This window comes from Pseudoalteromonas sp. MB47 (assembly GCF_011319765.1).
Classification (GTDB): Bacteria; Pseudomonadota; Gammaproteobacteria; order Enterobacterales; family Alteromonadaceae; genus Pseudoalteromonas; species Pseudoalteromonas simplex.
Map to the genome: position 1 here is coordinate 230685 of NZ_VFBD01000008.1, position 115343 is coordinate 346027.

Sequence of the window (115343 nt, forward strand, 5' to 3'; positions counted from 1 at the left end):
AAGCTATGCAATCGTGTTTGGCATAATGATGGTGTTACTTGCTTTGAAGCTGAAAAAACTCAATGAACAAGCATAAAAAAGCGGCTTAGCCGCTTTTTTTATTTTTGGCTGTTACGCCTTGTTAAAGCAATTTCACCATCAATATGAATATCGCGCTGCGGGAATGCGATAGTAATGTTGTTTTCAGCAAATACTTTATAGATGCTAAAACGCAGCTCACTGCGCACTTGGCGAAGCGGTGCTTCTGATTCAGCACATACCCAGAAAATAGCGCTAAAAGTTAAAGAGCTATCAGCAAAGTCATCAAACAATACTGACGATGCAGGTGTTTTTAAAATGGCTGGATGCTCATTAAGAATTTGCTTCATCAGCTTTTCAACCAATACCACATCTGAACCATAAGCAACGCCAACATTTACAAACGAACGAGCATTACGGTCAATTAAGGTCCAGTTAGTTACCGTGTTTTCTAATAAATGGCTATTAGGTACCAGCATATGCACACCATCGTTACGACGGATACGGGTTGAACGGGTATTAATAGTCTCGACAACCCCTTTTGCTGTGCCTACTTCTAAAAAGTCACCAATACGAATTGGCCGCTCCCACATTAATATCCAACCACTAATAAAGTTATTAATAATGTTTTGCGCACCAAAACCAACACCGATAGCAATGGCACCAGAAACAAATGCAAACGCCGTCAGAGGAATATTGAGTACCTCAAGCGAGGTAAACACGAGCACAGCAATAGTAACGACAAGATAAATACGCGTGAACAGGTGAACTGTGTCAGGACCTAGGTTTTTTGCCTGCAATGCTTTTTTAATTAATCGACCAATCCAGGTGACCACAAACCACATTAAAAACAGTACCAAAGGTACTTGAATTACTTTTAGTACAGTAATTTGCACATCGTTGTAGGTGAACAAGACAAACGATAGTGCAGATTGCAGATCAGCAAGGGTCATAAATTAACATTCCTAGTAAAAAATGAGTTTGATTCAGTTGTGACTAAGTTTAGCACGGCATAATAGGTGAAAACTTGGTAAATACTAAGTTCTTTATGCGCAATATGCGCTAATTATTAACTATTTTAGACTACAGCTGCTATATACATAGAGAGAGCTTGAGGTTTCACAGGCTTTGAATAGCACGAGGAGAACACAATGTCACAAATGACGCTCACACAAAAACTTGCCACTTTACAACCCTTGGTCGATCTAAACTTATTTGAATCAAGTTTAGAGTACCGTAACCGCATCTTAAACTTACTTGCTGAGCAAGAACACTCACTGACTTTAATTAACAAAGAGTTTGGCAACGCTATGCCAGAAAGCTTTGGCTCAGAGAGAAAGTTTGTGTTGGGTTACAACTAACCTATGGTGATTTATTACCAACAAGATTTAAACTGGCAGCTAGTGCCACTTTTTACTTAAGTGAGCCATTAATACACAATTGATGGCTTTTTACGCACATTTATCCCCTCCATCACATTATTTGCGTTCAAATTCCCCATTCAGACGACAAACTTGATTGTTTCTAGCCAAAAATTTGATAAGTTAGAAAAGATTTATCCACATTTTTGGAGCTCTCATGCGTAAGACCTTAGTAGCAACTACGATTGCTAGTGTGCTTTTATTATCTGCTTGTAGTTCACAACAAGCCGACACTCAAACTCAAGTTGAAACTGCCGCTGAAACACAAACAGCTAATGTTGAAAACGTTCTTTTCAAGCCAAGCCCTTTACAATACATGGCCCCTGAGTTTGATAAAATTTCGACCAAAGATTACGAGCCAGCGTTTGAAGCAGGCATCGCACAGCAAAAAGCTGAAATTGCAAAGATTGCAAACAACCCAGAACCAGCAACATTTGAAAATACCCTTGTTGCTATGGAGTACTCTGGTGAGCTATTAGACCGTACGTCTGCGGCATTTTTTAATCTATCGGGTTTAATCTCTGACAGTGAGTACCAACGTATCGCCGCGAAAATGGCGCCGATTATGTCAGCTCACACAGATGATATTTACTTAAACAAAGCTTTATTTGCTCGCGTACAAAGCATTTACGACAACAAAGCGTCTTTAAATGCTGAAGATCAACGTCTTGTTGATTACTACTACAAAAAGTTCGTTAACGCAGGTGCAAAACTAACTGAAGCTGAAAAAGCAAAAATGCGTGAAATCAACGCAGAGCTTGCCAAGCTTTCAACTGAGTTTTCACAAAACATCTTAAAGTCATTCAAAGAAGATGTGATTTTAGTTAAAGATAAAAGTGAATTAGCGGGTTTATCTGAAGGTGAAATTGCAAGCCTTGCAGCTGCTGCCAAAAAAGCAGGTAAAGAAGGTTACATGATCACATTGGTGAACACGACTCGCCAACCTATCTTACAAAGCCTTGAAAACCGCAAGCTTCGTGAAAAGATTTGGACAACGTCTTCAACGCGTGCACAAGCAACAAACAGCCCTATCATCATCAAAGAAACTAAGCTACGTGCAGAAAAAGCGGCATTACTTGGTTATAAAGATTGGGCTTCGTATGTAATGACTAATCGTATGGCGCAAACAACTGAAAATGTTTACGGCATCCTTGATGACTTAGCACCGAAAGCGGTTGCTAAAGCAGAAGCAGAAGCAGAGCAAATCCAACAAGTAATCAAAAAGTCAGGTGAAACGTTTGCGCTTCAACCTTGGGACTGGGCGTTTTACGCTGAAAAAGTTCGCCAAGAGAAGTACGACTTAGACCCAGCTTTAGTTAAGCCTTACTTTGAAATGCAGTCAGTGATCCACGACGGTCTATTCTTTGCGATGAATAAACTTTACGGTATTACCTTTAAAGAGCGTAAAGACCTACCGGTTTATCACGAAGACGTCATGGTGTTTGAAGTATTTAACGAAGACGGTAGCGCTATTGGCCTATTCTACATGGACCCTTACGCACGTGAAGGTAAACGTGGTGGTGCCTGGATGAGTGCCTATGTTAGCCAAAGCGGTCTTAAAGACACTATGCCTGTGATCTACAACGCACAGAACATTCCTAAGCCAGCTGAAGGTCAACCTACACTTATGACTTTCTCTGAAGTAACGACTATGTTCCATGAGTTTGGTCACGCTGCACACGGTTTATTCTCTGACGTTAAATACCCAAGCTTAGCGGGTACAGCCACTGCTCGTGACTTTGTTGAATTCCCTTCACAAGCACACGAAGACTGGAATATTGAACCAACAGTACTGGCAAACTATGCCAAGCACTACAAAACAGGTGAGCCAATTCCAAAAGCGCTTTTAAATAAAGTACTTGAGTCACAAAAATTCAACCAAGGCTTTGATACAACTGAGTATTTAGCTGCGGCACTGCTTGATATGGAATGGCACTCATTTGGTGTTGATGCTGACGTTACAGACGTTCAAAAGTTTGAACATGATGCATTAGACAAGCACGGTATTGCTTACTACCCAGTACCACCACGTTATAAGTCTTGCTACTTCAGCCACACCTTTGCCGGTGGTTACTCAGCGGGTTATTACGCTTACCTTTGGACTGAAGTATTCGCAGCAGATGCGTTTGCACACATGACTGAAGAAGGTGGTTTAACACGTGAAAACGGTGATAATTTCCGTAAAGAGATTTTATCAAAAGGTAACAGCCGCGACTTAATGCAAAGCTACATTGAGTTCCGTGGTCAAAAACCAACAACAGACGCACTATTAAAGCGTCGTGGTTTAATTGAATAATCTAAAATTATTCGCAAAATGATGAAAGCCCGCAATTAATGCGGGCTTTTTGTTATAGTGCAATTTTTAAAATGACAAATTAATCAAACATGATCTACTTATTTGCTGTAACCCTGCTTTGGGCCTTTTCGTTTAGTCTTATTGGTGTCTATTTAGCAGGCCAAGTGGATGCATGGTTTAGTGTATTAATGCGTATTGGCTTGGCAACTTGCGTATTTTTGCCCTTTTTACACTGGCGTAAAACTCCTAAAGCCTTAGCCCTAAAGCTCATGGCAATTGGCGCAGTACAACTTGGTGTGATGTACAGCTTCTATTACCATTCGTTTTTGTACCTTAGCGTGCCCGAGGTACTGCTATTCACGGTAATGACGCCACTTTACATCACTTTGTTAAACGATTTGCTTGAAAAACGTTTTAATGCCAAGTTTTTATTCGCCGCATTACTGGCTATTTTAGGCGCCGTTGCTATTCGCTATGAAGGCGTCGATGAGAACTACCTTATTGGTATGTTAATGGTGCAGGCTGCCAATATTTGCTTTGCCACTGGGCAAGTAACCTACAAACGTTTAATGCAAGATGAGCAGCTCCCCCACTCTCGGGTGTTTGCTTGGTTCTTTATTGGCGCTTTAATTGTCGCGCTGATTTGTTACGGTTTATTTGGTGATACCAGTAAGCTACCCACCACAACGACACAATGGGGCGTGTTAATTTACTTAGGCACGATTGCTTCAGGGCTTGGTTATTTTGCTTGGAATAAGGGCGCGACCATCGTCAATGTAGGTGCCTTGGCTGTCATGAATAATCTACTGATCCCAGCAGGGATCATCGTTAACATTGTGATATGGAATCGTGATGCCGATATCATCAAGCTTGCCATCGGTGCAGCGATTATCTTATTAGCACTTATTATAAATCAGAAACTTAATAAAACTGCCATGGAGCAATGATAGGCTAAACTCTATTAGATTAGAGGAATGCTGTTATGCGCGCACTGGTTTTATGTTGTTTAGTTTTAATTATTCAAGGTTGTAAGAATCTGCCTGAGGAGCAGGCAGTGCAAGTGGGTGCTAGGCCTTACTATTTAATCGACAAGATGACAGATGGACCTTTAAAGCAGCAACTTGCGGCATGCGCTAATGGCCCTTTCTATAAAACTGATTTTGTAATTGGTCATCGGGGCGCCCCTATGCAGTTTCCTGAGCACAGCAAAGAGTCATATTTGGCTGCTGCAAGAATGGGCGCTAGCGTACTTGAATGTGACGTCGCCTTTACTAAAGACAAACAACTCGTGTGTCGCCATTCACAGTGCGATTTACACACCACTACCAACATTTTAGCGATTCCTGAGTTGGCTGCAAAATGCAGCCAACCTTTTACTCCGGCCAAAGACAGCCAACCAGCTCAGGCTAAATGCTGCACCAGCGATATCACCCAAGCTGAGTTTTTAACCTTAAAAGCTAAAATGGATGGCGCCAATGCAAATGCCAAAACCGTCGCAGAATATATGCAAGGTACACCAAGCTGGCGCACTGATTTATACGCAAACAGTGGCACTGTTATGACCCACCAGCAAAGCATTGAGTTATTCAAATCACTAGGTGTAAAAATGACACCCGAGCTAAAAAGCCCAGAAGTTAGCATGCCATTTAACGGTTTTAGCCAGCAAGATTATGCGCAAAAAATGCTTGATGAGTATCGGGATTTAGGTGTGAATAGCGATGATGTGTATCCGCAATCATTTAATCTTGAAGATGTGAAGTATTGGCTAAACAATCACCCTGAATTTGCGAGCAACAGTATTTATCTTGATGGCCGAGATGAGCAAGCAGACTTTGATGCGATGGATGAAACAACTTGGCAGCCATCAATGCAGGCTCTGTATGACGATGGAGTACGCATTATCGCACCGCCAATGTGGATGCTTTTAAGCCTTGATGAGTCAGGTAAAATCGTGCCATCGCTTTATGCTATTAAAGCTAAACAAGCCGGACTGAACATCATTACTTGGAGTTTAGAGCGCTCTGGTCCATTAAATAATGGCGGTGGTTATTATTACCAGTCGATTGCCCGTGTAATTAAACAAGATGGGCAAATGATGAAAGTGGTAGACGTCCTTGCTAAGCAAGTGGGTGTGATGGCTATTTTCTCTGACTGGCCTGCTACTCTTACCTATTACGCAAGCTGTATGCAGTATCCTGCCTCAGAGAGTTAACTGAGCATCAATAAATTTCAAGGGCTTTTACTCGTCCAAAAGGTGGGGCTGAGGTATTATTCGCTAAACCGTTTTTTACAAGGATAAACATGATTATTCAGCACCATAGCCACGACATAGCGACCAACACAGGCGCAATGCGCACCAGTATTTATCGCCCTGTAGAAGAAGGTAAATACCCGTGTATTATCTTCTACTCTGAGATTTTCCAAGAAACAGCACCAATTGCACGCTCTGCGGCAATACTTGCTGGTCATGGCTTTGTCGTGTTAGTGCCAGAAGTTTTTCATGAGTTAAATCCTATTGGGACAGTACTTGCCTATGATGATGCTGGTAAAGACAAAGGCAATGCCGACAAATGGGCAAAACCGCTTGAGAGCCATGACTCAGACACTGACGCTTTAATTGCATTTGCACGTCAGCAAGATTACTGCACAGGGAATGTAGGTGCCATGGGCGTATGTATTGGTGGTCACCTTGCATACCGTGCTGCATTAAACCCGAGTATCAAAGCCGCTTTTTGTTTATACGCAACAGATATACACAGCGATACCTTACCAGCGCAAGCGGGTAATAACTCATTTGAGCGCATGGCAGATATTAAAGGTGAAATTCATTTTGTTTGGGGTAAACAAGACCCTCATGTACCAAAAGAAGGCCGCCTTAAAATTTACCAACAAGCGGTGGCAACAGGCATTAATTACCAGTGGCAAGAAGTGAACGCCCAACATGCGTTTATGCGCGACGAAGGCGACCGATACGATCCAGCCCTTGCCATCAGCATGTATCAACAAGCCGTTGCTTTATTTAATCGCACACTTGTTTAAATCGTCATAGTGGCAACTTGATTAGTAAAATAATCCTTCAAGTAATCGAGTAAAATCCGCATTTTTTTACTTCCCGCCGCCCCTGGCGGGAATACGCCATAAAGTTCAATATCAGCAGTTTTGTAATCATCTAAGATTGTGCGTAACAATCCTGCTTTGATCCTTGGCAATGCATCATAAACTGGGATTTTCGCTAAGCCATGCCCAGCTTCTACAAAGGCAGTTCGTGCAGCAGCGTTATTGGTACTTATGCCACCACTAACTGCCACCTCAAAGCGGCGTTTCTCTTTTTCGAGCGTGACAACAGCACTACTTGGTTGATACACCACCCATGTATGCTCTGCTAAATCAGCAATGCTTTTTGGTATAGGGTATTTTGTAAAGTAATCGACTGAGCCACATAAGCAAGTTGCCATACTTGCAAGTTTAGTGGCTTGTAAGTTTGAGCTTTCAAGGGCCACGCCTCTAATCGCTAAGTCAAAGCCTTCTTTGATGATATCAACTACATCATCGCTAAGCTGTAAATCAATATCAATTTTAGGATACAAACGCTTAAACTGAGCCAGTGCCGGTACCACAAGTTGCAAACCAACATTCACCGGACAACTCAATTTTATTACCCCAACCGGTTCACTCTTTAAGTTCTCAAGGTGTAAGTTAGCAGCTTCAGCGTGCTCGGTGATAGCCTGACAACGTTCATAATAAGCCATACCTGCTTCGGTGAGGGTCATGGTACGCGTTGAGCGGTTAAGTAACGTGAGCTTTAATTGCTGTTCTAATTTCTTTAAGTGATAACTAACTACAGCCCTTGATAAACCAAGTTGTTGAGCCGCTTTAGTTAAGCTGCCTTGCTGCACAATGTGGGCAAATACCACCATACTTTTTAGCTGCTCAAACGATACTTTCATACAAACTCCTAACCGAACCTGAATCATTGTATCAATTATTAATCCAATGAAGTCAAATTTATCTGCGTTGTTTAATTCAACTCTCACCCCTATAGTGTTATCGACGATGTTTAATACACAAAAAGGGATTCACTATGTCAGCTAAGAAAATTTTAATGGTACTTACTTCACACGATCAGCTTGGCGATACAGGCCATAAAACGGGTTTTTGGGTCGAAGAGTTTGCAGCACCCTACTACGCCTTTATTGATGCTGGTGTAGAGGTAACTTTAGCCTCTGTTAAAGGTGGCCAACCTCCGGTTGATCCAAACAGTGCAGCCCCTGATGCGGCAACCGATGCCACAAAACGTTTTGAGCAAGACAGCGCAGCAAAAACTTTAATGGCTAATACTAAACCTCTTGCTGAAGTTAAAGCCGATGATTTTGATGCGGTATTTTACCCAGGTGGCCATGGTCCGTTATGGGATTTAGTTGATAACCAAGATTCGATTAGCTTAATTGAGCAATTTCTTAACTCAGATAAGCCAGTCGGTGCAGTATGTCACGCCAGTGCCGTATTACTGAATGCGAAAAATGCCGCTGGTAAATCTGTGGTATTTGATAAAAAAGTAACAGGCTTTAGTAATTCAGAAGAAGATGCCGTACAGCTTACCAATGTTGTGCCATTACTTGTTGAAGATGAATTAATCAAACAAGGTGGTCAGTATCAAAAAACTGATGATTGGGGCGAGCTAGCGATTGAAGATGGCCTACTAATCACTGGGCAAAACCCTGCAAGCTCAGAGCTGACTGCTAAAAAACTACTGACCAAATTAGGTTAGACTAGGTCAACATGCCCTAGACCTTTAGTAAACACCTTGCATATCAAGGTGTTTACCTTCACTTTTAATAAGTTATACTCATTCGGTCACATTGATTTAAGAGCTGCCCATCATGACTGAAAAAAAAACTGTCAAAATTCCTCCTATCAGTAGTAAGCGATTCGCAATTTTCGGCATTATGCTGGTGTGCTTGGTACTGCAAATAATTAATACCCTACCCGGCATAAACTTAAACGGTTTAGGTATATTACCAAGGCAGATGTCTGGTTTATCAGGGGTATTTTTTGCGCCATTTTTACATGGTGGCTGGGCACACCTTTTTAGTAACCTAGTGCCATTTGCTATTCTCGGCTGGCTAGTTTGCCAATTTAGCGTAAAACGCTTTTGGCTGGTGTTTGCAGGCACAGCGCTCGTTGGTGGGTTATTAGTATGGCTATTTGGCCGCAGCAATATTCATGTAGGCCTAAGTGGTGTTATCTACGGTTTATGGGGCTATTTAATTAGCTACGGCATTATGCACCGCTCATTCAAAGCCATTTTAATCAGTATTGCAGTTGTTGTATTATACAGCGGCCTGATTTGGGGTGTCTTCCCGCAGCGCATTCATATTTCATTCGAAAGCCATTTATTCGGCGCAATTAGCGGCGCACTAATCGGCTATATTATGGCAAAGCGTGATAAACAAAAGAGCCCTAAGCTTTAAACTGACAGCTGAAAGCTGAAAGCTGAAAGCTATAAGTTAGTCTCTTAATTTCATTGTCACCATCACAACGCCATGGTCGGTACTTTGATCATCATAGGCAAACTGTGGGTTGATTAAGTGCTGATCATAGGTGTGATAATCAACTACCTCAAAAAAGCTGCTCTGAAACCCGGCATCAAACTCACGGGATAACAAAATATAATCAAATACTGAGCTGCTACTACCAAAATAGTGGGTGGCCTCTCTTTCGTTCTCAGTGACAACATGGCGCTGATAGAGTTGCCAACTATCTTGTAGTTTGAACTCTGAACGAGGTGGGCTATTTTGCCTAAGACCGCTAAAACGAAGGTGGTCAGCGATTAAATGGTTAAGCACACCATCGTGTAACTCATTATTAAAGTCCCCCATCACAATCACAGGGTTATTGGTGTGCGCTCTGCGCTTAATAATTTCAACGAGTAACAGCGCTGCTTCACTGCCACGCTGCATACTTGATGCCCAGCGCCCAAGGGCTTGCGATTTTAACTGCATAACTAAGTTTTGCTGTTCGCTTTGGCTTTCATCATCTTGGTGATGGAGCATGCTGCGCTTAGATTTAAAGTGCACTACATAGCAATCGACGTGTCCTAAGTGAGGTACTTCAAGTGTTGCGCGAATAATACTGCGGCTAAAGTTAAAATTATCGCTCAAGCCCATCGCTAAAATATCATCTTGCTCTGCCTCAACCTGACTGACAGCAACAATTTTAAAGCGTGAGGCAATGGCCACAACCGGATCGCGATAAATAAAGTCATCAATCACCGTTGGCTCATCAACGACTGCAAAATAAGGGTAACCCTCTGCGTTAACTTGATGTTTTAGTTCATTGATACTGAACACTTCTTGAAAGCCAATAATGTCTGGCTGCTGATTTTTAAGGTAATCGGCCAGCCAGCGCTGCTTTTTGGTCCATTGCTCAGCGCTATAAATGCGCTGAAAATCATAAAAGGCGTCAGGTGGCGCTAAATAATTATATAAATTAAATGTCGCCACCTTTAATTGGCTGTTTTTTATCACTTAATTCCTTATTCGTGTAACCACTCAGAGGCAATAATCGGGTCTTCAAAGTATTTCACTTCGCCACTGATAAACCAGTTACCCACTTTGCTTGCCACTTGTTGCCAGTGTTTGTTACCAACTACTGCTATACGGCAAAACTCTTTGTTGTGTTTAAGGCCTAGCTTAAAATCATCCCACGCGGCTTGTAACTCCCAGCCTTCTAGTTCAGTAATATCAACATAGGCTCTTATTTTTGCACTCGGAACTGCCGCTACAGCATTATCTATAAGCGGAGTGAGAGTTTTATAATCCTCGTGGGTAAGCTTCCCAACAATTTTCATTGTGAGATAAAAAGTCGTGCCAGTGCGCTCAAGGCCAATGGCTAAACCATGCTTTTTCATGTCATCCTCCTTGTTATTCATAATTAATAACTGTACTTCCCTTGCTCTATCTGATCAACTAGGATGGTAGTCTCGTAATGACATTCATTAAAGCACAATTTAGGAGTTTCAATGAGTAATACCGACAGTTATACGCCACCTAAAGTGTGGCAATGGGATGCAGAAAACGGTGGTGAATGGGCGAAGACAAATCGTCCGGTCTCAGGTGCAACCCACGAGCAAGACTTGCCCGTTGGTAAACATGACCTACAACTCTACTCGCTTGCGACACCAAACGGCCAAAAAGTCACTATCATGCTCGAAGAGCTATTAGAGCTTGGTATTGATGAAGCCGACTACGATGCATTTTTAATTAAAATTGGCGATGGTGACCAATTTTCTTCAGGGTTTGTCAGTGTTAACCCTAATTCAAAAATCCCAGCCTTAATGGATCACAGTACCACACCCGTTACTCGCGTGTTCGAGTCAGGTGCAATTTTACAATACCTGGCAGAAAAGTTTGATGCGCTGATCCCAAGCGATCACGCCAGTAAAACAGAATGTCGTAATTGGCTGTTTTGGCAAATGGGCTCTGCCCCCTACTTAGGCGGAGGCTTCGGTCACTTTTATAGTTATGCACCATTTAAAATGCAGTACCCAATTGATCGCTTCACCATGGAAGTAAAACGCCAGCTAGACGTATTAAACCGTCATTTAAGCGACCATGACTATATGGCTGGTAGCGAATATTCAATTGCCGATATCGCTATTTGGCCTTGGTATGGCAGCTTGGTACTTGGCAATTTATACGATGCGGCAGAGTTCTTAGATGTTGAGTCATACAGCCATGTGATGCGCTGGGCAAAACAAATTGAGCGCCGCCCTGCTGTAAAACGAGGTCGTAGAGTCAATAGAACTTGGGGTGATGAAGCTGAGCAGTTAGCAGAGCGCCACTCTAAGGAAGATTTTTAAGGGCTTAACGGCCCTTTTTCATAAAAATAAAAAGTATGAAAAAGCTCAGTAAAGAAGATATCTATCAACGTCTTAGCAATACCGAAGATGCCCGTGCCTGTAAAGCGATTGATGAAACTGCTTGTAAAGTGGTGCCCGGCAATTTTATTACTTTATTAGTGAGCCAACTATTTAGTAAGTTTGCAGATGCCCTGCTAAACCCTAAAGTGACTCTGCCTTGGCTACTGCAAAGCATTAATGTACCAAGTAGTTTTATTGCTTGGCTTGTGCCTATTCGTGAGTCAGGCTCAATGTTGCCACAACTGGCCATCGCCAGTGCTATTCGTAGGCTGCCTGTTAGAAAGTGGGTTTGGGTGATTGGCGCCATAGTGCAAGCTTTGTGTATTGTAGGCATGCTTATTTGTGCTTTAACACTTCAAGGTGCAACAGCAGGTTTTGCTATCATCGCGATTTTGATTATCTTTAGCCTTGCTCGTGGCTTTAATTCCATTGCTGCAAAAGATGTATTAGGCAAGGTCATACCTAAACAACAACGAGGCAGTATTAGCGGTCTTGCTGCGAGTTTTGCCGGATTTGCAACGCTCACCTTTGGTCTTGGTTTATGGTATCTACAAAGTCTTGGCTATGAAAATGGGGTGTATGTTGCTTTAATGCTGGCCGCTTTAATGTGGCTGTTTGCAGCGCTCAGCTATAGTCGCATTCAAGAATACAAGGGCGCAACCGAGGGCGCTGAAAACGGCTTTTTGCATGCTTTGTCAAAATTAAAACTGCTTTACCAAGATAAACAATTTGCTCACTTTATTATCACTCGTGCGTTGTTGCTATGTTCTGCTTTGAGCGCCCCGTTTTATATCGTTCTTGCTAGTGAACAGGCTTTCGACTTTTCACTACTTGCTACGTTTATGGCGCTTTCTGGGCTTGCCAGCTTAGTCTCTGCGCCTATCTGGGGTCGACTAAGTGACTTATCGAGCCGCAAGGTATTAGTGTTTGCTGCAATGCTCGTCACCCTCAACGGTTTCGCCGTTTATTTAGTTGCTTATCTGAGCCCACAAACGCTCAATGAGTTTTGGCTATTACCACTCTGTTATTTTTTACTCACCGTAGCTCATCAAGGGGTTCGCCTTGGTCGTAAAACCTACCTTGTTGATATGGCTGAAGGAAACAAGCGCACTGACTATGTCTCTGTTAGTAATACGGTGATCGGAGTTATATTATTACTGCTAGGTAGCGTCGGCTTACTAAATACCTACTTAACGACTGCTGAGTTAATTTTTTTCTACAGTATCTTAGGCTTACTTGGTGCAATTAGTGCGTGGTTTTTACCCGATGCCTAGACCCTCGGGTAAAAAAAGCGCATAATCGCGCTGATTTTATTTCCAAAAAGGACTTACTATGAAAAAGGCAGCGCTTGCACTTTTTACCCTACTAACACTTTCTGCTTGTAGCACCAGTGTGCCTATTCGTAACTTTGACGCAAACCCTGTACCGCAAATGGCGTCTGGCCAACATGACCTTGAAAGTATCAAAACCAATATTTTAAAAGCATGTATGAAACTAGGCTGGACGTGTCGTTCAAATGCCGAAGGTCAAATTTTAGGTAAACTTGATATTCGTAAACACCAATTACGCGTTGATATAACGTTTAACGAGCAAGAATACTCTATTGATTACAAAGATTCGATAAACCTTGATTACAATGGCAAAAAAATCCACCGCCAATATATCAATTGGGTTACCAACTTAATGCGCAATATTGATGCTGAATTAGCCTATAAATAAAATTGACGCAGAATCAGGTATTAAAAAAGGCGACCTAGGTCGCCTTTTCTTTGCTAATTCTAGTTTTTCAAGTTCTTATCGAAGAACTCTAAAAAGGCTTTCAACGTTTTAATTCTGTATGGCTGGTGCGATAAGTAATGATCGCCATCTTCAAGCTCAATGTAAGTAACATCTTTACCTTCGTCTTTAAGTTCATCATCCATTTCACGGCTATGATAAACAGGCACTACATTATCATCAGAGCCATGAACCAACAGCACCGGACGATTAATTTGCTTTGCAAAATTAACAGGCGACACCTTTTCAAGTTTATCGCCATCAGTTCCAAATTGCTTACGCACAATTTCTTTATTAGTGAAATAACGCGCTTTACTAACAATACGCTCAAGATCAGTAACGCCTGCAAAGCTTGCTGCACATTTGAATGTTTCTGGGTGTTTAACCACCGCCATTAATGCAGCATAACCACCATAACTTGCCCCGCCAATACAGATTTTATCTTTATTAGCGATACCTTCCTCAACAAGCCAATTCGCCGCATCTTGCAAGTCATCTTGCATTTCTTTACCAAAACCTTGAACTGCAGCCATCTCAAATTCATGGCCATAGCCACTAGAACCACGGAAGTTTGGTTGCAGTACTGCATAACCATTATAAGCAAGTAATGCAGTCCAATAGTCAAAACCAGCGTAATCACGAGCCATAGGACCACCATGCGGGAACACAATAGTGGGTAATTTATCGCCTTCTTTGTAACCCACAGGTAAAGTTAAATACCCTTCAATAGTTAAACCATCACGGGCTTTATAACTGATTCTCTTTTTACCGCTATAAACAGTTTCATTTACATCTGGAAATGCGCTTGCAAATACCGTTAGCTCACTTGTATCACGGTTCCCTAACATGTATGTTCCAGCACTATCGTCGCTTGTTAAATAAAGCACATATTGGCGTTGGTCTTTACTGGTATCAATTATATCAATATCAAATTTATCTTTTGGTAAAACAGCGCGTAAACCTGTATAGAGCTTATTTAAATCTTCATTCCAGTAACGGATCCCTTCATCTAATTGAGAGTGTGTAAAGCCTGCTACTTCACCTGTAAGTGGTGAGTAGAAAATATGACCGTCGAAGTCATAATTATCATCGCTGAACACTAACTCTTTTTTCATGGTCGTTAGGTCCATTTTATAAAGCGCATCATAGCCATCTTTAAGAGCTTTGAAATAAAGAATATTAGGGTCTTTATCGAAGCCCAAAACAGTCACTACATCAGGGGTAAATGCTTTATATTTAAATAACGTTTTACGGTTATCTCTATCTTCATCGTAAAGAATATATTCGAATTCGTCTTCATCCATTTTAAGGGCAATACGCACATTACCTTGGCGGTCTGCTGTCCAATCAATCACTTTACTGCGTGAGCGCTGAATTTTTTTCTTACGAAGTGTACTTAAATTAAGTTCATACACGCCAGGGGCATTGGCAACATCAAAGTCACCTTGAACTAAAATTTTATCTTTTTGATCGGGTAAAAAGCTGATGACCTGATCACCAAATTGCGGTTGGCGTTCATTACGATTAAAGTTAGGCTTTATAGCCAGTTTCGCTTTTCCATCACCACCAATGTTATACGCATATAAACGCGTAGATGTATATTTAGGGCCGCCAAATTGACGTTGAATATAGCGTGCACCTAAAAGCAGTACTTCATCATTTGCCCATTCATACCAATCGAAGAAGATAGTGTGATTATCTGAACGAATAACAGCATCTGCTTCTTTAGTTTTGCGGTTATAAACCATTAAAACCAACTCACCATTCACATTTCGAATAAACGATATGTGTTCACCACTAGGCGAAAATTTTACTTGGCTAAAAGCGCGTAAAGAGGCGAATGATTCTACAGGGAGTTGCGTGTTTTCAGCAGCACGGGGCATTAAGCTCAGCACTGCAAAAAATGTAAGCAGTAAGTACTTCATAGTAAAGTCCATTTTTTTATTGTTCCGACAATATTAACATTAAATTACAAAAAAAGACTAACTCAAAAAAACTTAGGCATATCTTTCATTCGCTTAAAACGAACATAACACTCGATTAATAGCATTATTAATTTATTTTTTTGATAATTATAATGGCTGCACTACTTCAGTTTTCTTAGGTGACATGATGAAAAAAGTACTTGTGTTAAATTCATCTTTAAATGGTGAACAAGGTAATTCAACCAAACTTAGCCAACAATTTGTTGAGCAACTTGCTAACAACCAACAAATTTCAGTAACAACGCGCGATTTAAGCGACAATGCGATTGCTCACTTAACGCAGACAGAAATGGCTGCTTGGATGACTGATGCAAACGAGCGTAGCGATGAGCAAAAAGCACTTGCTGCAATTTCTGACGATTTAATTGCTGAACTTAACGATAACGAACTGATTGTTATTGGTATGCCAATGTACAACTTTGGAATTCCATCAACATTCAAAGCTTGGATTGATCGTATTGCTCGTGCTGGTATTACGTTTAAATACACTGAGCAAGGCCCTGTAGGTTTAATTGCAAACAAGAAAGTGGTGGTACTTGCAGCACGTGGTGGTTTGTACCAAGGCACTGACATGGATACACAAACTAAATACTTAAAAGATGTACTTGGTTTTGTGGGTATGACTGACGTTGATTTTATTTATGCCGAAGGTCTTGCGATGCCGGGTGCAGAGCAAAGCTTAGAAGCAGCACAAAACGAAATAAAGACTTTTGCTGCAGCACTGTAATTAGCAGAGCATAAAAAAGCGGTCATCATGACCGCTTTGTGATTTACGCTGTGACCGATAACAGCGATTCACCTTCAGATAAACCAAGCTTTTCTTGCACAGAGGCTAGAATCGCTTCTTTATCTTCTTCTCCCAGTTGATCAGAATATTGCGCTAACAACTCATCTAAATAACTGACAACTTCTTCAGTATCAACCTGCTCAAGTGAGTTACCACTAGGCGGAGGTGGTGGCGGACCAGGAGGACGCTCACCTTCAGGACGACCTAATTCACCGACTTCAGCGGCATCAAAGCCTGCTTCAGCCATAATTGCTTCCATTTCTTGACCCGGTTGAATACCCGCATCTTTAAATGTTTGCATAATAGATTGTGCATCTTCTGCAGTTAAGTTTTCAGGATCAAACTGAGCTAAAGTTTCATTCATTAACTCTGTCTGTTCACTGGTTAACGGCTCTGCTTGCGGTCGTTGCATGGGCTGAAAATTCGCACCCGATGAGACACTGTTGATCATCGTTGATTTTCCTTACGTTTTGGTGGTTTATGGTTGTTGAACTCGTCTTCAGTTACTTCACCATTTTGATCAGTATCCATGTCATTAAAAATGGTTTGCAGCATATCTTCTGGCATAGGCTGTTCACTAAACTCAGTAAAATCAATCACCCCATTGCCATCAATATCAATCGTCGTAAAGTCAGGTCGCTGGGGTGGACCGCCTTGATGGTCGCGAGCAAAGCAAGCGGGCGCTGTGACTAACAACGAAATAGCTAAAACAGAAAGTGCAGATAAATGCTTCATAGCGAACCTCTTATGTCATTCAATTGACCATAAGCATAATCTGAATATCATTCAAAAGTGTGTGGGCAATATGCTACAAATGTGGAAACTTTGTGGATCGTTGTAGCAATTAATCGAAGTTGTAACTTGTTACGTATTAAGAGCAAAACACTTTTTCAACTCCACGTTTATGGCAGACTCAAAAAAACAAAAAGTAAATCTTGTTTGGTTCAAACGTGACCTAAGGCTGTCTGATCATCAACCACTTGCCAGTGCGATTGCATCAGAGCTGCCTTGCTTACTCATTTATAATTTTGAGCCTCTATTACTCGACGACCCCCATTACAGCTTAAGGCACTGGCGTTTTGTTGCTCAGTCACTAAAAGACATCAACCAACAACTTGAAAAATACAACGCTGAAATCGCCATTTATAATCAAGAAATGATTACCTTGTTAGAAACCCTCAGTGAAGATTTTGATATTGCAGGGGTTTATAGTCATCAAGAAATAGGCCTAAACAATACATTTGAGCGAGATAAACAGGTCACACGCTGGCTAAACAGTAAAGCAATTCCATGGCACGAAACGCCACTTGGAGGTGTAAAACGAGCGCGGCCAAAACAGTTTGATTGGCAAGCACATTGGCATGGCGTGATGAACCAACGTCTTGTAACGCCAAATTGGCAAGCCTTTAATGCAGTGCTGCCTCATAATTACCAAGCCGCGACCTGTGTTAATGATTTTCTAAAGCACGACCCGCAGTTTCAATATGGTGGCCCTCATGCAGCTAGAGCTTGCCTACAGAGCTTTGTAGAAGAGCGTGCAAAAAACTACCAAAGTGGCATCTCAAGTCCTTCCAAAAGTAGAGGTTCATGCTCTAGGCTTTCGCCTTACTTAGCTTTTGGCAACCTGAGCCTCAGACAAGTTTATCAAACCCTAAAATACTATTTAGTAAAGCAGCCTTTAAGCTGGCGTCGCTCATTACATGCTTTCGAGTCAAGGCTTCACTGGCATTGCCATTTTATGCAAAAATTCGAAACTCAATGCAGCATGGAGTTTACACCGCAAAATGCGGGCTACAAGCACTACCCTTATCGCGATGATGAACACGTTGCTGAGCACTTAAAGCGCTTTGAACAAGGTCAAACAGGTATTCCTATTATTGATGCGTGCATGCGCTGCCTCGCAGCAACAGGTTACATTAACTTTCGAATGCGCGCTATGTTAGTCAGCTTTATGACTCATCATATGAACATTCATTGGCAATCTGTTAGTTTAATTTTATCGCGTTATTTTTTAGATTTTGAGCCGGGTATTCACTACCCACAAATCCAAATGCAAGCATCGGTCACAGGAACTAACACCATTCGTTTGTATAACCCAATAAAGCAATCTGAAGACAAAGACCCAGATGGTATATTTATAAAAACATGGTGCCCTGAGCTTAAAAACTTACCCAAAGAAGATCTCCACCAGCCATGGCAACAACCGCCAATGGAAGCCTTGTTTAATAATTTTAAACTCGGCGAAGACTACCCAGAGCCCATGGTCGATATTGAACACGCAGCCAAACAAGCACGTGAGCGGTTATGGTCATTTCGAGAACGTGATGACGTAAAACGTGGCACAAAAGCCGTACTGCATAAGCATGTGATAAGCCTTAAAAGACAACGCCATGGCTCATAAAAAGCTGAATTTACCCAGCAAAACCTGCCCCGTTTGCGACAGGCCATTTATGTGGCGTAAAAAATGGCAACGTGATTGGCAGCATGTTAAATACTGCTCAGAACGTTGCAAGCGTGAGGCAAAAAGAAATATTGGCGTTTAAGTTGCACTTATATCGTGAACTCACCGTTTTCGGCACAAAACCCTGAAAGCCTTTCACGGTCGTCGAAAAAATTTACAAAGGAGATGACGATGACAATTAAAAAATCTGCACATACGAGTTGGTCTGGTGATATTAAATCTGGTAAAGGCTATATTTCTAGTCAAAGTGGCGCGCTTGAGAAACAGCCATTTGGCTTTAACACTCGCTTTGAAGATAAGCCAGGTACTAACCCTGAAGAACTGGTTGCAACGGCACACAGTAGCTGTTTTAGCATGGCGCTATCGCTGGCACTAACTGAAGCAGGCTTTGTCGCTGACGACATAACGACCAAAGCAACAGTGAGCCTTGATGAGGTTGATGACGGCTTCGAAGTGAGCCACATTGCACTTGATGTCAGCGCAAAGATAAAAGAAATCTCACACGAAAAGTTTGAGCAACTTTGTGAGCAAACCAAGCAAGGCTGCCCTATTTCTAAACTGATGAATGCCGAAATATCACTCACCACAACGCTTAATTAATCTCTGTAGGCCAAGCACTGCTTGGCCTTTTCACAAACTAACAGACCCACAACACTTTATTACATTCTTTTTACCGCCTCGTTGTATTATCTTTATAAAGCAAAACCAAATACAACAAGGATATGTATGATTAAAAAATTAGCCCCGATCGCTCTTGCAACACTTGCTTATTCAAACTGCTCAATCGCCACAGAACAACAAGTAAGTAAACAATGGTTCAACAGTATCGACTACACGCACATAGAGAACCACAGATATAGTTTTAATGCTTACCACTTAGTAAGTCATTACTACTTTGAGGAGCAGCAGAGCTCTGGGGTACTTGATGATTATGGCTACCTAGATACAGATTCAAACATCCGAGTGAATTACTTTAATAGCGATTACACTGATTATCTTGGCTTGTTTGGTGAAGGATTTTATAAAAACTGGTTTGTTACTGGTGAAATTTACGATGTTGATGATACTGATGACTATACCTTAGGAATAGGCTACTTATTTGCCGATGCCTTAAAAGTCTCTGTAAATAGGGATGTGCGTGAATATGGTGATGATTATTTCCGCTTGAAAGCGCAGTATAACCTCCAAATCAACGATAAGGATTACCTTGGTTTTAGTGCAGAAACAGATGATGAACTCGACGTTTGGAATGTCTCTGCCAGATACTTTAATCATTTAAGCGGTAGCCATTACATTACCGTCGATGTTGGCCATCAAGACAGCCTTTATGATTCAGCAAGCAATGCCATGATCAGCTACTACTTCGGCGATCACTATGCCATAGGTGCAGGGTTGGATGATTCTGAACTCGTTTTACAAGGTAAGTACTTTATTAATGATAAATACTATTTAACCGCGAATTACACTGAAAGCGGCTCTGCTGAACTTTATAACCTTAAGTTTGTTGCCCAATTCTAAATAGGAATGAGTCACCAGTTTTAAACAAAAACGCCGCTATAAAGCGGCGTTTTCAGTTTATAGAATTACATATTACCTAGCTTCATCATCATTGCAGTATACATTTTTAAGTTCAGTGCTAACTGCTCTTCAGTAATAAACTCATGCTCTGAGTGACCTGTGTACTTTTTACCTGGCATTGATGGACCAAATGACACCGCATTATCAAACAGCTTAGCATTTGTGCCACCACCAATTGACACAAAGCCCGCGTCCTTATCGCCGGTAAAGTGCTTAAAGATATCGAGTAATGCTTCTGCATGAGGCGCACCATCTAGCAACATTGGCGTACCAATAATAACTTTAGTGTCTTTTAACGTAGCACCATTAGTGGTTTGCCAAGCACTAAGTGCTTCATTAATTTGCTGCTTAAGCACCGCTTCTTGTTTACCTACCGGACGACGCATATTAATCGACAGTTTAATGTCGTTACCGTCGCGGCTTAATAAGGTAGGCGAAACAGTCATCGGGCCCATAAAGTCATGCTTGTAACCAATTTCACCGAATTGCGCGCCGTATAAATCAAGGCCAATTAGTTGATTGATAAACTCAATGGCTTGACCATCACTATTGTTCTCAAGATCAATACCTTTAAAGATTTCTGCAAGGTGCGCAATGGCATTTTCACCCGCTTCTGGCTCAGATGAATGCGCTGAAATCCCCTTCACTTGGACTAACAAGCCATTGTCTTGCTCTGTCATCGCCACTTTGACGTTTTTAAGCTTAGCGACATTGTCGTGTAATTTAGCCACTGTCGCCGCATCAGCGTTATGCACTAACACGCTGGCATCTTCAGGGATTTGGCTAACAAAGGCGCCGCCTTTTAAATCACTGACATATAAGCCTGTTTGTGCTGAGGTCGCAGAGAAAGTCGGCGCAATTAGGCTCCAGCCTTTTTCTGCAACAACCACAGGGTATGAAGCATCAATAGTGACAGCATATTTTGGTTGCTGATAGGTTTTCATGAACTCTTCGAGTGGTGCCCAGTCAGACTCTTCTGCAAGGTAAACCATTAATTCAATACGGTTATTTAAGGTAATACCCTTGTCTTTAATCGCCTTCATTGCATGCAGTGCAGTCGCAATTGCGCCTTTATCATCTTCTGTACCACGAGCTATTAGCTTTCCTGGCTCAGAGGTTTTATCCATTTTAAAAGGACTTTGCTGCCATTTACTGGCATCTGCAGGTTGCACATCACCATGGGTTACTATGGTTACTTTGTCAGCTTGGTTACCCATGCCAATTAACACTGTGTAGCCTAAATCTTGATAATCAAAACCAAACTGCGCCGCTTTCATTTTTAAGAACGACTTAAAGCCAATGAAATCTGGGTTATCTGGAGTCGCTAGACCTTCTTTATTTACCGTTGGATACGAAACTAAATTCTCTAAGGTATGAATTTGCGCTTGTTGATATTGCTCTACCGCGTAGTTAGCCAGCTTTTCACTTTGCTCAGACACAGCAGCCTGACTAGAGAAAGCACTTAATAAAAATGCAGCAAGTAATGAATGTTTCAAGATAAGCTCCAGAGTTTAAGAAGGTTTTTAGAAAGTCGCCTTGATTGTAACGCTTATAACGCCGACATAACATCTCTAATTCAAGCAAAATAGATCGCTTAAAAATACCAACAAGGTACAATAGCCACTCACCCTATTAATTCGTTTGTTAGACTCATGAACCGCAGAAAAAAGATCTTCACTAAACTTAAGCAAAAAGATAAGCGTGCCAATGCAAAATTGCATAAAAGCAATAAACCGGCCTACATTTCAAAGGCAGAACGCGAAAAATTAGCACAGCAAGAAGCTGAGCAGGAAAGTTAAAAGACCTAGCGGTCAGCGGTAAGGTTGTAGGCGTCAAGCTTGCTTGGCGCGTCTCAAACGCCACCACAAAACAAACACCCTCGCGCGAAATAAATTTCACGCCTACAACACCTCAATTCACATTTGTATCAGACACGTGATCTGACTCGCTAACTTTACTCTCGTAGCTAGATACTCTGTTTTTGCGCGTAGAAATTTCACGTCTAGCAACTCAACTCTTTTCACACTCATTCACAAATTCTGCTTCACATAGTTCCGATTTTTAAGTATTTTAAATTAATAAAATAACAACAATAAGATACAAGGGAATGAGACGTTTATTGCTGCTTAGCTGTGCGCTTTTGTTAAGTGCATGCTCATCTAAAGTTACAAACATAAAAGAAGACCGAGACACACTATCTAAAGCCGATGAAGGCTACCTACTGATTGGCATTGAAACTAACCGCAGTTTAAAAGCCATTTATATTGATGGCCCAAAGTCGCTTGTTCTTACGGCTAAGGATATTCGAAGTGGTAGCAATTATATTTTAGCGAATCTACCACTGGGTGATTACACCATCACACGCTTAAACTTAAATCGATATTCCTATCTTGAATTTGATAACGATGAAGAAAGTTGGCAATTCACTCTTTCTGCTAAAAAAATCAACTATGTAGGTCATTTAGATATTTCCACGATAGGTTTTTGGTATACCCGCTCTCACATTGTTTTAGAAAACAGAAGCTCTGAAGCACTGCAATACATGGAACAAAACTTCCCAACGATTTTGTCGGGTCGCTCGCTAAATTATGGCGGCCCCGGCGAAGACTCATTCTTTGATTATTTGGAACAAACATTTTCGCAGCAGGAAGCAAAATAATGAAAAAGCTACTTATCTTATTATTTTTTATCTTTCCCTTGCATGCTGAAATATTATCGAGTGAAGATTTAATGTATTCACCCGATCAAAGCCAAGTTATGGTCTCTCCCAGTGGCCGTTGGATCAGCTTTTTAGAAGCGCAAGAAGACAAAACCAAAACCCTCAACATCATCGATATGAAAACGATGAAAATGTACTATGCCGTTAAACTCAATGAAAAAGATAATTTTTATAATTATGAATGGCTGAGTAACGACAATATTTTCGTTCGTGTAAATAGCAAGTATGACTCAGACTATAACGCAGTAATTAATGTCACAGAAAGTGAAGAAAAGCCAAAGTTCGAACAGCATAAAGTAACAACCAAGGGATACATAGTTGATAGGTTATTAAACGATGCTGAACACATTTTATTCGCCAAACCAGGTAAAAAGAATACGCATCTTTATAAGGTTCCGCTCACTATCTTGTATAAAGATAACATAAGCTCCTTCTCCCCCATTGAGAAAGGCTTAAAAGGTGCTAGCAGCTATTTTTTTGATGAGCATAAACAGCTATTATTTACTGTTAAATTTGATATTGATAAAAAAAGCTTACAGTTTTTCTACAAGGTTATCGGGAGTGATAAGTGGATACCACTTTTTACACTCACAGACGCAGATTATCAGTTTTTACCAATTGGATTTACTGACCAAGATCACCTTGCCGTCATTACCAACAAAAATACCGATAAGAGTCAGGTGAGCCTTTTTAATATCAACACACAAGAAATCACCGACACACTCTACCAGCACCCCAAATATGACATTCAGTCGGCAGAACTTGATGATAATGGCAAACTTATCGCCGCCTCGTATATCAAGCATGGTAAATATACGACTGACTATTTTGTGGATACGTATAAACAGTTGCATAGCAAAGTTGCTGAAGCATTAGGGGATGAGCAATTCTTCTGGGTAAATAGCTCATTAGATGGAAAAAACCATATTCTTTACAACCATTCCTCAACGATTCCTGGTAAATACTTCTTATATAACGCCGAAGCTAACCACATTGAATTATTATTCTCTACCGATAAAAATGAAGACGTTAAGTACGCTAAAACAACGTTTTTTAACTTTAAAGCCTACGATGGAACTAACCTTGAAGGTTACTTAACCAAACCTATTAACAACGATAAGCAGGTATTATTAGTGATGCCACACGGTGGCCCGATTGGTATTCGTGAAAGTGATGAATTTAGCCCTGAGGTGCAATACCTTGCTTCCCGTGGCTTTTCTATCTTACGTGTTAATTTCAGAGGCTCAGCAGGGTTTGGTAAAGAGTTTTTAGAAAGCGGTGTTGGTCAATTTGGTAACCTTATCGAACAAGACATTTCTGCCGCAGTGGCACATATTCGTTCACAATATAGCTTTAAACATACCTGCTCTATTGGCGCAAGCTATGGTGGTTATTCTGCGGTGATGCTGGCAATTAAACACCCTGATATTTATGAATGCGTGATTGCAAGTTTTGGTATTTATGACTTACCTCTACTTTATAACGCAAGTAATATCGTTTTAACTAAAGATTATCAAGAGCTTATTGAGCGTACTGTTGGTGAATATAAACAAGATTTAAAAGATATTTCCCCCGTCTATCAGGCTACATCTTTAAAAGCCCCTGTTCTAATTATTGCTGGCAAACAAGATGAAATATCGGGCTTTGAGCAAAGTAATCGCTTTTACTATATTTTAAAGCGTTTAGGTCATGATGTTGAAAAAGCGTTTTTTGAACGCTCTGGGCATGGTCATCAGATTTGGTATTACGATCAAGTAGAAGCAGCTTTAGCTAACGACTTTCTTGAAAGAAAACTTAACCTAAACAGTATATTAACTAATTATACTGAATCTGAAAAGAAAGCGGTTCAACGTGATGCCATTTTGTTAGCAGATACATTTGACAGTAAAACAATAGAAACTGATCGTACAAAAGAAAGCTTCGACTACTACCAATTAGCTGCCAACTTAGATCATGATCGAGCCATGTTTAATGTCGGTAGTTATTATCATCGTGGCGATAATAGGCCTATCGATATTAAAAAAGCTATTGAGTATTACAGCCGCTCGGCGGAATTAGGCTATGAGAATGCAAAAGAAAGACTAAGTTTTATCTATTCCTACAGTTTACTTGTGGAGCCTGACTTCAAAAAAGCTCAAAAGTACTCTCAAGAACTTTATGATAAAGAGCAAACTGCTAAAAACACATTTAACTTAGCAGTAGTCAATTGCATTGCTGATATTAAATTTAGAAATACAGAAAAGTGTTTAAGCTTAATAGAAGAGTATGCTGAAAAATTTGGCAATAACTCAAACGGAGAAGTTAGAGAGCAAATAGCCCTGCTAATGCTGGAAGGTCAATACTCGACTCAAGAGCGAGAAAGGCTTCAAAAAGTAATTAAAAAACTGTACGGACTTGATTATCCAAATGCGATTTTAGAGTTAGAGCGGGCTGGATTATTTAAACTAGTTTTATCTGAAAAATTTAATGGCCGTTCTAGTGTCGAGCAACTCAATGAAGATACGGAATTTTCATATACACTGAACGAAAAACAGCGCTTTGGAATCGAGTTTTCAATGAACCGAGAGGGTATTGATAATCGTAAGGATCGCTTGGTTATATTTACCAAATGGCACTTCAAACCAAGCTCTCCTGAAGAAAATGAAAATGTTTATTACCAAACTTTATGGGGCAGCCCTCTTGATGAATGGTTTACCTACCGCACTTTAGATGAAACATCGACGCCAGGTACGTGGACATTAAATGTGATGGGCGCAAACCAACAGTTGCTCTTTCAAAACACCTTTAAAGTGACAGCTATCAACTAAACTCAAAATGCGCAATTTCAATCAGGTAACGACTTAGGGACCATGGCAAACTGGCCCTACTTCTGAAAAGCATTAACGAGTAACCATGAAAACGAAGCAACAACAACGCATTGAGCTGGTCTGTGATTACATTAACCAGCATCTTGATGAACCTTTATCACTGGAGACACTCAGTGAGGTAGCATGTTGTTCGAAATATCATTTTCATCGTTTATTTGTCGCTGGAGTTGGCCTAAGCGTTACCAAATATGCGCAGCTTGCGCGCTTAAAGCGTGCCTCATTTCGACTTGCATTTGAACATCAACTTAAAATTATTGATGTTGCATTAGAAGCGCAATTTGATAGCCCAGAAGCATTTAGTCGTGCTTTTAAACGCACCTTTACACAGTCGCCAAGCGAATTCAGAAGCAAACCAAACTGGCCTAATTGGCACTCACAGTTTGAATTTTCATTACCTGACAAAAAGGTTTGCCCTATGAATGTAAACATTGTTGATTTTAAAGCACAGCCGGTGGCTTTATTAACCCACCAAGGCGCTGCTAATACCCTGATGAATACCGCTGCACAATTTATTGAGTGGCGCAAAGAATCAAGCTTTTCACCTGTTAAAACCAGTAACACGTATGGGATCCCGTATAGCGATCCGGCCACCACTGAAGACCATGCGTTTCGTTTTGACTTCGCAGGCAGTATCACCTCACCGATTACTGAAAACCCGCAAGGTGTGCGAAATGGTGAAATTCCAGCAGGACGCTGCGCCGTTGTTCGTCATAATGGCTCTCATGACACCATTAGCGATACAGTTTACTACTTATACCGTGAATGGCTGGTGCAAAGCGGCGAAGAAGTCAGAGACTTCCCTTGCTTCTTTCATTACCTCAACCTCATCCATGAAGTTGATGAATGTGATCTGCAAACGGATATATATTTGCCGATAAAATGATTGCGAGATGCGAGATGCGAGATGCGAGATGCGAGATGCGAGATGCGAGATGCGAGATGCGAGATATTGTAGGCGCGATTTTACATCGCGCAATATAAAAAGATAACGCGCAAAATAAATTTCACGCCTACATCAAAAAACGTGGGAGCGGCTTTAGCCATGAATAAAATAAAGCTGTTCGGCGTTAAAACGCCTCCTACACCGTTGGCGTCACGCTTGCTTGGCGCGTCTCAACCGCCACACAAAACAAGCACCCTCGCGCGAAATAAATTTCACGCCTACGACAGCTTATTTCACATTTGTATCAAGCAGGTGACCTGACTCGCTAACTTTACTCTCGTAACTAGAAACTCTGGTTTTTAATCTGAAAGCTGACGGCTGATAGCTGACAGCTCGTCATTATTTTGTGAAGATATTTTCGGCACTAAAGTCCCCCCTACGAGCTAGGCATTTGGTAAAGGCCTGTAAGCAACAGCGTTCAGCTTCAAACTGACAGCTGAAAGCTGATAGCTTTCTCTAAAACTGATAACTCACACTGGCATTATACGAACGGCCTTGTCCGGCAAGTTGCTCAAAGCCATTGCTCATATCTTGCTTGTAATTAGCAATGCTTACACCGCCAAGTGGCTGTTGGTAATATTCATCAAGTAAGTTGGTAATTGCTAACTTAAAGGTTAAATTTTGCCACGTTTTCTGGCTTGAGATAGCCAGTAACTGATAACTGTCGGTTTGGTTTTCTAAACGGCGCTCATCAACATGAGTTTTACTATCAACCCATTGCCAGCTCAGTGCGTTTTGCCAGCCTTTGTATTCGTGCTCTAGGCTCAGCTCAGTGTGCAGTGGCATAATTTGATATAAGTCTTCATTGCTATCATCACGCTCACCATGAGTACTGGTTAGTGAGCCTTTTAACTGCCATTTTCCTGCTTGCTTTGAGTTGTAAAGCTCTACCAAGCCCGCCAGTTTTGCACCGTAAAGAGTGGCATCTAGGTTCGTAAAAGTAAGAATATTACGCTTGGTATGCGCCATGTCGGTGCGATTAAAGCTCTTAGTCACTTCAGCATCAATATAATCATTTACTTGCGTGTACCAAACATTTGCCGTTACTTGCCAGCTATCGTCTTTGGCAAGTTTGGTGTAGCTAGAGCTTAATGTGTGAGCTGTTTCGGCTTCTAAATCTGGGTTACCAATATAACCATTACCATCACCAAACCAACCAATCATGGTGGTTGCCATCGTACCTACACCCCAGCTGTAACGCTCATATAAATTAGGTGCGCGGTTTTTACGAGCTAAACCAAATTGCAGCTCATCGTTATTCGATAATTGATAGCGAGCAAGCAAGCTGATATCAACTAAAGTGTCGTCACGTTTACGGTCTAATTGGTTAAATTCCATCGCAGCTTGGGCGTCGGTTTTTGACATATCCATCATTGAGCCCATATTAGCCATGCCGCTCATGCCACCTTCGTTATAAGCCTGCACTTCGCCAGTATCTGTGGTGACTTGCTCAACTCGAACACCTGCCGACACCCACCATGCTTGGTTTACTTGGTTTTGGTACTCCGCAAATGCCGCAAGGCGGTCACGTTTGCCATCGTTAATGTTTACGTATTCATTTGGGCCCATCATCATTGACCCTGTAACCGCTGGCCACCAATCATCAATTCGATAACCGTAATATTCTTGCCCTAGCATTAGTGATGACTGTTTTGATAAGTCAGTGCGCCAATGAACTTGGTAACTGTAATCTTGTGCATCGGTATTCATTGGCATCATGCCGGTTTTCTCATTACTGAAAAAACCCATTTCGTGTTTTACATCATGCGCATTCACTTGCACCTGCAAATCACCATTTTCAAGCTCACGTTGATACTGAACAACGAAACCATAACTGGTGTTATCGGTCATATCCATGTATTGATTTGCAAAGCCTTGGTAAGGAATTTTTTGATGCGTCAGCTTAACCACAAGCTGTTGTTTCTCATTACGAATAGCGCCTGTTAAGGCATGATTTTGTACTCGATATAAGGTATCAAGTACACGCTCACCATGCCCATCATCATAGCTGTTAGCATCTTCAAAGCTGCCTTGGTAAGACAAGCTAAACTGTTTGCTCGCAAGGCTGGCACCTAGCGCGTATGCTTGGCTATCGTTAACGCTTTTGTACTGGGCGGTAACATAGCCTGCGCGCCATTTCACTGAGTCTGAATCACTAAATCCAGGGGCAATCGTATTTACCCTAATAACACCGGCAATATTATCCCCGCCACTGCTTACCGGTGATACACCAGCAACGACACTGTAAGAGGCAATTTGGTTTGCCGACACATAAGAGAGTGGCGGGTTCATTTGGTTAGCACACGCTGCTGTAACATCAGCACCATCAACTAAAACTTTAACTCTATCGCCCATCATGCCGTTCATTACTGGCAAGTTAGACACCCCTCCGGCCGCAGAAAAATCAACACCTAAATCTTTCAGTAACGCGTCTGCAGAGCCAACTAATTGATGGTTATTTTGGGCATGACCTTGTACTTCTATCACTTCAATAGAATCATCAGCAAAGGCAGAAATACTTAAAACACAGCTAAGTGCTGCAGCAATTTTGGAAAATAAAAAACCAGGGCGAGAAGATTGCGTGTTCATAACTCTTTTAAAATCAAAGCAAATAATTAATGACGCCGATTATAAAACTCATTAATTAGTCTGAACACGTGACATATTGTCGCACCCTGTCACAGGTAAATAACTTAGCGCAACACCACTAAAGGAATACGGCTATCTTCAAGCATTTTTAAGGTCGTGCTGCCTAAAAAGAACTGCCGCCATTTAGAGTGACCAAATGCGCCCATCACCATTAAGTCAACGGCGTGGTCACTTTTATATCGCCACAGCGCTTGGTAAACATCGCCATCGAGCATACGCGCTCTCACATTAAAGCCGTTTTCAGCCAACCTTGCTGAGGCAGTATCGAGTTTGTCTTGGCTGTGACCGTCTTGTTTATCAACCATCACCAAGTGGCAATCTAAGCCGGATAAAATACCGCCTTTGATAATTTGTGTAATCGCTTTGTCGGTACTTTCGCTGCCATCATAAGCCAGCATAAAATTTGTAGGCTCATGAAATTGCGGCGGCACAATCGCAACCGGGGTATGCACCTGACGGATCAGCGTTTCAATATGCGAGCCCAGTACTTTAAAATCATCGTAGTGGCCCTTGCCAGAGCGGCCAATTATCATCACGCGGGCATTGTCTTCATGTTCAAGTAAGGCATCAACAAGACTCATTGAAAGCTGCTGTTGCTCAATCTCGGTTAAGCCTGCATGCTCGGCTTTTTTCATTGCTTCATCTAGCAATAATTGACCGTGCTGCGACGCTACTTTGTTGCGTTCTTGTTCAAGTTTTGCCAATTGCTCTAACAATGAGGTTTGCGAACCTAAACCAATAATTGCGGTTAAATCATCACTGCCCTGCGGCAAAGGTGGCTCTAATGCATGCAGAAAATTAATTGGATGGCTGGAGCGCTTAGAAATCCAAATAGCCGCTTCTGTCACCGCATCGGTCATGCATGAACCGTCGATACAAGCAAATATCTTTTTCATTACACTCTCCTTCAAACCAATTTAATTAACCAAGTATAGTTGGCTTTTTCTCTGTATTTATTTTGAACAGCAAAGACTTAAGAAGTTCAGGTTATTTTCTTATAGCAAACTAATATAGAACGTTCCAAAAAGTACTGTATCAACTCCATTAATTTGTATTACAATAGCTCTGGGCACACATCTCTACTCCAGAACAAAGTATTTGTTACTGGCACTTTCAATTATCAAAAATCTATTTTGTTTTTAAATTTATTTTAAAGGAATTACATGACTAACGTAGCCAACTCCCAAGGCAACGCAAGCACGTTTACCATTCTGATAGTATTGGCTTTAGGCACATTCATTTTAGGCCTATCAGAATTTTCTATGATGCCAATGTTGCCCCTGATCAGCGAAACATTTTCGTCTACGCCAGCGCAAAGTGGTTATGCCATTAGTGCTTACGCGATAGGCGTCGTCGTCGGTGCACCGCTATTTATGATCACAACCGCCAACATGCGTAAGCGCAATGCACTGTTGATGTTTGTCAGTATGATGTTTTTATTCAATGGCTTAAGTGCTTTTGCAAACTCGCTTGAGCAACTTATTTTATTTCGCTTTTTAAGTGGTTTACCACACGGTGCCTACTTCGCCGCTGCTATTTTATTGGCAGCCGACATTGCCCCTGCCGATAAACGCGCAAGCTTTATGTCAAAGGTATTTATGGGTTTAACCATTGCCACTATCGTTGGTGTGCCCATGGTCACCTTAGTGGGGCAAAACTTTAGCTGGCGTTATTGTTTGGCAGGCACCGCTGTACTTGCGTTAGTTGCCTTGGTATTGATTGTGAAATACGTACCTAACGTAAAAAATACCGCGCCAACATCGATTCTCGATGAGTTAAGTGTATTAAAGAACAAGCTCGTATGGACCATTCTAGGTATCATCATTATTGGTTTTGGTGGTGTATTTTGTGTTTACACTTACATTGCCGACACTATTTTAGAAGTCACCCATACCCCTGCTTACACTATCTCTATTGCTATGATCATGTTTGGTATTGGTTGTACTTTAGGTAACTACCTATTAGGTAAAGCCGCCGACCACTCACCGCTGAAAACCACAGGCGCAGCGCTAATTGGTGCTGTAGTATTTGCAGCCAGTTATGTAAGCGCAAGCCATAATATTTGGCTGTTATACGCGGTGATTTTCTTTATTGGTTTTAGTGTTGGTTTAGGTACCGTGATCCAATCGTTATTAATGGATGTATCACCACAAGGGCATGCCATGATTGGTGCGCTAGTACAGTGTGCGTTTAATACTGCCAATGCCATAGGCCCTTGGCTTGGCGGCATGGCTATTGCTGGGGGCGCACTCCCTAGTCAAACAGGCTATGTTTCGGCGGCATTATTCTTAGGTGGCTTTTTAATGTGGTCGTTAAGTGCGATGCAGATGAAAAAACAAAGCTGTAAGCCTTAAGCTGTCAGCTGTAAGCCTTAAGCTGTCAGCTGTAAGTCTGATCGCTGAAGGCTGAAAGCTGAAGGCTATCAGACTTACTCATCCTGAAATATCTCTTCGATACTCAGGTTGAATAAACGCGCGGCTTTAAATGCTAATGGCAAACTTGGGTCAAATTTACCTTTTTCAATCGCATTAATGGTTTGCCTAGACACATCCAAAAGCTCTGCGAGTTTCGCTTGGGTGTAGTTGTGCTCAGCACGAAGCACTTTCAAGCGGTTTTTCATTCTTCGCCCTCGTCGTTTAACTGCTTATTCATCATTAAAAGACTCACCAAATAGGTTAAGCCCATAAAGAGCACGAGGTGCGATATATCTTCTTTAAAGCTTATTAAACCACTTGATTGCACCACCGAGTAAGCTAAACCAAATACCAAGCTTGCACCCAAGGTAATGGCCATTGCATTAAGGTGCATACGCTGCTGCAGCTCATCCATTCCTTGTAGTTGTCGTTTGTTCGATAAAATCATCATGATGCCAACTACTACATTGATTAAGATTGCCACAACACTAAAAATAGCCTGCTCTTGCCATAAAAAATGCGGCCCAAATGAGGCAATTGCTAATGTAATCACCCATGCTGATGTCCATTTAGCGAGGTTTAGCGTGTTCTGCTTATTACGTTGTTTAAAGGTTAATCCTGTTTGATTCATTATTCTCACCTTAAAAGTAAAGTAAACTTGACTAAAGATTAACCTAGTAACACAAAAAGTCAAACAAACTTTACAAAAAGTTTTATATACACGACATCAATATGATTTTTTAATGTCAGAAAAGGCAAGGCGCTTGCTGTTGATCTCATAATATTGTATTAATCAAAGTATCCCGTAATCTAATATAAAATCGGTCCAATCGGACTGCGTTTCTAACAATAACAATGAAGATAACACTATGAATACGGCGCTGTTTTTCGTTGGCGAATGGCAAGTTACTCCGGCTACTAATTCAATCAGACGCGGTGAACAAACAAAGCATCTTGAACCCAAGGCGATGGATGTATTACTGCTGCTTTGCGAAAAACAAGGTGAGCTACTAACAAGTGAAGAAATTATCAGCCACTGCTGGCCAAATGTGGCGCTCGGTGACAACCCCCTACATAAAGTGATCACCCAATTACGTAAAGCCTTTGATGATAAAGCAAGCGATCCGCATTACATAGAAACCATTCGTAAACGCGGTTATCGGGTTATTGCCGAAATCAACTTTCCACTCAACGAAGAACAAAAAGCCAGCCAAACCAGTTGGCAAGGTGATTCGCCCTTTGTTGGCTTAAGTGCATTTGCACCAGAGCAAGCCGATGTGTTTTTTGGTCGAAACAAACAAATTGCCACTTTGCTACAGCGGGTATCGGCTCAAATAGAGTTTGGTCGCGCATTTTGCTTAATTTTGGGAGCCAGTGGTTCAGGTAAATCGTCGTTAGTTAACGCAGGTGTATTGCCCGCTTTAATGTCGAGTAATGGCTACGATGGCATTAGAGTACATAGTTACTGCCAACTCGACTTTGCCGATGTCAACAAAGAACGCTTACTGATTGATTTAGCCTCAACCTTGCTCGATTTAGAAATAAACGACGCACCTGTACTTAGCGATATAAGCGCCGATGCGTTGGCTGAATTGTTATTAACAGATCCAGAACAGGTTATTTCTCGCTGTAAAGCAGCACTTGCAGCGCTACAAGCAGAGCGCACTACGCCCTATTTATTTTTATTTATCGACCGGCTCGAAGTGCTATTGTCATCGCCGTTATTTAGCGATGACGAGCGCAACCAGCTGTTAGCACTTATTGAGCGCTTAGCAACAAGTGGCTGCATGATCATTTTTAGTGCCTGTCGTAATGACTTTTACCCGCAAGTAGTGAGTCAACCAAGTTTAATGGCAGGTAAAGCCAATGGCGCACACTTTGACTTATTAGCGCCAACTCGCTCTGAGCTTAAGCAAATGATCCGTTTGCCAGCACTTGCAGCAGGCTTAAGTTGGCAACATCACCCAGAGCATCACACACCGCTTGATGAACAACTTTGTAACGATACTGCCAATAACCCAGATGCATTGCCAATGCTGCAATACACCTTGCAGCAGCTTTACTTGCAGCGCAGCCCAGACAACGAATTATTGTTTTCTGAATACCAAGCCCTTGGCACCATCGAAGGAGCCATCGGCCAAAAAGCCGAACAGGTATTTTGCCAATTACCCAAAGACCAACAAGCTGAACTTGCCGCAGTACTTTCTAAGCTGATCACTTTAAGCCCAGATGGCGAAACACTTACTAGCCGTGCAGCACATTGGAGCGAATTAACCAGCCCTGCCGCGACCAAGCTTGTTCAGGCTATGGTCGACAGCCGCTTGTTTGTATCACACCTTAAAAATGAGCAAGCCTGCTTTAGCCTTGCCCACGAAGCGCTGCTGCGCCATTGGCAACGCGCCATAGATTGGGTGCAAGAGCATCAACAAAGTTTAGCAATTCAAAGCCGTGTGCAACTTGCCACCGAGCGATGGCTGCTAGAACATAAACACAGCGACTTTTTATTAGCCCAAGGCAAACCGCTGCAAGAAGCACAAACCCTAGTTAAAAACCCTATGTTTAGCTTATCGAGCGACGAACAAGCGTTAATCAAAGCTTCTAACAACAAAGCCAAACGTAAAAAACGCGTGTTACAAATAACAGCGGCTGCACTTGTGTGCTTAACCTTTATTGCCACATTTATGAGCGTGCGCAGCTATCACGCCGAACAAATAGCAAAACAAAAACGCCAAGAAGCGGAGAGTTTATTGGGTTTTATGGTCGGTGAATTTGCCGACAAACTCAGAAGCGTAAGGCGTATGGATTTACTGGATGGTATTAGCAACAAAGCCCTTGAGTATTTTACCAATCAAGACGAGGAAGTTGCCTCGTTGTTTGACTTTAGCGATAAACAAGCCCAGTTTAATAACCGTTTTCAATACGCTCAAACCTTAGAGGCCATGGGTGAAGTGGCCTACTCTCGCGGCAAAACCGACGAAGCCTTCACCGCCTTTGAAAATGCGCGAACGCGCCTAGAATCATTACTAAAAATTCAACCCAATAACCTAGATGTTTTAATGCTCGCAGGGGTCAATGCCTTTTGGCTTGGTAATTTAACTTATGAGCAAAGTAATTATTTAGCGACTGAGCCAATGTTCAAACGTTACTTGGCTTACAGTGAAAAAATGTATCAGCTTGCCCCTAATGACTTTAATTCAATTATGGAGCTATCTTACTCACACAATTCACTTGGCTCGCTGTATTTAAAGCAGTTTAATTACGCGCTCGCAAAGCAGAGCTTTACTGAATCTTTAAAACTTAAAAACCAAGCCCTTGAGCTTAAACCTAATAACAAAAATTTATTACGCGATAAGACAGATACTATCAGCTGGATTGCAACCACAGAAGAAAGCCAAGGGAATCTAAACGCTGCACTTGAACTACTTGAGCAAGCCTCTCAAGAGCTAATCAACATGCTTGAAACGTCACCGAATGATGCAAGCATATATAATTATTTAGCAAACACTTATATGCAGCAAAGCTTTTTATTGAGCTACTTCCCAAATAAGAAAGCGGCATTTTTAAAAGCAGAAAAAGCAACCAATGCGATTAATCAAGCAAGAATACAAGATCCAAAAAATCAAAAGTTTCAACGCACCTTTTATAGATCACTTGCATACCAATTAATGCTGTTAGATAAAAGCAAAAAAAGTGAAAGAGTAAAAGATGTTTTGAGTTACATTAATAACCAAGGGTTTTCAGATACAACCTCAATAAATATTCAAATTGGGGTGATTCATTATTATATCAATCGAAACCTTTTAAGAGAAGCCGAAGACCTTTTGTTAAAGTTAGAAAGCAACTCAGACTTTATAGAGAGAATTTCTGACACTAGCAAAATAGAAAACCTCGCTGCTCTGATAAAGGTTAATTTAATTAAAGCAAAGCTTGCTGAAGACAAGATAGCAAGACAACAAGCATGCCAAGAAGCTATTAATGCAATTGAAGAAAATAATAACGGCGATAAAAGTATAAAAAGAACTTACCCACTTATTAAAGCCTACACCTGTTTAAACAAGGAAAGTGAGGTAGGTACAATTAAAAGTAAACTAATAGAGTTAGGTATTACTAACTTTGATCTATAAAAAACAACTAGAAGGTAATAACAATGAGCGAAAGTCAAACTTACAATTTTTCAGTGAATATTAAACTTAACACTGAAAATGAAGCTTTATTCACATACTTCCAAGACGGTCAGCAAGTTTCTGGAGGCGGCACTGTGAATGAAAGAAACAGCCTAGGTATTTATACACTTGATGATGCAACAGTGGATGCTGGCTTTCAATTTACAGGTGCTAAATTTGCAAACCTTGAAGGTGATTGCGAGCAAGACTTTAGCTTTAAAGTCACTAACAATGGTCAAACAATTGAGATTGCCGATTCAGATGAAAATAGCGGTACTGCGTGTATGATTTTCATCGTAGAGTGCAATGGCACAAGCTATGAAAGTGCAGATCCACAAGTTGAGAACGAAAAAGAAAACTAAAAGCCTCTCGTGAAAAGCTCCTTTTTAGGAGCTTTTTTACATTATAAAACAACAAATTAAAACCAGAAGATTACCGGAAGGTTAATTTGCACTTTTTTAAGTAACTTTATAGACACCAAAATCGTTTGCATCGGTAAAAAGGAAACGAACGTGTCTACTAATAAAAATGAACAACCAAGCACTGCTAAATCAGAAACGAAAAGCGCACTTGCGCAGTCTATCAATTCAGAGCAACTTGCACTGATTGCACAAATGTTTCAGAGCATCCCTGAAGGAGTGTTTATCATTAATGGCCAAGGCACGTTTGAATTTGCAAACCCGATGGCAGCACAGCTTTTAGGTGACAACCAAGAAGCGTTAATTGGGCAAAACATTTTACATTACCTACACGACACCGACCGTGATAAATACATGTATACCCTACTTAGTTGGTTAGACCATAAAGACTCGCCGATAAGTCTTGGGCCAAACGAAGTTAAAATAAACCGTGCCGACAGTAAAACCCTTGAGGCGGATTTATGTATATCGAGCCTGCCAAAAAACATTGCCGTTGCAGAAAATTTATTTATTTGTGTATTACACGATTTATCATCACACAAAGAACAATATAACCGCTTAATTAAACAGGCCACCACTGACCATTTAACCGGCCTTGCAAATAGATTAACCCTTGAAGAGTCATTAAAAGAGCATTGGCAAGAAAGCGTACAAACTAATCAAGCTATTAGCACTATATTAATCGACATTGATTACTTTAAATTATTCAACGACCGATTCGGTCATGTAAAAGGCGATAAATGCTTACAAAAAGTAGCAAGTATAATCGCAGAGTCACTCCCTTCTCGCGATTGTTTAGCAGCCCGTTATGGCGGTGAAGAATTTGCTATTATATTACCCCGTTGTCAAAAAGACACAGCCGCCGCTATTGCTAAACATATTCAAATAAAAATAAATAACATGCCATTTACTGACATAGGATTACCGAGTGATTTTAGAATAAGTGTAAGCCAAGGAATTGCTTGCGAGTTCAATAATCAATATCGTACTTCAGAAGCATTAATTTGCGCTGCAGATACTGCTTTATACCGAGCAAAAACAGAGGGCAGAAATAAAATAAGCATTAGCGCGTAAACATAACAGTAACAATAAAAACATAAATTCAACAACAATCATAAGTAACACATATACTATATTTTAATGTTATTTGTTTGTTCCCGTTTCGTATTATAGACTAAATTCAGTTAGATAAGTCAGATGGGAACAATAATGACATTATTCAAAAAATTACCTTTGCAACTTGCAATCGCAAGTACGTTAGCTGCATCAGCGACTGCAATCGCTGCTGAGCAAAATACAGAAGATACAGCAAAAGATATTGAGGTTATCTCTGTTACAGGTACACGTAGGAGTTTACGTAGCCTTTCTGAAAGTACAGTGCCAGTTGATCTACTAACAAGCCGCGACTTAGCAAGTACTGGTCAGCTTGAAATTAGCCAAGTACTTGCTTCACAGTTACCAAGTTTTAATTACCCTAGCGCCACTCTTGCCGATGGTACTGATCATGCAAAACCAGCCGTTTTACGTGGCCTTGCTCCTGATCACACTCTGGTATTAGTAAACGGTAAACGTCGCCATGCAGGTGCACTATTAAATTTAGGTGGCACAGTGGGTCGTGGCTCGACGGCCGTTGATTTAAACAATATTCCTACTTCAGCTATTAAGCGCGTTGAGATTCTTCGCGATGGTGCTGCAGCACAATATGGCTCTGATGCCATTGCTGGCGTGATCAATATTGTACTAAAAGACGCTGATGAGGGCGGTAGCGTTAGCTACACTTACGGTGAATACGACACGCAAATGGCTGGCTCGCCGCAACTACTAAGCACAAGTGCTGATAACGATGGTAACTTGAGCTTTGCAAAAGGCAGTGATCGTAAATTAAACGATGGTATTTCGCGAACAGCAAGTGCGAATGCCGGTTTTGCTTTAGGTGATAGCGGCTTTATAAACATCTCTATTGAATCTCGCAATAACGAGCCAACAAACCGCTCGGGAATTGATCAACGCGAGCAATACAGTCGTGATGAAAATGGCAACCTAGACTCACGTGAATTTGATTTCGACCGTTACAATCATCGTTTTGGTAAAGCCGATATCGAAGACTATGCACTTTTTTATAATCTAGGTTACGAGTTTGATAACTCACTATCACTTTACTCGTTTGCTAGTTACTCAAACCGTAAAGGTAATTCGGCAGGCTTTTATCGCCGTGCCAAAGACTCTCGTAACTTAACCGAAGTATACCCTAACGGCTTCTTACCTGAAATAGATACAGATGTTGATGACTATTCATTTGCGATCGGTGTTAACGGCGAAACCAATGACTGGACATGGGATGTAAGTACCAATTATGGTCGCAACGATTTCGGCTTAGGGGTCAGTAATAGCTTAAATACGTCGATGGGTGTTAGCAGCCCAACTGAATTTGATAACGGCGCCCTTGTCTATGAGCAATACTTAATTAACATGGATGCCAGCAATACTCTTGACCTTGGTTTACCTGATGATGTGTTTGTTACCGTGGGCGCTGAGTATCGTCACGAAAATTATCAAATCAAAGCAGGTGAAGAGGCTTCATACATCACCGTATTGGATGACGATGGCAACCCTGTTGCTGCTGGTGGCGCACAAGTGTTAGCTGGTTTCTCTCCAGAAAGTGCAACTGACGAAAGCCGCCATAACATTGCGGTATTTGCTGAGTTTGATACTTACCTAACAACAGATTGGAATCTAGTGTTGGCTGGTCGTTTTGAAGATTACAGCGATTTTGGCAGCACTTTTACCTCTAAACTAGCTACGCGCTACAGCATTAACGAGTCATTGTCGTTACGCGGTGCAATTAGCACAGGTTTTAGAGCGCCTTCACTTGCACAAACTTCTTATAAATCAGTAAGTACTGTATTTGAAAACGGTATTCCAAGTGAGGTCGGTTTATTCCCAGTTGATGAACCTGCAGCCCAAGCTCTAGGGGCACGCAAACTTGATGCTGAAGAATCAGTTAATATGACGGCGGGTTTTATCTTTACGCAAGGCGGTTTTAGCCTGACGCTTGACGCATATCGCATTGAAATTGACGACCGTATCGTATTGTCTGAAAACTTAAGTGGCCCCGAAGTTGAAGCGATTCTAGCTGCAGCTGGTGAACAAAACACTCAAAGCGTTCGATATTTTACAAACGCTATTGATTCACGTACGCAAGGTGTTGATATTGTAGCTACCTACTCATTAGGTTTAGAAAACTATGGTGATCTACGCTTAAGTGCTGCGGTTAACTTTAACGACACAGAAGTCACACACATTAAAGAAAACCCAGCAGAGCTAGAAGCACTAGGTGATAACTATCAATACTTCGCACGTCGTGAAATCACTCGCTTTGAAGAAGGCACTCCTGCTGATAAGTGGAACCTATCTGCAACATGGGATTATGAAAACTTCCAAACAACATTACGTGCAACCCGTTATGGCGAAGTCGTTGACACTTCAAGTACGCCTGAAGGTGATGAAATTATTGATGCTAAATGGATCACTGACTTAGAGGTAGCTTATCGTCCCGATGAGCAGTGGAAATTTGCATTAGGCGCTAATAACCTATTTGATCAGTACCCTCAAGATACTGTAAGCAATATCGGTTATAGTGATTTCAATCAAATTTTTACCTACAGTGCATTTACGCCATACAGTTTAGATGGTCGTTTTGTTTACGGTAACATCACTTATAGCTTTTAAAAAATAGGGCGTGAAAGCAGTAATTGCTAACACGCCCTAACCTACAATGATGGGTTGCTTAATTAATCTGAATAGTGTGGTAGGCCAATAAAGTGCCATCGCTATTTTGTGCTGTATTTAAAATAAACTGCTCATAATCACTACCAAACACATTATCGTTGCTAGCAAGGGTTGTATCTTGTTCACCTCGTGATTTGTACTCGCTGTGAGTAGTACAAATTTCTTTAGCGAACGCATCTGTAAAACAAAACTGACTAATTACATAGTCGTTATTGTTGTTCGACACTTTAAAATGAATATGAATAGTTCGCCCCGAATACCAACCTGGAAAATGCGTTTTAAAGTTCACACGACCACTACTATCTGTGATCAATGAACCTCGGTACCAGGTGCTTGCCTCAGCTTCGGTATCGCCATCAGTACAGAAGTCACCCGCAAAACGTGAGCTATCAGAACTACTACTTGTATCACCCGAGTAAATACCGCGGGTATCACAGTGCCAAACCGATATTTCGTAATTTGCTAGTGGGTTACAGTCACTATCAATTAACTGTAAACAAAGCATCATAGGCAAACCGGTTAAGCCATCCGAAATATCTTCGTCTGAATCAGCTTGGAAGTAACAGGGGCCTTCTGTTGTTGCTTTAGTAAGTGCTAACACACATGCGGTGGATGTTTCAAAAATACTGTCATCCGGAAAGTCATCAGTAATAAGCGCTGTTGTGCCCGATACATATTCACTGTCGTTCGTGGTTGTTGTATCGCCTGTATCAGTGCTGGTGCCTGTGCCCGTTGATGTGTCGGTGTCTGAGGTTGTGTCCGTTGACGATATTGTGTCTGAGTTACAGCCTAAAAATGCCAACATAGGCACAGTAGCAAGAGAAACCCCTAATGTTTTTAGCATTTTTCTACGAGTATATAGTTCAGGTTTTAAAGTCACCTTGTGCCCCTTCGTTAACTTGAATAATTAGCGTCGAGTATAAAGAACAAATGTAGAGACTTTGTGTAGAAAAAGTGGTGCTTTTATAGAGTGATTAGGATGCACATGCCAAAAAATAGACATTTATAGTATATTCAATTTTGGCTATTACATTTTACTATGATACCTATGAAGTTAATTCACAAACTCTTAATTACCAATCTTATTATTACGTTACTGCTGGTACTGACCATGTTTGGTCTTAATGCAATAACTAATAAGCGTATGCTCAATAATGTATTTGAGGATATAGACAACGAAGCATTTAACCTTATAGCCACTGAAATTAGCCAGCAGTACCAGCAAACGGGTTCGATTGGTATGTTTATCGATTCTAAAGCTCTGTGGTATGAGCTAATTAACCGCAATTTTCACTCAAGCCGTTTATTGTTTTCGCCGAACAGACCAAAACCAAGAGAGCCCAGACCTTTTTCACTAGAAGGCCCCCCTCAAAAGCACATGCAAAATGAGGGAATGCCACCACCTCGCAATAAACCGATGGCTGATGACTTTATGCCTTTTGAAAAACGCCTCAGCTTGCTTGATGCAAAAGGCAAAATATTGATTGCAGGCAATACCGATACTGAGGTCGTGAACGAGCAAGAAATCACTCACAATGGTGCCGTTGTTGCAGTGCTGCAGTTGCATGCTAACGGTAACCATGTCAGCGCGCTTACTCAGCATTACCTTAATACACAAATTAATATCAGTTTGTGGACAGCGGGGATTGGTTTATTAATTGCTTTATTGTTTAGTTACTTACTCGCACGTCATTTTACTAATCCTATTTCACAACTAAAAGAAGGCGCAAAAGCCCTTGCTGAGCGCAAGTTTGAGACCAAAATTACAGTAAATAGTAGTGATGAATTCGCCACCTTAGCGGAAGATTTCAACCGTATTGCTACAGAGCTTAGGCGTTTTGAATCGCAGCAAAGTCAATGGATTATGGATATTTCTCATGAACTGCGTACGCCTTTAACTATTTTAGAGGGCGAACTTGAAGCAATTAACGATGGCATTATCGAACCTAACCAAAAAGCGATAAGTTCACTACAAGAAGAAGTGGCGCTGTTAAGTCGACTTGTGAACGACTTACATAAAGTCAGCACACTTGACAGATACAGCTTCAACTACCAGATGGAAGAGATTGATTTTAATACCTTAGTAACTTTACAAGCGCATAAATATGCCTTTAAATTTCAATCAAAAAACATCACCCTCAATGCCACCTTATCTGAGCAACCCGTAATAATTTTGGCTGATCAGAATCGTATTACACAAGTACTACAAAACATTTTAGAAAATAATTTACGCTATACCGATGAACAGCAAAAAGTCTGGTTAGATTTAACCGTGTCTAAGCATCATGTATTTTTTTCGATAGAAGATTCTGGCCCCGGTGTCCCCGATGAAGCCCTTGAAAAACTGTTTGATCGTTTATATCGCACCGATAGCTCTCGCAACAGAAAAACCGGCGGTTTTGGCCTAGGCTTGGCGATTTGCCAAACAATTATTGAAGCTCACCATGGAAGCATAGATGCAACTAAAAGCCGTTTAGGCGGTCTGTGTATAACGTTAAAACTCCCGCTTGCAGAGGCGTAATAATATGTCAGAAACCTTAGCAAAACAGCATATTCTCGTTATTGAAGACGAAGTTAAAATTGCCGAACTAATAGAAAAATATTTATATCTGGAAGGGTTTAAAACAAGCTTAATTCACGATGGCACCTGCGCACTTGATGCTGTTAATGAGCTAAACCCTGACCTCATTATTCTCGATATCATGTTGCCAGGCACTAACGGCATCGAGCTGTGTAGCAAGATAAGACAATACAGTGATGTGCCTATTATTATGCTTACGGCACGGGTTGAAGAAATTGACCACTTAATTGGTTTTGATGTCGGTGCCGATGACTATGTTACTAAACCATTTAAACCAAAAGAGTTAATGGCACGTGTAAAGGCTATTTTAAAGCGCCGCCGTATGCCAACTACCGCACCAAATACGCTCAAAGCGGGCAATATTATTGTTGATCCGAGCGAATACAAAGTACTGGTAAATAATGCAGAGCTAAAACTAACAATTAATGAATTTAGCTTATTAAAAATATTAATTGCCTCACCCAATAAGGTTTTTTCACGCCAAGATTTACTAACCATGACCCAAGGGAAGTACTTTGAGAGCTACGAGCGTAGTATTGATTCACACATTAAAAACTTGCGTAAAAAGCTGACACAAGCCGACCCTAATAGTCATTACATTGAGTCAATTTATGGTGTGGGATATAAATTTAAAACTTAAACAACCTTTTTCATACTTGCGACGACTAACTAAATAACATAACCCTGTAGGATATCATTATGAATTTAGTACGCATCAGCGCAAGCGCACTTTTAATTGCTGCCACTACCGCTTGTATCGGCCTCTCTAATGCCAGTACAGCGAACGACCAAGGTGATTATCGCGTTATCACTTTTAAAGACTGTAAAAAGGTGAGCGAAATTACCCTCAATAACGAACAGATTGCTGCATACCTAGAGCTTAAACATGAGCAAGTAAAACTAGAAGCGCTAGAGCAACCAATTAGCAACATAGAACAACAAGTGACTGAGTACTCTGAGCAAATAGAAGCGATCGCCGAAAAAGCTATTATTGAAAACGAGAATCACCTGCGAATTAATAAAAGCTTATTAAAAGAGCAAGATAAGTTGGCTACAGAGCTCAATAAACTGATGGCTGCTCATGATGCCGATTTTAAAGCGCTAGAGCAGCAAGCAAAGTTAATTGAACATGCCGCTAAGCAGTTTGATAAAACTATGAAACCTTTGATGGAGCAAGGCGATTCAACCCATCTACAAATTTTAGCGCCAGGTGAAGATGAAAAATCTGGGTGTTTTTACACTATCTAAAGCACATTACTAAGATGTGCATAAAGTTTCGCATGTGATTGACGAATGTCTTCTTTATGCACTTGTTTAAACCACTTTAAAGCCTGTGCTGGCTTGCCAGCTTGCCAATTGATTTCAGCAAGGCGTAATTTATAAATAGCAACTGCGTTGCGATCTGAGTCCGTGTCCATGAATTTGAGTGACTGCACATAAACATGATCAGCTTTCACATAATCAGCAAGAAGTTGATGAGTACGGGCTAAGTTACCTAATGCTACAGAAATCTTACGATTATGATTAGTTTTTAAAATCCAATCAGCTGCAATTTGTCGGTTTACAAGTGCACCATCTATATCCCCTAATGAATGAAAAACATTCGCTTTATTCGACGCTAATTCAAAATGAAAAATGGGGTCTTTGCTTTTGCCAAAACGGCGCTCTGCCCTATCAAGAATTTGCAACGCTGTTTCTTTATTACCAAACACAAATTGCAAATTGGCCAGCTCGACCATACGCATCGGATTACCAAACGAATCAAAAATAGCTTGTAGCTTTTCAAACGCTTTCGTCGCATATTTATGACCAGTTTCTGAGTCACCTAAATAGTGTGTTGATTTTGCGTAATAAAAGTAAACTTGTACTTGAAAGACGACTGGCAATTCTTCACTTGTAATAAAAGGCTCAGCGCTATCCTTTAAAGCTTGAAATTCCATTTTGTCGTAGAAGTAATCTAACTGATACGATTTAATCTCATACCAACGCGCAGAGCCAATCTCGCTGCTGGCAAGCTGCTGATTAATGTAATCTAGGCAACTAATTTGCGATTGCCGCTCACAAAACATCTCATGATCACTAAAGTTTTCAGAGGCTGAGGCATTAAAACTAGATAACCCCAGCAATAACATGGCTAACTTTTTCTTCATCCACAATTATCTCAGTGATAACACCTTCAGAAAGCTAACAAAGTTTAATGCTTTATAACAGTATTTTTTAACTAAATTAATAAATGTAACCGACAATAGTTCTAATCCAGTATCTTAATAGAGACGCTAAATAATGAATAAATTCGAATAGTCACTTGTATAAGTTAGAACAATTCAACTTGGACCTTTGATGGCAAAGCAAAACGTCGTGATATTGGAATTGTAGGTAATTGCAACCAATACCCGTAAAGAAACAGCATAATCGAAATGAAGCTGGCTAATTATCTTAGCCAGCGCATTAACCACTTAAAGTAAAAGAAGACTACCCAGGCCAAGGAAAGTGACAAAACCAACAATATCGGTGACTGTGGTCAGGATCACAGAACCTGAAAGGGCTGGATCAATTTTAAGCTTATCTAAAATCGATGGGATCACCACCCCTGATAACGACGCGGCAACTAAGTTAAGTAAAATAGCGATAGTGATTGTTAAACTTAACATACCATCGTTGAACCAAAAATAAGTGAGTACACCAATCACAAAGGCCCAAACACAGCCGTTTAATGCCCCTACTCTTAGCTCTTTCTTTAACAGTGCTTTGCGGTTGGAGTCGGTAACCTGACCAAGTGCTAAACCTCGCACAATAACCGTTAACGTTTGACTACCTGCAATACCGCCCATAGAAGCGACAACCGGCATTAATACCGCCAGCGCAACCACTTGCTCTATGGTTGCGCCAAACAAACCAATAAACCAAGATGCAAGAAATGCCGTTGCTAGGTTTATACCAAGCCAAATACCGCGGTTTTTTGCCGACTTAGTGACACTTGAGAACAGATCCTCGTCTTCACGTAGACCACCGGCTTTTGCAGCGGCTTCGTCGGTCACTTCTTGACGCAATTCATAAGCTGATGATACTGACAATCGGCCTACTAGTTTGTTGTCGGCATTAACAACTGGCATCGCCATTTGTTCACTATGAATAACCACTTCAGCAGCTTCGTATAGGTCGTCATCAGCATGTAAAGCCGATACATCAAGGTTCGCGTAATCAAGCAGGCTGTCGTTATCATTGGCTTTGAATAATGCATTAATTGCCACTTCACCAATTAATGTACCTTTGCGACTGACCAAATAAATCACCTCGGTGTATTGCGGTAAGCCTTTTTGAAAAATTTTACGCGCGCCAGCCACGGTGAGTTTTTCTGATACTTTTAGCGCATCAAAATCGAGCCAGTGACCTAACTGCTCTGGGTTATATTGCTGTGCAAGGTCGTACTGCTTTGTTTGAACTTCATCAAGTTGTTTACGTGCATAATCAACAAAGCGCTCAGGAATAATTTCTTCGAGTTCAAGTAATTCTTCTACGCTCACTTCGTCAAGTAGCTTAAACCCTTCAGCTTCATCTAAGCTTTGCAATAACCAGCGACAGCTATCGCCACCTAGGTTAATGAAGATTTCATGTTGTGTATCTTCATCAAGTAATTGCCATATTTCTAAACGCTGTTCTTTAGGTAACGCTTCGAACAATAACGATAAATGTTCAGTAGAAAGCTTTTCCTTAGCATCAGCAAGTAACTTATTTTTGCGTGTTGTGGTGTCACACTGAAGCAAGTCATCAATTAACTGGGGAAGTTGGTCAACAGGATACTCAATCATTTGAGACCTCGGTTAATTACATCAATAACAACAGTCTAACGCAGCTGGCAAAAAATAACTGCTCTGAAAAGGTATATTTTTTTGAAACCAAGCAATTACCCCCCAGCTGTAAAACATCGTTTTTAAATTACTGTTTCAAGCTAGAGAATCACAATTGCATAAAAAAGCACACTCAAACGCAATCAAGATCTATTATCATTCGCATTATAATGATAACATCTCAGCCCTTCTTAACTTTCTCAATAATAAATACGGGTATCAGCATGAAAAACAGAATAAAGTATTTACCACTTGTGATTGCATTTGCACTCACTGGCTGTGGCGGTTCAGATAGTAATAATGCACCTGAGTTCACAAGCAACTCAGCGTTCACTCTAGATGAAGATACATCTATTACAGGTCAAGTTGTGGCAACAGGTGATAATGCTGTTAGCTATACCCTCGGCTCTGCAGCAAGTAACGGGATATTTGCTTTAAATGCTGATGGTAGTTTTAGCTATACCCCAAAAGAAGATTTTGCAGGCCAAGACACAGTAACCGTTACCGCCACTGACGGCAGCTTAAGTACTGATGCTGTACTTACTTTTACGGTTAACAACGTTAACGATGCACCAACACTTACGAGCCAATCAATCACGGTAACCACCTCAACGACAACTGAAGGTTCATTAACTTTTAATGATGCCGACGGTGACACTATAACTGTGTCTTTAGTAACGCCTCCTACTAACGGTACCCTAACTCTAGATGAGCAAACGGGGGCATTTACATTTACCGCAGAAACGCTGTCAGAAATTAACGACAGTTTTGTTATTGAATTTACCGATGGCAATATTAGCTCGCCTATCAGCGCAACCATTGAATTAAAACCTTCGTATGTTACGAACGAAGATAAGCTCAATTACTACTACAGCTCAGATAAGTCTCATTTAAAACAAGCTGAAGCGATTAGTGAAAATATCAATGACGATGTGTATTTGAATACAATTAATGCAAGCTTAGGTCTTGGTTATGTTGTTGCTGGTTTCGAAGAAAAATCAAATCAACACTTTAATGCTATTACCAGCTTAGATGAGAAAGCCAGAGCTTACAGAAGCACATCTTCACAATATGACTCCTTTGGGGAGTATGACATAGCAGCCGAGTTTCGTGCTAAATCTGTCATAGCCTACAATCAGTACCTTGCAGAAAAAGGGCTAAATAATATCAGTTCAGACGATCCTGATTTTTATCAGAATGTCATCAAACTCTATAATCGTGCAGGTCAAACAAATTTAGCAAAGGAATTACTCAATACCCTCACTACTTTTGCAAACGAAATAAAAAGCGATGAATACACAGTCGCTTACGCAAAATATTTAGCTTCTTTTTACAAAACATCTAACTCATTAAGAGAAGACTATTACTCTGATAGAACAGAAGAAAAAAGACAGGAAGCAATTGAGAGCGTTATTGCTATGGGTGAACTAGCTGAGCAAACAGGTTACTTCATCGAAAAAAGTGGTGACTTTAAAGGCTTACCTAGTGATCGAATTAAAGTACTATACGTCTTAAGGGCAGCTGAAGCTTTATTGCGTCTAAACGAAACAGAACTTGCCAAAAAGTATGTTAATTTAGCTTTATCACTATATGGTATTACAGGCTTAGATAGTAACTATGTGTACCAAGCCAGTCCCTACTATGAAGCAACCAAACATCAATATCAATTTCCCTTAGAAGGCCTTACAGGGCTCATTCACGGCCTTTACAACATACCTCTCGACGAAAACCCTGCTTTGAAATTAATGACAAAAGAAGCAAATATAAGTGACGCACTTGAGTACAGTATGGGACAAGACATTGCTAAAAACCTCATTGCAGGTCAGGGAATTGACGATGCAGTATCATACGCAAAGACTTATTTTACAGAAGATAGCAAAGTTAATATAACCAGCTTTTACAAAGCTTTAACCTGGGAATCTAACCAAGATGGCGCTGTACTTGTACTTGAAGCTAGAGGAGAAAACGAACTCGCGTTGCAGGTTCTAGACTATGCTGCAGACATCTTATTTTCTGAAGCTTTCATTACAGAGCAAAAATATGCAAGATATATTACAGGCACTTATGGATGTGCAGGGATAGTGCAAAAAGCTATCTCTTTAGGTGGCTTAGATCATGCTAAAAGTTATGCAAGCAGATGTAAAACTATGCTCGCGACTTATTTCTCTCCGAACTCAGAGCTATTCACCACGAAAGTGGCACTGGAGGCTTATCGTAATTTAATTAATATATACGACTTTATTAATGATAACTCTGAGCTAACAGCTGCATTAGAGATAATTAATCAACATATTGCATTACTCTCTGATGATAGTGAAAAAGTTAAAGAACACTTAGCGATCACTGGTTACTTAGTTAGAGCAGGCGAAGTAGAGGTAGCTAAGCAACAACTACTACAAACATATTTTATTATCTCAAATCTCAAAACATCTTTAGAATTTGAAGATTACATAGATTTAGTAGAAAAGGCGGCAATAGCCTCAATAAGTGATGCCCCAATAACTACAGGAGTTTATTATCAAGATTCGTTTGTTACATCTTTGAAAAAATACCAAACGTCCAACTCTCAATATTTGTCAATTTATAATGAAGTTATAGCTGCACTTCATGATTTAGCTAATGATGCAAATCAGGCATTAATGAAGCAATCTGAAAAATTAGTCATAGATAACACTGCTATGCTAGTCACACTATTTGCAAGACTTGAAGACGATGCAGCAGTTACTGAGCTAATTAATCAATCTGTACTTGGTGAAGCCGATAAATTAGCGCTTTATGCGAATTTTGCTGCAATTCGAGCAACTAAAAATGACTTCCCTGCATCTTCGATCGCAAGTATCGATACGGACCACGATGGCAAACCTAACTTCTTCTTATCAGGCGCATCAGAGCAAGCGATTGCTGAATCCGGCTTAATTGCTGATGACGATGCCGACAATGATGGTATTGAAGACAGTATCGATGTGACTCCTTTAGGAGAATAGCCCATTCATAATACGGCGAGGCAGCTATGCCTCGCCCACCATGTTAAAAACCCAAAAAATTAAAGTATACCAAATTAAAGGAATTTAATATTCCTTAAAAAGTTAAAAAACCACAAAATACAATTGAGATCTATTTCTATTCGCATTTTTAATTGGTACAATCACCTACCCTTACCTTTATGCAAAATACGCAATAAATGAAGCAACTAATTTAATAAAGGTAATTAACTATTGCCAGCTCTTAAGCGGCCTTCTCTTTAATCTAATTGGTACTATTTCAGGAGTTTTACCATGCAAATGCGCTACTTATCAGCGTGTTTGATGCTTTTACTTAATGCCCCTTTACACGCTAATGAAGTAAAGCAACAAACAACAGATCCTCAATGTAACGATAAGAACAATAAGCAATGCAAAGAGATAGAGCGCATTACTGTTAAAGGGCAATACATCGGAATTGAAGTACCTGAGGTGATAGGTCGTGCCTATTTAGATAGAAACTTTATCGAAGCAACCCCCAAAGGTAATGGTGATATTAATGAATTAATTGCCTTACTGCCGGGCGTGCAATTAAGTGAAGACTACTACTCAATTGATAACCTTGCTGAAATTAGCGCCCCAGAAATAAGTATCTCGGGTGCAAAGCCTTGGCAAACAGGCTTTATGATTGATGGCATGAATTATAACAATCGTCTTGATCCTGCCAGCGCGAGCCGCATTGGCGCCTCTGAAAATGAGGTATCAGGCGGTGTGCAGAGCATGAACATTAACAGTCAAATTGTTGAGTCGATTACTGTTTACGACCATAACATTCCAGCAGACTTTGGTGACTTTTCTGGTGGCGTGGTCGATGCCGAAACGATTTCACCTTTTTCTACAGATACTCGTGTGAGCTTTGGTATTCGTGGTAACCGCAGTGATTGGGGGGAGTACCATATAATCGATAACGATGAGCCTGATGACACCGCAGAGGGCAAAGACGACCTTGAGCCACCAATCTATGAAAAAACTAATATCGATTTTTCAATCCAAAAAAAGTTAAATGAACAACATGCTTTACTAATGAGCGTGAGCTATTTAAAAAGTGATATTTCGGATATTTCACTCTCGGCACAGAAGGTCGAAAGTAGAGAAAACATCAATGCCTTACTGAAATACAGCTATCGCGATGGCTGGGTTGATTCACTCGATTTAAGCGTTATGTATGCCCCTTATACTTCAGACTCGTACTTAAAAGACGTGCTCAATAGTGACTATCAAGTTGAAGGGGGAAGTTTTGGCTTTACTGCGAATTTAGCTGAAGAAACACGCTTTGGTCACTTCAGCAGCAAATTTAATATGAGTCAAAGTGATAACAACCGTACAGGACCTGCGCATTTTTATACTTGGCTTCAAGCTAAAGGCAAAGAGTGGGGTCAATTAGCCGATCAAAACGTCGACTCAATTCCTGTTTCAGAGTACGGCGGCTATGGCAACCTTGATAACACGCAAACCACCTTTAATTGGCGAAACACCCTAACACTTGAGCGTAAAAAGTGGGGCAATACCGAACATGCAATTCGCGTGGGTGCTGAACTCAACCATCAAAATTATGAGCGAACTCGCCAACAGAACTATTATAAGTATGACTCACCAATTCAATACTCATCAACTAACGCACAACTAAACTGTAGTGGCTATACTCTTGATTGTGTTGAACAAAGTTTTTATGTTGATTTAGATACCCTTGCCGAGCAATTAGGCGGCAGTATCGATTTTAATAATCCAGAGCACTTACTTGCCTACTCGAATAACGTAGCGACAACTGCTCAGTATTTTAACTCTCGTCTTGTCACACCAAGTGAATATATCGATGTAAGCTTAAATAAAGCAGCACTGTATGCAACCGATGTCATCACTTGGAAGCAGTTTGATTTTCACTTTGGTGTTAGATACGACTACGATGATTTTTTCAAAAATCACAATATCGCGCCACGCTTCTCAATGGGTTATGACGTATTTAACGATGGTAATACACTACTGACTGCGGGTTTGAACCGTTATTACGATGCAGGCCTACTCGGTTATAAAATTAAAGAGCAACAAAAGTTCGCTTATCGTGAGTACCGCCCTATTCAAAGTGGCTACTTACAAGCTTGGCTTCCTTCTTCTTACACAGGTAACTTTCGTTATATTTATGACGATGTGAAAAGCCCCTACGATGATGAAATTGCGTTAGGTCTTCGCCATGCTACCGAGAGTTTCGGTAACTTTGCAGTGAAATACGTACATCGCGACAAAAAAGACCAGTTATCCAGAAATGAAGAAACCAACCTAAAAAACGACGGTTATCAGTATATTACTATTTATAATAATGGTACTGGCGAAAGCGAGCGATACTCGCTGTCTTGGGATGCAAAATTTGGCGACCATTCAATATGGGCCAATGCATCTTATAGCCAAAATAGTGAAAGCAATATTGACTACACTGCAACACCCGACAACACCCCTATTGAGTCGCTGGTTTACTATGAGGGTGAGCTCATGAGCTTATCTGAGTTAGATACCCTTAAAGCGAATTTTGGTCGCCCAGTAACTGCTAACTTTGGTTGGAATACAGATTGGACTGATACGTTTTCAACAGGTTTAACAGCAACCTACAGCGGCAGTTACACAACTGCAATTAAGTCTAGTAGCGATCAACGAATTGGTATTGGTAGTGAGTGTACTACGTGTGAAGCAGTTGAAATATTTGTGCCAAAGTACGAAGCACATACCTTTGACGCTCGCATTATGTTTGCCTTAAGTAGCCGTTGGGAGTATCAAGTTAGTCAATCTCAATCTCTTGAAGTTCGCCTTGATATCAGCAACTTATTTAATGCCAGAAGTCACGCTATTACAGAAGGAAATTCAGGTATTGAACCAGGTAGAATGTTTTGGTTAGGGGTATCTTATAACTATGAATAAATGGTTATTTCTCTTAACTTGCGGCATTTTTACAACGAGCGCCTTCACACAAGAGCAATCATTACGCAAGTTATACGCAAAGCCACAGCATGAGTGGCCTGCGATTATTAGCAGTAAAGATGTGCCAGCTGCACCGCTCAAACCTTTAGAAGCCAAGCCGATTAAGCAAAGTGATGAGATCATCGCATTAGGTAAAAAGCTATTTAACGATACCCGCTTGTCACGAGATAACACGGTAAGCTGTGCAAGTTGTCATGAGTCTCGTTTAGCGTTTTCAGACAGGCGAAAGTTAGCTGTCGGCATTGACGGTCAAGTCGGCACACGAAACACCCAAGCCATTATTGGTGTTGACCATTGGCAAAGTTTCTTTTGGGATGGCAGGGCTAAAACTGCGACAGAGCAGGCATTAATGCCAATTGAAAACCCGATAGAAATGGGCACTTCCGTTGATCTTGTGATTAACAAAGTAAACAGTGCTGAGGACTATAAAAGCCCAATATTCAATGCCTTTGGCAAAGAAGCACTAAACAAAGAACTATTGGCTCTTGCGCTTGTTGCCTTTGAACGTACCTTTGATATTCCAGAATCATTATTCACGCGCTTTATCGATAAAGCGCAAACGAGTCCTAGTGAAGCGGTTGCACTTTTAAACGATCAACAACTTGAAGGCTTGCATCTTTTTAGAACCAAAGCAAGGTGTATGACTTGCCATGAAGGTGCTTTACTCAGCGACAATGAATTTCATATTACGGGGCTGCATTTTTATGGTCGAAAACTTCAAGATTTAGGACGTTTTGATGCCACCCAAGACCCAGCTGATATAGGCAAGTTTAGAACCCCTTCTCTTTTAGCGTTACAACAAAGTACACCTTGGATGCACCATGGTGGCTTTCAAAGTTTGCTGGGGATAGTCAACTTTTATAATGCAGGTGGAGCAAGGCCAAAACCGAGCAAAAAATTTAAAGATGATCCAAACTACCCACAAACAACAGAGTTACTGCATAAGTTAGCACTTAGTAAAGATGAAAAAAATGCGCTTATCGCATTTTTAGAAACCCTTTAACTGCACGCTCGCTCTTAGCGATAAGAGCGGGCTTTCTTACCCCTTTAATTGACTTGGCGTAAGCCCGGTCCAGCGTTTAAATGCTCGTCTGAAATTAGCAATATCATAAAATGATAAGCGCATGGCGACTTGCTCATTGCATTGTTCGCGCATGGCAAGTAGGTAAATCGCTTTGCGCTTACTTTGCTCATCATACAAGGTAGAAAAACGTACGCCATGAGCTTTTAGTTTGCGCTTGAAAGTTGCAGGGCTCATAGCAAATTGGCTGGCGACTTGGTCTAAATTTAACGCCGGATTTTGATAAATTAATCGGCTTACGGCTTCCACAAAAGTGCTATTTGCTGAATCTAATGCCGCTAGCTGCGAGTTAATTTGTGAGAACCTAAAACTACTAAACGCGGGGTTAGTAAGCCTAAGCGCGTGTTTATTTAATACCCAGCGGGTTATAGGCTTTTCAAAAGCAACTTTAAGGCCCAAATGCTGCTCGTATTCTTGGCTATGTCTGGCGCGTTTACAGGCAAACTCAAACTGACAAGGGACTCGCTCACCCGCCACTTTTTTAAGAACTTGGTAAAACGCGGCGCTGTAAATTTCCATAACGTACTGGCTTATTTCATCATCCAAGCCCACTGCATTTTGCAGCACAATGTAATACTGCTCGTTATGTACATAACTGTAACTAAATAACAAAGGGGCTAGTTGCATGCGTAAATTGTGTAACTGCTTTAAAGCTTGGCCGATATGCGCTGCATGTAACACGCCTTGGGCGGCAACAGAGGTATCGTTTGCTAGTTGACTGCCTAATAAAAAGCCACTGTCGGCGGATTTCATCAACTGCTTAAACTGCGTCAATAAGCGTACTTGCTGCGAAATACTAAACTGATGCTGCACACTCATTAAGTCTTGCTCAAACACCCCTGTGCCTCTGAGTAACTTATGCAGTGCAATGCCGCGACTTAAGGCCAGCTCCACCAGCGTGGTGATCAGTCCCTGTGCGGTGAGGTATTTGTCATCTTGATTAAGATACGGCTTCACAATGGCTGACTCTTTGTTGTTTTTGTTGTTGTAACTTAGCGTGTAAACGCGAGCTTAAACTTTGTGGTGTATCGCCATGCATACTGCCCACTAAGGCCGCTGTTACATCTTGAAACTTAGCGTGTTTTTCGCCTTCGACCTTAAATGCACAATGGCTCAGCGCCGAGGTAATTTGCGCCACCAGCTCTTTCGCTTGTACTGCGCTGGTGTTTGGCATTAGCACCATAAAGCAGTCTCCTGCATAGCGGCACACCACATCGCTAAGGCGACAATTCATCAATAAAAGCTCGCTTACTTCACCTAGTAAGCGGTCGCCTTCGATAAAGCCAAATTCAGCGTTAAAATCAGCAAAACCACGAATATCAATAGCGGCCAGTTGCAGAGGCTGTGGCTCACTTAATTGCTCTTTTAACACAGCTTGTAAGTAATCAGCCTTATACAGCCCTGTTATTGAGCATACTAATTCATGCTCACGATGCTGAGCTTCACGGCGTTTTAGTTGCCTGTTAAGCACGTATTGCTCTTGGTGCCACTGATACAGCCCAAGGCTTGTGAAAATCATGCCTATCGGCGCAGGCAATGATTCAATCCAAGTAAGCCACGTATTGGTTGGTTGATGTAACCACTCATCAAATAAATCAAGGGAAGCTGAAAACATAAAAAGCCCTAGCCCAAGCACTAAAAAGCTGGTGACTTTGCCGGGCGGCCTCGAAATAAGTAGCGCAGCTATCCAAGTCAGGGTCATTAGCACAATGCCACCCTCGCCTAAAATATCTAACCAAGCAATATCGGCAAAAGGCTTTAACTCTCCTGCTTGTGCGCTTAGCAAAAACGCAATCACAAACAAAGCAATAACGGCATTGGTTAAAAAACGATGATGAGTAAAAGGGTTATATCGCATTCTCAGTACCTAACAATAATTCACGCAGCCATGCTAACTCGTTAGCGCTTAAAGCAGCAGGGTCATATTAGCTCAATGATGTGACAGCAAAACGACAGTCATACCTTGTTAAACCCCTTAAGCACTGTATTTACCTTAAAAAGATGGGGTTATTGCAGCTCAAAAGCACTTTTAAAACCCGCTAATCACTTGTTTTTACTGGCTGTTAGCGATTTTCTGTCACATTTGCGTCATTTAAGCTGCGTACTTTGCTCACCAAACCAAGGACAACCAGGAGCAAACCCATGAAACAATTTAAAACGAAGGCGTTAGTAAGCGCCCTCGCCTTATGCCAATTTGCCGCTTACGCACAAGACGAACAAAGCAGCGATGAGAAAAAAGTAAAAGTCTCTGAAGAGCTTGTTGTATATGGCGAAATCGGCTATCGCAACCGCTCACAAGAGCTGGCACCGACGCTTGAATACTCACAAGAATACTTTCAACGTTTTGAACCGCTGACTGCCGGTGATGCATTAAAACGTGTACCGAGTGTGACGTTTTTATCGGATGTTTTAGAGTCTGATGGCGCACGTATGCGTGGCTTAAGCCCGGCTTACACAAAGGTACTTATTAACGGTGAAGAAGTCCCTGGTGCAGGTGCTGACCGCTCATTCTTTGTTGACCGTATTCCTGCTGAGCTAATTGAGCGTGTAGAAATTATTCGTGCTCCAAGTGCAAACCGCTCTGCCGATGCCATTGCCGGTACGCTGAACATTGTATTACGTGACGGGTACAGCCTAGATGGTGGTTACTTGCGTGCAGGTGGCCTGCGTTATGACGATGGCGAATTAAAAGAAAGCTTTGCAGGTGTTTACGGCACTGAGTTTGCTGGCGGCCGTTTACTACTTGGTGCGAACTTACAAGGCCGTTATAACCCAAAACAAAAATCAAGCCTACGCTATGGCGACAGCCCAGAGAATAACGCCAATTACAAAACCGAAGAATTCGATAACCGTGAAGATCAATCAGACACCCGTGACGGTGACGACACCTCGCTAAACGCCAGCTACGAAATAGCTTTTGATGACGGCAGCAAGTTCGATATCAGCGCGATTTGGGTTGATACCGACCGTACTGAAGATGAGCGTTCATTCGAATATGACGATCCAACAGCAATCAATAACTCAATTGTTGAAGGCGGTAACCTTGAGACCGACAACGCCAATGTATCTTTCATCGATCAAACCAACTACAACATCAACTCGGGTTATGAGCTACCCCTTTTTGGTGGCACCAGTAAATTTAAGCTTGGTTTTGCAAGCTTTGAAGAGTCTGTTTACGAGCAAGAAGTAGAAATCGATACCTCTGAGCTACCTATGGTGTTTGAGGAAGAAGAAGAAACCGTAGACCTGGATGACAAAGAATGGTCATTACAATGGCAACATAGCTTATTTGCAGGCGAGAACAAAACGATTCAATTCGGTGCCTTTGTACAAGGTAAAGAGCGCGATACTGCTGTTTATCAAGCCGAAGGTGAAAGCGAACAAAGCTTTACTAGCTGGGATCAGTTCAACAAAACACCACTGTCACTGGCAGGCTTTAATAACGAGTTTGAAGCAGCCGCTGGTGGTGTCAATAAACTCGAAGAAAACCGCATAGATGTATTTGCATTAGTTAAGCACGAAGACCAAGACTTCTCGTGGGAGTTAGGTGTGCGCTACGAAACAACTGATTCAACCATTACTGACAAAGTAGAAGGTGTAAGCGCTAAAAACGATTATGACTTCTTCTTACCATCGGCACATTTACGCTACAACGTCTCTGAAAATGGCCGTGTTAGTGCATCGGTTGCACGTAGCTTACGTCGCCCTGACTTTGATTACATCACCCCTGCTCTACTTGAAAAAGAGCTAGGCGATAACGACTTTTTAGGTAACCCAGACCTACAACCAGAATCATCGTGGGGTATGGACTTAGGCTATGAATATCGCTTAGGTAAAAGCGGCGTCGTGGGTATTAATGTGTTCTATCGCGATGTCACTGACCTTATCGAAATAGCCAATACAGGCCAACAAGGCTCAGAAGGTGATGGTACTTACATTTTGCAACCGCGTAACACCGGTGATGGCAACGTAAAAGGTATCGAGCTTGATTTATCAACGCCGCTAAGCGCTATTAGCATGCCAAACACAGGGGTATTCTTTAACTACTCATGGCTTGATTCAGAAGTAGATGACACTTTCGGTAGCCGTAAATTCAACGACCAATCAGACTACGTGTTTAACGTTGGTTTTATTCAAGACCTACCTGATTTAGGCGCTTCGTTCGGTGCAACTTACCGTAAACAAGGTGATGCTTATGGTCGTATCGTGGGTGAAGAAGTAACCACACACTACGGCGCAGACCTTGAAGTATTCGTAGAAAAACGCTGGCAAGACGTCACGCTTCGTTTAGTGGGCTCAAACCTACTTGATGCAAGCAAAGACGAAACCTTCAACAAGTTCGACACGGTTGATGACCAAATCAACCGCGATTTTGACGAGTACGAACTGGAGTCTGAAGAAGCAGGCCCTGTTATCCAGTTAATGCTGCGCTACGCGTTTTAATACACATAATAGTTATTAAGGCAGCGCATTGCTGCCTTGTTGTATATTTGGGGATCCCATGAATTTTAAAAAACCACTTAATCTTGTTGCCAGTGCAGTGATGCTAAGCACCCTAGCAGCGTGTAGCCAAACAACGGCAACTGAGGCACCAAGTAAAAACCAATTAACAGCCTTTGGCACAACTGAAAATATGCAAGGCTCACAAGCAGCAGCCCTTGCTGATGACGCTTGGCTATTAAGCTCACAAAGCCAAGGCCTACAACTTATTGATGTCACAGGTAAACAGCACGCATTACAAAAAGGTAACTTCGAAGCGCTATCTGTTAAGGCGATCGACAAAAACAGTTACCTTGTTGCCAGCATCGACAACGAAGCCGACCAAGCGGTGATTTTTAGCTTACAAAAAGCAGCTAAATGGCAGCTAACTGAAATTAGCCGTATCAGCCCACCAAAAGCAAAACCTGAGGCGGTGTGCTTATTTGCCAACCCGACCACTCAAGCCGTGTCGGCATTTGTGGCAGACGCTCGTGGTCTTATCCGCGAAACACTGGTGTTTGATATGGCAAACAAACGCGCGTTAAACTTTGAATTACGTGAGTTTGCTGGCGTAAGTGAAACATCAGGCTGTGCGGTTGATGATAACAGTAAAACTCTTTATTTAAGTGAAGGCGAGCTAGGCATTTGGCAAATTAACGCCGACGCTGAATCACGCGCCGATAAAAAGCCCCTTGCTATGATGTCGCCATTTGGCAGCTTAGCGCCTGAAGTTGGCGGTTTAAGCACAACAGAAGATGGCAGCTTATGGTTTACCACCTCTGAAGATAACCAATTACATCGCTACGAAAATAACACAAAGCGTTTTAGTAGCTGGCAATTTGCAGGAGAACTGGCGATTGAATCTGCCGCAGTGCGCTTTAACCATAATCAAGCTGACATCGTGTTATACGATGATGAATCAGGTCATTATGTAAAAGGTCAAATAAATGGGCAGGCTAAACAACACACTAGCGCTAAAACAGCGGCTGTTACTTACATCAATGCACAAGCGCAAACCGATGCAGTACGTGCTTTTGGTGATGCCGCCGATGACCCTGCAATTTGGGTAAACCCTAATAATGCAGCTAAAAGCTTGATCTTAGGTACTGATAAACGCCGCGGTTTAATGGTGTATGACCTTGCAGGCAAAGAGCTACAAGCGCTAGAAACAGGCCGTTTAAATAATGTTGATGTGCGCCAACATGCAAGTATCAACAACGCAACGAATACCTGGATTGCAGGTAGTAACCGTACTCATAACAGCATCAGTGTTTATAGCGTCGATACTCACAATCAGGTGCAACATCTTGCTGAGCTGCCAACGACTCTAAACGAAATTTACGGTATGTGTATGTACTCATCAAACACAGGCAACTATGTGTTTATGAATGACAAATCAGGCCTATTTCAGCAATACAAACTAACAGGTGATAATGAGAGCGTATCAGCACAACTAGTGCGCGAGTTTAGTGTTCCAAGCCAACCAGAAGGTTGCAGTGCTGATGATAAAACCGCACAGCTATTTTTAGGTGAAGAAGACGAAGGTATTTGGTTTATTGGCGCTGAGCCAACAGCTGGAAATAAACCTGTAATGCTGCAAACCGTGAACGATCTGTTGGTTGATGATGTAGAAGGCATGGAAATCTACCACGCAAAAGATGCCCGCTATTTAGTGGTTTCTAGCCAAGGTGATTACAGCTATGTGCTCTATAAAATTATCGATGGCACTACCCCTAGCCTAGCGTTTGCGGGCAAATTTGCAATCAGTAATAACCTAGAGTTAGCAATAGATGGCGTATCAGAAACCGATGGCCTAACGGTCACACCGGCTGCACTACCGGGCTACCCTGAAGGGGTGCTAATTGTGCAAGATGGTTACAACCGTATGCCACAGGCACCGCAAAACTTTAAGATTATTGACTGGCGCGAGGTAAAAAAAGCTATTCAATAAGTTACTCTGTAAGGTGCTCGGTTTATCTGGGCACCTTTTTTATCTGAACATGTTTAATCAGTAAAATAGATAACTAAAACACCCAACTATTGCACCGTAAATTAGCATAGGCAAAAAGGTTTTCTTAAGCACAGGCCCTTCTTGATTATTCACTCCAACAATACTGGCTACAGCAATAATATTGCTAATGCAGATCATATTCCCCATCGCCGCCCCTATTGATTGTAGCGCAAGCACTAAGGTTTCTGACAAGCCCACTTGCTGTGCAATACCATATTGAATACCGCCAAAGGTAAGATTAGATACGGTTGCAGAGCCTGAAAAGAAAGTGCCGAGTGCCCCCAAGTACGAGGCAAATAACACCCAGTGCTCCCCGCTTAAATCAGCAAAGGTACTCGCCATATAAAATATGGGCGCATTATGGCCGCCTTGCATTAAAACATTCACCATCACCAGCGCCCCGATTAAAGCGATACATGGCATAGCAATACGGCCTAAGGTGTCGGAGCACATTTGCTTTACTTGTGGCTTGCTCATTTTAAGTAACGGCACGCAGATCAGCACCACCAATACAAACGGGATCAAGGCTGGTACAAACAAGGTTTTATACGACCACCCCACTGAGGTGGCAAATATCTCATGTAAAGATAAGATCAGTGCTTTGCTTAATTCAAATTGTGCAAAGCCCAAATGAATACTCAGCCAGAGCGTTTCGTCGTTAAGCAATGCTTTAATGCCCAACTGATGAATACGGGTTATCACCAGCACAACAATCAAAAGTAATAACGGGAATAATGCTAAAAATAGCGCTTTGGGTGTGAACTCAGCTTTGCCTTTCGTGCTTTGTGCATTTACAGCTGACTTATCTAACCCCACTCCTTTATTGGCTAAATAGATAGTGACTAATAGACCCACTGCGCCACCTATCAGTGATGGAAATTCATAGTTCCACTGGGCAAACAACCAATAAGGCAAAACACATGAAAACACACTTAAATAAATGAATACGCTATTTTGACGCACCTTTTTTAGTGGTAAAACAAGACACAGCGCAATCATAGGAATAACCAAAGCAGCAATCACATGACAAAGCGCCGTCCACCTTGAAATAGCCAGCACTTGCCCATCATCTAATTGTAGCGCTGAAAAGCCAAACCATGTTGGTGTGCCAACTGCACCAAAAGATACGGGGATCGAGTTTAAAATAAGAGTGAAAATAATCACTTTAAAAGGCGAGAAACCAAGCCCGACCAAAATAGGCGCAGCGATGGCCGCTGGCGTGCCAAATCCCGATGCGCCTTCGAGCATAAATGCAAATGCCCAGCCGATGATCATCAACTGTGCAACTTGATTACTGCTAATAGATTCGAGCCAGTGTTTAATCGTGGTTTCGGCCCCTGATATTGCCAACATGCGGTTAAGTAAAATAGCCCCAGCAATAATCGAAATAGGCGTCATAACAGACAATACACCAGCAAACGAATTAGCAAGCAACAGCCTTAAATCAGCTTGAAAGTAAAACAGTTGCAGTAAAGCAGCGAGTAGCGCTGTTATGGGTAAGGCAATATAAGAGGCGATGGGGCTGCTTTTTACCATCATCCAGATCAGCACCAAAATAGGCAGTGCAGCCACTAGGGTATTCATGGGTCATCCTGTTGTTTTTATTGAGCGCTTTCCTTAATTCAAAGTATAGACAGGATAACCCTAATCAGTATTTTTTATTTGTTAAATGAGTGTATTAAATGAGTGTACTGAGCCACCAAAGTAACAGTACTAACACAGAAATAGCCACTAAGGCTTTGGTTTTGTGCTTTTGAATAATTCGCTCAGCCTGATTACCCGCGTAATAAACAACGACAGCAAGAGCAAAGTAGCGAATTGAACGCGCAATGACCGTTGCCAGTAAAAATAGAAAAATCGAATACTTAGTAGCCCCAGCGGCAAGCATGGCAATTTGAAATGGGATGGGCACAATACCGAGCGTCAATACAAACCAAAAGCCTTGTGCCTGCATTTTTTGCTTAACTTGCTCGAATTGCTCAGGGTTTGAGAAGGTATTAATCACCCAATCGCCCACTACATCAAATAGATAATAGCCAAGGGCATAGCCAAAAATAGCACCGATTATACAACCTATGGTCGCCATTAAGGCAATTAACCAAAGCTTTTCACGGCGGGCTTGCATTAACGGAATAAGCACAGCTTCAAGAGGAATAGGCACTATGGTTGACTCTAAAAATGATGCCACCGTAATCGATTTAAGCATATGTTTTGAGTCAATAAACTGCCGTGTTTTTTGCTTAAGCTTTTTTGCAATCGCCATTATTCATCCTTAATCGTTTTGTTGCATTTTAGGTTACAACAAAAAGTCTTAACCGTCCCTTACGGTTTATGAACATAGCGACTACGACCCTGATTTTTAGCCAAATAAAGCGCTTGATCAGCACGTTTCAAGGTACTACTAAAGGTCTCAGTAGCACGTTTGATCGCTGAACCAACACTCACGCTGAGCGTTTTACTCGGTGTCACCATCACATTACTGGCCAGGCTCAGCAGTTGCTCGCAGGTAGCATGTAATTCATCTGCATCATCTGTGGCAACATACATTGCAAACTCCTCACCACCAATTCGCGCAAATAGAACGTCTTCTCCTAATGCTTGGTGACACTGATAAACAAAGTCTATCAATACCTGATCGCCTACTTCATGGCCATATTCATCATTAATCGCCTTAAAATGATCAATATCGGCGATCACTAAACTATGTGGTTTACTTTGGTTTTGCTGCACATAATGGTAAAAATAACGACGATTGTACGCCTTTGTTAATACATCGGTTTTTAGCTCTTCTTCGAGCTGCTCTCGGGTTTTAGCTAAATCAGTAAGCGCTAAATAAAGACCAAACCCAGTGATAAGCATCCCTAAGGTGCGGGTAATATCTTCGATATAAATGCCGACCCAGATTGGTTGGAACACCAGCTCATCTAAAAAATCAAATGTAAGTCCGACGCTCCAAAGGAAGATACCCACACTTAAAAATAAGTAACTGCGCTTAGCAACCACCGAAGTTTGCACAAACGCAAAAATACAAATCAAAATGAGCAAATTAATAGCATCACTGAGCACACCATTTAAGTAAACATCACTTTCAAGCCGATTAAAGTTATACAAATAAGTCACGACTATCATCAATAAAACGACAACAAAAAAGCTAATAAAGAATTGCTTTACTACAAGAGGTACTGAATTTAACTCAGCCTTTACTTCTGGAGGGGGTGCTTGCTTATTCATAATTAATCACGACAACTTGCTGCAATGAATTAAACATTAGCAAAGCAAATTTAAAAGTGCATGATAAAGCCACTATAAAGGGGAAAAACCAGCGTTTTTACTGGAGTAAATATTCTAAACATAAGCCGTTTTAGTCAGTAAAAAAGTCTAAGTTCATGCCATTTGCCACTAACGGTCGCAATTTTGTCGTTATTTTTTTATTATCCCAGCCAGTTTTAATGACATTACACAAATCTATGAGCAACGCGCGATTCATCCCTTTTCGAAAACACGACATCATAAATCTTTGCCAAGCTTACTTGGGTGAGCCGCAATCAGCTTCGTTTATGGAGTTTGCTACTCTTTTGCAAAGCGTGACTCATTATCAATATCACGAGCTGCTGGAGTCTTTAAAAAACAACTATGCGCCATTTGACCCAAATAGCGACACCCGCACCCTAACACCGATTACCAACGAGCAACGTGCCAGCTACCAATCTGCCTTTGCAAAAGAGTTTGCCAAAGTACTCAATGCTGCCAATTTTGAAACCATTACCAATCAAGACTTACAAGATGCACTGAATGAAGAGTCTTTATTTAAAGTACGTTTAGCCGTTGAGTTTGATGACTTTGCAGAAGTGGTCTTTTACCGTCGCGGCGAATCGCAAAAAACCGAGACGCTACGCAGTTTTTGGGGGCTTAAGAAAAAGCAGATTCAGTTTACTAACTATGACCGCGTTGCCATATTCATCCGCTTTAAAGACGAGCAGTACTTTTTAGAAAAAGGCAAAATGCCGGTAGGCTTTGAGCCAAACTCAACCATCGTCAAATTATTCCAGAATGTGCCAAAAGCCGATTTAGAAATGCTGTTTCCGAATAGCGAAGTAAAAATGCGTCCAATAGATAAACTGATTATTGGTTCATCAGCACTGATTGGTGGAGCTGTGGTGTTGGTAACAAAATTAGGTGCGTCAATTTTACTCCTGATTGCTATGATTGCCTTTTGGGGTGGTTGGCGCAGTGAAGAAGTGCATATGAGTCAGCAACACTTTATTACCTTTGCAATCGGCATGGGGGTATTTGGCAGCTTTATTTTTAAAGAATGGAGCAAGTTTAAAAACCGTAAAATTCGTTTTATGAAAGCATTAGCCGACAACTTGTATTTTAAAAACCTCGATAACAACGCCGGGGTTTTTCATACCCTAGTCGATGCAGCTGAAGAAGAAGATGTTAAAGAAGCGCTACTTGCCTACACCTTTTTACTAAAAAGCGAATCAGCGATGACTGCACAGCAATTAGATAGTCAAATTGAACAGTGGTTTAACGCGCAGCATCATTGCCAGCTTGACTTTGAAATTGATGATGCTTTAGACAAGCTAGTAAGGCTTGAGCTGGTTCATCAACAAAATAACGTTTATACAGCGGTTGATTTAGATAAGGCCAAACAGCGCTTAGATAGTCGTTGGGATGACTATTTTAAGTTTGCCTAAGCCTTTAAAACCAGGTACTAGCAAGTACACATTAACTTCGAGTCAATTCAACTGGGGTAAATGCAACTTTATCTCAATGTGCTTGCGCAGCGAATGCTCTGCTTTTAGGATAAAATTTTACGGCTAAAAAAAGACCATTCCATGCAATTAAAAAAAACAATTCTTATTGGAGCAAGTTTGCTGTGCGCAGCAACGACGGCTCAAGTATATGCTAACGACAAGTTTGTCTCTGAAGATATTTTTCAACTTGAATACGCAGGCGACCCACAAATAAGCCCTGACGGTAAAAAAATCGTTTATGTGCGCAGCGGCTACGACATCATGAAAGATGGTAACAAGCGTAGTTTTTGGCTGTACGATTTAAAGTCAGGTCAACACACACCGCTGTTTTCAGATGAGCATAACTACAGCCAACCTACTTGGTCTCCTGATAGCAAGAAAATTGCCTTTACCAGCAATTCAAGCGGTTCGAATCAACTTCACGTTTATTGGTTAGCGCAAGATAAACAAGCATTATTAACGCAACTACCAAAATCAGTACGAAACTTAACGTGGTCGAATGACTCTGCACAAATTGCTTTCACTATGAGCATTCCTGAAGGTAAATCTGCGTTCGCTAAATCGGTAAAGCTGCCGAAAAAACCAAAAGGCGCTGAGTGGTCAAAACCAGTGAGAGTGTTTGAAAAAGCACGCTATCAAGCTGATGGCGCAGGCTTTTTAGAGCCTTCATATCGTCACGTTTTTGTTATTCCGGTTTCGGGTGGCACACCACGCCAATTAACATCGGGTGATTATCAGCACTATGGCCCACTTGCTTGGGATCCAAGTAACACAAAACTAGCTTTTTCTGCTGATCGCAATGATGAGTGGGAATATCGCACAACTGAGTCAGACCTCTATGAAATCAATGTAAAATCAGGCGAGCTTACGCAACTAACTGATTTACCGGGCCGTGAGAGTAATCCGCGTTACGCTGAAGACGGTGATGAACTAGCCTTTGTTGCGCGTGACAACGCCCCTGTGCCTTACATTAACTCAACACTATCTATGCTCGATTTAGACGATAAATCAATCAAGCATATTACTGAAAAATTAGACCGCTCAGTGGCTGATTATAAGTGGTCAGGCGATGGCGACTTTGTTATTCAGTACGATGATTTTGGCAAGCGTAAGCTCGCTAAAGTAAACAGCCGCGGTAAGGTCACTGACTTAACTGATACTGTATCGGGCACTTCAATTGGTCGTCCGTATATCAGTGGTAGTTTCAGCATGGCCAATAATGGCGCTATTGCGTACACCACAGGCAGTGAATACCGCCCAGCTGATTTAGGCTACCTATACAAGGGTAAAAGTAAAACGCTAACTTCATTAAATGAAGATGTGTTAGGCCATAAAAAGCTTGGTAAAGTGCACGAACTAAATGTTAAGTCACAGTTCGATGGCCAAGCTATTCAAGGTTGGTACATTACGCCACCTGATTTTGATGAAAACAAACAATACCCATTAATGGTTGAAATTCATGGCGGCCCACATCTTGCCTATGGCCCAAGCTTTACTGCTGAATTACAACGTTATGCCGCAGAGGGTTATGTAGTTGTGTATGTGAATTACCGTGGCTCAACAAGTTACGGTAAAGACTTTGCACTACTGCTAGATGGTAAATACAGTTCAGAAGAAGACTTTGCTGACCACAACTCAGCAGTTGATGCCATGATTGCTAAAGGCTTTATCGACAAAGATAACCTATTTATTGCGGGTGGTTCAGCAGGTGGTATTGCAACGGCTTATGCGGTTGGTTTAACAAACCGCTTCAACGCTGCGGCAATTACCAAGCCTGTGATCAACTGGTTAAGTAAAACGCTTTCAGCCGACAGCTATATTGGTCAAATTCGTAACCAATTCCCTGGCATGCCTTGGGATAATGTTGAGCACTACTGGAAACGTTCGCCACTTTCATTAGTAGGTAACGTCACCACGCCATCATTGATCATGACAGGTGAAGAAGACCGCCGTACGCCAATTTCAGAATCAGAGCAATTCTATCAAGCATTAAAACTGCAAAAGGTAGATACCGTGCTTATTCGTGTACCGGGCTCACCCCATGGTATTGCGGGTCGTCCATCACGTATGATTTCGAAAATTGAATACACGCTTGCGTGGTTCAAACAATATCAGAAGTAATGAATTAAGCAGGAGTGAGATGCTCACTCCTCTTAAAAATAATGATGACTAAGCGCAAGTTGGGCAGACCCTATCGACTGCGCTTTTTCTCCGCACACACCTAAGCTCACATCACAGCTACGTAACCCACGATTATCTAATCGTGCAAATGCGGCAATTGATAACTGCTTGAGCTGTTCAAGTGCTTTACTCGGTAACGGCGAATCAATAATCACAGCTTGCATATCTAATAAACTTAAACTGTTATGCATGGCAATACTGATAGCCTCAGCGGCATTTTCAAGCCAAGGCTGAACGAGTCGATTATGCGCTGTAAACTGACTGTCTGTCAGCTCATACACAGAAATACCCAACTGCAGCTTATCAAACTCGCTTTGCAGTGAAAGTAATGAACATTGGCTAAGTAACTGTTCAAGATCAGTGTTTAGCATTGAGCCTATAGCACCGGCATTACCACTTTTACCTTCGAGAAGCTGATGGTTAATCACCACAGCCCCACCTAAAAAAGCCCCCAAATAAACATACAAAAAATCGCTGTAGTTATTAGGGTTACCAAGGCTTAGCTCTGCACAGCAGGCAGCGTTATTGTCGTTACTAATATAAACAGGGAGCTGGAACTGGCTTTCTAAGTAACCTTTTAAGTCAAAGTTTTGCCACTGACTAAGTGTACTGGTTGCTGAGCCTGAAGCGGCTTGCCATTGCCAAATATCAAACGGCATAGCGACCCCAAGCCCACACACATGTGAGCGCAGCTCAGGCTCTAATTGACTGATTAGCTTTGGGATATGTGTTTCTAAAAATGATTTAAGCTCTTCAACCGATGCTTCATGCACCTCAACAGATACAGACGTCCTTTGCGTGCTTTGTAAGTCAACGAGTATCAGGTCAAAGCGTCGTCGCCCGATTTTCAAACCAAAACTAAATGCACCATCTGGGTTGAGCCTAAACGGCACACTTGGCTGCCCTACTCGCCCTTTAACAGGTGCATCACGAAGCAACAGCTTATCTTCTTCAAGCTTATTAATATTCACTGTTGCCGCCTGAGCAGACAAGGCTAACGCTTTTGCTATTTGTGCTTTAGGCATGCTTTGCTGTTGCCTAATTAAACTTAAGATTGCGCGCTCGTTATTGCTTCTTGGTGCTCGCGATAAACTGCTCTTCATAACATCCTTCTTGATACAAGCTTGATAAGCGGCCTATTAGACCTGTTTGCAGTACTATCTACCAGTCAAAATAATAAATCAACTAGGTTGATTTATTATTTATAGTCGTGAATACTGTCGGCCACAACAATATGAACACATTAACCTGGTGAACTATGCAAACACAGTCCGCTATTGTATCGCGCCAAATGCTTTGGCCTTTTATTCTGCTTACGATTTGCTTTGCTGCTTGGGGTACTGCGGCCAATATGACAGACCCATTAGTGAAAGTTTTTAGCAAAACATTTTCTATGAGTGCGTTGCAATCAGCACTGGTGCAGTTTAGTTATTACGGCGCGTATTTTTGCTTAGCTTTACCGGCGGCCATGATCAATAGACGGTTTAATTATAAAACAGGGCTGTTAGTGGGTTTAGCCATGGCCGCTTGTGGTGCCTTATTGTTTTACCCTGCTAGTCAAACCATGCTCTATAGCCACTTTTTATTGGCCTTGTTTATTCTTGCTGGTGGTTTGTCTATTTTAGAAACCTCTGCCAATCCCTACGTCATGCAGTTAGGATGCGAGCAAACAGCAACCCGCAGACTTAACCTCGCGCAAGCATTTAACCCTGTTGGGACTAATATTGGTGTGTTTTTAGCGGCGACGTTGATCTTACCGAACTTAAATCAAGCTGATAGCGCAAGCCGTGCCCTGATGAGTGAAGCGCAATTAAAAACCGTTGTGAGTGCAGAGCTCGATGCTGTGATGGTGCCGTATGTGGGTATGGCCTGTTGCTTAATCTTACTATGGCTATGTATCTTCTTTAGCCGCTCTCCTGCAACAGAAACAAAAGTAACATCGCAGCCGCGTAAACTTAAAAAGACCTTTCAACATTTGTATCAAAACAAGCATTATCGATTTGGTGTGCTGGCACAATTTTTTAATGTTGGTGCGCAAACCTGTGTATGGACCTACACCATTGGCTACACCATGGAAGCACTTAACACTACAGAAGTTACCGGCGGCCAAGTCTTACAATATTCGATGTTGGTGTTTTTAGTATCTCGTTTCATTATGACATGGCTAATGCGCTTTATTAGCGGCGCTAAATTACTGCGTTTTATGGCTTTAGTTGCAGCCGTGCTTTGTTTTATTGTTACCACCCAAGTTAATTTAATGGGCGTAGTCGCACTTGTAGCTATTTCAAGCTGTCTATCTTTGATGTTTCCAACCATTTACGGCACAGCACTTGAAGGCCTGGGTGAAGATGCAAAAGTTGGTGCAGCTGGTTTAGTCATGGCAATTTTAGGGGGCGCATTTTTACCTCTGATCCAAGCCGCAACCATAGATGCTTTTAACACTGCGGTTTCGTTTGTTGTACCACTTGGATGTTTTCTTATCGTATCTCTTTATGGGCACCACAGCATTAGGTCACCACGACACCAGCAATCATAATTTTTAAAGGCATCTTGCAAAGTCAGATGCCTTTTATAATTGTACTTTGTGGTTAGATAATGTGAAAATCACTATCTTTCTAACTACCTATAAGTGAGTATGAAATCACTTAAGCTTTTTATCTTAAATTACACAGCAAAGCTTAAAAACATGAGTAGCTTTGAGCACTTTCGGTTTTTTTTAATAAAGTATATTTGTTTCTTTTTTGGCTGCTTTATCTGTTTCGTCTTACACGAATATTTTCGTGTTCCTATTGTTGTAGCCGCTGCTGCGACAGGCTTAATCGGTACGTTTTTACCTTTTTCAAGAACGTTAAAATCACACCCTTATGCGGCCATTTACGCTGGTAGCTTTGCTGGCATGTGCTCTTCAAGTTTAATAAACAGTTATTGGGAGCTAAGTCTTATTTCATTGATCGGTGCCAGCCTTTATATTTTGACTATGAATCTATTTGCAGGTTTTGGCGGCCGACTTGGTAGTGTGGCTTTTGCCAGTGTGGCGCTTTATATGCTTGCAAAAGGGATTTTTTGATGAATATATTTATTGCGATAACAGCGTTATTTGGTGCTTACTCAACCTACTTTTTAGCACATCATAATCGCTTCGACGGCATTCGCGCATCAGCGGCCACCAGCATTATTGCATTTGCAATTTTGAGTCTATTTCCCGTTGATGTTGAGCTATACAGCGTGGCATTTTTCGGCGGTACTTTCATCGGTATGAGCGCACCAAAACGCTTTGGCATTTTTACATTAGCCATTGCGTCATTACTATTTGCTTTATTGTTTGAGTACCTCGTGCCGCGCTTACATGGCTATGGCGGTGCATTAGGGTTGAGTGCGTTTTTATCTGTCTGTGTTTGCCACATCGGTATTTTACTCGGCGCGCCACGAAGCAAAAAGAACAACTAATTCCGACTCACCGATTAAAAACCTATACCTTTTTATTAATATTCATTACTATGTTAACAACATGTTTAAAGGTGTAGGTTCTTTATGCTTCTTCGTTCATTGCTGATTGTTATTATCTTCTGCTTTATCAGTAGTGCTACGACGGCGAAAACACTGACCTTTATTGCCGAAGATTTACCCCCATACCATTTTAAAAATCAGCAAGGTAAAGCCGATGGTGCGCTTGTTGAAGTGATAAAGTCTGCCCTAGCGAAAACAAACATCGCTGGCGAATTCTCAATTATGCCAATGGCCCGAGCTTTTCATGAGTTTCAAAATGACCCAAGCATATTGATGATTTCATTGCTAAAAAATGAGTCTCGTGAATATAAATTCCAATGGCTAGCACAAACCTATTTTGCCGATGCTTATTTAGTTGGGCTTGCCAAACAAAACCACGAAATAAAAAGCTTAAAACAAGCAAAGAAATATCGTGTGGCAACAATTCGTGGCTATTCAAGTGAACATTATTTGAAACAAGCCGGCTTTAATGAAAATAAAAATTTGGTGCTGGTCAGTCATTACCATCAACTTTGGCAAATGCTAGAGAAAGGACGAATTGATTTTGTACTAACCAACACGCTTACCTTACAAAACGAACTCGCGTTATCAGGAGTTCTCCCTAATGACATTAATAAGAGCCTCCACTTAGACGACTACCCATCAGGCCTTTATTTAGCCGCGAATCTAAAATTGGACAAGCAACTTGCTATGCAATTGAGTGATGCCATAAAAGCATTGAAACAAAACGGTCAATACCAAGCAATTTTACAAAAATGGCATCTGCCTTTACCTAGATTATAATGAAAAACACGCAATCACCTTACAAAGGCTTAGCTTTAGCTATTTTGCTTAGCTGCTTATCGCTAAATACCCTTGCTATTACCCCTGAACAAGCTTTAGAAAAGCTTAACGAAGCACAATTGTTACGTAACAGTAATCCAAACCAAGCCACTAAAATATTTGAGCAATTAACTAACGACTCAACCCTTTCCAATGAACCTAACATTATACAAGAGGCATTCGAATCGCTGGCATTTATGAATATGGGCAGTGGCGATTATGACCAAGCTCTTAGCTATGCAGAGCAGCTGCTTAATTACGGGGAAAAGCACAATAACCAGTCAGTAACAGTACGAGCAATGCTTATTCAAGGTTACGCACAAGGCAGAAAAAGTAACTTTCTTAAGGCAGAGCAACACTATCGCGATGCATTATCCATTGCCAAACAGATAAATAACTCAGTGCTGATTGCCCAGTCCTATGAGCGATTAGCAGCCATTTTACGCTGGCAAGATAAGTACATAGCTGCCCTCAATGAAGCACAAAAAGCAGTCAATATTTTACAAGAGTTTGATGACGATAAATCTTATGCCTCTGCATTGCAGAACTTAGGTATTATTGAAGCAATTATTGGTGACCACCACGACGCACTAGCCAATCTTACTTTGTCGTTTTCTTTACATCAAAAACTTGACGATAAAAAAGGCATTGCTGATGCACTTTATGAAATTGGCGAAGTTTATCGACGTATGGGTGACAGTGCCCAATCGTTAAAGCACTTTAAAATGTCGCACGTTCTGGATTTAGAAATTGGCTCTAAAGTCGATATCGGTAATAGTGCCATGAAGGTCGGCTATGCAGCGCTAAAACAAGGTGAGCTTACAACAGCCACAGACTATGCAGAAAAGTCGATTAGCTATTATCTACCCTCATCTTCAAACACAGGATTGTGCCGTTCATATAATTTAATGGCGTTAATTGCTCTAAAACAAAATAACATTAGTGAAGCGCAAGCCTATATTGATCGCGCCATGGCAATCGCCACTGACTTTAATTTCCGCTCCCATTTAGTGTCTTTAGCGATCACCCAAACACGTATCTATCAAGCTCTTAATGACCATGCAAAAGCAATTAAAACCGCAGAACAGGCCTTAAACCAGGCTAATGAGTTACAAGATGTCGAAGATCAAATTAGCTTAAATAAATTACTCACTGACTCTTACCTTGCATTACAACTTTATAAACAGGCATTTGAATCGCAAAGCCGCTATCAAACCCTTGAAAATAAAACGGGTAAAAATCAGCACGACTTAACTGTGGCCGCGATGCAAAGCCAAGTCGCCTTTATGCGAAATCAGCAAGAAATAAACCAATTAAGTGCAGATAAACAAATTCAAGCAGCACAACTAAGCGAAAGTGAATGGCAATTTAAAGCCTGGTTACTCGGCCTAAGCTGTGTGATTTTATTGATATCAGGCTTTGGTTACCGCTCATTTAAAAAGCGTAAACTTGCCAGCGAGCGAGCACAACTATTACAAGAAGTCGTTGATAAGAAGAACCGCTTACTAGCCGATGTATCCCATGAAATTCGCACACCACTCACAGCGCTACAATTGCAAGTTGAAGCATTGCAATACAATATCGCAAAAGACGTTGATGCCTCTTACGATGCCATTAATCGAAAGCTAACCGATATCAATATACTGATCCGTGATATCCACCAACTAGCACAAGCAGACTCAGATAGCCTATACCTGAACCTCAAACCCTATTTACTTGCTGATGTATTATCCGTTTGGCAGCAAGACTTTGCTGCTTTTGTACAAAGCAAAGGCTTTGAATTTACCAGTGACATTCATGTTACTGCTGATTTAAAGGTGACATGGGATATCGATAAAATTAAGCAAGTACTGGCTAATCTTTTATCAAACAGCACCTTTTATACTGATAAACCCGGCAAAATTAAATTTATAGCGACAGCCTCAGCGCAGAGTATTACTTTTAGCATTGAAGATACCCCACCCGGCGTGACTAACAATCAGTTAGTTGAAATATTCGAACGTTTATACCGCGTTGATAAATCGCGTAGCCGCCAAACGGGTGGCTCAGGCCTTGGACTGGCGATTTGTAAAAGCCTAATAGAAACGCACAAAGGTACTATCAAGGCTGAGCACAGTGAGTTAGGTGGCGTTAAGATCCTCATTTGCTTACCGCTTATTAGTGAACAACAGGTTTAATTAGCATCTCGATTCCCTGAAATCGCCTCTAAACAGGGCGATTTAACGACATTTAGCCCCATTAATGCCGACCAAGGTCGCATATTATTTAATCAAAAACCGCCCTATATTTTTTAGTACGTTGTACAAATCTCTCACTAAAAAGTATAGGAGCCTCACAATGGCGGGCGAATATCAACAACAATACCAACAGTTCCAGCGCGATCCGGGTCAGTTTTGGCTTGAGCAAAGTAAACGAATTCCTTGGTTTAAAGAGCCAAGTGCCCCTTATCAATATGACGATAATGATTTTTACCATTGGTTTGCCGATGGTCAACTAAACACTTGTTATCTAGCCCTCGACCAACATGTCGAAGCAGGCTATGGCGACCAAACTGCACTAATTTACGACTCCCCTGTTACCAATACTAAACAACAATACACTTATGGCGAGTTACAAACTCAAGTTGCTAAATTTGCAGGACTCATGCAATCCCTTGGCGTAAGCAAAGGTGACCGTGTAGTCATTTATATGCCAATGATCCCACAAGCGGTTATTGGTATGCTAGCGTGTGCTCGCCTTGGTGCCATTCACTCCGTTGTATTTGGTGGTTTTGCACCGCACGAACTCGCGGTGCGTATTGATGATGCAAAGCCTAAGCTTGTGCTTACTGCGTCTTGCGGGGTCGAAATCAATCATGTGATTGAATATAAACCACTGCTTGATGAAGCACTCGAAAACGCCCAGCATACTGTTGAACACTGTATTGTCTTTCAGCGTGAGCAAGCCATTGCCGAGATGCAAGATGGCCGAGACATCGATTGGCAATCAGCCTCTGATGCAGCAAGTTCAGTCGATGCCGTGCCGGTTTCAGGTGACGACCCGCTTTATATTCTTTACACCTCAGGCACCACAGGCACACCTAAAGGGGTGGTTCGAGAAAACGGTGGTCACGCTGTTGCAATGCATTACAGCATGGAGACCGTGTATGGCATGAAACCCGGCGAAGTATTTTGGGCTGCTTCTGATATTGGCTGGGTGGTAGGTCACTCATACATTGTATATGCACCGCTTATTTATCGCTGCGCTACCGTACTTTATGAAGGCAAACCCATAAGAACCCCTGATGCCAGTGCATTTTGGCGTGTTGTTGAAGATTACAAAGTCACCGCCTTATTCAGTGCTCCTACTGCGTTTCGCGCTATTAAAAAAGAAGACCCTACCGCAGAGGGCTTTAAACAATACGATACTTCGAGTTTAAAACGTTTATTCTTGGCCGGTGAACGCTTAGATCCTCCCACGTATGAATGGCTAAAAGACAACACCGGCTTGCCCGTACTTGACCATTGGTGGCAAACAGAAACAGGTTGGGCCATTGCGTGTAATCCAATTGGTATTGAACAGCTTGCCACTAAGGCGGGTAGCTCAACAGTGCCAACACCGGGCTTTGATGTACAAATTCTTGATATGAATGGGCAGCAGTGCTCAGCAAACGAAAATGGTGCGGTGGTAATTAAACTGCCTTTACCTCCTGGCTGCTTACCAACAATTTGGCAAAACAATGAACGCTTTCAAGCGGGTTATTTAAGCGAGTATCCGGGCTACTACCTTTCTGGTGATGGCGGCTATATTGATGACGATGGTTATCTATTTATTATGGGTCGTACCGACGATGTAATTAACGTTGCGGGTCATCGCTTATCAACTGGTGAAATGGAAGAAATTGTTGCAGCCCACCCTGCTGTTGCTGAATGTGCAGTATTTGGCGTTAACGATGCACTCAAAGGGCAATTACCTATGGCGATGATAGTGCTCAAAGACGATTACCTTGGCGATAGCAAAGAAGTCGAGCAACAGCTAGTCCATTCTGTAAGGCATCAAATTGGTGCCATTGCCTGCTTAAAGAATGTTTTGCATGTTGAGCGCCTACCAAAAACCCGTTCAGGGAAAATACTCAGAAAGAACTTACGCCAATTGGTAGATGGTGAAGAACTACAAATTCCATCTACCATTGATGATGCGAGTATATTTGATGAAATCAACCAACAACTTAACAATCGCTGATCTGCGTTTGTAATTTTGTAATGTTACCAAAGGCCTTGTTTAAGGCCTTTATTCGTTTTGGCCTATGGCTTGCAACTTTACTAATAAGTTAGCAAACGAAAAGGTGGTTAACATGGCTATTATTGCAGGTTATTTCCAATTCAATGATTCAGATAAAACTGACTTTAAGTATATAAATCAACTAGCTAATGTATTTAGTAACTATGAAAAAAAACATGTTCGTTTTTTTAATTGCGAGTATGGAGCCATTTTTCAGTATGATTTTGATGCCTATCAGCAGGCGAGCTGGTTGCGAACTGAGTCGCAAATTGCAACACTCATTGGACACCCTCTCATATCAAGCTCTAGAACACAGGACCTAATTACACTTGCGGGCTGCGAGTCTCTCGACTTTTCTTTGCAGCAATGCGAAGGAGTATTTAGCTTTTGTCAATTTGATCTGCAGAGCCAGCGCCTAACATTAGCGACTGATCCACTTGGATTAAAACCTTTTTATACCTTACAAACACAGTATGGTTTACTATTTTCCACTAACCTTAATTTATTTAAGCAGTTGGATATCCAACTACAGAACAATCCGGATGCATTAACTGAGCTTGCCGTGCTTGGTTATCCTCTTTTAGATCATACACCGTTTAAAGACGTAAAATGCTCATACCCAAGTGAAATGCTATGCTTTAATGCAAAACAGGGTGTAACTAGAAAAAGATATTTTGATTGGGTATCACTTGCAAAACAAAAGCTCGTTACACCAGATGCAATTGAAGGGATCTCAAAGGCTTTTAAAACTTTAGTTGCAAAGGCAAAACATAAAGATAAAACAATTCTTTGCACTTTATCTGGCGGTTTAGACTCTAGGCTTATTAACAGTGAGTTATTGCGCCAAGGCGTGCAATTGAAGTCGTTTAACTTTTCGCAATCTGATAGCCAAGATCTATTTTGTGCTAAACAATATGCATCACAAAATGCAGTCCCATTAGAAGTAATACAAGTTTCAGACACCCAGCGGCTATCTGTCGAACAGCGCCTTGGCAAATATTGGCGTAAAGCGAAACATCAAGATTTCACTAACGTATGCAGACCACAAATAAGCTGGTCAGGAAATGGCGGTAGTGTTGGGGTCGGGCTTATTTATTACGGTGATGAAATTTATGCTGCAGCAAAAGAAAACAACTTAGATAAACTAATCAGTGCTTACCTCAAACAACAATACGCATTTTTACCTAAGTCAGTTGTTCATAATGCTGAACAATTACAACAAAAACTGATAGCTAACTTAAAAATTAGCTTCGAACCACTCGCTGAATTACCACTTGAAAAAGCATTTCAATTATTCTTGCTGCTTAACGATCAACACCACCATTTGAGTGTTCCTAACGAGCAGGTTTGCGAATTTAAAATGGAGTTTTTCCATCCATTTTATTCGTGGAAGGTCCTACAGTATCCGTTGGGTTTACCGGTGGAGTACGTTCGCAAACACCGTTTTTATCAACGATGGTTAAAAACCGATTACCCACGAGCTTTACTTGCGCCTTGGCAAACTTACCCAGGACACTTGCCTTGCCCAATAACCGTCAAGCATCAAACCCAATGGCAATTGAATAGCGCAAAACTTATGTCGCCCACAGAACTATTAAAGCTATGGTTTAAAATTATGTTTTTTGACCGCCATTTATTGATAAAGCGCTGCCATTTCACTTTACTTTGCATTTTACAGTTAACTCATTTAAAGAATGTTCAGCCTAATTTACGTGTTGCTCAGAAATTCTGCCAATGGTGAATAAAGTTCAGGCCATCATTTTGAATTAATTGCTTTGAAGTAAAAACAGCTTTCTAACAACGAACTTTTCGGGCTAGAATCTATTAGGTTATTAATATCATAAGCTGAGATTTTAATGAGAAAATGGACTCTTCCTCTACTGCCACTAATCGTATTAGCAGGCTGCACCTCGGTTAGCAAAAATGAATGTTTACAAGCTGACTGGCATGGTATTGGTTATAAACATGGTGCAGATGGCACTGAGTATCGCGATGGCATAGATGCACTATCACAATGCAGTGAGTATGGTGTAAATGCTGACATTGCTAAATATAAAGTGGGATACGATCAGGGCCTCGCTACATACTGTGAACCAGAAAATGGCTTTACGTTAGGCATGCAAGGCGCATCATACAATGGTGTCTGTAATAGCACAGCGTTTCGTAAAGCATGGCAAGAAGGTAACGATAGATATCAAGTGCAACAAAGACTGAGTTATATTGATAATCGCATTGACGATATCGACCGTCGATTAAAAGATATTCGTGGCGAGCTTAACAGTAACCAACTTAATAATACTCAGCAAAAAGAGCTTTATCGAGAACGCAAAGATTTAGAAAACGAGCGTAAAGATTTGCGCAAAGAACGCGCATTACTTCCGCTTTTGAATAAACTGCCTAGTGTTGAAATATCAACCGAGTGGTGAGACTTTTAGAGCCAATTTCATTTCATACATTTGTTTATCAGCGATGGCCAAAAGTTCCTTTGCACTGTGTCCGTGTAAAGGATACATGGCGATACCAAAGCTCGCACTTACCGGCTGAACCGTTTCATAATCTTGCGCTACTTTTTTAACCGCCTGCTGACATCGTAGCGCTATATCTTGGCACAAACTAGCCTTTGTTAATGAAGGTAAAACAATAACAAACTCATCACCACCAATGCGCGATAGCACATCTTTATCTCTCATTTGTAAACGCAATTGCTGACTAATGTCCAGTAACAAATTGTCACCCTGTTCATGACCATATGTATCATTAACGAGTTTGAAATTATCAAGATCAAGATAGATCAATGCAAATTGGTTATGCTCTGCTGGCGTTCTTTGTGAGAAAGCACGCAATTGAATATCGAGTCCTCTGCGATTCAATAGCTTAGTAAGTGGATCTTGATTAACTAGCTCATTGAGAAGCTGGCGCTTTTCTACCGCCGAAGAGATATCATCAAATGCACCGATATAATGAGAAACTAAGCCATTTTCATCATACAATGCATCTATGGATAATTGCTCAGGAAACACCTCTCCTGACTTTCGCTTATTCCATACCTCTCCTTGCCAACAGCCTTTATCGAGCAACTCAGTCCACATTTGTTGATAAAACTCATCTGGTTGCTTCTTTGCAGAAAGTATTGAAGGTTTTTTACCTATTACCTCATGCTTCTTAAACCCTGTTATTTGCTCAAAAGCAGGATTTACATCAACAATCACAGACTCAGCGGTGGTGATCAGAATCCCCCGGCTAGTTGTAGAAAAAACAGCCGTTAATAGTTTAATTCGCTCATTACTTTTAACTTCCTCTGTAACATCCTCAGAATAACCATTCCATTCTACACTGCCATCAGCTCGGGCTATAGGAGATGATTTTGCCGAAATCCAGATCTGTCCTTTTTTGGGGTGGTTAACGCGAAACACTTCACACCAATCAGTTAGCTTTGCACGTGAATGCTCAATACTTCGTACAATACGTTCCAGATCATCTTGATGTATCGCTTGCATAACTCTATCTGCTGATGACTCAATATCTTTGGGAGAGCAGCCATAGATATCAAATACTTTTGATGTAGCAAATGGGAAAAACGCTTCATCTTTATTGTCTATTACATATTGATAAACAAAGCCTGGGAGGTTATCAGTGAACTTTTTTAGTTCTTGATGTAGGAATTCAATTTCGCGTTCTTTTTGCCATTGTTCCGTAATATCAATATGTATTCCAACCATCCATTCTGGGTTACCGTTTTTATCCCACGTTTGTACTTGGCCTTTATCAAGCACTTTAACCCAGTGGCCTCGTTTATGTTTCATACGCGCTTCACAGACATATCGCGCTGATTCACCTTCGAAGTGCTCATTTAATAATTGCTCAGATTTCACTAAGTCTTCAGGGTGAGCAAAGGTAAGCCAAGTATCAATTGAAACGGGTTCTAGTTCGCACAGAGAATAGCCAATGATATCTGCCCATTTATCATTAAAAATTGTTTCGCCTGTTTGCACATTCCAGAGCCAAACTCCCACATCACCACTTTCGAGAAGCAACTGTGCAATATCTAGTCCTAGCTGCGACTTTAGTTCATTGTAAGCTTCACTAAATGCCATAATCTGCCTTAATAACTAGCCTAATGATAAACAATTAAGTCTTATTCATTATTTTAGTTAAAAAGGCAAAAAATACTAAAATATAATCAAATAAATATACTCTTACAGATTTATTGCGGATTGGTATTTTTCACCTTGACGGCCAGTCAACCTCATCAACCGAGTCAAAAAGCGTTGTGGTCGTTTGCTCGCCATTCCATTTGCGAATGTAACGTGACAAAGGATCATAAAGCGCTGTTTGCTTATTGATATGAAAGTGACGCCCACCTCTAGGGTCGACACCGACACCCGCAATATATTGCCAATTGCCCCAATTTGCAGCCACATCATAATCAATAAGTTGCTGTTCGAAGTAAGCTGCACCATAGCGCCAATCAAGAGCTAACTCATTAACCAAACAGCTTGCTGCAATCTGCCGCGAGCGGTTAGATATAAAGCCTGTTGTGTTGAGTTCATGCATTATCGCATTTACCAATGGAAATGGAGTGCAGCCATTACACCAAGCAGTGAAACGCTGGCTGTTAAACGTTGTTAGCGGCGCATTTTGCTTTTGACCTTTGAATAAAAAAAGCTTTGCTCCCGCTTGCAGTGCATGCCATTTGAAATATTCGCGCCATAGCAATTCAAACTTTATCCAATAGCTCGACTCATTTGCACCGTTTTGATGCTCATATTTTTCAACTTCGTTATACAGTTGTTTAGCACTAATTGTGCCTCCAGCAAGCCAAACACTAAACTTAGTGCTGTTGCTAAAGCCATCTAACTCATTGCGAGTCTCTTTATAGCTGCTTGGTGCTTTTGAGGAAAAGTACGCACTGCAATGTTGCTGAGCTGCAAATAAACCTCCTTTGAAGCTAGCTGACTGGGTAACTACGTCAGCAATATTGTGTTCAGCGCATAACTGTACTGGGTGAGGTAATCGGCTGACCGCAGGTCGCGGTGCAGCTATAAAGGTTGGCTCAGCTTCTACCTTTTTTCGAAAGGCGGTAAAATTTTTTGGTAATTCATCAAGCTGAAAAGGTAAGTCCGCTGCTTTAAACAAGGTATCTTGCTGATAAGTTTTCACGGCAGCTTGAGGGCATAAAGCTTTAATTTTTTCGAGCTGTTTTTGCTCATAAACGCCAACTTGCTCGGTACAAACCAATGTTTCAATATTATACTTTTGCAAACGCTGGCTGATTACATACTCAGGCTCACCTGTGATCACATGAAGTGTTTGGCCAAGATTCTCAACTGCGTTTGCAAATGCAGATAGGCTCTCAAGTAAAAAGTTGTACTTATGTTCCCCATATGGCTTCTGTTGGTAATTAGTTTGCCTAAACCAACGCGGTTCAATCACAAACACTAAATCAAGCTCGCCAGCAAAATCTGCTAATTCAGATAAAATTTCATTATCAGCTAGGCGTAAATCATTTTGTAGCCAATATAAAACTCGTTTTTTCATGGGATAACTCATATGTTTTAACATACATACGAATACCCTTCTTATCCGGATTTAAATATCAGAACAAAATGATTAACTATAATTTGCAGATAGGTATTAAGCATCTTGCTCTTTACTCATAAGCTCGCTCATGCGCTGCATAAGCTCTTGCTCACTGAGGTCTTCTTTGTGTGTACCTATAGTCCAAATATGGCCAAAAGGGTCTTCTAGAGTCCCTGACCTATCGCCATAAAATTGGTCATGTACTGGACGCAGCTCTTTCGCCCCAAGCGATAAGGCTTTAGCAAAAACAGCATCGACATCTTCAACATACAGCATAATGCTCACCGGCGTACCGCCAAGTTGTTGCGGCGACTTAAATTGCACATCAGGGCAATTATCAGAAAGCATAATATGAGAGTCGGCTATTTTTATTTCAGCATGTGCCACCCCACCATCAGGCAGAGGCATTTGAATTACAAGTTCAGCAGCAAAAGCTTGTTTGTAGAACTCTATCGCCTTAGTAGCACCTTCAATAACCAAATACGGGGTTACCGCATGGTAACCTTTTGGGATTGCAGAAACAGCCATGTTACACCTCAACGTTAAATGTGTGAGTTATAAAGGTAGCAGTTGTAGCTAATTTCACTAATCTAATGATAAAAACGCCAGCGAAATATTTCGCTGGCGTTTTAAATACGAATACCAATCAACTTAACAACGCGGTGTATTATTCAGGCCAGCTTTGCGTCCCATCAATTGCAACTTCTGTTTGATTTAACGTCGTACAATAGCCGGTGGCAGATGAGGCATAGTAAACATCACCTAATACCGTGTAGTTTTTCGCTTTAACCTGCTGTTTTGCTTTGTCTGACGTTGCCATGCCCCACATGCTGAAGTAGTTGCTCAAATCGAGCTCGGTTGCTTCTGAAAGTGCTATTAGGAGCCAATCATTGTTGCCTATGCTTTGTGCCTCTGACAAGCTGTAGCTTGAAAAGCCAAGTGTATCTTTTTGTGCCTGCCAATTAGTCTCGCTGTTATCAGCTAGATTAAACGCACGCTCCAAAATGTGTAAGCGAGGGTATAAATGCCAGCCGTTTTCAAGCTTATTGTGTGCCTGTGCGGCCATCATAATTTGTAAATAAATAGCGTGACTTTGCGACCACTCTGACATCGCTAAATCTTGCATATAAGCAAATGCGTCTGCGCTTTGTTTACTGGCTTGTAAATGATCGAACAAGTTCTCGAATGGCAAGTTTTGGCACGATGCCGAAAAGCCGGTTTCATCTTCAAACTTCGACTTACTGTAGTAGGAGTAAAAGTTGGTATTTGAATGACCACCAAACCCTTCGATACGGAAGCGTCCTCTTTCGAGACCATGCCCTAACTCATGGATATCGCCATGCCCTGTTGGATTAAAATTCCAACCTGCGTCATACGGATTGCCCGAACAGCCCCAACCACAGGTCGGCTGGTCAGCATTCATATGTTTTACAATATCAATTGTTTGTACTTCAATATTGCGTTCACTCGCAAAGTCATGAATTTCGCTAACCACATCGATGCCCGGCCCTTTGAAACCAGCAAGTACATGCGGATAGTTATGGGTATAACGCTCTACAGCATGGGCGAAGTCAGACGCTACAGGCCAATAACCATCGTTAATTGAAATACGCATTTTCTCGAGATTTGAATGCACCTCAAAACCACCGGTTGCCACCTCAGCCCAATCATAATCCCCTTTTTCAAGCAACTCAGCAAAGCGCTCATCATCACTGCTGCTACGCCAATACGGGTGCTCACCTACATTGCTAAATTCAAAGCTGACATCTAAATCATTTTGATCAAACTCAATTTGAATTGGCCCACCATAAGGTGACGTAAAATAGACCGTTTCATTTGTCTCTATAGGGACATGAACCGACTGCAATTTAGCGGGTCGATTATAGCCATTGCTGCTCATGTAATGTGTTGCGCCATCGCGCAGAGTATCAATAAACACCTTGGTATTCACTGCTTGATTATCGGTGCGTTTGATAGCAAATGTTTGACCCGGCAAGGCATACACACCCGTTGAGCGAAAATACGCCTTACTCTGCATATTCACGGTGACGGTTTTAGGTGTTACATGACTAAAATCACTACGGCTGAAATTCCCCATATCAACTTGAAGTGGGTTAACTTTACGTATATTTAATACCGCATGATCAGTAAACAGGGCACGAAAGAAGCTTGTATTCTCGGTGCTTAGTTTATCCATCGGGAAGCTCACTACTTGGCGATAATGATCTGCAAGCAGCGCTAGTAACTGATAAAAGCGATAGCCTTGCTCAGTAAAGATATCTGTTTTAGCTTGGTCAAAACCTCTAAACACCGAATTAATGATCGTTGCCGCATCACTAAACTGTTGCTGATATTGGCTTTCAGCTGGACAGCTTCGATTATCGCAAGCACTTAAATCAACACTAAATTCGCTGCTTTTAAAGCGGCTGAGTAAGTCTTTAATAGTTTGCGCATCAGTTGGCAAGCTGTCGTTGATAGCAATTGGGTTCCACTGTGCCAGTTCTAACCGGTGCCAGTAGTTATCACCTGCAACGCTCACATGGAGTAATTCAAATAGCGCTTTACCTAGTGCCGTTTGGCTACCATCACGCTGAATATAGATCACTGCTATATCGTTTTCTTGCGCTTGCTTTACTGCAGCCACAACATTATCAATATTTAATCCTTCACGCTCATGCTGAGAGATAATCAGGATATCCGTGTCAGATGTTAAACACGCCGCTAAAGCGTCGTTGTCACAACTTGCATTGTCGTTATAGCTCACCATGCCTTCATATTGACTATCAAACCACTCTCGCGTTTTGATCCTATCTTGAAAGTAATGGCTTTGATCTAGTTGTGCTAATACAAGTTTGAGTGGCTGCTCTGCGGTTATTTCTCTGCCAGCTAACCATGTGGTGCTGTTTTTCAAAAACTGAGTCATTTGCTCGTTAATGGTATTTCGATAAGGATTACTACCAAATACCAAGTAACGGCCTTGCTCACCATCACTAGTCCCGACTACAGCAAGATTTCTAATTTTTGTCTCGTAGCCATCTTGCCAACTATTGTTGGTAAGTAGTACCGGCTCATTGAATGGATACGTGGCATTTAATAGCGTTGCATCCCAGGTTGGATACCAGCTTAATTCATCAAGGGTGGAGCTTGAGCCAAACCCAAATAAGCTATTTTTAATGCTTTGAAAGCGCGCTTTGTGGATATCAATTTCATTAAGTGTCGCATCAAGAAGTAATTCGCTGTTTGGCACAACCAGCGCATTACCTGTTTCTAGTGCCTCAGCTACATAGCTTTGAGTAATGTTTAACACATACTCGAAGCTAGTCTCTGTACGTGAATCAGAGGCTGTGATTGTGAATTTATGTTCACCAAGTTCTTCATTACTCGCGGTGCCAGATAAGATGCTAGTTTGCTCATCAAAATTTAGCCACGTTGGTAAACCTGTTACGGTTAAGCTCACATCATCGTTGTCTGCATCGTTGCTGACTAACTGCACACTCAATGCCTGCTCAGCACGCACTTCACTACTCAGTGGAGAAACCACCGGCGCTGAGTTTGCTCTGGCAGCGATGTTAAATGTTTGCTCTGCCTGCTGCGTCACTTCGCCATCTGAATAACGAAAACGAATTTGCTGTTCGCCCGTATTCGCAAACAAGGGCGTGCCGCTAAAACTGAGGTTAGTCGCATCAAAGCTAAGCCAATCAGGTTTACTAACTTCACTTATTACCACAGTGTCATTTTGTGCATCAGTAAATGTTAGCTGGTAAGTATAAGCTTGGCCTTCATTGCTATCCGATGGTGTAGACGTGAGCGTTGGCGGCGTATTTTCGACAAGCTTGGCTTCTACATTAATATCAATCAAAAGCTGGGCAGACAGCTGCCCATCAGTGACCGTAAACTCAATGTTTGCATACTTACCTGCTTGCTCTGGCGTGCCACTGATACTTGCTGAGGCTTCATTAAAACTTAGCCAACTTGGTAAGTTTGTTACAGACAAAGTAAGAGGGTCATTATCTGGATCAGAGACTTCAGGACTAAAGCTTAAGGTTTCACCAACACGTAAAGTCTGTGATTGACCACTGATTTGCGGCGCTTGATTTTGTGGTGTTTCGGTTACAGGAGGGGTTGTTGTTTGTTTTTCATCTGAGCCTGAGCCGCCACAAGCAGCAAGTGTTAGCAATACAGCCGAGCATAATAGCGAGCGTTTGCACAAAGAGTAAGGTGCGTTCATTGAGTTCTTATCGGTATGGTAAACAATTTTTTAACATTATAAGCCGATACTACAAACTAATATCTCGGAAAAAATACGTAAATTGATATCGCTGTCATTAATTGTTTAAAGGGCTATTTAAAGGTTACGAGCTTGGGTTTGCAAAATCGGGTCTGGGTAACTTTTCGAGTATGGCGTATAAATAAATCACCACAATGCAAAGCCCTCCCGCTGCGAAAAATAACGTTGGGCCATCATAATAGTCTAAAATTAAACCACCTCCTAGTGGCGCTAAAGCAAACCCTAAATCATAAAACGAAGCTGCGCCAAAGTAGGCACCACGAAGATGTGAAGGCGCCAACCTATCAAGGTGAACGTTCATCGTCGGAAACAAAATGGTTTCGGCCAAACTCATCACCACTATCGCACCAATCCAGCCCCAGAATAAATCGATTGGATTAAGTGCTAGCCAAAACTGCGACACCATCAATAGCACCAAGCCAATTTGAATGCGCACCGTTAGGCTAAATCGCGCCATCATTTTTAACAGCAGAAATTGACTTGAAATGATCACTAACGCATTGGTAAAAATAAGCGCAGAAATCAATGCAAGTAGGTCGGGTGCCTCTGCACGAGTTAGGTATTGTATGAGTGAACTATCCATTTGCGCATAAATAAACATGCACATAATATTGGCTAAAATTAAACACTGCAGCAGCTTATCTGCAAATAGAATACGTAAGATTTGCTTGCCTTGTACAGCTGGTTTTTTCTCTTCTGGCTCGTCGATTGCGGCAGTACTTTTGGCGGCTTTATCACTAAAATTAAAGCCCCAAACAAGCAGCACTAATAAAATAGCAAATGCCCCTGCGGTAATATAAAAGCTCGACTGCTCACCGGTTAAACCTAGCCATACCCCAGCTAATGGGCCCACCGCACAGCCCACATTAACAATAAAGTACAGCGACTGCATGGCCAGCTCGCGAGTTTGTGCATCATCAATAATATCGCCAATTGCCGCACTGGTTAATGGTCGCCAAAGCGCAGTCGCAATCGAGCATAAGGTCATCACAATCACATAACCGGCCACGGTTTCTACCTCAGCCAACAGCGAGAAAGAAATGATATACAGCACGCCGGTAATGTACATCAGCGTATGCCGGCCCACTTTATCGGATAGGCTACTGCCAATAAAACTGGTGAACACTGAAATCACCGCGGCACTGGTAAGTACCAAACCGACTTCTGTCGCCGATAAAGCAAACTTTTCGTACAAGATCACCGCAAGAAATGGCCACACCATGTAGTAGCTACCACGGGTAATAAATGAGCCAAATAAGAAGATCCACATAAGCACTGGGAACTGCTTAAAGCGCGCTAAAGAGATATCTGAATTCATTATTTTAATTTTTATGATGATGATTAAAACACTATACAGGAACTGAATCTGCCTTGGGTATTTAATCTAAAACTTGTTTGTAACAGCGTATTAATTAGCTAAAAAACAAACGCTACTTAATTGTGAATCGTGTTAAGCCAACTTGAAAAAGATTAATCTAAATAAGAATAATTATTGATTGTATTTTTCATTTCTGTAGTATACGCGACGTCCCTCAAAGGGATAACCTACAAAAAGAACTGGAACCCTACAATGAAATCAATAAAACCAAGCTTACTGGCACTTGCCATAACAACACATTTTTCAGCCTTTGCTGATGACGCTAAGCCGAAACAAGATATGGAACGCTTAGTTATTACTGCAACGGGTTTTGAGCAAAAAGTTACCGAAGCACCTGCAAGTATTTCAATTATCACTAATGAAGATATTAAGTCTCATGCCTTCACCTCAGTACTTGATGCTGTGCAGTATTTAGAAGGTATCGACATTGGCACAACTCGTGATAAAACAGGCCAAGGCAGTGTGAGTATGCGTGGTTTAACAGGTGAATACACCCTGTTACTTATTGATGGTAAACGTCAAAATAACCATGGCGACATATACCCAAACAATTTTGGTGGCAACGCGTTTAACCACGTACCACCGGTTGATGCCATTGAACGTGTTGAAGTAATTCGCGGCCCTGCATCAACGCTTTATGGTGCAGATGCATTGGGTGGTGTAATTAATATCATCACTAAAAAGCACACTGATAGTTGGAGCGGTGCAGTGTCTTTTAGCCGTTCATTACAGCAAAATGATGATTTTGGTGATGACATTACCACTGACTTTAGTGTGATGGGTCCGCTTATCAAAGACGTATTAAGCTTAGGTGTGCGCGGCAGTGTTTACGAGCAACAAGCATCATCGCCAACATTTGAACCAGCAACTGATCCAAATGGTGTTGTTCATACTCGTTCATTAGGTTTTGGGAGTGGCGGTCGTACCGTTGATAACACAAACGAGCAGTATGGTTTTACGTTAACTTATACCCCGTTTGAGTCGCATCATTTACGTTTTGATTACGATAACTCAAGCCAAGTGTACGACAACACACCTAGCTACGACATTGAATCAGGCACCATTACTTACCCACTTGGTACTAAAGATAACATTGAATCAATTTGGCAAGATCGCCGCGGCCAAGTAAACCCGCGCGCAGGTTACGCGGCAGACCAAGAGTTTGACCGTGAATGGTGGTCACTCAGTTATGATGGCGATCTTAACTGGGCAACGGTAAAAGCCTCTGTGTCTTATGTTGATACGCAAAACAATGGCCGTACTTTACCACTGAGTGTAAGCGAGCGATTAGAGCTGCAAGCTATGTACGATGGTACTGGCGAATACGAAGGAATGGACGAGCAAGCACGTAAAGACTTAGCTGAAGAAACATTCTTACCACGCCCTGCTCGCCCACTTGAAAGCAGCCAATATACCTATGACTTACGTTTTGATATTCCAATCGAGGGGCGCTTTGGTAGCCATAACCTAGCAGTTGGTGGCCAGCTTATCGACGGTGAATTAAAAGACGGTGTATTTGGTCTTGAAAGTGATCAAGCTGGCAAAGTACAAGAGCAAAACATGTACTCAATCTTTGCCGAAGATAACTGGATGGCAACTGATAACTTCACCTTTACACTTGGTGCTCGTTACGATGACCACGATGTATTTGGTAGCCAAGTATCACCTCGTGTTTACGGTGTATATAACTTATCTGACACTTGGACCTTAAAAGGTGGTGTAAGTACAGGTTACAAAACACCAAAAACAACTGACCTTTATGACGGGATCACCGGATTTGGTGGCCAAGGCACAAGCCCATTTGCAGGTAACCCTGAATTAGAACCAGAAACCAGTGTTAACTCAGAAGTTGCACTTTACTGGACTTCACTTGATGGCGATCACAACATTAACGTGACTTACTACAACACCAAGTTTGAAGACAAAATTGCCAGCGGCGATACAATTTTAAGTTGTGAGCAAACTAACGACGTACGTCCATGTGTGAACCTAGGTCAATACGATCAGCTTGGCTACGATAGCTACAGCCAAAAGATCAATATCGACGAAGTAGACCTTCAAGGTGTTGAAATTGCTGGTCAATACACAATCACTAAAACAGTGTCTGTTAACGGTAACTACACCTGGACTGATAGCGAACAAAAGAGCGGTCCTGAACAAGGTCAACCATTAACTAACTCAGCTGAGCACATGGCAAACCTTACCCTAAACTGGGAAGCGACAGACTTTATGAACTTATACCTACAAGGTGTATATCGTTCAGACCGTTACCGCGGTTGGGATAACGTGCACGATAAAGCGCTGTATTACAAAAACTACAACCTACTTAATTTAGGTGCGCAGTTTTATGTAAATGAGTACGTGCAAATCAATGCCCGTGTAAACAACCTATTAGACGAAGATTTCACCTCTTATAGCACAAGCTATACCGACCTAAATGGCGATGGTGAGTACGAATACCTAACAGGTCGCGGTGTAGTTAGCGAAGTTACATTCACAGACGACTACAACGTTAAAGATAAAGGCCGTAACTTCTGGATTGGCGTTACCGCTTACTTCTAAGTAAACTCCCTGAAAATAGACAGCATGTAGTCATATGCTGTCTATTTTCCTTACCGTCCCTATTACTGCTCCTATTATCAGTATTCTTTTTACTGTCACTAAATTGCCAACTTCACACATTAAGCTGATGGTACCTGCGTAAGCCTATTTGTCAGTCTATGGAACATATCCTTACAGCCAGTGGTATCTGTATTAGTTATCAAGATGAAGGCGATAAAAATGCGCCGGTGATCATCTTAATTATTGGCTTAGGTGCTCAATTTACCGTTTGGCCAGAGTCGCTATATTTTGGCTTGGTCGAAAAAGGCTTTCGGGTTATTCGTTTTGATAATCGTGATGCAGGGCTATCCTCATCGTTAGATGAGTTAGGCAAGCCGAGTCTAGTAAAGCATTGGCTTAGCCGCCGATTACCCATTCGTGCAAAGCTGCCCTATTCGCTCGATGACATGGCTCGCGATGTAAAAGAATTAATGGATGCACTGGCTATCAAAAAAGCGCACTTAGTGGGGGCGTCAATGGGTGGCATGATTGCGCAAATTGCCGCGGCAAAGTATAAAAAACGTGTACTGAGCTTAACTTCAATTATGTCGAGTAGCTCGCCGTTATCGTTTTCGGGATCAAACATTAACCTTTTGGTAAAGCTCGCAAAAATACGCCCCCGAAGCAGTAATAAAGAAGCCGCTATTGACTACAATGTTAGGCTCAACCAACTCATTGGCAGCCCAGCCTACCCACAAGATGAACACGCTTTATACGCCAACGCTGAACGCTATATTGAGCGGGCCCACACAAATCAAACAGGCTTTAAACGTCAGCTTGCAGCCATTGCCGCAACGCCTTATCGCGAGCAATTACTAAAAAAGATTAAAGCGCCCACGTTAGTAATTCACGGCAGTGCTGATCCTGTTATGCCGCTGTCTGCGGGTATCAACACCGCCCTGTTAATAAAACGCAGTAAGTTAAGAGTCGTGCCCGGAATGGGCCATGATTTTCCGCCCGCTTTAATGAAAAAAATGACTAAGTGGATAGCTAAACACGCCGCTAAAGTCAGCGCCAAAAAAGCCGCTAAAAAACCCTAAAAGCATGATAGAATTATCATACAATTTATAAGGTTAGCGTTTTATGTTACGTGTATTTTTTAGTCTATTTTTAACCATCCCTTGGTTAAGTTTTGCCGGTGTGTCACTGAGCGAGCAGCGCATTATTTATCAAGGCGAAATTAATGCCAAAAACAATCAACATGTTGCACAGCTTTTGGCTGAGCAGCAAAACATAAACAGCATACAAATCACCAGTGGTGGCGGAAACATTGATTTAGGTATGGATCTCGCCGAATTGATTTTGGCGCATAATTTAAAAGTTCATGTAAAACAATTTTGCTTTTCGTCGTGTGCTAATTACGTATTACTTGCAGGAAACCCTACCACCATAGCTAAGAACGCCATTGTCGGTTGGCACGGCGATGCCGCTTCTGCTCGCTGGCGAGATAGCGATATTGATGCCATGGTAAGCCATTTAAAAGAGCCAGAAAAAACAACCAAGTGGCAGGCTTTGCGCACTCAATACGATGAAATAATCGCAAAAGCCATGGCTCGTGAAAAAGCCTTTTATGCAAAACGCGGAGTTAATCATGACTTGCTAACGATTGGTTTATCTAAAGAGCTAAAACGTGCAGCTGTGGCACAAAAAGCCAGAGGCTGGAGCTACTCAAAAAAAGCACTCAATACACTGAATGTGAATAATATTGAGTTTGCAGATTGGCAGCCCCGCTCAGCAAAGAACTTTCCGTTACTAATAATTAGTGACCTTGGGGATTAGCTTTTGTAATCACGGATATAACGGTAATCAAATTCGGTGTCATCAAGAATGTCGCAATAATCACGAAAATCATTACTCTGCATTTGCTGAATATCGATGATCACCGACTGCTCTGTTACGAGTTTTTTAAAGCTTTGCAATAGCGTACGTCCTTGCTTTGCATCTATATGGCAACCGAATTGATAAATATCATATAGCCGAGCGAACTGATCACCGCTCTGCCTTGAGCTTGCCATGAGTGCTTCACCACGCTCAAAAGCAAGCATTCTTCCCAGAATAAATTGCGCTCTAGGTTCATTTTTATGTTCAACCAGATAACGTAAAATAGTTTCTGATTTAAATGTATCTTGTGGAAAATTCCCCTGATAAACGCCTCGCTCATCAAAGTGACGACCGGAATAATAGGCAAAAGCATAGCTAAATGCTTTTTTGTCAGACAAGGTTGCAAGAAACTCATCATCAGTCGGAATATGTTTTGCTCTAAACTTAGCAGCTTGATGTTGCTCTTGTTCTACCTGTTTTTCAATAGACAAATACTGCTGGTGAGCAAATGCACCAACGGCGCCTGCAAAACTCAAACATGATGTAGCAATTAGGGTACTCGGTAATACTACCAACCAATGATTTTTAATTTTTTTATACCCTGCCAGCTCACCGGATTCATACACCTCAGCAAATAACTTATGGTCAATAAATGGAATGCTTTTACGTGCAATAAATGCTGCTGACCAAGAGCCAAGTGCAAATAACAAAGCATAAATTGATAAAGACAATGTACCGCTGATCAAAACCTCTGAACTGAGCGCAACAGCGATTACAGATAGGTATGCAATAAGTGAAATAACTGAAAAGATACGATCATAGCCACGCCCATGAATACGAACGGCTAGGCCAACGAGTACGCCGCTAATCACTAACATTACAGGCCCAATAGCACTTTTAATTGAAAATACTGTGATCCATAAAATAATGATTGGGATACTCCAGCAAGCTACGCCGATTGCAGCTGCAAGTGGACTTTGCTTAACTAGTTTTGCTTTAACTTGCTCTCGACTCTGCTCAGTAACAGACATATCAACTCCGTTTTCGTTTTATTATTTTTTTTTCCTGTAAAACAAAGTGATTCTAACTAGAACAGCTGATTATAAAAAGAGGAACATAAATTTTCGTGGTACAAAAAAGCCACTTCGCAGTGGCTATTTTAAATAAGCTTTAACTAAACACTAAACTGATGCCATGGGCCTGTTATAGCAAGTGTTTTTGAAGGTGAGTAAACGTTCACAAACAAAGTACTACCATCTGGTGAAAAACAGGCACCTGCCAGCTCGGTTTGCGCCACTAAACGGGCAAAATTATAAACTTGGCCTTGGGGTGTCACACCGCGAAGATGATTATCAACCACATCGGTGTATTGGTCTTCACAGACAATTAAATGACCATTAGGTGACACGGTTAGGTTATCGCCAAAGTTGTATAGGGTTTTGCTAGTACTTTCGACAAACAACGAGATTTTACCAGGTTGCTGTGCTTCTTTATCTGTGCCCTCAAATTCTGATGGCTGATATTTCATAACCTGACCAAGTTGTTTTTTACCGCCATTGGTACAGCAGAAATAAAGTTCTTTATCACCCCAGTGAATACCTTCACCGCGAGCAAACAATGCTGCACCTTGTTTGTAGCCGCGTAAGCGTAGGTCGTCTTTCGGGCTTTCAGGGTTATCTAGATTGACCCACTCAACCTCAAGCTCTTGATGTAGCCCCATGGCTTTATTATTCCAGTTACGGCTATCGAATTGTGGTTTACCTTTTACCACCATAGCTTGTAATTGCCCGCCTTTATGCAGCTTGCCATATTCATTTGGAATAAAGCGATAAAAGACGCTATCACCTTTGTCTTCTGTTAAATAAATAATGCCGGTGCGCGGATCAACGGCAGCCGCTTCGTGATTAAATCGACCCATGGCTTTTAATGGGTCAGGTTTAATTAAGCCTTTGCTATTTGCGGGTACTTCAAAAATATAACCATGATCTTGGTTAAATCCATCGGCTTTGGTGTCTGTGGTTTCTTCGCACGTAAGCCAGGTGCCCCATGGCGTGATACCGCCAGAACAGTTACGAATAGTGCCGACCAATGACAAGTATTCTTGCTCTTTTTGATGGGTTTTTAGGTTATACACGATATGACTTGTGCCGCCCGGTAACGCCACACCGTCACTGTTAGTATCAAAAGCCAGCGGCGTTTTATGGTTGGCAATACTTGCCTCAGCTTTCGCTAAATCTTTTGGTTTTAGCTCATGGTTTCGCACTAATGCAACACGGTCATTACCAAGCGCTAGGCAACCCATGCCATCGGCTTTATCGGGTACCGTAAACCCATCAGACATTTTCTCACCTAGGCTTGAAACTACTTGATAACTAAAGCCCTCGGGTAAGTCGAGCAATTTATCTGGATCAGGAATTAACGGACCAAAACCGACAGCCGTTGTTTTTAAATCACCTAACGACACTTTACCTATGGCACTTTTTGATAATCCTAAAAAGGCCAATGTGCCCGCCCCTACTAAAAATTCTCGACGTGAAACCATGCTAACTCCAAGCTAAAACCAGCTTTATCATACAAATAAAAAAGGCATTATAAAGCAATGAAACGATAAAAAGTTACATTATCACAATATTCACGAAATTGTCATAAAGCACTACTCTTTGATGATTGCTAGTTGCTCATTAGGTAGCAGCACAATTAAGTAACCACGCTGCTCTAAGTTACAAAAATCAAATTCAAAACCGGCAATTTGTAAGTCACTAGCGCAATGAGTTAGCGGTATATAAGCTGTTGCTGTTGCTTCAGTTAATTCACTATTAGCAAGTTTATAGCTGTAGTTCGTATTGCCGATAAAACTAACCAGCCTAACCACAGGGTAATCACCACTATCTACAGCCTCAGTGCGTGCTAAAAAAGCCAGTTTCAGCGTTTCGCCATCCATATAGCTGATCACATAATTAGCTATATCACTAACAACCCACTTTTGTAGATGAGCTTTTATTTCAGCATCATAAAAAGCTGCAAAGCCAACCTTTCCGACCACAGAACGCTTAAAGTTAAGCTTTTCAAAACCACCGTAGCCATCGATTGATTGTTGGAAGTTCTGCTCCTTATAAATTGCGCTTGTTGGTGTGTTGTTTCGTAGGTTCATCATATAAAAATCAACCGGGTACTCGCTAAAGTTATAAACATAATAGTCACTTTCATAAACACCTTGGTATAAATCGTCTTCGTCAAACACTTCCTCTTCAGCGCTATTGCAACCAGTAAGTAAGAGTAAAATGCATAATCTCAGTAGATAATTCATTGCTCATCCCTTTTTCTAAAAACGATAATTTATAGTTGCAGCGAATTGCTGCTTGGCAGTTTCACCCACTAGCGGGCTTTTTTTGATAGTTGAGTCAAGTTGCTCATACCGCAAGCTCGTAAAAACAGACCACTGCTCATTAAAAACATAAGTCAGGTTTAGCGAGGTAAATGGGTTAAGGGCTGCACTTGGCTGATATTCATATCTGCCAAACTCAGGGGCGATATTGCCATTAGCTATGCCATACAGGTATTGAGTGTATTTTTTATCTTGCCAATAAAAACCGAGATCAGCACTTAGCTGTAACCCTAATCCTTGGCCATAAATCGGTAGGTTATAGCGGGCAAGAAACGTAAGTCCATCGGAGTGATTCGAAATATCTTGCGCTAAACGAACAAAAAGCTGTTTATATTGCAGCTGAGTTCTGAAGGTTAGCTCACCTTTGCCGTCTTTATAGTCAGTGAAAACCTCATCATCCGACAACTCATCACTAAAGATTAAACTGCTATCGTAGGTTTCATCTCGGAAACTAAGCCCCATTGACGCTTCAAATTCTGCGCCTTGTAAAAAGGCATATTGCACTAAGCCATATTTAGGCCCTATGCGCCAGTTGCCTTTTCGGGCGTTGAAGTATGGCAAGACCATGGTTTGAATATCGTAATCTCGCCATGCTGTATCAATGGCCAATTGTGCAGCACCGACCTCCATTTGCCATTGCTGTGATTGCTCATCGGCCTTGGCATCATCAACAAATAATGCTGCTAAACAATAAGCTGCAATCAACAGATAAGAAAAAAGACTATTTCGCAGAAATTCATGTTTGGTCATGATAATGTCCCTATATTGGTGTTTTAATGCAGTTTAACGCCTCACCATTAGGGCTGACTTGCTGCAAATGTCACATATTTAATCGTGACATTTGTCATATACATAAACGAATAATTGCGGATTAAACTAAGCGTATGAACAAACTCTTGCAAACGTTGATACATCGAAGCGATTTCATACTCTCAGCAATCACCTGGGGGTTTGTGTTTATTTATACTCTGCACGCTTGGTCGCAAAGAGCAGAATCGGCGCAGCTAAGTTTTAGTACAATAAATACGTTTTTGATCAGTGTGTTATTTATAAGCTTTTTTGCTTTTTTAATTTATTTTGAGTTTTTCAGATCACGATTTAAGCACTATCAAACCCGTATTTTGAACTTCACTATCGCTAATGTTGTGCTATTGATGTGGCTATTTAATATTGGCTTTGTTGCAATTCTATTGATCATCTTCTTAGTTAAATTCAGCGATTACGAGCCAAACAAAGCCAGCCTCTATTTACTCATTTGCCTGCCCTTTTTGATGGCGCTGACGCTTCACTATGGCTTTGATAAGCAATTTGTATTGCTCAACGGGTTGGCTTTCACTTTATACAATAGCTTTGCCTATCGCTTTGCTACTCGGCTTATTTCTGAGCGTAAAGCCAAAGAACAAGCAGCCCATTTATTACGTGAATTAAAAGCAACTCAAGCACTTTTAAACGACACCGCAACTCGCGATGAACGTATTCGTATTGCCAGAGATTTACATGATACCCTTGGCCACCACCTTACGGGACTCAGTATTCACTTAGAAGTCGCCAATCATTGTGCTAGCCATGAAGCACCAAAACACATAACTAAAGCACAGCAAATTACCCGCTTGTTATTAAATGATGTGCGTGACTCTGTCTCGTCAATGCGAGAAAACCAAACCATTGATTTACATGCATCGCTTAATTCACTGTGCAGCCATGTTACAGGCTTAAATGTCACACTCAATTACGATGAAAATATAAAAATAAGTGATACGTTATTGGCACAAACGTTATTTCATACTGTGCAAGAAGCGATTACGAATTGTATTAAACACAGTGATGCGACCGAGCTGTCGGTAAGCTTAGACCTCCAAGCTGATTCAGTGCATCTCACTATTTATGATAACGGCGGTGAAATGCCCAAGCTGAACTTAGGCAATGGCTTAACAGGCATGCAAGAGCGCTTAGCTTTAGTGCGAGGGGCAATCGAGTTTGAACAAAATAATAATGGGTTTGCGATTGCTGCAACGTTACCTCATAAACTTAATCCACATACTTTGGCGTAAAAAATGATTAGGGTATTACTCGTCGATGACCAAACATTATTAAGAGAAGGCTTAAAAAGCTTACTCGCCCTTAAAGCAAATATTCAAGTCGTGGCTGAGGCTGACAATGGCCAAACGGCTCTTGAGATGCTCAAGCAACATTCTATTGATGTTGTACTCCTTGATATTCGCATGCCTATTCTAGACGGTATTGGCGTACTGAAAAGTATGCAAGCACAACAGCTGAGGCAACCAGTACTGGTACTCACGACCTTTGATGATAGTGAACAAGTGCTAGAATGTATTCGCTATGGCGCTAAGGGTTATGCGTTAAAAGATATTAATTTAGAGCGCTTGGTCAGCGCCATCGAAACACTTGCTAAAGGTGGCTCAGCGCTAGCTCCTGCGATCACCGAGCGAATTTTGAATAAGCCCACTAAAACAACCGATACTTCTTTAGCAACTCCTGATAAATTAAGTAAAAGCGAGCTTAGAGTGCTCAATTTAATCGCTGCTGGCTATTCAAATAGTGAAATCGCCGAGGCACTTTATAAGTCTGAGGGGACTATCCGTAATCAAGTGTCTTTTATTCTCAGAAAGCTAGATGTACGTGATAGAACCCGTGCAGCATTAAAAGCAATTGATCTAGGCTTGATATAATTGCAAATCATTTTTAATCTCATTAAGCTTTTATCATACAAGTAAATCGCTTAAACTAAGGCTTAATTTTATTTCAAGAAGCAACCGCTATGTTCCTAAAATCAAAAACATTTATTGTATTCTCATTGGCGCTTTTAAGCTTTAGCCAGCACGCCTTTAGCTTACAGTTTGGCAATCAAGTCGACAGTGACAAACTCATTAAAATTTCGACTGTTATGGCCTCACCAGACGATTACCTTGCAAGTCCAATTACCGTGGAAGGGACTATCACTGGGGTTTGCGAAAAACGTGGTTGCTGGATGACGCTCGCATCAGACAAACGCTTTGAAAACTTACGTATCAAAGTTGAAGATGGCGACATGGTATTCCCAATGACGGCTAAAGGCAGTAAAGCTATCGTAACCGGTAAGCTCGATAAAATTCAGCTTAGCCTTGGCCGCACTAAAGCGCTACTTGCTCACAAAGCGCAGCAAGCCGGCGAAAGCTTTGATGTAAACTCTGTGACTGAAGCAATGGCTATTTATCAGCTCGTACCGAGCGGAGTTGAAATCATTGAGTAACAAACGAGGTATCAACTGGTTTAAGTTAAACAGAAACTTACACCGCGATATTGGTTATTTTTGTGTTGGTTTAGTGATTATCTTTGCGGTTTCTGGCATTGCAGTGAACCACAAAGATGATTGGAACCCAAACTACAAAGTAAGCCACCAGCAAATCAGTGTGGGCGATGAAACTTGGCAATTAGATAATGACGAGTTGCTAATTGAACAAATTATCTCTCATGCTGATGTAAGCGAGCCGGTAAAGGCCTCTTATTGGGTGTCGCCGCAAGAGTTTAAGGTGTTTTTAAAAAACGGTAACAATCTCAGCCTTAAACTTAATAAAGATATCATAAGCTATGAAGCCATTGAGCCTCGTCATGTATTTCAAGCATTTAACCGTTTACACTTGAACGAGACAAACGAGTCGTGGGTTATTTTTTCTGATATTTTTGCAGGGCTGCTGCTGTTTTTAGCGATCAGCGGCTTGTTTATGATCAAAGGTAAAAATAGCCCATGGGGCAGCCGCTCAGTTTTAGTCATTGGCGGTATGCTGCTCCCCGCTGCTTATGTGTTTTTATAAACTAAAGTTCCCTGTTGCCATTCTCGCTAAGAGCGATGGCAACTTTTTTAATTAATTTAATACTCACCAAATTTGTAACACAGTCTTTCTTAAAATAACTATTCGCAGAACCCTCCCTTTGCTTACGCATTTTATAGCAGCTCAAAGTGTGTTTACTTAGCTCTTAAAACCTCTCACCTACCTATTATTGTTTTTTTAAATGATGGCTTTATTGCTTTTATTTGTGAGCATTTTCATCGAAAAATCAAAAAATGCTGTCAAACAGAACCTGAAAAAGGGACTAACTTAGTCATAATTTATGACTAAATGGCAATTATTTATTACTAGATAAATTTAAAAACAAAACACTTTCAACTTATTAAAGGTAATTAAATTGTAAAGTAAATTAATGATTTATTATTATTGATATTGATAATCACTATCATTACGATCCCGATTCAAATTAACCAAGAAGGAATTGAGTCGTGAATCAATTAGCCCCCGTGCTTAATGCTCATTCATCAATAAACGTTGATGAACAGCCCCATGCGTTTATTTTTAACGAAAATAATTTACTCAAATATGAGATGGCTTCAATGCAAACAATGTCGCTCATCCATCAAGCGCTGCGTTCTGCAAAACAAGTTCATTCTGGCGTCTGCCACAAAGAGCTCAGTAAACAAATAGCCAGAGTAGAACTAAATCAACCTCTCAATAACGTTGAGCAAGCGCTAAATGAAGTAAAATCGTTGTATTTAGATCATGCTGTCTATTTTCATCATCCAAAGTATGTTGCCCATCTAAACTGCCCCGTTGCTTACCCTGCGGTGATAGCCGAACAGTTATTAACTGCTATAAATTCTTCGTTAGACACCTGGGACCAAAGTGCTGGCGGGACGCTCATTGAGCAAAAGATAATTGACTGGAGTATCGAACGCATTGGCTTAAGTGCTACTGCCGATGGCATATTCACAAGTGGCGGCAGTCAATCAAATTTAATGGCATTGTTACTTGCTAGAGACCATGCAGCAGAGCGCTTATCAGGGCACCTTATTCGCGATTTTGGTTTAGGCCCAGATGCTCATCGCTACCGTATTTTTTGCTCTGAAGTCAGCCATTTTAGTATTCAAAAGTCAGCCGCTTTACTGGGCCTTGGCTATAACGCGGTTGTTCCGGTTACAGTTGATAAAGAGTTTAAAATGGACCTAGCCGCACTTGATGCAGCGATTGATGAATGTAAAGCACAAGGCAATATTCCTATAGCGCTTGTTGCCACCGCAGGCACAACTGACTTTGGTTCAATAGACCCTATCGATAAGCTAAAAACGCGGTGCAAAGCTGATAATTTATGGCTTCATGTCGATGCAGCTTATGGCTGTGGACTACTTGCCGCTGATGATCACCGTCACTTACTCAATGGCATTGAACTGGCTGACTCGGTGACGTTAGATTACCACAAATCATTCTTACAACCTGTCAGTAGCAGTGCATTTATTGTTGCTGATAAAAAGCAATTTAAACATTTAACTCATCATGCTGATTATTTAAATCCGTTTAACGACAACCCGCAAGCAGCGCCAAACCTTGTTGATAAAAGCATTCAAACGACTCGCCGTTTTGATGCCTTAAAACTTTGGCTAACTTTACGCATTATGGGCCACGAACAGATTGGCAAAGTGTTTTCTTCTGTTATGGCACTAGCCCGTAGTAGTTATGTGGCACTCAAACAAGACCCTGAATTTGAGCTAATTCATCAACCTGAACTCAGTACCTTAGTGTTTCGCTTTAACGATAAAAACCTCAGTGATGAGCAATTAAACCTGCTTAATTATCAAATTAAAGATGAGCTATTCAAACAAGGTGAGTGTGCCATTGCTCGCACCAAATTTAGAGGTATCAACTACTTAAAGTTCACGCTACTTAATCCAAACACACAGATTGAAGACATTAAAAGTATTGCAGCTGATATTAAAGCCTGCGCCTACAGCATCAAGGCACGCCTAAAAGTTGAGGAAACTAGTCATGAATAAAGTATACGATTTAATTGCCGTGGGTCTTGGTCCGTTCAACCTCAGTTTGGCATGTTTAGCTGAGCCAATTGAAACACTTGATTCGTTATTTTTAGAACAACGTGATGAATTTAATTGGCATCCAGGGCTTATGCTCGATGGCGTTACATTACAAACACCGTTTATGTCGGATTTAGTCACATTGGCAGATCCAACCAATCCATACAGCTTTTTAAACTATGCGAAGCAACAAGGTAAGCTGTATCAGTTTTATATTCGAGAAAGTTTCTTTTTACTGCGCGAGCAATACAACCAGTATTGCCAGTGGGCAGCAAGCCAATTAAGTAACATACAGTTTGGCCATAAAGTCATTCATAGCCAGTTTGATCAAACAAAGCAGCTCTATGTACTCACTGTTGAATCTGCAAAGCAAACTAAAACGCTTTATTGTCGTCACTTGGTACTGGGCACAGGTCCCTCACCTTATTACCCACCTGCTGTTCAGGCTGAAGATACACAGCTCTGCCATGCCACTGAATATCTGTATAAACGGGATGAGTTAGTAAATAGCAAGAGCATTACTGTAATTGGCTCAGGGCAAAGTGCTGCTGAAGTATTTTATGATTTGTTGTGTGATATTAAACAACATAACTACCAACTCAATTGGGTAACGCGAGCGCCGCGTTTCTTTCCTCTTGAGTACACGAAACTCACGCTAGAAATGACTTCTCCTGAGTATGTTGATTACTTTTATAACCTAGAACAGGCCACCAAACAGGAGTTACTAGCCAAGCAACGTAATTTATACAAAGGCATCAACTCAGAGTTAATTAATCAGATTTATGATCAGCTCTATCAACTTGATATTCAAGGTGTGAACCGCGCAAGGTTACTAACCAACAGCGAGCTCATTAAAAAACAAGGCAGTAAACTAGTTTTTAGACACAGTGAACAGCAGGCTGAATTTAGCTTACATAGTAATCACGTCATCATGGCTACGGGCTTTAGTTATCAGCTACCCGATTTTCTAAGTGGCTTAATGAGCGAAATAAATTGGCTAGATAACGGGTGCTTTGCTGTTGAGCGGAATTACAGTATCGACAAGCTACAACGGCTGTTTGTACAAAATGCTGAGCTGCACAGTCATGGTTTTGTAACGCCAGATCTGGGCATGGCCTGCTATCGAAACAGCCATATTCTGCGCTCAATTTTAGGTTATGCCCCCTACCCTGTTGAAACACAAATTGCCTTTCAAGAGTTTGGTTTACCCGATGTAGTCAACGAAAAACAGAAGCAAATAGCATGAAACAACCCGCATTAAAATCAAGCTTGGTGCTGCTGACGATTATTTCTGTTGTTTGCGACACCATGATTTTGCCCTTTTACCCGCAGTTTTTTAGTGCCCAATTTGGTTTGCAATCAAGTAATCACATTGGTGCCTATATCGCTGTTTGCTGCATCACTGTGATGTGTGCTTTTCCTGTATGGGCGAAAATAGCGCAGCACGTGCACGAGCTGTATTTATGGGTGATCACCCAAATAATGGCTGGGCTATTGGGTGTTGCGTGCTTTTACAGCGAAAACGTTTGGAGCTTTTGGCTGTTATCACAGCTGATGCTGGTATTTAAAGCAAGTTACCTGCTTATTTACCCCTTTGTTCTAAGTATCGAAGAAAAACAACAGCACCTCGGTGTCGTTGCTTTATTTAGCGTGCTTTTACACTTTGGCGGTATCGGCGGTGCTTTATTAGGTGGCTTGATCATTCAAAGTATTGAGCCGCGCTTTTTATATTTAGTGATGGCTGCGGGCGACTGCTTACAGGTTATGCTCTGCTTGTATTTAATTTACTTATTAAAAGTAAGCTACAAGCCACGGGAATTAAGCGCATCATCAGTAAAACGGCAGCGTTTCCCTGGCTACATTATTCGCTTAGGGGTTATATCTATGGGCGTGTACTTTAGCATGTTCTTAGCAACGCCATACTTTACGCTACTTTGGCAACAAGTAAGTGATTTCAGCAATGCACTGTTAGCTGGCGCTGTGTTTGCTATCCCTGCTTGGGTTGCACTTGTCATTTTGATTACAACCAAAAACAAACCTGCAACCAATCAACACAGTAAAACAATCGCCTATGCACTTGTATTAAGCAGTATCGGCCTATTTATACAACTTAGCTCACACTGGCAATGGCTTGTGTTCGGCCGTGTTGTATTTGCTATTGGGCTATTTTTACTGACCGTGCGTCTGCAAGTCATGTTGTTTGCAATGAGCGAACCACGCTTTTACTCAAGCGATTTTGCCAAGCTTCATTTTATGCAAAATATCGGCGTCATCTGCGCCTCATTTTTAGCGGGAGATTTAGTCTCTCGCTTTGAACTAAACACCCCATTACTGACGGGCTCTGTCGGCTTTGCCATCACTTTATGTTTGTTTTATCTGCTTTTTTTACGCAACAAACATACCTCAACAGACCCTATTCACAGTTATTAATTTTTAAGAGAACACGACTATGAAAAATATTACTGAAACTCATATTAAGCACGCTTTGCTTGGTGATGTAAAAATCAGAACATTAAACCCTGAACACGATCTAACGACGATTACCCCTTGGCTTAAACACCCCCAAGCTCAATTTTGGGGAGCAATGGAACATTCACCCGAAGAGATTTTAGAATTTTATACAACACTCAATAAAGATGAGGCTCAACAAGCCTATTTGCTTGAAATAAACCAAACACCGATTGCTTTAATTGAGATTTACCAACCACACATACTAAAACTTGAGAACCACCTAGCGCTTAAAAACGGCGATTTAGGCATGCATATTTTACTCGCTCCAAAGCAGTTCTCTGTGGCAGGATTTAGTCTTGCTGTTATGCAGTCGGTGTTAGAGTTTATGTTTAATACCCTCGCCTGTGAGCGAGTGATTGTGGAGCCAGATGTAGCCAATCATAAAATTCATCGTCTTAACTTAAAGGCAGGTTTCAGCCATCATAAAGTTATCAAATTGGGTGAGAAAACCGCATTACTTGGTAGTTTAGAAAAAGATCATTTTAATTACTTACAGCACCTTTCGTCTCGCTTCGACACTTCACAGCAAGGGCCATCAGTGCAACAAACCACGCCCTCTAGCAGTACCTCACATCTAGACCAACAGGCATGGCAATACGCAAACCGTTTACTGATTGCCAAAATGCTCAGTGAGTTTTATCACGAACGACTGTTTAGCTACGACAGTGAAAAATCTAACCATTACGTGTTGCATACCATGGGTGGGCAAAGCTATCAGTTTAAAGGTGAATCAATGCTGCTTAATCACCTACAAGTTGAGCCAAGTAGCATTACTAAAATGGCGCTTGATCACAGTCAACCATTAGATGCTATTGCCTTTGTGCTTGAGTGTAATGACAAGTTAAACATAGATAAATCAATGCTTGGCACTTATCTCGAAGAACTCGCGAGCACACTCACTGGCTTTGCATTTAAATTTAAAAATAATCGCTATAGCGCTCAGCAATTAGCAGACGCAGATTTTCAAGTGATCGAAACCCAAATGACCATGGGTCACCCAAGCTTTATTGCCAACAATGGCCGGATTGGTTTTAACTCACAAGATTTTCACCAATATACGCCGGAAGCCGCAAACCCATTTCAAATTATATGGCTTGCGTGTCACAAACAGCACACCACCTTTAAAAGTACCGATGATTATAAATACGAGAGCTTGATTGCCGATGAGCTTGATTTAGCTGAGCGTTTACGCTTTGAAAAAGCACTGACTGAGCAGGGTTTAAAGCCAAGTGACTATCTGTTATTTCCTATGCACCCATGGCAATGGTTTAACAAATTAGTCCATGTTTATAGCTATCACATCTCGCAAAAACATATTGTCTGTTTAGGCTACTCACAAGATAGTTATTTACCGCAGCAATCAATTCGTACCCTGTATAACATCAGCAAACCGCACAAATGCTATGTTAAAACCGCCTTATCGATTTTAAATATGGGCTTTATGCGGGGCTTATCGAGCGCCTATATGAAAGTAACTCCGGCAATAAATCAATGGTTGTTCGACTTAGTAAACCAAGATAGCTATTTAAAATCTCTGAAGTTTCAACCTTTAAGAGAAGTCGCAACCCTTGGCTTTGATGAGCAGTATTACACTCATCCAGCGCTTGGCGATAACCCTTATAAGAAAATGATGGCGGCTCTTTGGCGTGAAAATCCCGCTCAATACATGGACGAAAATGAAAGCCTTGCCACTATGGCAAGTTTGCTTCATATCGATAGCGAAGGCCGTTCATTTGTGAGCGCTAAAATTGCCAAATCGGGGCTAAGTGCTGATAAGTGGTTAGCCCACTACTTACAGGCTTATATGACACCATTGCTACATTGTTTTTACCAGTATGATTTAGTCTTTATGCCACATGGTGAAAATCTCATCGTTCGATTTAATAATCATGTTCCGGTAGGCGTATTCATTAAAGACATTGGTGAAGAAATTGCCTTATTAAATAGTAACATCGAGCTGAATGATGAAATAAAGCGGATTAAGGTAACCATTCCAGAAGGCGTTGCCGTGTTGTCTATTTTTACTGATATTTTCGATTGCTTCTTCCGCTACCTTTCGGCAATTTTAGTAACTGATGGCCTACTGACCGAACAACAGTTTTGGCAAGCCGTCGCCGATACAATTGTTCAGTATCAGGCGAGTCATCCTGCACTTAAAGACAAGTTTGCTGAGCATGATTTATTTGCTGAGTCATTCCCATTGTCGTGCTTAAACCGCTTACAGCTGCGTAACAATCAACAAATGGTTGATATTACCGACCCAGCTTCAAGCTTGCAGTATGCAGGTGATTTACAAAACCCATTGGCGGAATATGCACTTGCAAACACAACAGCATAATAAGCTTGAGTTAGCCTTACGTCAGCAGTGCTCACTGCTGACGTTCTTAACTCCAACAATCGATGAACAATGGTTTAGCAGTCAATGTTTAACTAGCAAGCAATTAACCGATTTAGCTAACGCTATAAAATTAAGAGGAGCAAATGTTACTGAGGGATATGTCGCAATCAATCTCTACTTACAACTGAACTGGCAAGTTATTTACTTATTAGTAGCCTGTGTAGAGCAGCTTGGTTGCATTCCTGATCTGGTCAATATTAAGCAGCGGGTAACAGGCTCACATATTTATGGTTTGGCTAATTTAAATATCATGGCTCAACAAGACCCTTTTAATAATGCAGATTTGATTGAACTGGCAGCCAATCATTTATTTGACCACCAGCAAGCTTGGTATAATAACGTGCCATTGCAATACAGGCTAAATAAAGGATTATTAAAACGTTTACAAAGTGATACTTTCCACGCAGCGTTAATCGCTTGCTGGCCAGACAAATCGATAAAATTTATAGCAAAGCGTTTTCAACCATGGCAAAAGCTATGTGGTAAACATCGCTTTAGTGATCAAAACAATAAGCTGACATTTATGCGTAAAACCTGCTGCTTACACTACCAACTTGTAGCCGCTGATTATTGCGCTAACTGCCCGTTAAACAAAAAAGGCACTAGCGCTTGCTAATGCCTTTTTCCAAACGTTTTCTATATAAAGGCTCTAAACCTATTTACTAAGCGCGTTCATCCTTCGGCGATTCCATCACTACATGAGTTGTAATGGTTCGTACTTGTGGGATTGAGCCAAGTACATCAGCATGAAATGCTTTATAGGACTTGAGATCCGCCGTCTCGACTCTCAACAAATATTCAAACGAGCCAGTTACATTGTGGCACTCTTTTACTTCATCAATAAACTCAAGAGCGTGTTCGAATGCTCGCTGAGAGACGGTTGAGTGCTCATTTAAACCAACCCCTACATAAGCAATAAATCCTAGGCCAACAGCCTGATTATTAATAACCGCCCGATACCCCGCAATAACCCCAAGCTTTTCTAGCTCTTGCACTCTACGAAGACATGCCGATGGCGATAAACCCACTTTATCTGCCAGCTCGGCATTGGCAATTCGGCCATTGCGTTTAAGCTCATGCAATATTCTATCGTTAATTTTATCTTTTTTCATTTTTCATTGTGAACTTTAAATATACACAACAACATTAAGCGCAAAAATTGCGCGCATTACAACTTATAATTGCATCTTAATTCAAATGGAGAGATAGCGATGAGTTTCGAAATTTTAACAGCCTTGGCATTATTTGCTTTGGTATCATCAATTACCCCTGGGCCAAATAACTTAATGTTGATGAGCTCAGGTGCTAACTTTGGCTTTAAAAGAACCACACCACACTTACTTGGCGTAACGTTTGGCTTTATGTTGATGTTAGTTTTGGTGGGCCTTGGCATCATGCAGCTATTTGACTTGTTTCCACCAAGCTATTTGATATTGAAAGTATTTTGCATTGCTTACTTGCTCTATCTGGCGTTTAAAATTGCCACAAGTAACGCACAACAAAAAGCCTGTAGTGAAAGTAAGCCGTTTACTTTTATTCAGGCTGCACTATTTCAATGGGTGAACCCAAAAGCGTGGGCAATGGCATTAAGCGCGGTTAGTTTATATGCCCCAGATAAAAACCTCACCTCAGTGTTAATCGTAAGCCTCGTATTTGGTTTAATTAACCTGCCTTGTGTCAGCTCGTGGACTCTACTTGGCGAAAAGCTACAACACTGGCTTGCCAGCCCAAAGCGCTTAAAAGCATTTAACTACCTAATGGCAATACTGTTAATCACTTCAGTGATGTTTAGTTTGTTTTAAATAATTATTAAGATTGAAATACCAATTCACTTGATTAAGTGAATTGGCTTGGATCTAAACTACATAAATTCAAACTGCTCAACAGTTGCGAGCTTTAATTTGTCTATATCTTTTTTGGCCGCTTTACAATGACGACGTAACTTTGAAGGAACATCTTTATCTGCAACAAGGCTTTTTAGCATAGCTTGATAACGCATCGTTTGTGCATTGGCAATAATTTTACAATAGTACGCGACACCATCTAGCATACGCCCATCGACAGTATATTTATTTTGCCAGAGCTTATTCGCTAATGCGTCTAGGTATTGCTCTTTATAAACACCGATATTATAAAATTTCTTACCAAGGATTTGAGTTTCGGTACCATCAGCTTGGTTCACTACATCAACAAACTGATAATGCTCTTGGCTATTAACATTATAAGTTAACTTTGAGTAAAACTGCCCATCTGCAGGTGACTTAACCATTTGAACACTGCCAAGATCTGTGAAATGAAATATTTGTATTTCAGGCTTGTTATTAAAAAAGCCTTTTTCAATATAACGAATATGATCAGGCTCACCTAACTTCTTAATAATAGCTTCTGCGCTTAGCCCCTGCTCAAGAAAAAACAATGGGTTATCAAATGACTCTGTTGTGATAGCAACCTGCTTTTTAATAGTCGCTTGCGTTTTTGGCGGCTCGGGAAGTACAACTTTCCCCTTAACTAATTTAGCGATTACAGCTGTACTCTTATCAGGATCACCTTTTAAAACAACAGCATCAGATACTTGCTCACCAGCGCTATTTACAAGCCAAACAGACGAAAAGTCACTACTCAAATATCCCTTTACTAGATAGCTTTGTCCTGCTTCTGGAATAAAAGATACATCACCTGTAACAATGTAATTCGTTCCTGAATTAAACATATAGTTAATAGGTGCGGCATGATGGACCTGCGCTACTAGTGTTAGTGTCATTTCCTCTGCTGGTACTTTTCGACTAAACCCCACTGGTGACAGAACCATACCTTGTCCATAAGTAGCTTGGTTTGTTGCCCTAATAGCGTTATTGACATCTTTACCATTCACTTTACTCAAGTAAAAGAAGCGACCTGTACTAGTTGCCATGGTTCTGAAGGTGTCATCTATAGTTGCTGTTTCGCCCTGATATCCTTGAGGAACAGGGTTATAAGTTGTCATACAAGCAGATAAAGTTGATACAAAGAATAAAATAGCAAAGATTTGTATTAATTTTTTCATATTTTTAAATTCTATATTTAATAGTAAATTCTAAATTAAGATGCTTAAGCTATGTGCATAGTGAGGCTTTAAGCATATTAAATACAAACAGAGGCATGATTCTATTTTTCTTAAAGAAAACGTGAGGGACTTACTTAAAAGTGGCACAAGTTGAAACATCCATGTTTTGCGCAACGCACTTTATCAGCTTTCAGCTGCTTATTCACTAAAACCGTATAATCTAATTAACAATTCTAACCGTAATGAATTGATGACTATTTTTCACACGGCACTAAAAAGTCGACATGGTAATGCTCATCATGTCGCACCCAGGATGGTTTAGTCGAAAACTGAATATGCTCTTTTAAATAATCGGCATACTTGGTTTTATAAAGCCCAGCTTGCAGGCTTGGGGCAAAGATCACGCGCCAAAGATCGTAACTTTTTGCTGTTGCCGATTTATGTAGCTCAACAATATGAGCTGCTAAAGCGGTGTAATCAATCTTAAACTGTTCAAACCGGCCTTGTTTATCAAATTCAATATCGTAGCCAAAACGATTAAATACATGAGTTGGCAAATGAACTGATTGCCCCTTTTCGTTAACAACAGGTGTCATAAAATCAACCGACAAACCATTTTGATGGGTTTTATGCGGGCTAAATTTCCCGCCATTTTCTAAGCCCGTTTCAGCGTATTTGTATCGTTTATCAGGATGGGATTTCTGGAGCGCTTGGTAGGTATCAACAATGATGTTTTTTACCTGCTAATGAACATACGTACGCCCTGCCAGCTCTGCCATTTTGCTGTAACTGGTAAAGTTATCACCCTTGCTGGGTAGTTTTACTGCATTACGCACATAGCCATTGGCAGTTGTTCCGCCACAGACGCTATTAGCCAAAACCGATCCAGAGCAAAATAATAAGGCTAAAACTAAACATGTTTTCATTGCAGTAGCTTCTTTAAAAATTTAAAGCTTAGTGACCTGTGAATGAACAAAAAGTGAAACCTCTGTATAGCTTTCAATAAGTTAGCTAATTTGATTGAAAAAAGTTAAAACTTTTTGGAATAAACCTTTCGCCCACTCGTTACCTCTATGTCAATTCGCAAAAAAGAGGACGAGACAATGACAAATTTAAAACAATCACTTATCGCAATCTGTGTCGTAACTGCAACAGGCTTTTCAGCGGCTTCATCAGCAGCTAACGTGCAACTATCAGTCGTATCTGAACAGCAAACAGCCAGTGATAATCAAGTTTCGACAAGTTCAAACCAAGCAGCGTCGAATACGACAATGATGCAATCAACTCAACTGTCAGGCTCGGCAACAACACAAAATTCATCAGTTGGTGTGGATACTGAAAGTTCAAATAGCGGACAAGCAAATAATCAAACAACGATTGAAAACGATGAACAGCAGCCTGCTGAAACAATGCCCGAGTTTGGTTTAACAAACTCAGTATCAAGCGCTTCTCAAGCAGTCAATACCGTAGCGCTAGCAGGTGAGTCAATGCTGTCAACTGCTGTTAGTAATGTGGCCGTCGCTAACACAAATTCGAACATAACCAACGCAATGCAAAATCAATTGAGTCAGCAAACAGACGTATTAGCGTCTTTAGAGCCTAGTGAGCTAAGCACTGCTGGTCTAAGTCAGGCCTCGCAAATCACTAATGACCTGCAATCATCACTGACTAGCAATGTACAACAAGCTGCAATGAACTCTGTACAAAGTAGTGTTGAGCAAACCATTTCATCAACTGTTAGCAACAGCGTTAACCAACAAGTTGCTGAGCAAATAACCGCAGCGACAACTACCGAAGTCGTTAATAACATTCAAAACAGCCTGAACTTAGGCCTTTAACCAATAGCGTGCCGGGTTATCACTCGGCGCTCCTTTAGGAGATTATTATGCGTACAATTAATAAGCTCATCACCTTAAGTGCGTTAACCACAAGCATTCAAGTGTTTGCTACGGATGCGACTTTTCATGCTGATGCACAAATTGGCTTAACAACTAACTCTGATTTAGCCATTAAAGAGTTAGATGATATTTCTTCACAAAGTGATACAGGTTCAATACTTAAAGCTGGTGTTAGCGCTGAGTTACATGCAACTGACAACCTCAAGTTCACACCAAGTTATCGATACGAGCAAACCAATTATCACCAGCTTGACCAGTATGACTTGGCATTGCATCAATATAGCCTTGATTCTAGCTATAGCCTTTCTGGTACTGATGTAGGTATACGTTATGACGGTGCTTTAGCAAAAGTAGCAAAAGAAACATTTTTAACCTTGGATCAGGTAAGTTTGTATGTTGGCCATTACGTTAATCCAACAACCTATCTGCGCACTGCGCTTAGGGCATCAGATAAACAATTCGCCACACAGTCAATGCGCGATGCAAAAGGGTTAGGGCTTGATTCAAACCTGTATTACTTTATTAATCAGGGTAAAACGATGCTGCTTTTAGGCGCTAGTTTAGATAGAGAAAATGCTGATTCAGAGCAATTTAACTTTAAAAGTTGGGGCTTAAATACGGGCATCACTCATCGTTTTAAAGCGTTTGATATAAGCAATAAAGCAGGATTAAGCTGGCGCTATCAAGATAAAAACTACCAAGAAGTTATCAACCAACCACTTACACAAAGCGAGCCATCTCGGGATGAAAGTCGCAGTGTAGTTAGTGCATTTTGGCAGCTTTCTGTTTTTGACTCTTTGCAAATTGTTACTGAAGCAGAGTACGGCGATTATCAATCTAAGCTGGCGACAAACACCTATACCCAAAGCATTGCTTCGCTGTCATTAAAAGCCAGCTTTTAATCGATTACGCCATGTCCAAACACCGCATCTTTGCCTACTTCACCTAAATCATTCGCTTGTTGCTGTAACGCCTGGTAAATGTTTTTAGGAGAAGCATTTGGCTTTGCCGCTAAGCATGCAGCCGCCGCTGAAATACGCGGCGCGGCAATAGAGGTTCCAGATTCCCGACCAAGCTCCCCCCCAGCTTTTAACGTCATGACATTGACGCCTAATGCCGCAAAATCAATATAATCACCTTTGTTTGACCAGCGATAAATTCGGTTTTGGCTATCTAGTGCCGTGACAGCAATGACATGTTGGTATGCCGCAGGATAAAGTGGCAGCGCAGCAGGTCCTTCATTGCCTGCAGCCGCCACTAAAGTTACTTGTTTAGCCGCTGTAGCATTGATTGCTGCCGCTAAAATAGCGTTGTCGGGCCCAGTAAAACTCATATTGATAACAGGCACCTCGTTAGCAACCAACCAATCAAGTGCTTCAACTATTGCAGCTAATGTCGCCCCTTGTGATAAATCAGACTGCTGATAAAACACCGCCGCGCTGTATAATGTTGCCTCAGTTAATAACGGCATGAGCTGCTCATACTTACCTACCAAAACGCCAGCAACCGCAGTGCCGTGCAAATCGGGTGAAACTAAGTCATTTGCAAGAAATGACTGCATTTTTATCTGTGTGTTACTAAATCCCGGATGAGTCGTATCAATCGCACTATCAATCATGCCAATTTTTACAGACCAGTCACACATTGCTGTAAGCTTTTTTGTAGACGCATCTTGTTGAGAACCATTTTGCGCTTGATAAATATGATTTCTGTCCAGTAACGCTGCATCATCGAGTGAAAGTAAACGTTGCAAATGCGCTTTTGAATCGTAATTGGTCGGGACAACAAACCGCACTAATGACAAACCCAATGACGTGTATTGTTTAGTGACGATAATTTGCGCGCCAATTTGCAACAGTTTTTCTTGATGCTGTTCATTCGCCAGCATTATCCATTGCCTTTCAACTGCACGAAAACCATGCTCAACATCGACTTCAACAAATGCAGGAGCCTGCAACTGATTAAGTATCTCTAGCCTTTTGGGTAGCGAGGTCACAATGGCTGTTGCGTCGTCGATTAACTCATGTTTGCGTATGCTTTCTACTTGGCTGGTTATGCGCGGTTCAAATTGATTAATAACAGGATCTACCTGTTCTATCACACCATTTATTGGCTTGATAATCGCAGCTGATAGCGTATTTGAAGTAAACAGCAAACTACTTAAAATGACTGATTTCAATTTCATGTTACAGTGACTTCTCATTTAGTTAGGTACTACTATAACGTTTCAGTGAAAGAAAAATTGCATTTATTGGGAATAAAACTTTTTCTTGCTCGTTATAGTAGTGTGAGTTGGCTGAATCATTGATGAGTTATTTCATTAATCGGCCCTTGCCCTAACCAATAAGGGAAACTATGACAAATACAGTAACCAGTTTATTACCAGCGCTGCGACGTTTTGCATTTTCGCTTACCGGCAATCAAGCAGATGCCGATGATATTGTACAAATGACCATCGAGAAACTTTTACAAAAAGGCATGCCCGATGATATTGAACCACTAAAATGGGCTTTCAAGATCTGTCGCAATGTTTGGATCGACGAATACCGCTCGCAAAAAGTGCGCTTAAAGGCAGTTCAAAATACTGAACTTCAAGAACCCGTCTGTGACGATGAACAAGAGAGTTTCGCTACCCAAGAGACTTTACAACGAGTAAATAACGCTTTAACAAGCTTGCCAGATGAACAGCGCGCTATTGTATCCCTCGTAGCAGTGCAAGGTATGGCTTACAAAGATGTTGCACACACCCTCGAGATACCTGTTGGCACCGTGATGAGTAAATTGTCACGAGCCAGAGCTGCACTTTATCAATTAATTAAGCCTGATTTCACTAAGGAAAACGCATGAAGATTGATGACCAAACACTCAGTGCTTTTTTAGACAATGAATTACCAGCAAACGAAATGGACGCAATACGTAATGCAATTGCTGAAGATGAGCAACTCGCTTTACGCCTAGCTGAACTATCTGAAGTTGACATGCTAGTTAAACAACACGCAGCACAGATTGATGCAATGCCCTTGTCTGATGAACTTGCACAAACAATCGAGCAACATAATAAAGAGAATGTCGTTTCGCTATCCAAATGGCAGCAAATTAAACTAGCTGGTCGCAAACAAATGGCCGTTGCAGCAAGTATTGCGGTGCTTTTTACAGTCGCTATTGCTAGCTTTGTTCAACAACAAGGTTTGGAACAACCCATTGCCAACGCATTAGATCAACAACTGAGTGGCGACAACACACTATTAGATACAAACAGAAGCCTAACTGCACAGCTTAGCTTTGTTAATACTAATGGCGATTTTTGCCGCCAATACACGCTGTATTCTAAAACTACCCAGCAAACACATATTGCTTGTAAACAACAAGGAATTTGGCAGCTTCATTCATCGAGCGAGCAACGCGCAATTTCAAGCCAAAGCTATCGCTTAGCAAGTAAAACACCTGCGCTTGATAGTTACATCGACGAGCACATTCAAGGCCAACCGTTAGATCGTAACGCCGAACAACAAGCACTAACTAACCATTGGCAATAAGCGAGACAATCATGAAACACGTATTATTAGCTTATATTGCCATTGTATTAATTGGCTGCACCAGCAGCCAACATTCGACCGATAAAAGTATACCTGGCCTAACAACTAAGCAGCTTGCGGATAATCAATATATCCTTAGATACGAGACTCGTCACGGTTCAAAGCGCTCAGCGCTTGAGCAAAGTATGCTGCAAGCCGCCAACATTACGATAGACAACGGTTATGACTGGTTTCTCGTTGCCGAGCAGGCAGTTGATGTTGAACGCGCCAAGCCCACTAACAAACCACGTTTTGAGCAAAGAGCACACTGCGGTTTATTAACCTGCACAAGTCAAACTTCGCCAGCACTGCATGAGTCAACGTTATTAGAGCGCACAATCGTCATACAATTAACAATCATTTTAGGAAAAGGCATAAAACCAAGTGAAAAAGCGCATGATGCTTATACGCTAATTGAACAAGCTAATAATTCATAAAATTAATATTTAAAGGTAAAAATTATCCTCATTACATCTTTTTACCTACTGCTGAACTGCATAAGTAATTACACCGTTAATCACTAATACTTTGATCTCACTTAAGTGAAATTAACTAGATAAGCGCTAAACTTACCGCAACTTGATTAATTGTAAGGATGTAGCCATGACACACCTAGTTAGTGATTTAATGACGCCAGACCCATTTGCTATTAGCGCGCAAAATACCCTGCATGATGCTCATAATCTAATGAAAGAGAAAAATGTTCGTCATATCCCCGTGATCAATGAGCACGGTGGTTTGGTTGGCATGTTAACGCAAAAAATCATGATTGCTCAGGTAATGAATATCATGGCTAATTACAATGCCAGCGCCCTCGAACGCAAGGAAAAGCAAACTAAAGTGGTTGATATTATGGCTACCGATTTTACCAGTATCTCGCCAGAGCAACCGCTACACGAAGTTGCTAAGTTTTTTGTTGAAAACCGTCATGGCTGCATGCCTGTGGTTGATAAAGATAACAACCTAGTGGGCATTCTAACCTCATCTGATTTTGTTCGTTTAGCGGCGGCTTTACTTTCTTAAATCGTAACTTTGTATCTGCACACTGAATTTTTTACAGAAGGTGTGCAGAGTTTTCATACTTCTTCTTAGCTAGTATCACCCTCACTCAAGACTTAAATAAAATTAATCTTTTAAATTCAGATTCTTATAATTTAAAAATTATTAGGCACAACGCTTGCTTCTATGTAATTACACATGCTTTTTAGATTAAAAGCGAAAGGAAATTTACAGATAATCTCGGAGGAGTAATGAGTAATTCATCATCAAAAATCGCAGAATT

98 protein-coding genes (2 of these 98 cut by a window edge) are annotated in these 115343 nt (G+C 41.3%); 63 read left to right on the forward strand and 35 right to left on the reverse strand.

Going from position 1 to position 115343, the window contains the following annotated elements; all coding sequences use genetic code 11:
- Positions 1-76: the end of a DUF308 domain-containing protein gene (locus IMPJCBKJ_RS05110; protein ID WP_166339065.1), read on the forward strand. It extends 473 nt beyond the left edge of the window; 76 of the gene's 549 nt are visible here — the last part of the coding sequence; its start codon lies off the left edge, out of view; it ends in the stop codon at positions 74-76.
- Positions 77-98: 22 nt separating this feature from the next.
- Here IMPJCBKJ_RS05110 and IMPJCBKJ_RS05115 read toward each other — a convergent pair whose 3' ends face one another.
- Positions 99-971 (reverse strand): mechanosensitive ion channel domain-containing protein, encoded by an 873-nt coding sequence (locus IMPJCBKJ_RS05115; RefSeq protein WP_054551795.1) that lies wholly within the window; start codon positions 969-971, stop codon positions 99-101.
- A gap of 198 nt (positions 972-1169) precedes the next feature.
- Here IMPJCBKJ_RS05115 and IMPJCBKJ_RS05120 point away from each other — a divergent pair, with 198 nt between their 5' ends.
- The 5 genes from IMPJCBKJ_RS05120 to IMPJCBKJ_RS05140 all read left to right on the forward strand — a co-directional run bounded on the left by IMPJCBKJ_RS05120 (position 1170) and on the right by IMPJCBKJ_RS05140 (position 6774).
- A complete protein-coding gene (locus tag IMPJCBKJ_RS05120; RefSeq protein WP_054551796.1) occupies positions 1170-1379 on the forward strand; it encodes a hypothetical protein in 210 nt (69 codons plus the stop codon).
- A gap of 217 nt (positions 1380-1596) precedes the next feature.
- Entirely contained in the window at positions 1597-3735 is a 2139-nt protein-coding gene (locus IMPJCBKJ_RS05125) for a M3 family metallopeptidase (RefSeq protein ID WP_166339067.1), read from the forward strand.
- Positions 3736-3824: 89 nt separating this feature from the next.
- Positions 3825-4682: a carboxylate/amino acid/amine transporter gene (locus tag IMPJCBKJ_RS05130; protein ID WP_166339069.1), complete on the forward strand. Its 858-nt coding sequence runs from the start codon at positions 3825-3827 to the stop codon at positions 4680-4682.
- 35 nt (positions 4683-4717) lie between these two features.
- Entirely contained in the window at positions 4718-5947 is a 1230-nt protein-coding gene (locus tag IMPJCBKJ_RS05135; protein WP_166339071.1) for a glycerophosphodiester phosphodiesterase family protein, read from the forward strand.
- A gap of 89 nt (positions 5948-6036) precedes the next feature.
- Positions 6037-6774 (forward strand): dienelactone hydrolase family protein, encoded by a 738-nt coding sequence (locus IMPJCBKJ_RS05140; protein ID WP_166339073.1) that lies wholly within the window; start codon positions 6037-6039, stop codon positions 6772-6774.
- Here the strand turns inward: IMPJCBKJ_RS05140 and IMPJCBKJ_RS05145 are convergent.
- Entirely contained in the window at positions 6771-7682 is a 912-nt protein-coding gene (locus IMPJCBKJ_RS05145) for a LysR family transcriptional regulator (protein ID WP_166339075.1), read from the reverse strand. The genes IMPJCBKJ_RS05140 and IMPJCBKJ_RS05145 overlap by 4 nt on opposite strands.
- A gap of 134 nt (positions 7683-7816) precedes the next feature.
- Here IMPJCBKJ_RS05145 and IMPJCBKJ_RS05150 point away from each other — a divergent pair, with 134 nt between their 5' ends.
- Entirely contained in the window at positions 7817-8503 is a 687-nt protein-coding gene (locus IMPJCBKJ_RS05150; protein ID WP_166339077.1) for a type 1 glutamine amidotransferase domain-containing protein, read from the forward strand.
- Positions 8504-8615: 112 nt separating this feature from the next.
- Complete coding sequence (locus IMPJCBKJ_RS05155) at positions 8616-9206, forward strand: rhomboid family intramembrane serine protease (protein WP_166339079.1); 591 nt, start codon at positions 8616-8618, stop codon at positions 9204-9206.
- Between the two features lie 36 nt (positions 9207-9242).
- On the opposite strand, the gene IMPJCBKJ_RS05160 is transcribed toward IMPJCBKJ_RS05155, so the two are convergent.
- Together IMPJCBKJ_RS05160 and IMPJCBKJ_RS05165 are read right to left on the reverse strand one after the other, a co-directional pair.
- Complete coding sequence (locus tag IMPJCBKJ_RS05160) at positions 9243-10262, reverse strand: endonuclease/exonuclease/phosphatase family protein (protein WP_346774152.1); 1020 nt, start codon at positions 10260-10262, stop codon at positions 9243-9245.
- 8 nt (positions 10263-10270) lie between these two features.
- Positions 10271-10645, reverse strand: a complete 375-nt coding sequence (locus IMPJCBKJ_RS05165) for an STAS/SEC14 domain-containing protein (protein WP_054551805.1) — start codon at positions 10643-10645, stop codon at positions 10271-10273.
- A gap of 111 nt (positions 10646-10756) precedes the next feature.
- Here IMPJCBKJ_RS05165 and yghU point away from each other — a divergent pair, with 111 nt between their 5' ends.
- Genes yghU through IMPJCBKJ_RS05180 form a run of 3 tightly spaced genes read left to right on the forward strand, consistent with a single transcriptional unit; the run spans position 10757 to position 13375 of the window.
- Positions 10757-11596 (forward strand): glutathione-dependent disulfide-bond oxidoreductase, encoded by an 840-nt coding sequence (yghU, locus tag IMPJCBKJ_RS05170; protein WP_054551806.1) that lies wholly within the window; start codon positions 10757-10759, stop codon positions 11594-11596.
- A 35-nt stretch (positions 11597-11631) separates the two neighbouring features.
- On the forward strand, positions 11632-12930 hold the full coding sequence (locus IMPJCBKJ_RS05175; protein WP_166339081.1) for an MFS transporter: 1299 nt from the start codon (positions 11632-11634) through the stop codon (positions 12928-12930).
- A gap of 58 nt (positions 12931-12988) precedes the next feature.
- Positions 12989-13375 (forward strand): hypothetical protein, encoded by a 387-nt coding sequence (locus IMPJCBKJ_RS05180; RefSeq protein ID WP_054551808.1) that lies wholly within the window; start codon positions 12989-12991, stop codon positions 13373-13375.
- Positions 13376-13434: 59 nt separating this feature from the next.
- Here IMPJCBKJ_RS05180 and IMPJCBKJ_RS05185 read toward each other — a convergent pair whose 3' ends face one another.
- A complete protein-coding gene (locus IMPJCBKJ_RS05185; RefSeq protein WP_166339083.1) occupies positions 13435-15357 on the reverse strand; it encodes a S9 family peptidase in 1923 nt (640 codons plus the stop codon).
- A 187-nt stretch (positions 15358-15544) separates the two neighbouring features.
- Here IMPJCBKJ_RS05185 and IMPJCBKJ_RS05190 point away from each other — a divergent pair, with 187 nt between their 5' ends.
- Positions 15545-16144, forward strand: a complete 600-nt coding sequence (locus IMPJCBKJ_RS05190) for an NAD(P)H-dependent oxidoreductase (protein WP_166339085.1) — start codon at positions 15545-15547, stop codon at positions 16142-16144.
- Between the two features lie 43 nt (positions 16145-16187).
- Here IMPJCBKJ_RS05190 and IMPJCBKJ_RS05195 read toward each other — a convergent pair whose 3' ends face one another.
- Together IMPJCBKJ_RS05195 and IMPJCBKJ_RS05200 are read right to left on the reverse strand one after the other, a co-directional pair.
- Positions 16188-16655 carry a hypothetical protein gene (locus tag IMPJCBKJ_RS05195; RefSeq protein ID WP_166339087.1) on the reverse strand — a complete coding sequence of 156 codons (468 nt, stop codon included), beginning with the start codon at positions 16653-16655 and terminating at the stop codon, positions 16188-16190.
- The gene (locus IMPJCBKJ_RS05200) at positions 16652-16939 is read right to left on the reverse strand and encodes an EF-hand domain-containing protein (RefSeq protein ID WP_054551812.1); all 288 of its coding nucleotides are present in this window, start codon (positions 16937-16939) and stop codon (positions 16652-16654) included. The genes IMPJCBKJ_RS05195 and IMPJCBKJ_RS05200 overlap by 4 nt, the downstream gene beginning before the upstream one ends.
- A gap of 169 nt (positions 16940-17108) precedes the next feature.
- Here IMPJCBKJ_RS05200 and IMPJCBKJ_RS05205 point away from each other — a divergent pair, with 169 nt between their 5' ends.
- The 4 genes from IMPJCBKJ_RS05205 (at position 17109) to IMPJCBKJ_RS05220 (ending at position 20183) form a co-directional block, all read left to right on the forward strand.
- Positions 17109-18605: a deoxyribodipyrimidine photo-lyase gene (locus IMPJCBKJ_RS05205; protein WP_166339089.1), complete on the forward strand. Its 1497-nt coding sequence runs from the start codon at positions 17109-17111 to the stop codon at positions 18603-18605.
- Positions 18595-18747, forward strand: coding sequence for a DUF2256 domain-containing protein (locus IMPJCBKJ_RS05210; RefSeq protein WP_082389187.1), 153 nt, complete (start codon positions 18595-18597; stop codon positions 18745-18747). Before IMPJCBKJ_RS05205 ends, IMPJCBKJ_RS05210 begins: the two co-directional genes overlap by 11 nt.
- A gap of 89 nt (positions 18748-18836) precedes the next feature.
- Positions 18837-19265: an OsmC family protein gene (locus IMPJCBKJ_RS05215; protein WP_166339091.1), complete on the forward strand. Its 429-nt coding sequence runs from the start codon at positions 18837-18839 to the stop codon at positions 19263-19265.
- Positions 19266-19391: 126 nt separating this feature from the next.
- Complete coding sequence (locus IMPJCBKJ_RS05220; RefSeq protein WP_166339093.1) at positions 19392-20183, forward strand: putative porin; 792 nt, start codon at positions 19392-19394, stop codon at positions 20181-20183.
- A gap of 65 nt (positions 20184-20248) precedes the next feature.
- Here IMPJCBKJ_RS05220 and IMPJCBKJ_RS05225 read toward each other — a convergent pair whose 3' ends face one another.
- Complete coding sequence (locus IMPJCBKJ_RS05225; protein ID WP_166339095.1) at positions 20249-21739, reverse strand: dipeptidase; 1491 nt, start codon at positions 21737-21739, stop codon at positions 20249-20251.
- Between the two features lie 156 nt (positions 21740-21895).
- On the opposite strand from IMPJCBKJ_RS05225, the gene IMPJCBKJ_RS05230 reads away from it, so the two are divergent.
- The 4 genes from IMPJCBKJ_RS05230 (at position 21896) to IMPJCBKJ_RS05245 (ending at position 26712) form a co-directional block, all read left to right on the forward strand.
- Positions 21896-22042 carry a DUF2986 domain-containing protein gene (locus tag IMPJCBKJ_RS05230; RefSeq protein ID WP_064971746.1) on the forward strand — a complete coding sequence of 49 codons (147 nt, stop codon included), beginning with the start codon at positions 21896-21898 and terminating at the stop codon, positions 22040-22042.
- A gap of 308 nt (positions 22043-22350) precedes the next feature.
- A complete protein-coding gene (locus IMPJCBKJ_RS05235; RefSeq protein ID WP_130166958.1) occupies positions 22351-22902 on the forward strand; it encodes a hypothetical protein in 552 nt (183 codons plus the stop codon).
- Positions 22902-25769 carry a prolyl oligopeptidase family serine peptidase gene (locus IMPJCBKJ_RS05240; RefSeq protein ID WP_166339097.1) on the forward strand — a complete coding sequence of 956 codons (2868 nt, stop codon included), beginning with the start codon at positions 22902-22904 and terminating at the stop codon, positions 25767-25769. Before IMPJCBKJ_RS05235 ends, IMPJCBKJ_RS05240 begins: the two co-directional genes overlap by 1 nt.
- An 85-nt stretch (positions 25770-25854) precedes the next feature.
- Positions 25855-26712 (forward strand): AraC family transcriptional regulator, encoded by an 858-nt coding sequence (locus tag IMPJCBKJ_RS05245; RefSeq protein ID WP_166339099.1) that lies wholly within the window; start codon positions 25855-25857, stop codon positions 26710-26712.
- A 516-nt stretch (positions 26713-27228) separates the two neighbouring features.
- Here the strand turns inward: IMPJCBKJ_RS05245 and IMPJCBKJ_RS05250 are convergent.
- Both IMPJCBKJ_RS05250 and IMPJCBKJ_RS05255 read right to left on the reverse strand, forming a co-directional pair.
- Positions 27229-29361, reverse strand: coding sequence for a TonB-dependent receptor (locus IMPJCBKJ_RS05250; protein WP_166339101.1), 2133 nt, complete (start codon positions 29359-29361; stop codon positions 27229-27231).
- A gap of 104 nt (positions 29362-29465) precedes the next feature.
- On the reverse strand, positions 29466-30317 hold the full coding sequence (locus tag IMPJCBKJ_RS05255) for a universal stress protein (RefSeq protein ID WP_166339103.1): 852 nt from the start codon (positions 30315-30317) through the stop codon (positions 29466-29468).
- 267 nt (positions 30318-30584) lie between these two features.
- On the opposite strand from IMPJCBKJ_RS05255, the gene IMPJCBKJ_RS05260 reads away from it, so the two are divergent.
- Complete coding sequence (locus tag IMPJCBKJ_RS05260) at positions 30585-31775, forward strand: MFS transporter (protein ID WP_166339104.1); 1191 nt, start codon at positions 30585-30587, stop codon at positions 31773-31775.
- Between the two features lie 74 nt (positions 31776-31849).
- On the opposite strand, the gene IMPJCBKJ_RS05265 is transcribed toward IMPJCBKJ_RS05260, so the two are convergent.
- Positions 31850-32041, reverse strand: coding sequence for a helix-turn-helix transcriptional regulator (locus IMPJCBKJ_RS05265; protein ID WP_054551820.1), 192 nt, complete (start codon positions 32039-32041; stop codon positions 31850-31852).
- Entirely contained in the window at positions 32038-32466 is a 429-nt protein-coding gene (locus IMPJCBKJ_RS05270) for a hypothetical protein (protein ID WP_054551821.1), read from the reverse strand. The genes IMPJCBKJ_RS05265 and IMPJCBKJ_RS05270 overlap by 4 nt, the downstream gene beginning before the upstream one ends.
- 238 nt (positions 32467-32704) lie before the next feature.
- On the opposite strand from IMPJCBKJ_RS05270, the gene IMPJCBKJ_RS05275 reads away from it, so the two are divergent.
- The 4 genes from IMPJCBKJ_RS05275 to IMPJCBKJ_RS05290 all read left to right on the forward strand — a co-directional run bounded on the left by IMPJCBKJ_RS05275 (position 32705) and on the right by IMPJCBKJ_RS05290 (position 40146).
- Positions 32705-35959 carry a winged helix-turn-helix domain-containing protein gene (locus IMPJCBKJ_RS05275; protein ID WP_166339106.1) on the forward strand — a complete coding sequence of 1085 codons (3255 nt, stop codon included), beginning with the start codon at positions 32705-32707 and terminating at the stop codon, positions 35957-35959.
- Positions 35960-35982: 23 nt separating this feature from the next.
- Positions 35983-36360 (forward strand): DP-EP family protein, encoded by a 378-nt coding sequence (locus tag IMPJCBKJ_RS05280; protein WP_138619565.1) that lies wholly within the window; start codon positions 35983-35985, stop codon positions 36358-36360.
- 150 nt (positions 36361-36510) lie between these two features.
- A complete protein-coding gene (locus IMPJCBKJ_RS05285) occupies positions 36511-37491 on the forward strand; it encodes a sensor domain-containing diguanylate cyclase (protein WP_316247573.1) in 981 nt (326 codons plus the stop codon).
- A 135-nt stretch (positions 37492-37626) separates the two neighbouring features.
- Positions 37627-40146: a TonB-dependent receptor gene (locus IMPJCBKJ_RS05290; RefSeq protein ID WP_166339108.1), complete on the forward strand. Its 2520-nt coding sequence runs from the start codon at positions 37627-37629 to the stop codon at positions 40144-40146.
- Between the two features lie 58 nt (positions 40147-40204).
- Here IMPJCBKJ_RS05290 and IMPJCBKJ_RS05295 read toward each other — a convergent pair whose 3' ends face one another.
- Positions 40205-41086, reverse strand: a complete 882-nt coding sequence (locus IMPJCBKJ_RS05295; RefSeq protein WP_206004098.1) for an intradiol ring-cleavage dioxygenase — start codon at positions 41084-41086, stop codon at positions 40205-40207.
- 168 nt (positions 41087-41254) lie between these two features.
- On the opposite strand from IMPJCBKJ_RS05295, the gene IMPJCBKJ_RS05300 reads away from it, so the two are divergent.
- From IMPJCBKJ_RS05300 to IMPJCBKJ_RS05310, 3 genes are read left to right on the forward strand one after another with little or no spacing between them, the layout of a single operon-like run.
- Complete coding sequence (locus IMPJCBKJ_RS05300) at positions 41255-42727, forward strand: ATP-binding protein (protein WP_166339110.1); 1473 nt, start codon at positions 41255-41257, stop codon at positions 42725-42727.
- A 4-nt stretch (positions 42728-42731) separates the two neighbouring features.
- A complete protein-coding gene (locus IMPJCBKJ_RS05305; RefSeq protein ID WP_166339112.1) occupies positions 42732-43427 on the forward strand; it encodes a response regulator transcription factor in 696 nt (231 codons plus the stop codon).
- Positions 43428-43486: 59 nt separating this feature from the next.
- Complete coding sequence (locus tag IMPJCBKJ_RS05310) at positions 43487-44035, forward strand: hypothetical protein (RefSeq protein WP_054551827.1); 549 nt, start codon at positions 43487-43489, stop codon at positions 44033-44035.
- Here the strand turns inward: IMPJCBKJ_RS05310 and IMPJCBKJ_RS05315 are convergent.
- A complete protein-coding gene (locus tag IMPJCBKJ_RS05315) occupies positions 44032-44937 on the reverse strand; it encodes a hypothetical protein (RefSeq protein WP_166339114.1) in 906 nt (301 codons plus the stop codon). The two genes, IMPJCBKJ_RS05310 and IMPJCBKJ_RS05315, sit on opposite strands and share 4 nt — an antisense overlap.
- A 306-nt stretch (positions 44938-45243) precedes the next feature.
- Positions 45244-46596: a magnesium transporter gene (locus IMPJCBKJ_RS05320; RefSeq protein WP_138599934.1), complete on the reverse strand. Its 1353-nt coding sequence runs from the start codon at positions 46594-46596 to the stop codon at positions 45244-45246.
- 263 nt (positions 46597-46859) lie between these two features.
- On the opposite strand from IMPJCBKJ_RS05320, the gene IMPJCBKJ_RS05325 reads away from it, so the two are divergent.
- From IMPJCBKJ_RS05325 to IMPJCBKJ_RS05335, 3 genes are all read left to right on the forward strand, one after another.
- Positions 46860-49619, forward strand: coding sequence for a cadherin-like domain-containing protein (locus IMPJCBKJ_RS05325; protein WP_166339116.1), 2760 nt, complete (start codon positions 46860-46862; stop codon positions 49617-49619).
- 291 nt (positions 49620-49910) lie between these two features.
- A complete protein-coding gene (locus IMPJCBKJ_RS05330; RefSeq protein WP_166339118.1) occupies positions 49911-52562 on the forward strand; it encodes a TonB-dependent receptor plug domain-containing protein in 2652 nt (883 codons plus the stop codon).
- On the forward strand, positions 52555-53625 hold the full coding sequence (locus tag IMPJCBKJ_RS05335; protein WP_166339120.1) for a cytochrome c peroxidase: 1071 nt from the start codon (positions 52555-52557) through the stop codon (positions 53623-53625). The genes IMPJCBKJ_RS05330 and IMPJCBKJ_RS05335 overlap by 8 nt, the downstream gene beginning before the upstream one ends.
- A 36-nt stretch (positions 53626-53661) precedes the next feature.
- Here the strand turns inward: IMPJCBKJ_RS05335 and IMPJCBKJ_RS05340 are convergent, their stop codons facing one another.
- Positions 53662-54660 (reverse strand): AraC family transcriptional regulator, encoded by a 999-nt coding sequence (locus IMPJCBKJ_RS05340; protein ID WP_166339122.1) that lies wholly within the window; start codon positions 54658-54660, stop codon positions 53662-53664.
- Entirely contained in the window at positions 54644-55561 is a 918-nt protein-coding gene (locus tag IMPJCBKJ_RS05345) for a sensor domain-containing diguanylate cyclase (protein WP_138599929.1), read from the reverse strand. Before IMPJCBKJ_RS05345 ends, IMPJCBKJ_RS05340 begins: the two co-directional genes overlap by 17 nt.
- Before the next feature lie 284 nt (positions 55562-55845).
- Between IMPJCBKJ_RS05345 and IMPJCBKJ_RS05350 the strand changes: the two genes are divergently transcribed.
- Both IMPJCBKJ_RS05350 and IMPJCBKJ_RS05355 read left to right on the forward strand, forming a co-directional pair.
- Positions 55846-58146, forward strand: coding sequence for a TonB-dependent receptor (locus IMPJCBKJ_RS05350; RefSeq protein ID WP_166339124.1), 2301 nt, complete (start codon positions 55846-55848; stop codon positions 58144-58146).
- 58 nt (positions 58147-58204) lie between these two features.
- A complete protein-coding gene (locus IMPJCBKJ_RS05355) occupies positions 58205-60133 on the forward strand; it encodes a phytase (protein WP_166339126.1) in 1929 nt (642 codons plus the stop codon).
- A gap of 57 nt (positions 60134-60190) precedes the next feature.
- On the opposite strand, the gene IMPJCBKJ_RS05360 is transcribed toward IMPJCBKJ_RS05355, so the two are convergent.
- From IMPJCBKJ_RS05360 to IMPJCBKJ_RS05370, 3 genes are all read right to left on the reverse strand, one after another.
- Positions 60191-61777 carry an L-lactate permease gene (locus tag IMPJCBKJ_RS05360; RefSeq protein ID WP_166339128.1) on the reverse strand — a complete coding sequence of 529 codons (1587 nt, stop codon included), beginning with the start codon at positions 61775-61777 and terminating at the stop codon, positions 60191-60193.
- Positions 61778-61871: 94 nt separating this feature from the next.
- Complete coding sequence (locus tag IMPJCBKJ_RS05365; protein ID WP_166339130.1) at positions 61872-62456, reverse strand: VTT domain-containing protein; 585 nt, start codon at positions 62454-62456, stop codon at positions 61872-61874.
- Between the two features lie 59 nt (positions 62457-62515).
- Positions 62516-63424 (reverse strand): GGDEF domain-containing protein, encoded by a 909-nt coding sequence (locus IMPJCBKJ_RS05370; RefSeq protein ID WP_166339132.1) that lies wholly within the window; start codon positions 63422-63424, stop codon positions 62516-62518.
- A 236-nt stretch (positions 63425-63660) separates the two neighbouring features.
- On the opposite strand from IMPJCBKJ_RS05370, the gene IMPJCBKJ_RS05375 reads away from it, so the two are divergent.
- Entirely contained in the window at positions 63661-64893 is a 1233-nt protein-coding gene (locus tag IMPJCBKJ_RS05375) for a TMEM143 family protein (RefSeq protein ID WP_166339247.1), read from the forward strand.
- A 141-nt stretch (positions 64894-65034) separates the two neighbouring features.
- Positions 65035-67074: a S9 family peptidase gene (locus tag IMPJCBKJ_RS05380; protein ID WP_054551840.1), complete on the forward strand. Its 2040-nt coding sequence runs from the start codon at positions 65035-65037 to the stop codon at positions 67072-67074.
- Positions 67075-67106: 32 nt separating this feature from the next.
- Here the strand turns inward: IMPJCBKJ_RS05380 and IMPJCBKJ_RS05385 are convergent, their stop codons facing one another.
- Positions 67107-68237, reverse strand: a complete 1131-nt coding sequence (locus IMPJCBKJ_RS05385) for an ROK family transcriptional regulator (protein WP_166339134.1) — start codon at positions 68235-68237, stop codon at positions 67107-67109.
- A gap of 155 nt (positions 68238-68392) precedes the next feature.
- Between IMPJCBKJ_RS05385 and fucP the strand changes: the two genes are divergently transcribed.
- From fucP to IMPJCBKJ_RS05425, 8 genes are all read left to right on the forward strand, one after another.
- Positions 68393-69670 carry an L-fucose:H+ symporter permease gene (fucP, locus tag IMPJCBKJ_RS05390; RefSeq protein WP_138599921.1) on the forward strand — a complete coding sequence of 426 codons (1278 nt, stop codon included), beginning with the start codon at positions 68393-68395 and terminating at the stop codon, positions 69668-69670.
- Between the two features lie 150 nt (positions 69671-69820).
- A complete protein-coding gene (locus IMPJCBKJ_RS05395; RefSeq protein ID WP_171041543.1) occupies positions 69821-70201 on the forward strand; it encodes a hypothetical protein in 381 nt (126 codons plus the stop codon).
- Entirely contained in the window at positions 70201-70581 is a 381-nt protein-coding gene (locus IMPJCBKJ_RS05400) for a hypothetical protein (protein WP_138599920.1), read from the forward strand. The genes IMPJCBKJ_RS05395 and IMPJCBKJ_RS05400 overlap by 1 nt, the downstream gene beginning before the upstream one ends.
- Positions 70582-70665: 84 nt before the next feature.
- Complete coding sequence (locus IMPJCBKJ_RS05405; protein WP_138599919.1) at positions 70666-71424, forward strand: transporter substrate-binding domain-containing protein; 759 nt, start codon at positions 70666-70668, stop codon at positions 71422-71424.
- Positions 71424-73640, forward strand: coding sequence for a tetratricopeptide repeat protein (locus IMPJCBKJ_RS05410; protein WP_166339136.1), 2217 nt, complete (start codon positions 71424-71426; stop codon positions 73638-73640). Before IMPJCBKJ_RS05405 ends, IMPJCBKJ_RS05410 begins: the two co-directional genes overlap by 1 nt.
- A 160-nt stretch (positions 73641-73800) precedes the next feature.
- On the forward strand, positions 73801-75684 hold the full coding sequence (locus tag IMPJCBKJ_RS05415; protein ID WP_166339138.1) for a propionyl-CoA synthetase: 1884 nt from the start codon (positions 73801-73803) through the stop codon (positions 75682-75684).
- 112 nt (positions 75685-75796) lie between these two features.
- On the forward strand, positions 75797-77464 hold the full coding sequence (locus tag IMPJCBKJ_RS05420) for an asparagine synthase-related protein (protein ID WP_166339140.1): 1668 nt from the start codon (positions 75797-75799) through the stop codon (positions 77462-77464).
- A gap of 115 nt (positions 77465-77579) precedes the next feature.
- A complete protein-coding gene (locus tag IMPJCBKJ_RS05425; RefSeq protein WP_166339142.1) occupies positions 77580-78149 on the forward strand; it encodes a DUF2799 domain-containing protein in 570 nt (189 codons plus the stop codon).
- Here IMPJCBKJ_RS05425 and IMPJCBKJ_RS05430 read toward each other — a convergent pair.
- From IMPJCBKJ_RS05430 to IMPJCBKJ_RS05450, 5 genes are all read right to left on the reverse strand, one after another.
- A complete protein-coding gene (locus IMPJCBKJ_RS05430) occupies positions 78135-79817 on the reverse strand; it encodes a sensor domain-containing diguanylate cyclase (protein WP_166339144.1) in 1683 nt (560 codons plus the stop codon). The genes IMPJCBKJ_RS05425 and IMPJCBKJ_RS05430 overlap by 15 nt on opposite strands.
- Positions 79818-79947: 130 nt before the next feature.
- Positions 79948-81261 carry a DASH family cryptochrome gene (locus IMPJCBKJ_RS05435; RefSeq protein ID WP_166339146.1) on the reverse strand — a complete coding sequence of 438 codons (1314 nt, stop codon included), beginning with the start codon at positions 81259-81261 and terminating at the stop codon, positions 79948-79950.
- A 96-nt stretch (positions 81262-81357) separates the two neighbouring features.
- Complete coding sequence (locus IMPJCBKJ_RS05440) at positions 81358-81831, reverse strand: VOC family protein (RefSeq protein ID WP_138599913.1); 474 nt, start codon at positions 81829-81831, stop codon at positions 81358-81360.
- Between the two features lie 139 nt (positions 81832-81970).
- Entirely contained in the window at positions 81971-85531 is a 3561-nt protein-coding gene (locus tag IMPJCBKJ_RS05445; RefSeq protein WP_166339148.1) for an ImpA family metalloprotease, read from the reverse strand.
- Between the two features lie 124 nt (positions 85532-85655).
- Entirely contained in the window at positions 85656-86909 is a 1254-nt protein-coding gene (locus IMPJCBKJ_RS05450) for an MFS transporter (RefSeq protein ID WP_138619685.1), read from the reverse strand.
- Between the two features lie 252 nt (positions 86910-87161).
- Here IMPJCBKJ_RS05450 and IMPJCBKJ_RS05455 point away from each other — a divergent pair, with 252 nt between their 5' ends.
- The 3 genes from IMPJCBKJ_RS05455 (at position 87162) to IMPJCBKJ_RS05465 (ending at position 91349) form a co-directional block, all read left to right on the forward strand.
- The gene (locus IMPJCBKJ_RS05455) at positions 87162-89531 is read left to right on the forward strand and encodes a TonB-dependent receptor (RefSeq protein ID WP_166339151.1); all 2370 of its coding nucleotides are present in this window, start codon (positions 87162-87164) and stop codon (positions 89529-89531) included.
- Positions 89532-89689: 158 nt separating this feature from the next.
- A complete protein-coding gene (locus IMPJCBKJ_RS05460) occupies positions 89690-90610 on the forward strand; it encodes an alpha/beta hydrolase (RefSeq protein WP_054551855.1) in 921 nt (306 codons plus the stop codon).
- 43 nt (positions 90611-90653) lie between these two features.
- Positions 90654-91349 (forward strand): ATP-dependent Clp protease proteolytic subunit, encoded by a 696-nt coding sequence (locus IMPJCBKJ_RS05465; RefSeq protein WP_166339153.1) that lies wholly within the window; start codon positions 90654-90656, stop codon positions 91347-91349.
- Here the strand turns inward: IMPJCBKJ_RS05465 and IMPJCBKJ_RS05470 are convergent.
- The 4 genes from IMPJCBKJ_RS05470 to IMPJCBKJ_RS05485 form a co-directional block, all read right to left on the reverse strand.
- A complete protein-coding gene (locus IMPJCBKJ_RS05470; RefSeq protein ID WP_130166915.1) occupies positions 91346-92422 on the reverse strand; it encodes a hypothetical protein in 1077 nt (358 codons plus the stop codon). The two genes, IMPJCBKJ_RS05465 and IMPJCBKJ_RS05470, sit on opposite strands and share 4 nt — an antisense overlap.
- Before the next feature lie 143 nt (positions 92423-92565).
- A complete protein-coding gene (locus IMPJCBKJ_RS05475; protein ID WP_166339155.1) occupies positions 92566-93933 on the reverse strand; it encodes an alkaline phosphatase PhoX in 1368 nt (455 codons plus the stop codon).
- A gap of 111 nt (positions 93934-94044) precedes the next feature.
- The gene (locus tag IMPJCBKJ_RS05480) at positions 94045-94698 is read right to left on the reverse strand and encodes a hypothetical protein (protein ID WP_166339157.1); all 654 of its coding nucleotides are present in this window, start codon (positions 94696-94698) and stop codon (positions 94045-94047) included.
- A gap of 15 nt (positions 94699-94713) precedes the next feature.
- Positions 94714-95526: a MipA/OmpV family protein gene (locus tag IMPJCBKJ_RS05485; RefSeq protein WP_166339159.1), complete on the reverse strand. Its 813-nt coding sequence runs from the start codon at positions 95524-95526 to the stop codon at positions 94714-94716.
- 404 nt (positions 95527-95930) lie between these two features.
- On the opposite strand from IMPJCBKJ_RS05485, the gene IMPJCBKJ_RS05490 reads away from it, so the two are divergent.
- The 9 genes from IMPJCBKJ_RS05490 to IMPJCBKJ_RS05530 all read left to right on the forward strand — a co-directional run bounded on the left by IMPJCBKJ_RS05490 (position 95931) and on the right by IMPJCBKJ_RS05530 (position 106161).
- Positions 95931-96827 (forward strand): histidine kinase, encoded by an 897-nt coding sequence (locus IMPJCBKJ_RS05490; RefSeq protein ID WP_166339161.1) that lies wholly within the window; start codon positions 95931-95933, stop codon positions 96825-96827.
- A 3-nt stretch (positions 96828-96830) separates the two neighbouring features.
- Positions 96831-97466, forward strand: coding sequence for a response regulator transcription factor (locus IMPJCBKJ_RS05495; protein ID WP_054560701.1), 636 nt, complete (start codon positions 96831-96833; stop codon positions 97464-97466).
- Positions 97467-97555: 89 nt separating this feature from the next.
- Positions 97556-98026: a DUF4920 domain-containing protein gene (locus tag IMPJCBKJ_RS05500; RefSeq protein WP_166339163.1), complete on the forward strand. Its 471-nt coding sequence runs from the start codon at positions 97556-97558 to the stop codon at positions 98024-98026.
- Positions 98019-98588: a PepSY-associated TM helix domain-containing protein gene (locus IMPJCBKJ_RS05505; protein WP_166339165.1), complete on the forward strand. Its 570-nt coding sequence runs from the start codon at positions 98019-98021 to the stop codon at positions 98586-98588. Before IMPJCBKJ_RS05500 ends, IMPJCBKJ_RS05505 begins: the two co-directional genes overlap by 8 nt.
- Positions 98589-99052: 464 nt before the next feature.
- Positions 99053-100597 carry an aspartate aminotransferase family protein gene (locus IMPJCBKJ_RS05510; protein ID WP_206004100.1) on the forward strand — a complete coding sequence of 515 codons (1545 nt, stop codon included), beginning with the start codon at positions 99053-99055 and terminating at the stop codon, positions 100595-100597.
- Positions 100590-101882 carry a SidA/IucD/PvdA family monooxygenase gene (locus IMPJCBKJ_RS05515; RefSeq protein ID WP_166339167.1) on the forward strand — a complete coding sequence of 431 codons (1293 nt, stop codon included), beginning with the start codon at positions 100590-100592 and terminating at the stop codon, positions 101880-101882. Before IMPJCBKJ_RS05510 ends, IMPJCBKJ_RS05515 begins: the two co-directional genes overlap by 8 nt.
- Entirely contained in the window at positions 101879-103066 is a 1188-nt protein-coding gene (locus tag IMPJCBKJ_RS05520; RefSeq protein ID WP_166339169.1) for an MFS transporter, read from the forward strand. Before IMPJCBKJ_RS05515 ends, IMPJCBKJ_RS05520 begins: the two co-directional genes overlap by 4 nt.
- Positions 103067-103085: 19 nt before the next feature.
- A complete protein-coding gene (locus IMPJCBKJ_RS05525) occupies positions 103086-105485 on the forward strand; it encodes a GNAT family N-acetyltransferase (protein WP_166339171.1) in 2400 nt (799 codons plus the stop codon).
- A complete protein-coding gene (locus IMPJCBKJ_RS05530; protein WP_166339173.1) occupies positions 105460-106161 on the forward strand; it encodes a (2Fe-2S)-binding protein in 702 nt (233 codons plus the stop codon). The genes IMPJCBKJ_RS05525 and IMPJCBKJ_RS05530 overlap by 26 nt, the downstream gene beginning before the upstream one ends.
- 46 nt (positions 106162-106207) lie before the next feature.
- Here the strand turns inward: IMPJCBKJ_RS05530 and IMPJCBKJ_RS05535 are convergent, their stop codons facing one another.
- Positions 106208-106657, reverse strand: a complete 450-nt coding sequence (locus IMPJCBKJ_RS05535; RefSeq protein WP_054551870.1) for an Lrp/AsnC family transcriptional regulator — start codon at positions 106655-106657, stop codon at positions 106208-106210.
- A 99-nt stretch (positions 106658-106756) separates the two neighbouring features.
- Between IMPJCBKJ_RS05535 and IMPJCBKJ_RS05540 the strand changes: the two genes are divergently transcribed.
- The gene (locus tag IMPJCBKJ_RS05540) at positions 106757-107347 is read left to right on the forward strand and encodes a LysE family translocator (protein WP_166339175.1); all 591 of its coding nucleotides are present in this window, start codon (positions 106757-106759) and stop codon (positions 107345-107347) included.
- 59 nt (positions 107348-107406) lie between these two features.
- Here the strand turns inward: IMPJCBKJ_RS05540 and IMPJCBKJ_RS05545 are convergent, their stop codons facing one another.
- The 3 genes from IMPJCBKJ_RS05545 to IMPJCBKJ_RS20690 all read right to left on the reverse strand — a co-directional run bounded on the left by IMPJCBKJ_RS05545 (position 107407) and on the right by IMPJCBKJ_RS20690 (position 109514).
- Positions 107407-108588, reverse strand: coding sequence for a hypothetical protein (locus IMPJCBKJ_RS05545; RefSeq protein WP_054551872.1), 1182 nt, complete (start codon positions 108586-108588; stop codon positions 107407-107409).
- A 254-nt stretch (positions 108589-108842) separates the two neighbouring features.
- Positions 108843-109184, reverse strand: coding sequence for a hypothetical protein (locus tag IMPJCBKJ_RS20685; protein WP_346774153.1), 342 nt, complete (start codon positions 109182-109184; stop codon positions 108843-108845).
- Positions 109185-109331: 147 nt separating this feature from the next.
- Positions 109332-109514 carry a hypothetical protein gene (locus IMPJCBKJ_RS20690; protein ID WP_240920998.1) on the reverse strand — a complete coding sequence of 61 codons (183 nt, stop codon included), beginning with the start codon at positions 109512-109514 and terminating at the stop codon, positions 109332-109334.
- A 177-nt stretch (positions 109515-109691) separates the two neighbouring features.
- On the opposite strand from IMPJCBKJ_RS20690, the gene IMPJCBKJ_RS05555 reads away from it, so the two are divergent.
- Together IMPJCBKJ_RS05555 and IMPJCBKJ_RS05560 are read left to right on the forward strand one after the other, a co-directional pair.
- On the forward strand, positions 109692-110426 hold the full coding sequence (locus IMPJCBKJ_RS05555; protein ID WP_166339177.1) for a hypothetical protein: 735 nt from the start codon (positions 109692-109694) through the stop codon (positions 110424-110426).
- A gap of 47 nt (positions 110427-110473) precedes the next feature.
- Complete coding sequence (locus IMPJCBKJ_RS05560) at positions 110474-111388, forward strand: surface lipoprotein assembly modifier (RefSeq protein WP_166339179.1); 915 nt, start codon at positions 110474-110476, stop codon at positions 111386-111388.
- Here the strand turns inward: IMPJCBKJ_RS05560 and IMPJCBKJ_RS05565 are convergent.
- Entirely contained in the window at positions 111385-112671 is a 1287-nt protein-coding gene (locus IMPJCBKJ_RS05565; protein WP_240920999.1) for a S8 family serine peptidase, read from the reverse strand. The two genes, IMPJCBKJ_RS05560 and IMPJCBKJ_RS05565, sit on opposite strands and share 4 nt — an antisense overlap.
- A 170-nt stretch (positions 112672-112841) precedes the next feature.
- Here IMPJCBKJ_RS05565 and IMPJCBKJ_RS05570 point away from each other — a divergent pair, with 170 nt between their 5' ends.
- The 5 genes from IMPJCBKJ_RS05570 to dps all read left to right on the forward strand — a co-directional run.
- Positions 112842-113333: an RNA polymerase sigma factor gene (locus IMPJCBKJ_RS05570; protein ID WP_063700442.1), complete on the forward strand. Its 492-nt coding sequence runs from the start codon at positions 112842-112844 to the stop codon at positions 113331-113333.
- Positions 113330-114022, forward strand: coding sequence for a hypothetical protein (locus IMPJCBKJ_RS05575; protein ID WP_166339183.1), 693 nt, complete (start codon positions 113330-113332; stop codon positions 114020-114022). Before IMPJCBKJ_RS05570 ends, IMPJCBKJ_RS05575 begins: the two co-directional genes overlap by 4 nt.
- A gap of 11 nt (positions 114023-114033) precedes the next feature.
- Entirely contained in the window at positions 114034-114498 is a 465-nt protein-coding gene (locus IMPJCBKJ_RS05580) for a hypothetical protein (protein ID WP_166339185.1), read from the forward strand.
- A 166-nt stretch (positions 114499-114664) separates the two neighbouring features.
- The gene (locus IMPJCBKJ_RS05585) at positions 114665-115084 is read left to right on the forward strand and encodes a CBS domain-containing protein (protein WP_166339187.1); all 420 of its coding nucleotides are present in this window, start codon (positions 114665-114667) and stop codon (positions 115082-115084) included.
- Between the two features lie 227 nt (positions 115085-115311).
- On the forward strand, positions 115312-115343 hold the start of the coding sequence (dps, locus tag IMPJCBKJ_RS05590) for a DNA starvation/stationary phase protection protein Dps (RefSeq protein ID WP_054551887.1). The gene runs 487 nt beyond the window's last position; only the first 32 of its 519 coding nucleotides appear in the window; its start codon is at positions 115312-115314; its stop codon lies off the right edge, out of view.

Excerpts from the sequence above, each read along its gene's own strand:
- IMPJCBKJ_RS05115 (WP_054551795.1), bottom strand. The coding sequence starts at position 971 with ATGACCCTTGCTGATCTGCAATCTGCACTATCGTTTGTCTTGTTCACC.
- IMPJCBKJ_RS05120 (WP_054551796.1), top strand. The coding sequence starts at position 1,170 with ATGTCACAAATGACGCTCACACAAAAACTTGCCACTTTACAACCCTTG.
- IMPJCBKJ_RS05125 (WP_166339067.1), top strand. The coding sequence starts at position 1,597 with ATGCGTAAGACCTTAGTAGCAACTACGATTGCTAGTGTGCTTTTATTA.
- IMPJCBKJ_RS05130 (WP_166339069.1), top strand. The coding sequence starts at position 3,825 with ATGATCTACTTATTTGCTGTAACCCTGCTTTGGGCCTTTTCGTTTAGT.
- IMPJCBKJ_RS05135 (WP_166339071.1), top strand. The coding sequence starts at position 4,718 with ATGCGCGCACTGGTTTTATGTTGTTTAGTTTTAATTATTCAAGGTTGT.
- IMPJCBKJ_RS05140 (WP_166339073.1), top strand. The coding sequence starts at position 6,037 with ATGATTATTCAGCACCATAGCCACGACATAGCGACCAACACAGGCGCA.
- IMPJCBKJ_RS05145 (WP_166339075.1), bottom strand. The coding sequence starts at position 7,682 with ATGAAAGTATCGTTTGAGCAGCTAAAAAGTATGGTGGTATTTGCCCAC.
- IMPJCBKJ_RS05150 (WP_166339077.1), top strand. The coding sequence starts at position 7,817 with ATGTCAGCTAAGAAAATTTTAATGGTACTTACTTCACACGATCAGCTT.
- IMPJCBKJ_RS05155 (WP_166339079.1), top strand. The coding sequence starts at position 8,616 with ATGACTGAAAAAAAAACTGTCAAAATTCCTCCTATCAGTAGTAAGCGA.
- IMPJCBKJ_RS05165 (WP_054551805.1), bottom strand. The coding sequence starts at position 10,645 with ATGAAAAAGCATGGTTTAGCCATTGGCCTTGAGCGCACTGGCACGACT.
- yghU (WP_054551806.1), top strand. The coding sequence starts at position 10,757 with ATGAGTAATACCGACAGTTATACGCCACCTAAAGTGTGGCAATGGGAT.
- IMPJCBKJ_RS05175 (WP_166339081.1), top strand. The coding sequence starts at position 11,632 with ATGAAAAAGCTCAGTAAAGAAGATATCTATCAACGTCTTAGCAATACC.
- IMPJCBKJ_RS05180 (WP_054551808.1), top strand. The coding sequence starts at position 12,989 with ATGAAAAAGGCAGCGCTTGCACTTTTTACCCTACTAACACTTTCTGCT.
- IMPJCBKJ_RS05185 (WP_166339083.1), bottom strand. The coding sequence starts at position 15,357 with ATGAAGTACTTACTGCTTACATTTTTTGCAGTGCTGAGCTTAATGCCC.
- IMPJCBKJ_RS05190 (WP_166339085.1), top strand. The coding sequence starts at position 15,545 with ATGAAAAAAGTACTTGTGTTAAATTCATCTTTAAATGGTGAACAAGGT.
- IMPJCBKJ_RS05195 (WP_166339087.1), bottom strand. The coding sequence starts at position 16,655 with ATGATCAACAGTGTCTCATCGGGTGCGAATTTTCAGCCCATGCAACGA.
- IMPJCBKJ_RS05200 (WP_054551812.1), bottom strand. The coding sequence starts at position 16,939 with ATGAAGCATTTATCTGCACTTTCTGTTTTAGCTATTTCGTTGTTAGTC.
- IMPJCBKJ_RS05205 (WP_166339089.1), top strand. The coding sequence starts at position 17,109 with ATGGCAGACTCAAAAAAACAAAAAGTAAATCTTGTTTGGTTCAAACGT.
- IMPJCBKJ_RS05210 (WP_082389187.1), top strand. The coding sequence starts at position 18,595 with ATGGCTCATAAAAAGCTGAATTTACCCAGCAAAACCTGCCCCGTTTGC.
- IMPJCBKJ_RS05215 (WP_166339091.1), top strand. The coding sequence starts at position 18,837 with ATGACAATTAAAAAATCTGCACATACGAGTTGGTCTGGTGATATTAAA.
- IMPJCBKJ_RS05220 (WP_166339093.1), top strand. The coding sequence starts at position 19,392 with ATGATTAAAAAATTAGCCCCGATCGCTCTTGCAACACTTGCTTATTCA.
- IMPJCBKJ_RS05230 (WP_064971746.1), top strand. The coding sequence starts at position 21,896 with ATGAACCGCAGAAAAAAGATCTTCACTAAACTTAAGCAAAAAGATAAG.
- IMPJCBKJ_RS05235 (WP_130166958.1), top strand. The coding sequence starts at position 22,351 with ATGAGACGTTTATTGCTGCTTAGCTGTGCGCTTTTGTTAAGTGCATGC.
- IMPJCBKJ_RS05240 (WP_166339097.1), top strand. The coding sequence starts at position 22,902 with ATGAAAAAGCTACTTATCTTATTATTTTTTATCTTTCCCTTGCATGCT.
- IMPJCBKJ_RS05245 (WP_166339099.1), top strand. The coding sequence starts at position 25,855 with ATGAAAACGAAGCAACAACAACGCATTGAGCTGGTCTGTGATTACATT.
- IMPJCBKJ_RS05250 (WP_166339101.1), bottom strand. The coding sequence starts at position 29,361 with ATGAACACGCAATCTTCTCGCCCTGGTTTTTTATTTTCCAAAATTGCT.
- IMPJCBKJ_RS05255 (WP_166339103.1), bottom strand. The coding sequence starts at position 30,317 with ATGAAAAAGATATTTGCTTGTATCGACGGTTCATGCATGACCGATGCG.
- IMPJCBKJ_RS05260 (WP_166339104.1), top strand. The coding sequence starts at position 30,585 with ATGACTAACGTAGCCAACTCCCAAGGCAACGCAAGCACGTTTACCATT.
- IMPJCBKJ_RS05265 (WP_054551820.1), bottom strand. The coding sequence starts at position 32,041 with ATGAAAAACCGCTTGAAAGTGCTTCGTGCTGAGCACAACTACACCCAA.
- IMPJCBKJ_RS05270 (WP_054551821.1), bottom strand. The coding sequence starts at position 32,466 with ATGAATCAAACAGGATTAACCTTTAAACAACGTAATAAGCAGAACACG.
- IMPJCBKJ_RS05275 (WP_166339106.1), top strand. The coding sequence starts at position 32,705 with ATGAATACGGCGCTGTTTTTCGTTGGCGAATGGCAAGTTACTCCGGCT.
- IMPJCBKJ_RS05280 (WP_138619565.1), top strand. The coding sequence starts at position 35,983 with ATGAGCGAAAGTCAAACTTACAATTTTTCAGTGAATATTAAACTTAAC.
- IMPJCBKJ_RS05290 (WP_166339108.1), top strand. The coding sequence starts at position 37,627 with ATGACATTATTCAAAAAATTACCTTTGCAACTTGCAATCGCAAGTACG.
- IMPJCBKJ_RS05300 (WP_166339110.1), top strand. The coding sequence starts at position 41,255 with ATGAAGTTAATTCACAAACTCTTAATTACCAATCTTATTATTACGTTA.
- IMPJCBKJ_RS05305 (WP_166339112.1), top strand. The coding sequence starts at position 42,732 with ATGTCAGAAACCTTAGCAAAACAGCATATTCTCGTTATTGAAGACGAA.
- IMPJCBKJ_RS05310 (WP_054551827.1), top strand. The coding sequence starts at position 43,487 with ATGAATTTAGTACGCATCAGCGCAAGCGCACTTTTAATTGCTGCCACT.
- IMPJCBKJ_RS05315 (WP_166339114.1), bottom strand. The coding sequence starts at position 44,937 with ATGAAGAAAAAGTTAGCCATGTTATTGCTGGGGTTATCTAGTTTTAAT.
- IMPJCBKJ_RS05320 (WP_138599934.1), bottom strand. The coding sequence starts at position 46,596 with ATGATTGAGTATCCTGTTGACCAACTTCCCCAGTTAATTGATGACTTG.
- IMPJCBKJ_RS05325 (WP_166339116.1), top strand. The coding sequence starts at position 46,860 with ATGAAAAACAGAATAAAGTATTTACCACTTGTGATTGCATTTGCACTC.
- IMPJCBKJ_RS05330 (WP_166339118.1), top strand. The coding sequence starts at position 49,911 with ATGCAAATGCGCTACTTATCAGCGTGTTTGATGCTTTTACTTAATGCC.
- IMPJCBKJ_RS05335 (WP_166339120.1), top strand. The coding sequence starts at position 52,555 with ATGAATAAATGGTTATTTCTCTTAACTTGCGGCATTTTTACAACGAGC.
- IMPJCBKJ_RS05345 (WP_138599929.1), bottom strand. The coding sequence starts at position 55,561 with ATGCGATATAACCCTTTTACTCATCATCGTTTTTTAACCAATGCCGTT.
- IMPJCBKJ_RS05350 (WP_166339124.1), top strand. The coding sequence starts at position 55,846 with ATGAAACAATTTAAAACGAAGGCGTTAGTAAGCGCCCTCGCCTTATGC.
- IMPJCBKJ_RS05355 (WP_166339126.1), top strand. The coding sequence starts at position 58,205 with ATGAATTTTAAAAAACCACTTAATCTTGTTGCCAGTGCAGTGATGCTA.
- IMPJCBKJ_RS05360 (WP_166339128.1), bottom strand. The coding sequence starts at position 61,777 with ATGAATACCCTAGTGGCTGCACTGCCTATTTTGGTGCTGATCTGGATG.
- IMPJCBKJ_RS05365 (WP_166339130.1), bottom strand. The coding sequence starts at position 62,456 with ATGGCGATTGCAAAAAAGCTTAAGCAAAAAACACGGCAGTTTATTGAC.
- IMPJCBKJ_RS05370 (WP_166339132.1), bottom strand. The coding sequence starts at position 63,424 with ATGAATAAGCAAGCACCCCCTCCAGAAGTAAAGGCTGAGTTAAATTCA.
- IMPJCBKJ_RS05375 (WP_166339247.1), top strand. The coding sequence starts at position 63,661 with ATGAGCAACGCGCGATTCATCCCTTTTCGAAAACACGACATCATAAAT.
- IMPJCBKJ_RS05380 (WP_054551840.1), top strand. The coding sequence starts at position 65,035 with ATGCAATTAAAAAAAACAATTCTTATTGGAGCAAGTTTGCTGTGCGCA.
- IMPJCBKJ_RS05385 (WP_166339134.1), bottom strand. The coding sequence starts at position 68,237 with ATGAAGAGCAGTTTATCGCGAGCACCAAGAAGCAATAACGAGCGCGCA.
- fucP (WP_138599921.1), top strand. The coding sequence starts at position 68,393 with ATGCAAACACAGTCCGCTATTGTATCGCGCCAAATGCTTTGGCCTTTT.
- IMPJCBKJ_RS05395 (WP_171041543.1), top strand. The coding sequence starts at position 69,821 with ATGAGTAGCTTTGAGCACTTTCGGTTTTTTTTAATAAAGTATATTTGT.
- IMPJCBKJ_RS05400 (WP_138599920.1), top strand. The coding sequence starts at position 70,201 with ATGAATATATTTATTGCGATAACAGCGTTATTTGGTGCTTACTCAACC.
- IMPJCBKJ_RS05405 (WP_138599919.1), top strand. The coding sequence starts at position 70,666 with ATGCTTCTTCGTTCATTGCTGATTGTTATTATCTTCTGCTTTATCAGT.
- IMPJCBKJ_RS05410 (WP_166339136.1), top strand. The coding sequence starts at position 71,424 with ATGAAAAACACGCAATCACCTTACAAAGGCTTAGCTTTAGCTATTTTG.
- IMPJCBKJ_RS05415 (WP_166339138.1), top strand. The coding sequence starts at position 73,801 with ATGGCGGGCGAATATCAACAACAATACCAACAGTTCCAGCGCGATCCG.
- IMPJCBKJ_RS05420 (WP_166339140.1), top strand. The coding sequence starts at position 75,797 with ATGGCTATTATTGCAGGTTATTTCCAATTCAATGATTCAGATAAAACT.
- IMPJCBKJ_RS05425 (WP_166339142.1), top strand. The coding sequence starts at position 77,580 with ATGAGAAAATGGACTCTTCCTCTACTGCCACTAATCGTATTAGCAGGC.
- IMPJCBKJ_RS05430 (WP_166339144.1), bottom strand. The coding sequence starts at position 79,817 with ATGGCATTTAGTGAAGCTTACAATGAACTAAAGTCGCAGCTAGGACTA.
- IMPJCBKJ_RS05435 (WP_166339146.1), bottom strand. The coding sequence starts at position 81,261 with ATGAAAAAACGAGTTTTATATTGGCTACAAAATGATTTACGCCTAGCT.
- IMPJCBKJ_RS05440 (WP_138599913.1), bottom strand. The coding sequence starts at position 81,831 with ATGGCTGTTTCTGCAATCCCAAAAGGTTACCATGCGGTAACCCCGTAT.
- IMPJCBKJ_RS05445 (WP_166339148.1), bottom strand. The coding sequence starts at position 85,531 with ATGAACGCACCTTACTCTTTGTGCAAACGCTCGCTATTATGCTCGGCT.
- IMPJCBKJ_RS05450 (WP_138619685.1), bottom strand. The coding sequence starts at position 86,909 with ATGAATTCAGATATCTCTTTAGCGCGCTTTAAGCAGTTCCCAGTGCTT.
- IMPJCBKJ_RS05455 (WP_166339151.1), top strand. The coding sequence starts at position 87,162 with ATGAAATCAATAAAACCAAGCTTACTGGCACTTGCCATAACAACACAT.
- IMPJCBKJ_RS05460 (WP_054551855.1), top strand. The coding sequence starts at position 89,690 with ATGGAACATATCCTTACAGCCAGTGGTATCTGTATTAGTTATCAAGAT.
- IMPJCBKJ_RS05465 (WP_166339153.1), top strand. The coding sequence starts at position 90,654 with ATGTTACGTGTATTTTTTAGTCTATTTTTAACCATCCCTTGGTTAAGT.
- IMPJCBKJ_RS05470 (WP_130166915.1), bottom strand. The coding sequence starts at position 92,422 with ATGTCTGTTACTGAGCAGAGTCGAGAGCAAGTTAAAGCAAAACTAGTT.
- IMPJCBKJ_RS05475 (WP_166339155.1), bottom strand. The coding sequence starts at position 93,933 with ATGGTTTCACGTCGAGAATTTTTAGTAGGGGCGGGCACATTGGCCTTT.
- IMPJCBKJ_RS05480 (WP_166339157.1), bottom strand. The coding sequence starts at position 94,698 with ATGAATTATCTACTGAGATTATGCATTTTACTCTTACTTACTGGTTGC.
- IMPJCBKJ_RS05485 (WP_166339159.1), bottom strand. The coding sequence starts at position 95,526 with ATGACCAAACATGAATTTCTGCGAAATAGTCTTTTTTCTTATCTGTTG.
- IMPJCBKJ_RS05490 (WP_166339161.1), top strand. The coding sequence starts at position 95,931 with ATGTGGCTATTTAATATTGGCTTTGTTGCAATTCTATTGATCATCTTC.
- IMPJCBKJ_RS05495 (WP_054560701.1), top strand. The coding sequence starts at position 96,831 with ATGATTAGGGTATTACTCGTCGATGACCAAACATTATTAAGAGAAGGC.
- IMPJCBKJ_RS05500 (WP_166339163.1), top strand. The coding sequence starts at position 97,556 with ATGTTCCTAAAATCAAAAACATTTATTGTATTCTCATTGGCGCTTTTA.
- IMPJCBKJ_RS05515 (WP_166339167.1), top strand. The coding sequence starts at position 100,590 with ATGAATAAAGTATACGATTTAATTGCCGTGGGTCTTGGTCCGTTCAAC.
- IMPJCBKJ_RS05520 (WP_166339169.1), top strand. The coding sequence starts at position 101,879 with ATGAAACAACCCGCATTAAAATCAAGCTTGGTGCTGCTGACGATTATT.
- IMPJCBKJ_RS05525 (WP_166339171.1), top strand. The coding sequence starts at position 103,086 with ATGAAAAATATTACTGAAACTCATATTAAGCACGCTTTGCTTGGTGAT.
- IMPJCBKJ_RS05530 (WP_166339173.1), top strand. The coding sequence starts at position 105,460 with ATGCACTTGCAAACACAACAGCATAATAAGCTTGAGTTAGCCTTACGT.
- IMPJCBKJ_RS05535 (WP_054551870.1), bottom strand. The coding sequence starts at position 106,657 with ATGAAAAAAGATAAAATTAACGATAGAATATTGCATGAGCTTAAACGC.
- IMPJCBKJ_RS05540 (WP_166339175.1), top strand. The coding sequence starts at position 106,757 with ATGAGTTTCGAAATTTTAACAGCCTTGGCATTATTTGCTTTGGTATCA.
- IMPJCBKJ_RS05545 (WP_054551872.1), bottom strand. The coding sequence starts at position 108,588 with ATGAAAAAATTAATACAAATCTTTGCTATTTTATTCTTTGTATCAACT.
- IMPJCBKJ_RS20685 (WP_346774153.1), bottom strand. The coding sequence starts at position 109,184 with ATGACACCTGTTGTTAACGAAAAGGGGCAATCAGTTCATTTGCCAACT.
- IMPJCBKJ_RS20690 (WP_240920998.1), bottom strand. The coding sequence starts at position 109,514 with ATGAAAACATGTTTAGTTTTAGCCTTATTATTTTGCTCTGGATCGGTT.
- IMPJCBKJ_RS05555 (WP_166339177.1), top strand. The coding sequence starts at position 109,692 with ATGACAAATTTAAAACAATCACTTATCGCAATCTGTGTCGTAACTGCA.
- IMPJCBKJ_RS05560 (WP_166339179.1), top strand. The coding sequence starts at position 110,474 with ATGCGTACAATTAATAAGCTCATCACCTTAAGTGCGTTAACCACAAGC.
- IMPJCBKJ_RS05565 (WP_240920999.1), bottom strand. The coding sequence starts at position 112,671 with ATGAAATTGAAATCAGTCATTTTAAGTAGTTTGCTGTTTACTTCAAAT.
- IMPJCBKJ_RS05570 (WP_063700442.1), top strand. The coding sequence starts at position 112,842 with ATGACAAATACAGTAACCAGTTTATTACCAGCGCTGCGACGTTTTGCA.
- IMPJCBKJ_RS05575 (WP_166339183.1), top strand. The coding sequence starts at position 113,330 with ATGAAGATTGATGACCAAACACTCAGTGCTTTTTTAGACAATGAATTA.
- IMPJCBKJ_RS05580 (WP_166339185.1), top strand. The coding sequence starts at position 114,034 with ATGAAACACGTATTATTAGCTTATATTGCCATTGTATTAATTGGCTGC.
- IMPJCBKJ_RS05585 (WP_166339187.1), top strand. The coding sequence starts at position 114,665 with ATGACACACCTAGTTAGTGATTTAATGACGCCAGACCCATTTGCTATT.